This is a genomic window from Rufibacter sediminis (assembly GCF_014269285.1).
Classification (GTDB): domain Bacteria; phylum Bacteroidota; class Bacteroidia; order Cytophagales; family Hymenobacteraceae; genus Nibribacter; species Nibribacter sediminis.
In genome coordinates, this window is record NZ_JACOAF010000003.1 from 1 (window position 1) to 115,343 (window position 115,343).

The 115,343-nt window shown below is 48.1% G+C and carries 111 protein-coding genes and 1 pseudogene (1 of these 112 running past the window's edge); 62 read left to right on the plus strand and 50 right to left on the minus strand.

Annotated features, from left to right (window positions below):
- Both H7U12_RS01105 and H7U12_RS01110 read right to left on the minus strand, forming a co-directional pair.
- A partial coding sequence (locus tag H7U12_RS01105) for a mercuric transporter MerT family protein (protein ID WP_241749020.1) occupies window positions 1-314 on the minus strand: 314 nt, incomplete at its 3' end.
- 2 nt (window positions 315-316) lie between these two features.
- The gene (locus tag H7U12_RS01110) at window positions 317-691 is read right to left on the minus strand and encodes an ArsR/SmtB family transcription factor (protein ID WP_186631587.1); all 375 of its coding nucleotides are present in this window, start codon (window positions 689-691) and stop codon (window positions 317-319) included.
- A gap of 452 nt (window positions 692-1,143) precedes the next feature.
- Here H7U12_RS01110 and H7U12_RS01115 point away from each other — a divergent pair.
- Window positions 1,144-1,563 (plus strand): annotated as a pseudogene (locus tag H7U12_RS01115) (beta-barrel fold lipoprotein).
- A 12-nt stretch (window positions 1,564-1,575) separates the two neighbouring features.
- Here H7U12_RS01115 and H7U12_RS01120 read toward each other — a convergent pair.
- From H7U12_RS01120 to H7U12_RS01140, 5 genes are all read right to left on the minus strand, one after another.
- Window positions 1,576-2,922 (minus strand): Fic/DOC family protein, encoded by a 1,347-nt coding sequence (locus H7U12_RS01120; protein WP_186631593.1) that lies wholly within the window; start codon window positions 2,920-2,922, stop codon window positions 1,576-1,578.
- A 17-nt stretch (window positions 2,923-2,939) separates the two neighbouring features.
- Window positions 2,940-3,401, minus strand: coding sequence for a hypothetical protein (locus tag H7U12_RS01125; protein ID WP_186631596.1), 462 nt, complete (start codon window positions 3,399-3,401; stop codon window positions 2,940-2,942).
- Between the two features lie 81 nt (window positions 3,402-3,482).
- Window positions 3,483-5,663 (minus strand): TraM recognition domain-containing protein, encoded by a 2,181-nt coding sequence (locus H7U12_RS01130; protein ID WP_186631600.1) that lies wholly within the window; start codon window positions 5,661-5,663, stop codon window positions 3,483-3,485.
- Between the two features lie 191 nt (window positions 5,664-5,854).
- Complete coding sequence (locus tag H7U12_RS01135; RefSeq protein ID WP_186631602.1) at window positions 5,855-6,877, minus strand: DUF5712 family protein; 1,023 nt, start codon at window positions 6,875-6,877, stop codon at window positions 5,855-5,857.
- A gap of 12 nt (window positions 6,878-6,889) precedes the next feature.
- Complete coding sequence (locus H7U12_RS01140) at window positions 6,890-7,387, minus strand: BfmA/BtgA family mobilization protein (protein ID WP_181307932.1); 498 nt, start codon at window positions 7,385-7,387, stop codon at window positions 6,890-6,892.
- Between the two features lie 762 nt (window positions 7,388-8,149).
- On the opposite strand from H7U12_RS01140, the gene H7U12_RS01145 reads away from it, so the two are divergent.
- The 4 genes from H7U12_RS01145 to H7U12_RS01160 all read left to right on the plus strand — a co-directional run bounded on the left by H7U12_RS01145 (window position 8,150) and on the right by H7U12_RS01160 (window position 12,314).
- The gene (locus H7U12_RS01145; protein ID WP_181307934.1) at window positions 8,150-8,875 is read left to right on the plus strand and encodes a ParA family protein; all 726 of its coding nucleotides are present in this window, start codon (window positions 8,150-8,152) and stop codon (window positions 8,873-8,875) included.
- A gap of 4 nt (window positions 8,876-8,879) precedes the next feature.
- On the plus strand, window positions 8,880-9,437 hold the full coding sequence (locus H7U12_RS01150; protein ID WP_186631605.1) for a hypothetical protein: 558 nt from the start codon (window positions 8,880-8,882) through the stop codon (window positions 9,435-9,437).
- Window positions 9,438-10,053: 616 nt separating this feature from the next.
- Window positions 10,054-10,995, plus strand: coding sequence for a replication initiation protein (locus H7U12_RS01155; protein ID WP_066834033.1), 942 nt, complete (start codon window positions 10,054-10,056; stop codon window positions 10,993-10,995).
- 332 nt (window positions 10,996-11,327) lie between these two features.
- Window positions 11,328-12,314, plus strand: a complete 987-nt coding sequence (locus tag H7U12_RS01160) for a hypothetical protein (protein WP_066833936.1) — start codon at window positions 11,328-11,330, stop codon at window positions 12,312-12,314.
- Window positions 12,315-13,095: 781 nt separating this feature from the next.
- On the opposite strand, the gene H7U12_RS01165 is transcribed toward H7U12_RS01160, so the two are convergent.
- Window positions 13,096-15,012, minus strand: a complete 1,917-nt coding sequence (locus tag H7U12_RS01165) for a toprim domain-containing protein (protein ID WP_186631608.1) — start codon at window positions 15,010-15,012, stop codon at window positions 13,096-13,098.
- Window positions 15,013-15,772: 760 nt separating this feature from the next.
- Here H7U12_RS01165 and H7U12_RS01170 point away from each other — a divergent pair.
- The 27 genes from H7U12_RS01170 to H7U12_RS01300 all read left to right on the plus strand — a co-directional run bounded on the left by H7U12_RS01170 (window position 15,773) and on the right by H7U12_RS01300 (window position 40,198).
- Window positions 15,773-16,447: a hypothetical protein gene (locus H7U12_RS01170; protein WP_186631610.1), complete on the plus strand. Its 675-nt coding sequence runs from the start codon at window positions 15,773-15,775 to the stop codon at window positions 16,445-16,447.
- Between the two features lie 283 nt (window positions 16,448-16,730).
- Complete coding sequence (locus H7U12_RS01175; RefSeq protein WP_186631615.1) at window positions 16,731-17,021, plus strand: hypothetical protein; 291 nt, start codon at window positions 16,731-16,733, stop codon at window positions 17,019-17,021.
- Window positions 17,022-17,031: 10 nt separating this feature from the next.
- Complete coding sequence (locus tag H7U12_RS01180) at window positions 17,032-17,364, plus strand: hypothetical protein (RefSeq protein WP_186631618.1); 333 nt, start codon at window positions 17,032-17,034, stop codon at window positions 17,362-17,364.
- A complete protein-coding gene (locus H7U12_RS01185; protein WP_186631621.1) occupies window positions 17,333-19,927 on the plus strand; it encodes a VirB4 family type IV secretion system protein in 2,595 nt (864 codons plus the stop codon). The genes H7U12_RS01180 and H7U12_RS01185 overlap by 32 nt, the downstream gene beginning before the upstream one ends.
- 1 nt (window position 19,928) lies before the next feature.
- Window positions 19,929-21,269, plus strand: coding sequence for a hypothetical protein (locus tag H7U12_RS01190; protein ID WP_186631624.1), 1,341 nt, complete (start codon window positions 19,929-19,931; stop codon window positions 21,267-21,269).
- A 31-nt stretch (window positions 21,270-21,300) separates the two neighbouring features.
- Window positions 21,301-22,065, plus strand: coding sequence for a hypothetical protein (locus tag H7U12_RS01195; protein ID WP_066833964.1), 765 nt, complete (start codon window positions 21,301-21,303; stop codon window positions 22,063-22,065).
- A gap of 19 nt (window positions 22,066-22,084) precedes the next feature.
- Entirely contained in the window at window positions 22,085-22,945 is an 861-nt protein-coding gene (locus tag H7U12_RS01200) for a DUF4138 domain-containing protein (protein ID WP_066833967.1), read from the plus strand.
- Window positions 22,946-22,958: 13 nt separating this feature from the next.
- The gene (gene traM / locus H7U12_RS01205) at window positions 22,959-24,302 is read left to right on the plus strand and encodes a conjugative transposon protein TraM (protein ID WP_186631627.1); all 1,344 of its coding nucleotides are present in this window, start codon (window positions 22,959-22,961) and stop codon (window positions 24,300-24,302) included.
- 31 nt (window positions 24,303-24,333) lie between these two features.
- On the plus strand, window positions 24,334-25,218 hold the full coding sequence (locus tag H7U12_RS01210) for a hypothetical protein (RefSeq protein WP_182514120.1): 885 nt from the start codon (window positions 24,334-24,336) through the stop codon (window positions 25,216-25,218).
- A gap of 3 nt (window positions 25,219-25,221) precedes the next feature.
- Window positions 25,222-25,761 carry a hypothetical protein gene (locus tag H7U12_RS01215; protein WP_186631632.1) on the plus strand — a complete coding sequence of 180 codons (540 nt, stop codon included), beginning with the start codon at window positions 25,222-25,224 and terminating at the stop codon, window positions 25,759-25,761.
- 217 nt (window positions 25,762-25,978) lie between these two features.
- Complete coding sequence (locus H7U12_RS01220; protein WP_181307956.1) at window positions 25,979-26,233, plus strand: hypothetical protein; 255 nt, start codon at window positions 25,979-25,981, stop codon at window positions 26,231-26,233.
- A 26-nt stretch (window positions 26,234-26,259) separates the two neighbouring features.
- Complete coding sequence (locus tag H7U12_RS01225; protein WP_186631634.1) at window positions 26,260-26,625, plus strand: hypothetical protein; 366 nt, start codon at window positions 26,260-26,262, stop codon at window positions 26,623-26,625.
- Between the two features lie 14 nt (window positions 26,626-26,639).
- On the plus strand, window positions 26,640-26,951 hold the full coding sequence (locus H7U12_RS01230) for a hypothetical protein (protein ID WP_186631637.1): 312 nt from the start codon (window positions 26,640-26,642) through the stop codon (window positions 26,949-26,951).
- A gap of 4 nt (window positions 26,952-26,955) precedes the next feature.
- Complete coding sequence (locus H7U12_RS01235; RefSeq protein WP_186631640.1) at window positions 26,956-27,204, plus strand: hypothetical protein; 249 nt, start codon at window positions 26,956-26,958, stop codon at window positions 27,202-27,204.
- Between the two features lie 349 nt (window positions 27,205-27,553).
- Window positions 27,554-27,949, plus strand: a complete 396-nt coding sequence (locus H7U12_RS01240; RefSeq protein ID WP_186631643.1) for a hypothetical protein — start codon at window positions 27,554-27,556, stop codon at window positions 27,947-27,949.
- Between the two features lie 337 nt (window positions 27,950-28,286).
- A complete protein-coding gene (locus H7U12_RS01245; protein WP_181308073.1) occupies window positions 28,287-28,562 on the plus strand; it encodes a heavy metal-binding domain-containing protein in 276 nt (91 codons plus the stop codon).
- 55 nt (window positions 28,563-28,617) lie between these two features.
- Window positions 28,618-29,895: an efflux RND transporter permease subunit gene (locus H7U12_RS22765; RefSeq protein WP_186631646.1), complete on the plus strand. Its 1,278-nt coding sequence runs from the start codon at window positions 28,618-28,620 to the stop codon at window positions 29,893-29,895.
- The gene (locus H7U12_RS22770) at window positions 29,888-31,780 is read left to right on the plus strand and encodes an efflux RND transporter permease subunit (protein WP_186631649.1); all 1,893 of its coding nucleotides are present in this window, start codon (window positions 29,888-29,890) and stop codon (window positions 31,778-31,780) included. The genes H7U12_RS22765 and H7U12_RS22770 overlap by 8 nt, the downstream gene beginning before the upstream one ends.
- Window positions 31,767-33,014 carry a TolC family protein gene (locus tag H7U12_RS01260; RefSeq protein WP_181307970.1) on the plus strand — a complete coding sequence of 416 codons (1,248 nt, stop codon included), beginning with the start codon at window positions 31,767-31,769 and terminating at the stop codon, window positions 33,012-33,014. Before H7U12_RS22770 ends, H7U12_RS01260 begins: the two co-directional genes overlap by 14 nt.
- Window positions 32,992-34,329, plus strand: a complete 1,338-nt coding sequence (locus H7U12_RS01265) for an efflux RND transporter periplasmic adaptor subunit (protein ID WP_186631654.1) — start codon at window positions 32,992-32,994, stop codon at window positions 34,327-34,329. Before H7U12_RS01260 ends, H7U12_RS01265 begins: the two co-directional genes overlap by 23 nt.
- Before the next feature lie 119 nt (window positions 34,330-34,448).
- Window positions 34,449-35,540, plus strand: a complete 1,092-nt coding sequence (locus H7U12_RS01270) for an efflux RND transporter periplasmic adaptor subunit (RefSeq protein WP_186631657.1) — start codon at window positions 34,449-34,451, stop codon at window positions 35,538-35,540.
- 52 nt (window positions 35,541-35,592) lie between these two features.
- Window positions 35,593-36,642 (plus strand): YncE family protein, encoded by a 1,050-nt coding sequence (locus H7U12_RS01275; protein WP_186631660.1) that lies wholly within the window; start codon window positions 35,593-35,595, stop codon window positions 36,640-36,642.
- A 272-nt stretch (window positions 36,643-36,914) separates the two neighbouring features.
- A complete protein-coding gene (locus H7U12_RS01280) occupies window positions 36,915-37,367 on the plus strand; it encodes a hypothetical protein (RefSeq protein WP_241749022.1) in 453 nt (150 codons plus the stop codon).
- Window positions 37,368-37,399: 32 nt separating this feature from the next.
- Entirely contained in the window at window positions 37,400-38,032 is a 633-nt protein-coding gene (locus tag H7U12_RS01285) for a DUF2911 domain-containing protein (RefSeq protein ID WP_186631663.1), read from the plus strand.
- 98 nt (window positions 38,033-38,130) lie between these two features.
- Window positions 38,131-38,721, plus strand: a complete 591-nt coding sequence (locus H7U12_RS01290) for a helix-turn-helix domain-containing protein (RefSeq protein ID WP_182514109.1) — start codon at window positions 38,131-38,133, stop codon at window positions 38,719-38,721.
- Between the two features lie 36 nt (window positions 38,722-38,757).
- Window positions 38,758-39,786 carry a potassium channel family protein gene (locus H7U12_RS01295; RefSeq protein WP_186631666.1) on the plus strand — a complete coding sequence of 343 codons (1,029 nt, stop codon included), beginning with the start codon at window positions 38,758-38,760 and terminating at the stop codon, window positions 39,784-39,786.
- 172 nt (window positions 39,787-39,958) lie between these two features.
- Window positions 39,959-40,198 (plus strand): heavy-metal-associated domain-containing protein, encoded by a 240-nt coding sequence (locus H7U12_RS01300; protein ID WP_186631669.1) that lies wholly within the window; start codon window positions 39,959-39,961, stop codon window positions 40,196-40,198.
- Window positions 40,199-40,288: 90 nt separating this feature from the next.
- Here H7U12_RS01300 and H7U12_RS01305 read toward each other — a convergent pair whose 3' ends face one another.
- The 3 genes from H7U12_RS01305 to H7U12_RS01315 all read right to left on the minus strand — a co-directional run bounded on the left by H7U12_RS01305 (window position 40,289) and on the right by H7U12_RS01315 (window position 41,958).
- Window positions 40,289-40,513 (minus strand): DUF305 domain-containing protein, encoded by a 225-nt coding sequence (locus H7U12_RS01305; RefSeq protein WP_186631672.1) that lies wholly within the window; start codon window positions 40,511-40,513, stop codon window positions 40,289-40,291.
- Window positions 40,514-40,516: 3 nt separating this feature from the next.
- Window positions 40,517-40,957, minus strand: coding sequence for a DUF305 domain-containing protein (locus H7U12_RS01310; RefSeq protein WP_186631677.1), 441 nt, complete (start codon window positions 40,955-40,957; stop codon window positions 40,517-40,519).
- 545 nt (window positions 40,958-41,502) lie between these two features.
- Complete coding sequence (locus tag H7U12_RS01315) at window positions 41,503-41,958, minus strand: DUF305 domain-containing protein (protein ID WP_186631681.1); 456 nt, start codon at window positions 41,956-41,958, stop codon at window positions 41,503-41,505.
- A gap of 599 nt (window positions 41,959-42,557) precedes the next feature.
- On the opposite strand from H7U12_RS01315, the gene H7U12_RS01320 reads away from it, so the two are divergent.
- The 4 genes from H7U12_RS01320 (at window position 42,558) to H7U12_RS01335 (ending at window position 48,105) form a co-directional block, all read left to right on the plus strand.
- Window positions 42,558-42,887, plus strand: a complete 330-nt coding sequence (locus H7U12_RS01320; RefSeq protein ID WP_123132267.1) for a four-helix bundle copper-binding protein — start codon at window positions 42,558-42,560, stop codon at window positions 42,885-42,887.
- Window positions 42,888-42,963: 76 nt separating this feature from the next.
- On the plus strand, window positions 42,964-45,474 hold the full coding sequence (locus tag H7U12_RS01325; RefSeq protein ID WP_186631881.1) for a multicopper oxidase domain-containing protein: 2,511 nt from the start codon (window positions 42,964-42,966) through the stop codon (window positions 45,472-45,474).
- Between the two features lie 232 nt (window positions 45,475-45,706).
- The gene (locus H7U12_RS01330) at window positions 45,707-45,919 is read left to right on the plus strand and encodes a heavy-metal-associated domain-containing protein (protein ID WP_123132276.1); all 213 of its coding nucleotides are present in this window, start codon (window positions 45,707-45,709) and stop codon (window positions 45,917-45,919) included.
- A gap of 80 nt (window positions 45,920-45,999) precedes the next feature.
- On the plus strand, window positions 46,000-48,105 hold the full coding sequence (locus tag H7U12_RS01335; RefSeq protein ID WP_186631683.1) for a copper-translocating P-type ATPase: 2,106 nt from the start codon (window positions 46,000-46,002) through the stop codon (window positions 48,103-48,105).
- Between the two features lie 70 nt (window positions 48,106-48,175).
- On the opposite strand, the gene H7U12_RS01340 is transcribed toward H7U12_RS01335, so the two are convergent.
- The 11 genes from H7U12_RS01340 to H7U12_RS01390 all read right to left on the minus strand — a co-directional run bounded on the left by H7U12_RS01340 (window position 48,176) and on the right by H7U12_RS01390 (window position 58,223).
- Window positions 48,176-50,443: a heavy metal translocating P-type ATPase gene (locus H7U12_RS01340; protein ID WP_241749023.1), complete on the minus strand. Its 2,268-nt coding sequence runs from the start codon at window positions 50,441-50,443 to the stop codon at window positions 48,176-48,178.
- A 347-nt stretch (window positions 50,444-50,790) separates the two neighbouring features.
- The gene (locus H7U12_RS01345) at window positions 50,791-51,630 is read right to left on the minus strand and encodes a universal stress protein (RefSeq protein WP_186631686.1); all 840 of its coding nucleotides are present in this window, start codon (window positions 51,628-51,630) and stop codon (window positions 50,791-50,793) included.
- A gap of 22 nt (window positions 51,631-51,652) precedes the next feature.
- Window positions 51,653-52,741 (minus strand): ACR3 family arsenite efflux transporter, encoded by a 1,089-nt coding sequence (gene arsB, locus H7U12_RS01350; RefSeq protein WP_186631689.1) that lies wholly within the window; start codon window positions 52,739-52,741, stop codon window positions 51,653-51,655.
- 26 nt (window positions 52,742-52,767) lie between these two features.
- Window positions 52,768-53,547 (minus strand): metallophosphoesterase family protein, encoded by a 780-nt coding sequence (locus H7U12_RS01355; RefSeq protein ID WP_186631692.1) that lies wholly within the window; start codon window positions 53,545-53,547, stop codon window positions 52,768-52,770.
- 15 nt (window positions 53,548-53,562) lie between these two features.
- Complete coding sequence (locus tag H7U12_RS01360) at window positions 53,563-54,000, minus strand: arsenate reductase ArsC (RefSeq protein WP_186631695.1); 438 nt, start codon at window positions 53,998-54,000, stop codon at window positions 53,563-53,565.
- A gap of 67 nt (window positions 54,001-54,067) precedes the next feature.
- Entirely contained in the window at window positions 54,068-54,535 is a 468-nt protein-coding gene (locus tag H7U12_RS01365) for a DUF6428 family protein (protein ID WP_186631698.1), read from the minus strand.
- A gap of 156 nt (window positions 54,536-54,691) precedes the next feature.
- Window positions 54,692-55,024, minus strand: coding sequence for an ArsR/SmtB family transcription factor (locus H7U12_RS01370; protein ID WP_186631701.1), 333 nt, complete (start codon window positions 55,022-55,024; stop codon window positions 54,692-54,694).
- Between the two features lie 121 nt (window positions 55,025-55,145).
- Window positions 55,146-56,801, minus strand: coding sequence for a mercury(II) reductase (merA, locus tag H7U12_RS01375; protein WP_186631704.1), 1,656 nt, complete (start codon window positions 56,799-56,801; stop codon window positions 55,146-55,148).
- Window positions 56,802-56,830: 29 nt separating this feature from the next.
- Window positions 56,831-57,244 carry a heavy-metal-associated domain-containing protein gene (locus tag H7U12_RS01380; RefSeq protein WP_186631707.1) on the minus strand — a complete coding sequence of 138 codons (414 nt, stop codon included), beginning with the start codon at window positions 57,242-57,244 and terminating at the stop codon, window positions 56,831-56,833.
- A 20-nt stretch (window positions 57,245-57,264) separates the two neighbouring features.
- Window positions 57,265-57,915, minus strand: a complete 651-nt coding sequence (merTP, locus tag H7U12_RS01385; protein WP_241749025.1) for a mercuric transport protein MerTP — start codon at window positions 57,913-57,915, stop codon at window positions 57,265-57,267.
- Entirely contained in the window at window positions 57,912-58,223 is a 312-nt protein-coding gene (locus tag H7U12_RS01390; protein WP_455566833.1) for an ArsR/SmtB family transcription factor, read from the minus strand. The genes merTP and H7U12_RS01390 overlap by 4 nt, the downstream gene beginning before the upstream one ends.
- A 347-nt stretch (window positions 58,224-58,570) precedes the next feature.
- Here H7U12_RS01390 and H7U12_RS01395 point away from each other — a divergent pair, with 347 nt between their 5' ends.
- A complete protein-coding gene (locus tag H7U12_RS01395) occupies window positions 58,571-59,260 on the plus strand; it encodes a recombinase family protein (protein ID WP_186631712.1) in 690 nt (229 codons plus the stop codon).
- 398 nt (window positions 59,261-59,658) lie between these two features.
- Here the strand turns inward: H7U12_RS01395 and H7U12_RS01400 are convergent, their stop codons facing one another.
- The 3 genes from H7U12_RS01400 to H7U12_RS01410 form a co-directional block, all read right to left on the minus strand.
- The gene (locus H7U12_RS01400; protein ID WP_186631715.1) at window positions 59,659-60,711 is read right to left on the minus strand and encodes a c-type cytochrome; all 1,053 of its coding nucleotides are present in this window, start codon (window positions 60,709-60,711) and stop codon (window positions 59,659-59,661) included.
- A gap of 347 nt (window positions 60,712-61,058) precedes the next feature.
- Window positions 61,059-62,711 carry a bifunctional metallophosphatase/5'-nucleotidase gene (locus H7U12_RS01405; RefSeq protein ID WP_186631719.1) on the minus strand — a complete coding sequence of 551 codons (1,653 nt, stop codon included), beginning with the start codon at window positions 62,709-62,711 and terminating at the stop codon, window positions 61,059-61,061.
- A 203-nt stretch (window positions 62,712-62,914) separates the two neighbouring features.
- The gene (locus H7U12_RS01410) at window positions 62,915-63,301 is read right to left on the minus strand and encodes a hypothetical protein (RefSeq protein ID WP_186631722.1); all 387 of its coding nucleotides are present in this window, start codon (window positions 63,299-63,301) and stop codon (window positions 62,915-62,917) included.
- A 159-nt stretch (window positions 63,302-63,460) separates the two neighbouring features.
- Here H7U12_RS01410 and H7U12_RS01415 point away from each other — a divergent pair, with 159 nt between their 5' ends.
- From H7U12_RS01415 to H7U12_RS01430, 4 genes are all read left to right on the plus strand, one after another.
- Window positions 63,461-63,853: a rhodanese-like domain-containing protein gene (locus H7U12_RS01415; protein WP_225986427.1), complete on the plus strand. Its 393-nt coding sequence runs from the start codon at window positions 63,461-63,463 to the stop codon at window positions 63,851-63,853.
- A 3-nt stretch (window positions 63,854-63,856) separates the two neighbouring features.
- On the plus strand, window positions 63,857-64,795 hold the full coding sequence (locus H7U12_RS01420; protein WP_186631725.1) for a YeiH family protein: 939 nt from the start codon (window positions 63,857-63,859) through the stop codon (window positions 64,793-64,795).
- 98 nt (window positions 64,796-64,893) lie between these two features.
- Window positions 64,894-66,342 (plus strand): bifunctional metallophosphatase/5'-nucleotidase, encoded by a 1,449-nt coding sequence (locus tag H7U12_RS01425; protein ID WP_186631728.1) that lies wholly within the window; start codon window positions 64,894-64,896, stop codon window positions 66,340-66,342.
- A gap of 127 nt (window positions 66,343-66,469) precedes the next feature.
- Window positions 66,470-67,990 carry a bifunctional metallophosphatase/5'-nucleotidase gene (locus H7U12_RS01430; protein WP_241749036.1) on the plus strand — a complete coding sequence of 507 codons (1,521 nt, stop codon included), beginning with the start codon at window positions 66,470-66,472 and terminating at the stop codon, window positions 67,988-67,990.
- Window positions 67,991-68,070: 80 nt separating this feature from the next.
- Here H7U12_RS01430 and H7U12_RS01435 read toward each other — a convergent pair whose 3' ends face one another.
- The 13 genes from H7U12_RS01435 to H7U12_RS01495 form a co-directional block, all read right to left on the minus strand.
- Window positions 68,071-68,517, minus strand: coding sequence for a DsrE family protein (locus H7U12_RS01435; RefSeq protein WP_186631734.1), 447 nt, complete (start codon window positions 68,515-68,517; stop codon window positions 68,071-68,073).
- Window positions 68,518-68,616: 99 nt separating this feature from the next.
- Window positions 68,617-69,240: a TlpA family protein disulfide reductase gene (locus tag H7U12_RS01440; RefSeq protein ID WP_186631737.1), complete on the minus strand. Its 624-nt coding sequence runs from the start codon at window positions 69,238-69,240 to the stop codon at window positions 68,617-68,619.
- Between the two features lie 43 nt (window positions 69,241-69,283).
- Window positions 69,284-70,144 carry a DoxX family membrane protein gene (locus tag H7U12_RS01445; RefSeq protein WP_241749040.1) on the minus strand — a complete coding sequence of 287 codons (861 nt, stop codon included), beginning with the start codon at window positions 70,142-70,144 and terminating at the stop codon, window positions 69,284-69,286.
- A 158-nt stretch (window positions 70,145-70,302) separates the two neighbouring features.
- Window positions 70,303-70,674: a hypothetical protein gene (locus tag H7U12_RS01450; RefSeq protein ID WP_186631743.1), complete on the minus strand. Its 372-nt coding sequence runs from the start codon at window positions 70,672-70,674 to the stop codon at window positions 70,303-70,305.
- 53 nt (window positions 70,675-70,727) lie between these two features.
- Window positions 70,728-71,981 (minus strand): MFS transporter, encoded by a 1,254-nt coding sequence (locus H7U12_RS01455; protein ID WP_186631746.1) that lies wholly within the window; start codon window positions 71,979-71,981, stop codon window positions 70,728-70,730.
- Between the two features lie 83 nt (window positions 71,982-72,064).
- Window positions 72,065-72,478 carry a YeeE/YedE family protein gene (locus H7U12_RS01460; protein WP_186631749.1) on the minus strand — a complete coding sequence of 138 codons (414 nt, stop codon included), beginning with the start codon at window positions 72,476-72,478 and terminating at the stop codon, window positions 72,065-72,067.
- A 34-nt stretch (window positions 72,479-72,512) separates the two neighbouring features.
- Window positions 72,513-73,070 carry a YeeE/YedE family protein gene (locus tag H7U12_RS01465; RefSeq protein ID WP_182514078.1) on the minus strand — a complete coding sequence of 186 codons (558 nt, stop codon included), beginning with the start codon at window positions 73,068-73,070 and terminating at the stop codon, window positions 72,513-72,515.
- A gap of 54 nt (window positions 73,071-73,124) precedes the next feature.
- Window positions 73,125-73,451, minus strand: a complete 327-nt coding sequence (locus H7U12_RS01470; protein ID WP_182514077.1) for a rhodanese-like domain-containing protein — start codon at window positions 73,449-73,451, stop codon at window positions 73,125-73,127.
- Between the two features lie 246 nt (window positions 73,452-73,697).
- A complete protein-coding gene (locus H7U12_RS01475) occupies window positions 73,698-75,125 on the minus strand; it encodes an MBL fold metallo-hydrolase (protein ID WP_186631752.1) in 1,428 nt (475 codons plus the stop codon).
- Window positions 75,126-75,227: 102 nt separating this feature from the next.
- Window positions 75,228-76,079 (minus strand): sulfite exporter TauE/SafE family protein, encoded by an 852-nt coding sequence (locus H7U12_RS01480; protein ID WP_186631755.1) that lies wholly within the window; start codon window positions 76,077-76,079, stop codon window positions 75,228-75,230.
- Window positions 76,080-76,155: 76 nt separating this feature from the next.
- Entirely contained in the window at window positions 76,156-76,803 is a 648-nt protein-coding gene (locus H7U12_RS01485) for a Crp/Fnr family transcriptional regulator (protein WP_186631758.1), read from the minus strand.
- Between the two features lie 27 nt (window positions 76,804-76,830).
- Entirely contained in the window at window positions 76,831-77,442 is a 612-nt protein-coding gene (locus H7U12_RS01490; RefSeq protein WP_186631761.1) for a class I SAM-dependent methyltransferase, read from the minus strand.
- Window positions 77,443-77,755: 313 nt separating this feature from the next.
- Complete coding sequence (locus H7U12_RS01495) at window positions 77,756-79,126, minus strand: porin (protein ID WP_186631764.1); 1,371 nt, start codon at window positions 79,124-79,126, stop codon at window positions 77,756-77,758.
- A gap of 235 nt (window positions 79,127-79,361) precedes the next feature.
- Between H7U12_RS01495 and H7U12_RS01500 the strand changes: the two genes are divergently transcribed.
- A complete protein-coding gene (locus H7U12_RS01500) occupies window positions 79,362-79,748 on the plus strand; it encodes a DUF302 domain-containing protein (protein WP_186631767.1) in 387 nt (128 codons plus the stop codon).
- 100 nt (window positions 79,749-79,848) lie between these two features.
- Here the strand turns inward: H7U12_RS01500 and H7U12_RS01505 are convergent, their stop codons facing one another.
- The 7 genes from H7U12_RS01505 to H7U12_RS01535 all read right to left on the minus strand — a co-directional run bounded on the left by H7U12_RS01505 (window position 79,849) and on the right by H7U12_RS01535 (window position 85,745).
- The gene (locus tag H7U12_RS01505) at window positions 79,849-81,192 is read right to left on the minus strand and encodes an MBL fold metallo-hydrolase (protein ID WP_186631770.1); all 1,344 of its coding nucleotides are present in this window, start codon (window positions 81,190-81,192) and stop codon (window positions 79,849-79,851) included.
- 177 nt (window positions 81,193-81,369) lie between these two features.
- Entirely contained in the window at window positions 81,370-81,771 is a 402-nt protein-coding gene (locus H7U12_RS01510; protein WP_186631773.1) for a DUF983 domain-containing protein, read from the minus strand.
- Between the two features lie 237 nt (window positions 81,772-82,008).
- Window positions 82,009-82,860: a phosphatase PAP2 family protein gene (locus H7U12_RS01515; RefSeq protein WP_186631776.1), complete on the minus strand. Its 852-nt coding sequence runs from the start codon at window positions 82,858-82,860 to the stop codon at window positions 82,009-82,011.
- 47 nt (window positions 82,861-82,907) lie between these two features.
- Complete coding sequence (locus tag H7U12_RS01520; protein ID WP_186631779.1) at window positions 82,908-84,119, minus strand: DUF3570 domain-containing protein; 1,212 nt, start codon at window positions 84,117-84,119, stop codon at window positions 82,908-82,910.
- A 13-nt stretch (window positions 84,120-84,132) separates the two neighbouring features.
- Window positions 84,133-84,360, minus strand: coding sequence for a DUF4266 domain-containing protein (locus H7U12_RS01525; RefSeq protein ID WP_186631781.1), 228 nt, complete (start codon window positions 84,358-84,360; stop codon window positions 84,133-84,135).
- Window positions 84,360-85,286 carry an FAD:protein FMN transferase gene (locus tag H7U12_RS01530; RefSeq protein ID WP_186631784.1) on the minus strand — a complete coding sequence of 309 codons (927 nt, stop codon included), beginning with the start codon at window positions 85,284-85,286 and terminating at the stop codon, window positions 84,360-84,362. Before H7U12_RS01530 ends, H7U12_RS01525 begins: the two co-directional genes overlap by 1 nt.
- A gap of 30 nt (window positions 85,287-85,316) precedes the next feature.
- The gene (locus H7U12_RS01535) at window positions 85,317-85,745 is read right to left on the minus strand and encodes a thioredoxin family protein (RefSeq protein ID WP_186631787.1); all 429 of its coding nucleotides are present in this window, start codon (window positions 85,743-85,745) and stop codon (window positions 85,317-85,319) included.
- A 374-nt stretch (window positions 85,746-86,119) separates the two neighbouring features.
- Between H7U12_RS01535 and H7U12_RS01540 the strand changes: the two genes are divergently transcribed.
- Window positions 86,120-86,821 (plus strand): VIT1/CCC1 transporter family protein, encoded by a 702-nt coding sequence (locus tag H7U12_RS01540; RefSeq protein ID WP_186631790.1) that lies wholly within the window; start codon window positions 86,120-86,122, stop codon window positions 86,819-86,821.
- Window positions 86,822-87,294: 473 nt separating this feature from the next.
- Entirely contained in the window at window positions 87,295-88,161 is an 867-nt protein-coding gene (locus H7U12_RS01545; RefSeq protein ID WP_186631793.1) for a type IV toxin-antitoxin system AbiEi family antitoxin domain-containing protein, read from the plus strand.
- Here H7U12_RS01545 and H7U12_RS01550 read toward each other — a convergent pair.
- On the minus strand, window positions 88,148-89,029 hold the full coding sequence (locus tag H7U12_RS01550) for a nucleotidyl transferase AbiEii/AbiGii toxin family protein (protein ID WP_186631796.1): 882 nt from the start codon (window positions 89,027-89,029) through the stop codon (window positions 88,148-88,150). The genes H7U12_RS01545 and H7U12_RS01550 overlap by 14 nt on opposite strands.
- A 126-nt stretch (window positions 89,030-89,155) precedes the next feature.
- Between H7U12_RS01550 and H7U12_RS01555 the strand changes: the two genes are divergently transcribed.
- From H7U12_RS01555 to H7U12_RS01580, 6 genes are all read left to right on the plus strand, one after another.
- Window positions 89,156-89,485 carry a YnfA family protein gene (locus H7U12_RS01555; RefSeq protein WP_186631799.1) on the plus strand — a complete coding sequence of 110 codons (330 nt, stop codon included), beginning with the start codon at window positions 89,156-89,158 and terminating at the stop codon, window positions 89,483-89,485.
- 749 nt (window positions 89,486-90,234) lie between these two features.
- Window positions 90,235-91,023, plus strand: a complete 789-nt coding sequence (locus H7U12_RS01560) for a histidine phosphatase family protein (protein WP_186631803.1) — start codon at window positions 90,235-90,237, stop codon at window positions 91,021-91,023.
- A gap of 301 nt (window positions 91,024-91,324) precedes the next feature.
- Window positions 91,325-92,191, plus strand: coding sequence for a phosphatase PAP2 family protein (locus tag H7U12_RS01565; protein WP_186631805.1), 867 nt, complete (start codon window positions 91,325-91,327; stop codon window positions 92,189-92,191).
- A 367-nt stretch (window positions 92,192-92,558) separates the two neighbouring features.
- Complete coding sequence (locus H7U12_RS01570; protein ID WP_186631808.1) at window positions 92,559-93,674, plus strand: cytochrome-c peroxidase; 1,116 nt, start codon at window positions 92,559-92,561, stop codon at window positions 93,672-93,674.
- Window positions 93,675-93,932: 258 nt separating this feature from the next.
- Complete coding sequence (locus H7U12_RS01575) at window positions 93,933-94,700, plus strand: MbnP family protein (protein ID WP_192823917.1); 768 nt, start codon at window positions 93,933-93,935, stop codon at window positions 94,698-94,700.
- Window positions 94,701-94,711: 11 nt separating this feature from the next.
- Entirely contained in the window at window positions 94,712-95,758 is a 1,047-nt protein-coding gene (locus H7U12_RS01580; RefSeq protein WP_186631816.1) for a cytochrome-c peroxidase, read from the plus strand.
- A gap of 44 nt (window positions 95,759-95,802) precedes the next feature.
- Here H7U12_RS01580 and H7U12_RS01585 read toward each other — a convergent pair whose 3' ends face one another.
- On the minus strand, window positions 95,803-96,477 hold the full coding sequence (locus H7U12_RS01585; RefSeq protein WP_186631819.1) for a hypothetical protein: 675 nt from the start codon (window positions 96,475-96,477) through the stop codon (window positions 95,803-95,805).
- A gap of 763 nt (window positions 96,478-97,240) precedes the next feature.
- On the opposite strand from H7U12_RS01585, the gene H7U12_RS22930 reads away from it, so the two are divergent.
- The 7 genes from H7U12_RS22930 (at window position 97,241) to H7U12_RS01615 (ending at window position 108,086) form a co-directional block, all read left to right on the plus strand.
- Entirely contained in the window at window positions 97,241-97,558 is a 318-nt protein-coding gene (locus tag H7U12_RS22930) for a DUF6660 family protein (RefSeq protein ID WP_369426491.1), read from the plus strand.
- Window positions 97,559-97,667: 109 nt separating this feature from the next.
- Complete coding sequence (locus H7U12_RS01590) at window positions 97,668-102,062, plus strand: CusA/CzcA family heavy metal efflux RND transporter (protein WP_186631822.1); 4,395 nt, start codon at window positions 97,668-97,670, stop codon at window positions 102,060-102,062.
- Between the two features lies 1 nt (window position 102,063).
- On the plus strand, window positions 102,064-103,311 hold the full coding sequence (locus H7U12_RS01595) for an efflux RND transporter periplasmic adaptor subunit (protein ID WP_186631825.1): 1,248 nt from the start codon (window positions 102,064-102,066) through the stop codon (window positions 103,309-103,311).
- 37 nt (window positions 103,312-103,348) lie between these two features.
- A complete protein-coding gene (locus H7U12_RS01600; protein WP_186631828.1) occupies window positions 103,349-103,969 on the plus strand; it encodes a hypothetical protein in 621 nt (206 codons plus the stop codon).
- Between the two features lie 21 nt (window positions 103,970-103,990).
- Window positions 103,991-106,015, plus strand: a complete 2,025-nt coding sequence (locus H7U12_RS01605) for a heavy metal translocating P-type ATPase (RefSeq protein ID WP_225986853.1) — start codon at window positions 103,991-103,993, stop codon at window positions 106,013-106,015.
- 199 nt (window positions 106,016-106,214) lie between these two features.
- Window positions 106,215-107,609, plus strand: coding sequence for a dihydrolipoyl dehydrogenase (gene lpdA / locus H7U12_RS01610; protein ID WP_186631831.1), 1,395 nt, complete (start codon window positions 106,215-106,217; stop codon window positions 107,607-107,609).
- 24 nt (window positions 107,610-107,633) lie between these two features.
- On the plus strand, window positions 107,634-108,086 hold the full coding sequence (locus H7U12_RS01615; protein ID WP_186631834.1) for an OsmC family protein: 453 nt from the start codon (window positions 107,634-107,636) through the stop codon (window positions 108,084-108,086).
- 520 nt (window positions 108,087-108,606) lie between these two features.
- On the opposite strand, the gene H7U12_RS01620 is transcribed toward H7U12_RS01615, so the two are convergent.
- Both H7U12_RS01620 and H7U12_RS01625 read right to left on the minus strand, forming a co-directional pair.
- Window positions 108,607-108,885, minus strand: coding sequence for a hypothetical protein (locus tag H7U12_RS01620; RefSeq protein WP_186631836.1), 279 nt, complete (start codon window positions 108,883-108,885; stop codon window positions 108,607-108,609).
- A 282-nt stretch (window positions 108,886-109,167) separates the two neighbouring features.
- Window positions 109,168-110,058, minus strand: a complete 891-nt coding sequence (locus tag H7U12_RS01625; protein ID WP_186631845.1) for a cation diffusion facilitator family transporter — start codon at window positions 110,056-110,058, stop codon at window positions 109,168-109,170.
- Window positions 110,059-111,042: 984 nt separating this feature from the next.
- Here H7U12_RS01625 and H7U12_RS01630 point away from each other — a divergent pair.
- Both H7U12_RS01630 and H7U12_RS01635 read left to right on the plus strand, forming a co-directional pair.
- Complete coding sequence (locus H7U12_RS01630) at window positions 111,043-111,675, plus strand: hypothetical protein (RefSeq protein ID WP_186631848.1); 633 nt, start codon at window positions 111,043-111,045, stop codon at window positions 111,673-111,675.
- Window positions 111,676-111,680: 5 nt separating this feature from the next.
- Entirely contained in the window at window positions 111,681-112,772 is a 1,092-nt protein-coding gene (locus H7U12_RS01635; RefSeq protein WP_186631851.1) for a helix-turn-helix domain-containing protein, read from the plus strand.
- Between the two features lie 72 nt (window positions 112,773-112,844).
- Here H7U12_RS01635 and H7U12_RS01640 read toward each other — a convergent pair whose 3' ends face one another.
- Window positions 112,845-113,264 (minus strand): hypothetical protein, encoded by a 420-nt coding sequence (locus H7U12_RS01640; RefSeq protein ID WP_186631854.1) that lies wholly within the window; start codon window positions 113,262-113,264, stop codon window positions 112,845-112,847.
- Between the two features lie 244 nt (window positions 113,265-113,508).
- Between H7U12_RS01640 and crcB the strand changes: the two genes are divergently transcribed.
- From crcB to H7U12_RS01655, 3 genes are all read left to right on the plus strand, one after another.
- A complete protein-coding gene (crcB, locus tag H7U12_RS01645; protein WP_186631857.1) occupies window positions 113,509-113,883 on the plus strand; it encodes a fluoride efflux transporter CrcB in 375 nt (124 codons plus the stop codon).
- Window positions 113,884-114,010: 127 nt separating this feature from the next.
- Window positions 114,011-114,565: a uracil-DNA glycosylase family protein gene (locus H7U12_RS01650; RefSeq protein WP_186631860.1), complete on the plus strand. Its 555-nt coding sequence runs from the start codon at window positions 114,011-114,013 to the stop codon at window positions 114,563-114,565.
- Window positions 114,552-115,343: the 5' portion of an agmatine deiminase family protein gene (locus tag H7U12_RS01655; RefSeq protein ID WP_186631863.1), read on the plus strand. Its footprint extends 117 nt past the window's final position; the window shows 792 of its 909 coding nt (coding positions 1-792); the start codon lies at window positions 114,552-114,554; its stop codon lies off the right edge, out of view. The genes H7U12_RS01650 and H7U12_RS01655 overlap by 14 nt, the downstream gene beginning before the upstream one ends.

Sequence of the window (115,343 nt, forward strand, 5' to 3'; positions counted from 1 at the left end):
GCATAGTTGGGGAAAGTGAGCATTAACAGCGCGAACGCGGTCACAACGGTAAGGAAAGTTTTGCTTTGCATAAATCTGGGTTTATCTGTTTCACAATTACAATCATCCTGGGACTGGGGCCTGAATTTCTGGTACCAAGCAAATGCCAATACCGCCAACGTAAGGCCAATGAGCCAAGGCCGCAAAGGGGCAACCCAAGCCAAAGACGAGGCCAAGCCGCCTGTTCCGGCCACAAGCGCAAGAATAGGGGAGATACAACACATGGAAGCCGCAATGGCGGCCACTAGGCCTGTTCCGGCCAGTTTGTTCTCCATTTTCATACCGCTTCCAATGCTTCGCTTTCTGTGATTATTTGGAAAAACGGCCTTAAAACGTCTGCATACTCTGATGAAAGGGAATAATAGATGGTCTGCCCTTCCTTGGAGGAATGAATAAGGTTCCTGTCTTTCATCTTGCGAAGATGCTGTGACACAGCCGAAACAGTAATACCCATAATATCGCTCAAATCACACACGCAAAGACCTTTCTCCTCTGAAAGGAGAAAAAGGATTTTCAACCTGACAGGATTGCCGGCCATCTCCAAACCATTGGCCACGCGGAAAAAGGAGCTATTAAGGGTGTCAATAGTTGCCTTACAACGTTCTATTTGGGAAAAGTCCGCGAAAGGCCTGACACAAGAAATGTTTTCCATGATGCAAAGCTACTCTTATTTAAGTTTTTTAGCAAGTGCTTAAATACTTACTTAATTCAAACTTTATTTTATATAGGGTATTGAATCTACAACTTTACCCTGTTTTTCTAGAATAGTTTAAAACAAATTTAGACGTTTGTATTATTTATCTTCAAAACTGAGGGCGCATTTTCTACAACCCTCAGGCAATAAAAGGCAGTTTTCTACCATCTAGGGGATAAACAAACTCCTTCTTATATAACATATAGCTTCTTCTCCGCTCCTCTACCAATTGACGCAACTTCGGTTAAAAAAAGGAAAAAAGGATAATCACCTTTAACAACTGAATAGCAAGCAATCCTAAACTTGCTGCCATTCCTTTATCCGTATAAAGGCATTAGACGTATAAGTTTTCTATAACTTTTGTCTAAATTTTAAAGCCTGATGAGATGAGGTAGTATTATCACCTTCTGGTGCTTATCCTCTTATTTTCCTGTAGTGAGGATAAAGACATAAACCCAGACAGCGGCACCTACAAAGTGGTAATTGAACAGGCTGGGGATTATATGAATTACAATAAATCATTGATAGCTGTTACTCCTGACGTGGATGGCCAGACGTTGAAATTTAACAGCGTTGAGAAAAACCAAACGATGGATAATTATTTAGAGAATAGTGATTTATCAAACCCCATAATCTCATTGGTTTCTCAGAATCCCTCCAAAGAAATAGAATTCAATTTTATCATTAACCCTATCTCAGTGGCTCCCGCTACTGCCGGGCCGATGACAGTAAAGTTTACCTTTTAAAAAGACGGAAAATCAATCGGTGAAAAATCATTTTCCTACCTTGATGATTTTGATTTGAAACAGGAAAACCTAAAATTCAAATAACTGCCCAGCCACTTATCGCTCCACCCCTCCCCTATACTGGTGTAGCACTTTGGAGGCAGGGCCTTGGCTCTGGACCCTCTCCGGCTTTTCTAAGATACTGACGGCATTTTTAATATCATTTACAGCCCCTCCTTCTGTAAAGCCTGGAATTGTAGCTAAAGTCCCAAGCGCATTTTTGACATGCGCTTTGTTCACCCCTCCCACATAAGGCACTTTGGAAACGAATGCCGCCACTTCTTTCAACCTTTCCCCTTCCGTCTCTTTCCCATAGGCTTTCAACTCTAAGCTTAGGATGGCCGAAGCTTTCAGAAAAAGGTCTTTTGCTTCCGAGTGGTTCTTCGGCAAATCACTTGGGAGTGGTTGCGCTGGTGAAGGCACCTTTGAAGCAGGAATCTCCTTTCCGGCGGCAATATATTTCACCTGATCTATCGCTTTTGTAAGTCGCTCGGCATCCTGATAGAGGTAATGCTCAGGTTTCGCCCCACCTTCTAAGATAGAGGTACCAATCGTGCGTAAACCCTTTTCGTAGTTCTTCAGGCTCCTGGGTTCTTCCACGATGCTTTTCACTTGCTGCTTCACCGCAATGTCCCACCGGTCCGCTATCCGGTTACCGGTTACCTCCAACTCCCGTAACGCTTCAATACGCTTCATGGCGGCCGAGGGCTCCGGAGTTCTGGGAATTCTTTCTGTCCTAGCTTTCTCGGCTTCAATACCAGGCAACGGAGTGGTGATTTCTTGCAGGAACTCCTTTAGTGGGACTAAGTTTTTATGTGCCTCCTGAAGAGCGTGTGGTTTTACAATTGCAAAATTTCTGGCTTCATTATATTTGGCAGGATCTGCCCGGTTAAAGTCAATGTCATACCCGGCTTCTTTTCCTAATTGAGTAAGAGCGGCTTGAAGGGTTCTACCGTTACCTTCCCGAAAGGGGTGAACATGATTGTACTGATCCAGATAATAGGCGGCGCGCTCAATGAATTTTTCTGTACTCAATCCTTTCAGGTTGTTTTCCTGCTGGAGTTGCTGACTGATAGTCCCCAGCCGCGTTTCAATCTCTTTGAAAGGGGCGTACCTCATTTCCTGGGGCACTAGATTGACTACAGTATCTTTTACACCTTGGAAGCCTCCCCTGTTTGCTCTGGTCTCCCCAGCCCATGGATAGACCTTTTGGAAGAGCTCCTTATGGATCTTCTGAAAATGCTCCTGGTCAAACTTCCCGGGTATGCCTCCCTCCTCCTTCAGGATGGCCGCACCGAAACCGGCAAACTTATTCTCCAGACGCGCCAAGGCTTCTCTGTTCCTGATACCCTTATGGTTAAGTAGAACCCCGTTCTCATCGCTGAAGCCGTCATACTTTGCCATGGCTGCAATTGTAAAAGTTAATGATTCTTCTCCCCCTCTGCCCTATCTTTAAAAAGGTCGGGTAAGCTTGCCTCAGAATTTCCTTTAGATGATACCTTCCTATTGAAATCCTGGTCAACAGACATTTTTGTGTTCCAATACTCTTCCTCAGGATCAGGCACTTCTGAAACAGAATTGGCCGTTTCCTCGGGAACGGCCAATGTCATGCTTGCTGGTTCAGGTTCCGGACTTGGAGAATCCAGACCGTGGTACTTCGCCAGCTCATCCAATGCTTGCCGCAGGGTCCACTCTCCGTCTACATACTTCTGCATAAATTCCAGGGCTTCCCCATCAGGCATCGGGCCATTGCTCATAACTAGGGCAAAGCCATGATTTGCGATGTTTTCACGCTCCGCTCTCTTTGCCAGCTCTTCAAGGCTCAATCCTACTGGGGCAGGCTTGAAAAAGGTGCCCCCGGGCTTCCAATTGCTATTTTCCATGCTTTGTTTTTCACTCAATCAACTATACAATATACGCAAAAATGGCCAAAAAAGCCAGTGCAAACACGGGATAAAAGCCTGCTACTCCTCTCCAGGGGCCAGCGTGTTAGGATACATTTCTACTGTTTCCTTTACCTCGTCGCGCACTTTTTGGTAATTTGCCTGGACTATTATTCGTTGCGCTTCCTGTGAGTCGGTTTCACCTTCGTCTGCAAAGAGCGCGAATGGCTCCAGTTCATGTGGTTCCGTTTGTGCATCGCTGCGGTCTATCCGCCCTTGGAAAAAGGTAGATTCTGTTTCAACCGTCTGACCTATAAATTCGCCCTGTTCCAACCCTACGGCATCCTGGATACGGACCAAATTTCGTTCCTGAAGGCTTATGCTTTGATTCTGGCTCCGGTTCCGGTGGCCAGAACCGCCGGTGCTGCTGCCACTGCTCGTTGATACCATTGACTTATCTTCCCGACCGACGATTTTAGAAATGAGCTCCGCCGTCTCCATGTTGTTCACTTTCCCGATAAACCAATTATTGAGGTTACTGATCATCACCTGCATTTTGTCCCGCCCATAGGAGTCAACCATCTGACTCAAATCCTGGCTCATGTAAATGGTAGCTATTTTATTACTTCTGGCCGTCGCGGGGATTACCTCCAGTCCAGGCACGTAGATAGTAGCTGCCTCATCCAAAAAAACATAGCTTGGGTGCTTCCGCTGCTGGTTCATCAGTTTGAGCGCTACGGTTATGATACAGCTGATAACCGGTGAAAAAGTGTCTTTCAGGGTGGGGTCATTGCCGATACACAACAACTTAGGATTGTTCGGGTCATTCAGGTTTAAAGAGAATCCCTCTCCCCTACTTTCATCCGGGGTAAGCACCCAGACAATTTCCGGGCTGTTGATGCGGCTCAGGATAATTTGCAAGGTGGCCACGACCCCGGCAATTTGTTTCTCGGCCTTCTGTTCTACTGCGGTGATGAGGCTTCGGACCATGTCTCCGCACTCTATGTCTGTATCCAGCATAGATAAAACGTGCCTAAAATCCTTATACAGGGCCGTGGCCACTACATGGGGGATGGTGCAGTAATCGGGGAAGTTCTTGCGGTAAAACCAAATGATGCCCGTTAAAAAAGCAATCGCGGACGTACTGAAGAACTCCCCTGAATTCTTAATCGTATTTGTATTCAGGTTATTGATGATCGCCCGGCTGTATTCTTCGGCGAAGGCAACTACGGGCATTTCCTCTGGCCTTAAGGGGTTAAGTCGCTCCGTGCGTGACAAATCCCGGAAATTGATGATATGAAGTTGTACGCTGGGCACAGATTGGCCTTTAGCTTCAGCTTGTTCGGCAGCAAGGGTTAAGGCACGCTGCGCTACTTCTGTTAGTACAGGGAATTTAAAATCGTAAATCAAACCGGCCCAGTTTTTACTGGCAAATTGCTCAATCACCGGTTCCCCAATACTGTATGACTTCCCGGCTCCTGCACCTCCTAACACCAGATTCCCCCGAAAAGCGTTTGGAACGTTTATAAAACCTCCGTCTTGGGTTGGCAAGCTGAAGCCGTTTTCTGAAGTAAGCTTTTTACGTTCAGTGGTTAATCCGAATTCTGGCCGTTTGCTGCGGGCGATAACCAAACCGGCGACGAAGGTGCTGAGAATTGCAAATAGGCTGGCCATGGGGTAGCCATACAATATAAATTCCGAGGGAAACTTTGCAATTGTTAAAAGTACATAGCCACTTATCAGGAAAAATCCACCGCAAAGCAGGAAAATAACCGTCCTGCTTTTTCCAGGTATCGGTTTAAGCTTGGGCTGCCCTATTCTCCTATCCGGGGCTTTCTGGATGAAAAGAAATGCAAGCGAAGCAGCCAATAGGGAAATTCGGAAGTAAACACCAGCCTTCTTATATATACTGTCAGCTTTCAAGAGAGATTTTTGCTTAATGCCATCTCCGGTACTCCCCAATCTACCATCTGCCCCCTCTACGGCACTAATGCTGTCCCTACCTGCCACCCCTTTGACTGATTCAGGGTTCTTACTCACCCCCGTGCTCATACGGTCTGCTTGCCGCCGCCTCAGCTCAATCTGTCGGGCAATTCTCTTTTGTTGTGGCGTAAGTTCGGGGTTTGCTTTCACCCAAGCATGTGCCTGGCGTATCTCTGCTTGATGGAGCAATACATAATAATCCCCAAACGCTATTGCTAAAACTACTAATCCAGTAACTAAGGCTAGGTTTTGATTCTTACCCGGTGTAGGTACCTGCATAATTATCTCTTCTTAAAATAAAATATGGTTCCACTCCCCTTCCCTAGGAAGCCCGGCACAGAGCTGCGTCTGCTCCGGACATGTTGCATTTTATAATAATCTCATAATTTACCTGGCATCCCTTATTTTTCACGATTTAGACTTGGGGTTACAATGTCTTAACAATTGTAAAATCAACAGACATAGCGACCCTAATCTATTTCCATTTCTCCATTCCTACGGATTTTCCGCTCACCTATTTCTTCTGTTTTATTATTATTACCTGTACCTGAGTTCACCGCATGCTGGAAAGCGTGGAGCAAATTTCTAACCGGTGCCTTACTCGGTATGGGATGCTCCCTTCCTGTCTGCAATAGATAGTAGGCATTATCAATCGGCTTTCCCTGTTGCGCCTTCGTTTCAATCCGTTTTAAGGAGCGGTAAAAAGTCTTGTCAAAATTTCTGCTAACGGCGATTTCCTTTACGCGTTCGCCATCAAGCCTTTGGCTTTTGGGCACATTTCTATTAATATCTTCTACTCGCTCCCCTATGCGTATGGACCTGGTGACATCCCGGCTAGCATCCCGTTGTTTGATCTTTATTTTTTCTTTCTCTTTAGCCGTGTACCTGAATTGCTGCTCAAACTGCTGCCCAGACTTCCGCTGCCATTCTATCAAGTCAAACCTGCTTTTGCGCCCTTTGGGATTCAAGGTTATCATTTGGTTTTTGTCCCGTGCACTGACAATTATATGCACATGCGTCTGTAAGCCTGGTCGCTTATCACCTACCTTTACTTCCCCGGACAATACCTCCTTGTCCGTTCCCCGGTAGTTCCGGTCTTGATGGATAGTAGCAGCCCATACCAGGTCTTTGGACGCTAGTCGCTCGCCCCCTTTCAGGTTAAAATTTTGGGCATACAGCTCCATGACCTGCCGAGTATAGGCTTTCAATAGTTGCTCGTCATTTTTGATGTGCGTGAGCTCATCTGCACTGGGACTTATGATAAGGGAATAGAATTTGGAAGCATTTGCAGTAAGTCCTTTTACATTAGAGTCAATATCCTGTTGTACCCGTTCAGGCTTTAAACCATCGCTGTCCTGATTAAAGAAAATTCCTAAATCTTCTTTCTCTCTCTTTGCCTCATGAACCAAATAATTAAGCGTTTGCAGACTGCTACCATTATTGTCATATGCTGCTAGACCGTGTGATTTGGGGTTTATCAGTTTTATATACATGCCCTTCTCCGCTTAGGTATCTGTATTCGGTTGTTTCAGTTTCTTCTTTTTACCAGGCGCAATCTCCTTAGCTGAATCAAAAATTAACTTAAGTTGATTCGTGATAGCACCCTCGTTCTGTTCTTTCAAGGTTCTGAGTTTACTTCTTCCGTTTCTCAACTCCTCGTCATTATACGTGCTCAACGCAATCTCTTCCATGCGTAACACACGGTCAATCGTCACCCTTGAACGTATCAACTCTTCCAACATCACGGATAATAATCCTCGTTCTTGTTCTTGCATATAACCAAATATCCGGTCGCCTAAACGTTTTATATCCTGCATGATCAAAGCACCTTCCCTTGCCTCAATTTCAACTGGATTCAATCCCCTTGTACCGAAGTAGTTCACGGCTGCATCTAGGTAATCAATCGCGGACAAGCCTAGGCGCTTAGCTTCTTTGGCTAATAAGTGATGTGTCACCGCATGAAGGCGTGCACTGGTAGTACTTGTTTTTTCGAGTTTGCTCATACCATTGAAAATCCAAATATCTTTACTATATATCTACAAAATATTACTGACTACTAAGCACTTATGTTTCATTCTCTACATTTTTAAGCTATGCTTAAAAACAAGTATTTATAAATCAGTGCCTTAGCATTGCATTTTAAATGCTCTTCTTGCTAAAAGAAGATACTAAAACGCATTGGACTTAGGTTCTTAAGATTGGTTGTTTAGTGAGGTAAACTTTCAAGTGATGATACCAATGATTATGCATTGCAAGTCTTACCACTTCTTAATGAAATCTGTTATATTGTTATAATATTATAAGTTTATATGGTTATATATAATTCAAACTTAATGATATCAGCAGCCAATAGCTGGTTATAAAAATATAAACTTATATTGTTATAACCAGTTCATCAAAGTTTGATTGCTTATTACTACTTTTATAATATTATCGTTTTATTATTTTATAAAACGATAATATTATAAAAGTATAATTGTATAATAGTGCTATATTATTATGTTATACTATTATAATAATATAATTGCGCACTATTATATAATTATAAGAATACATTTGTGTCTTTTTATAATTGTATAAAAAGATAGTAAAGGAAGAATATATTTTTATAATAATCTATGATTATTGCTTTATAATATTATAGGAAATTAAACCAATAATATTATAAAGTTATTTAAGTATAAAATTGCGCTATGATAAAGTTATAAAGCTATATTGTTATAACTTTGTAAAAAGAAGCTAAGTGATTTAGAAAAAAGTTAGTTATGAAAATTATAAGTTTTGCGACCCAAAAAGGAGGGTCAGGAAAATCCACGTTGACGCTTGTCCTGGCAGCAGCGTTGGCAGTAGACTATAAACTTAAAGTAGCGGTTCTGGATTGTGACTACCAGCAAAGCATCGTGAAAACCCGTGTCCAGATAGATGAGGAAAGTTTGCAATTGCTAAAAGAGTCGAACCCGGATGCTACCTATCCCTTCGATATTTTCTCTATTGACTTAAATGGAATTTTTGATTTTGTGGATAACCCGGAAAATGATTACGATTTAGTATTCATTGATGTACCGGGCCGGGCCGATGGCGATGATGTTTTTAATGCGCTTACTGCCTGTGATGCGGTCATAGTTCCATTAGTTGCTGATTATTTGGATAGGGCAAGCACGGCTGAATTTATGCATATTCTGCAAACGATTAAAACAGAGGCGGATAAGGCGGAAATACCCTTTGAGTATTTCGGTATTTCCACGAAGCGCTCTAACAATAAGGAGGAACAGGAAATGGATGATTATGTGGATGCCCTGGGACTAGCACGTTTTAAATCCTCCCTTAGCTACCGGGCAGCTTACAAGCGCGCATCTACTCTGTACAGCCTGACAACACCCGCTTATCTGCGCTATGTAGGTGGAGATAAAAATGTCTCCGAAGAAATACATGCGGTCTGCAATGAATTAATTGAACGCATGGAATTACCCGTAAAATCTGTAACAGAATAGGAAAATGGCAGAACAAGAAAATAACGGCAATAGCCAAAGCGAGAAAAAAGAGGTTAAAAAGCAAGGTGCGCCAAAATTCGGGAAAGCACGCATCGTGGTTTCCCAAGCTTCACGCGAAGCAGCCCGTTCAAACATGGCCGGGGAAGCGATGGTAAAAAGCATGAAGACGGAAACGGCTCCAGTTGCTGAACCGGAAACACCGACACCGGAAATTACCCCGTTAGTTGACATAGACTTTAAGGGTGAGAGTAGAGGAGAAGAGCGGACTGAAAATAATTCAGCTACTGAGCCGGTGGATGCCGAGAAGTCTGCCGCTCCAGAAGGAAAGAAAGCTCGCGCCGCTGCAAGGAAAGCAGCCCCAAGTGCTGAAAATCAGCCAGAGGAAACCAAGAATGTCAGGCTGCTGAGTTCTCTATGGTTGGACGCAAAATTCAACCTGGTGCAGTTGAATGGAAGTGGTGGCCCATCCAATCTGACAGATTATGCTGAAGAGGCATTCAGATTGTATGAAAAACACCTTCTTAAAACAGGTAAGATCAACAGATCTCGAACAGATAAATAATCTGCGGTTATAAGTAGTTACCAAACCTGCACTTTTATCCAATTAATGCCCTTATTATATAACTTAATTAAGTTAAAGCTAGGTTTCATCAGCCAAAAGCTAGGTTCTATCAGTAAAACCGGGCTTTTCCCTTCCTAATGCTAATTGTTTTAGCGTCTAGTATAATAGAAGGTCTCTCTACTGATGAAACCTAGCTTTTAATGTTATTATTTATATTTTTTATGCTTAAAGTACAATCTGCGCGCCCAAACCTCCTACTTTATTGGATTTTTTTGTTGCTTTCTTTCCCACTTTTTTTACATCTGCTCCAAACCAAACCTCTAAAAGCCTATTTTTTTTAACTACAAGTTTGTAGTATTTATGTTATTTGTTTAGTATTTGCAGGAGCCATAAGAGATTGGTTCCCTGCTCATTAAGCGTACTTAAAGCTAGGTTTTATCCGTTTAAAGCAAGGTTTCATCAGTCAAAAGCTAGGTTTGATAGGTGAGAAGCAAGGTTTGATAAGCGGAAAAGCAAGGTTTCATCAGTCAAAAGCTAGTAGAGTTTTAGAAAGTTGCTTTTCCTTATAAATTTTCTATATTTGACCGAAAGTTGTGCAATTACTAGTTGGTGGACAATGGCAAAAGGGGTAACAGAGGCAAAAGAACCGCATAAATTGGAAATTAGGCAACATAACGCTATTACAACGGCGCGTTATGAGATGTCAGCTATAGAGATGGATATTTCGTTTTTCCTTCTTTCCAAACTGCGTGCCGATGACAAACCTGGTACAAAATACCAAATTTCTGTGAGGGAATTGCAGGAAGTCACTGGAAGACAATGGCACCATGGCCAATTTCTGGAGGCGACATCTGCACTTAGGAGCCGGGAATATGTCTTTGAGGATAATAAAACCGTTTTACAGGTGGGGTTATTGGCTTCTGCCTTGCATAGAAAAGGGGAGGGGTTGATTGAACTTGAAATCTCTGAGAACATAAGGCCGTACCTGATAGACTTAAAGAACAACTTTACCAGCTTTCAGCTCCAGGCGGCCTTTATGCTACCCAGCAAGTGGGCTAAACGCATCTATCAGATTGCAAGTCAATGGAAGGACATCGGAGAAACCAAGATATACTCCATAGATGATTTAAAGGTAATCTTGCACCTAAAAGACCCCAAAAACAAGGAAAAGGAGCAATATTCATCCATCTCCTTGTTTAAAAAGAACGTTCTCGATATTGCTGTGGAGCAAATCAATAAATTCACCGACCTGAGAATAAGCTATGTGTTGACGAAAAGAGGCCGGGTTTTCACGCATATCCGGTTCTACGTGAACAAACAGACGATTCAGCAATTACCGTTAGCTTTCGATTTGCCAACCGAAGATGTAAGGAGACAGAATGCCCGGACTATCCTGGACGATTTAAATATTATCGAAGAGAAACTGGTTAATAGAATCTTGCAGGACGAGAATTTACTGAACAAGCTTTTCCAGTTCAACTATAAATTGAAAACTGACAAAATTAAAGCCACATCCAATCCCGGGGGATTATTCCTAAAAATTGCTGGTTTGGTCTAAAAGCTAGGTTTCATCAGTCAAAAAATATGCGCATTGGTAAATTAGCAACGGCCAGGGTACAGAATTTACAAAGTACAGGAATTATAAATTTTGACCGTCCCGCCCTCCGGGCGGTCAATGGCAGCTGCTTTTTGCAATTGCAGACTGCCAAGGCCAAAAAATGAGAAATTGTTTCTCACAAAATAAACATAGGTTTTACTGGATGTAAAAGAAGGCCAAAAAAGGGGGTATTTTTTGTTATTTTATGTATCTATTAATATACATTAACGTATATTATAATATACATAGAATAGCAATTGCAAATCATCATTCACCTTTAAACCTAGGAAACCATGTCAACTCAAAGCACAAACCTCGATAAAGCTACTTCATGGGACAACATCTGTTTTCCGGTAAAAGAAGAAAAATTGCAAAGCCTTTTGCCTGACAACTACAATCTGCTGCCGTCGGACAGGCAACGGGCTATCGTCGGTACTATGCCGGACGGTACACAGCATATATTTGCCCTGCAAAGCGATGAATATACGCTGATTCCTAATCAGCTTCTGCGCTCGGTGGTGGACAGCGTGGCAAAAGATTACACGGTTGATGCCCGATATTCAACCCGTGGGGATTTCAGCATTAATGTTATCCTTCCTGACAGCCTGAAGGTGGGCAATGAGCGGATATATAAGAACTTAATTATAAACAATTCATATACTGGCAAAAGCCCTTTCAATATCCAAGGTTCGTCCATTGAATCAACGAACGAAGAAAAAGTAAAGGTTTCCTATTATCGGCAAATATGTTCCAATGGCCTGATGGGCTGGGCAGATGAATTTATGTCCTTTGAAGAATATTTTAGCTGGCTGGCCAATGGTCAACCTAAGAAATACCTGGATGCTTTAAAGGAAAAAGTAGAACACGTGAACATTGAGAGGATTAGAAAAGAAGAAAGAATCCTAGCGGAAACATTCCATCACAAAGGGCTGAACCTGGAAATATTCAGGGAACATTTAACTAAAATTCTGCGGAACTTCATAGCGCAGAAAGATTCAGTTACCGGCACGGTATACAATAAACTGGTAGGGGTGGCCATGCCTACCGATGCCGACATTCAAAAAGTTATTACCGAAGCCGGTTTACCAAAGAAGCTGGCCGCCCTGGCCGTGGAGCGGTTAAGGTTTGAGGAAAAGGAATTGGAAACCGAAGCGAATCTATGGTTGGTTTACAATGCTGCGAACTTTGCCCTTTTTAACGGAAAATCTGCCTTAACCATAAACGAACGCTTCAAAGCTGACCAGAAGGCTTTTAATAATATTGCGGCAATGGCTTTATAACTAAAAAGAAATTCACAGAAATAGGTGGGGCCAAGAAATCCTCACCTATTTTTTTGCCTAATTGGGAAGGGCGCTTTTGCAATCGCAAGATTTTTCAAACCATTTTTTCCCCTACCGCCCAACTCTTTGCAAATGGTGGGTTCGCTTTATCTGCGAACCCACCATTTGCTTTCTTCTTCCTTTCTGGAAGTGGGGGAGGGGCGCTGTATGCAGCGGGATGCGGGTCCATGGAGTAAAACGGAATGGTTCCGCATCCCGCTGCATAAAGCGTACCCGGCTTCTTCAATAACCCCCTTCCGGCCTTAGCCGGTGTACCATCCGTATGGTGGGTTCGCCTTTTCTGCGAACCGGCCATACCCCATTTTCAAGGCTCATGGGTATAGGGTAGGGGAGTACGGTGTAAGTTAGGGCTGCAGGTGAAGGGCAACGGAGCCAGCAGCCCTAACTTACACGGTGCTCCCCGGTTTTCCGGAAGAACCCGCGTTAGGGATACCGGCCACTTGTCCGCATAAAACTGGATTTTTCAGCCAGTTTTATAGGTGGCCGCCGTAGGGGAGTAGCCCGGCCGCCAGGCAACGCCCAAGATATTGATTAATCCTTAAAATACTCAAACTGCCACGACAGGCATTTTTTTAAAGGGCGGTAGGGGAAAAGTAATTTGGGGATATTCTCCTCTATCTCGATGGACCTAAATTAAAAAGCCTCTCTAGATTTAGAAAAGGCTTTTAGAATGACATGGTTTTCGTTATTTGATACGGCTTAATAAATCTAACCAGGTTTACTACCTCGTTATTTCTTGCTGGGAGAGCCTATGGTTCTCTACTTTTCCCGCTATCTCCCGTCTTTCGGCACGGTCTGAATGATGCTCAACCACATCATTCCCTTTTTGGTTACCTATTGCGTCCAAAGTCTTGGATATCCTGCCTATTTCCGGGTCATCCGTCCGGTAGGCAACTTTCATTTCTGAGTGCCTCAGGCCATTAGTGGACGTACTCTGAATATCGCCCACCTTTGCCCCACTCCGTTCCACCGTATCTTTCACAGCTTCTGCCTGGCCTTTCACACCCGTCCCCTTATCTTTTTCCTCCACTTTAATGATTAACTCCTTTTCAGAACCAGGCCCAGCCAATTGTTCCTTAGCCGGTAACAGCTGACCAGCATCCGTTTTGGCCGGAACCACACTTGATGTTTCAAGAGTTGTTTTACCCTGTTGGCCTTCTTTAGGCTGCTGCACTTGCAGGAGGTGCTGGGCTTGTTCCAGGCGTTGGGATTCCGCTCGAAGCTGTTCTTTCTGTAGCCGCTGCGCCTCACGCTCCCGCTCATCTTGCGCGGCCTGTGCCTGGATCTCTGAAGTGCTTAACCCCTGACTAGCTAGTTCCAAATCACGGTTATAATCTTTTGCGATTGGATATTCTACCCGGATGAAATTTACCGGGTGCCGTTCCTGCTCGGGGCGAAGTTGCTCGCGTTGCCGGTAGAGCTCCTGGCTGATTACTTCCAGTTGGGCCGTATCGGCCTTGGCTACGCTAAGCTTTATGACCGTTTCCTTTTCGGTCGAGCGTTGCACCTTCATTTCAATACTCGGCTCTTCCTGTACCGAATTGATACGGTCCACCTGGCGGGTTAGATAGTTGACGCGTTCGGCCCCTTCCTGGCTGTTTTCATGATGGTACTCCACCCGCAAATTAGCATGGTACCTCCCGGCGGTAGCGTGCCATTGCACCGGGCGGCTGGCCTCAGGGTAAGCCTCCTGACTGGCCAATTCCTTGAATGGTCGGGCAGGCTGCAGATCATTCAGGTAATTGATATTGAACCTTCTTCCCCCCACATCCCTATCATCGGCCAGTATTACCTCCTGGGGGTTTTGCTTATCGATGACTCGTTGGATCAAAGCCGTCTGTCTTTCGGTTACAGTTCCGGCTGTGGCAATGTACATGGTATTCTTACCGTCATTCTTCAGTTGGTGGTAACTCATGGAATCGATGGCGCTTTCATTCAGAACCAGCCTTTCAATAGGAGTTCCTTTGCCCTGGGTGGGGTGAGAAACCCAAATGCCATCCTTGGGTAGCTCCAGCAGGTTTTTATAGCCGGTGTTCTTCTGTTCCACACTGGCCAGTCCATGCTCATTGTAAAGGGGAAAGGCGGTATTCCGAAATCCGTGTTCGTTTTTCTCGGTCGTGAATACCCGTCCTTGAAAGGCTGGGCTGTCCAGGGTTTCGTCTGTGAGGGAGCGGCTGTAGAGGTAAGTCCGATCAGTTAACTCTCTTTTCACGCCTAATACCTCTGAAATCAGTCTGGTTCTTTTTTCTTCCTCTATTTGCGCTTCAGTGGCTGTTTCCCCCTGCTCCTTTGGCTTTCCCTCCAGCCGAGCTGGAACAAGAGCTGTAGCATAGGCTTTTTGTGGCTCTGGGTATTCATTCAGGTATTCGCGCAGGTGTTGCCGTACTTCCCCCAGGTTTTTATGCTGCCTGGTTTTCACGAAATCGATGATGGTACCTTTATCGCGGTCATCACCTGGGTTGAAATACACCTGCTTATCGTCTTTCCTGCTAACGATAATATGCTCCTCGCCATTTTCCAGGTGCTGCCAATCGTTGCGCTTTCCCTGCGCCTTGATCTGATAACCTTGCCTCTGGGCATATTCCCCTAAGTCTATCCGTTCCTTAAACCGCTCTAGTTCCTGCGGGTCATTCTCCAAAACTTGTCGTTCCATGCTTGTATGAGCTTTAGATTATCCATAAAATACAAATAGCGGGTAAACCCGCTATACTTTCCAATATGAATACCCTTCCCAGGCTTTAGTGGGGTGGGGACTTTGTCAAGCTATCAATATAGGCGAGCTGCTCTTTAAACTTACCTAGCTCCTCCTTACCCGGGAAGAGGAATAGATAACGGTCTTCTTCACCGTTGGATAAAGGGTTTCGGGAAGCAGTAGTTTCAAATGAAAGTGCTGCCAAAATCCTTTGCAAGAGAAGGTGTTCCTTTCTCTTCAGGGTACTGTTCTTAAGATTCACGACAGTGGTATAGGGAAATAAATATTGCTTACAGAAAGCCTTTACCTGCCCATGCCCTAAGAGCTTTAACCGGTATTGAATATAGCGTAGTACATCTGCATATAATACAAACAGGCTAGGGTCCGGAAACCCTAAAGGTTGAACGGCTTCGGTTATAGGCACCATTAAGAACTATTTCAATTGTTAACCTAAGAGCGCTTCTATGCTATGGGGGTTAGCAATTGCATCCTTATTATAGATACCTACAATATATATTATATTTTTTTACAAACTAAATAATTCCCTCAAAATCACACCACTACAACTATTGAATAACTATGTGCCAATTAACGGATAACGTTTTCTAGGGTTTCTGCCTTTTATATTATTATAAAATAACTTGTTACTAACTTTTGAATACTTTTTGTATAACTATCTAATTATTTTACCGTTCAAGGGAGAAATATGTCGCAGGAGACCTTCATTATTGGTTTAGTGCTAATTCCAATGTTATTGTTGGTGGCCTTGCTCTTGTGGCGGTTTTATGGAAATGGTAAAGAGACACGGAAAACGATAAGGAAATCAAGAACCGGTAATTATAGGCCACTCAGAACGTATCGATATGAAGTCCGGGATTTTGTAACAACGGTGGATGGATATCAGGAAACTGACCCCGGATCTTCGGGCACGTTACTGGATGAATTATTAAGTGAGGAAGAATACCTAGATGATATAAGCATGGCGGAAACGCCTGTTGGTTGCGATGATAGCCGTGATACCCCATATACCGATTCCGGAATCAGTCCGAGCACTGCCACGGAACATACTGACTCTTTTGCGGCTGGCGGTAAGGAGGAAAGCTCAATGCCTGATGGGAGAAAGACCTTTACCCATGATGTATTTCCGGAGATTGGGCAAAGCGATAGCCCTGCCCAATCTCTTTACGACAACCCCCTTACGGCACCAGCCCCGACTGACAACGATAAAAAGAACAGGGAAGCCGAAATCGCCTTGAAAAGGCGGAGGAGAGCGGAATTGAAAAATAACGCTTCGGCTGCCCAATCCGGTTTCAGCGCATTGTTTTCACCGGAATCACCGGTTAAAAATGCAGCAGCCGGCTCAACTGCTGACAGTGAATAAATTGACAACTAAAGTCTTTTAGCAATGGCCTTAGAACTCACACGTCCAACTATCTGCTCAAAAAAAATCCCTTCAACCCGCTTGGGTATTTCAAGGGTTATAAAAACGGCTTCCTCAGGGATTAAGCAACCCTTTTATATATCAAATTAACTAAAGCTAAATACAAAAAATGTTTACTGAAACCTACAAAAGGAGTGCTGGCCTGGTGGCGCAAATCTCTAGTTCGATTCATTCGCTTGTGCTTTCTGGCCGCCAATATGAGGCCTCTCCCTGGGAGAAAAGGATGATGGCTACTGCTATGGGTTTAACCCTGACGAACGGGGCAATGGCCCAAGGCGGTACAGCAGCTGCTTTAGAGGGGGTTCAGGAGACCATCATCACCATTGTCCAGGTTGTTTTCTCCATTATTCTGGTGATTGGATTGATCCGGGTCGTGATGAAATTCGTCAACGGGGCACCGGATGCCCTTTCCTCCTTAGGATGGCTGGTCGGCGGGGTAATCCTTTGGTTTGGCTTCCAATTCTTCAAAGACGACTTGGTAGGGACCGTAGGCGGAGAAGGAGGGGTACGATAACGCCTGCTATATGCGCTCTTACAAAAGTATTGAAAAGCCGGCTCAGGTCCTTGGGATGAACATCATGGACTTGGGCTTGGTGGTCGGTCTGTTCATCGGCTCGGTGCTGTTGCTGGGTTTTCTGAACATGATGGTGCCTATCCCGCGCCTGGTTTATTTGGCTGTTTTCCTATTGGAAGTAGGGTTGATTCTAGTAATGCGGTTTTTAACGAAAACCCATCCTCCCGGCTTCCTGATAGGCTGGCTTTCTTTCCATTTCGTGCAGCCCCGGCGCATCGCCGTAGGCCTTGTCCCCCCAGTGAAGAGAAAAGATGAAAAAGCAAAAATCGGTTCCATTCAATAAAGTAATGCCGGTCCATTCCTTTGAGGATAATAAAGTTATCCTCAAAGATGGGCGGGTAGCGGTCGGGTTCGTAGTTGAGCCGGCGGAGATGGAGGCCTGGACCCAACAGGATTTTATCTCTTTCAACAATGCTTTGTTGGGGGCATTACGGCCATTGCCAATCAACACGATTGTCCAGAAAACGGATATTTACTATGACCGCCCTTATCGGGAAGACAGGAAAGAACAGACCTATTTCGAAGGGAGAATGAATAAGCATTTCTTTGAACGGCTGGTTCTTTTCCAAAAATCCTACCTGTTCCTGAGCTTTGCCCCGGCAGAGGTGAAACCGATTAAAACCAATGCCCTCAACGCCTTGGTTTCCCGCATGGGGGAAACCCTGATGAAAAACCCCTTTGAGAACCTGCTCCATACTTTGGAAATCGCCGAGGCCGTAGCCCAGGAGTTCTCCACGGCAATATCTGGAACGGGGGAGGTGGAGATTATGCGCATGGGCTCGGAGGAAATCAGCGACCTCTACCATCAATATTTCAACCTCAATTTTGACATGGTGCCCCGGCGGCAGGAGCGTGAAATCCTGAACGAGGCAGGTACGCTGGCAGTGGGAGAGAACAAAGTGAACGTCATCTCCATGGTAGGGCAAGGCAGTGAGCAACACCCTGCCGTCCGTAACAGCTATGGGGTAACCGCCCCGATGCTTTACCCGCTTACCAACGCCCTGCAGTTCCCGCATATCCTAACCCAGGCCTTTGCCGTGCAGGATACCAGAGCCGCACTTTCCAGCCTGGACACAGATCGGAAACTGAACAATTCGCTTTCGAGGCTGGCCACGCAGGACAACCAGCTGCGGGCTGTCGAAATAGAGGAATTTACTGCCGAAGTAAGGGCAGGGAACAAGCAGATTGTCGGCTTGCACCTGTCTGTGCTGCTGTGGGAAACAAATGACAGCGTCCGGAAGGAGAACATTGAGAAAACGATGGCCGCCTTCCGGTCTATTTTCGGAACGGAGAGCGTGGTGGAATCGCATCTGTCCCTGCCTCTATACTTCGGCCTGGTACCGGGAAATACTTGGCAGGTACCGGATAGGTGGCTGACCACTACGTCCGACCGCGGGGTATGCTATATGCAGTGGACGGCAACCTATAAAAATGACAACGTAGGGGAATATTTCTGCGACCGCAACCGTAACCTGCTGCAGGTTAACTTATTCAACACCGACCTGGACAATCAGAATGCCATTGTCATTGGCCCCTCCGGTTCCGGTAAAAGTTATACGTTCGGCTACATTGTCGTGCAGCGCCATGAGCGCAAGGCGCGGCAAATCCTGATTGATATCGGCGGTACGTACCGTAACGTGATCCAGTCGCTGAACGGGATAGACTTCGAGAATACGTACTTCGAGTATGACCCGGAGAACCCGATAGAATTCAACCCTTTCCTGGTACCCCGCTCCCCCGACGGGAGGAAATGGGTCTATAATGACGAGAAGATCAATTTCCATTTGGCCTTACTAGCGGTTCTGTGGAAAGGCGGGGCGGACAGTGCGCCGCTGAACAAGTCCGAAAGGGCGATCCTGAGCCGCTTTCTGATTCAATACTACACGTACTTGAATGAGGAGGGAAATGCTGGCCAAACCGACGAGGAAATGCCCGGCATGGCCAGCTTTGTGCAATTTGTACGCAGATTTGACAGGGATATGCAGGCTACTCCTGCCACCGCGGACGGTAGGGAGGAAATGCGCAGCCAGTACAAAAAGGACATGAATTACTTCGATATTCACCAATTCTTTTTAGTGTTGGCGCAATTCACTGAAGGTGGCCGTTACGAGAAAGTTCTGAATGCTCAGCAGGACGTAGAGCTATCTGAGCACCGGCTCATTTGCTTTGACCTGGCAAAGGTGAAGGCGGACCCTGACCTATACCCAGTGGTAGCCATGCTCATCACCGAGCTCTCGCTGGACCTGTTCCGCAAATTCCCGGACGATATCAAATACATTGCCCTGGACGAAGCCTGGGCCATGCTTTCCGGCGGTGTGATGGAGGACTTCATTGTTTCCATGTACCGCACCATCCGGAAAACCAACGGTTCGATTACCATTATCACGCAGGGGATTCAGGAAATCGTGGAAAGCAGAATAGGCTATGCGCTGATTAATAACAGCTCCACCAAAATTATCCTGCGGCACTCGAATCCGGACTCCCTAGTCAAGCTGCAGACCCCGCTGGGCTTCACCAACCACGAAATGGATTTAATCAAATCCGTCCGTTCTACGGCTGATTTCCGGGAGTTCTTTATCAAACAAGGCACCAAGGGGAAAGTGTACATTCTGGAGACTGCCCCGGAACTGGGTGCCATCCTGAGTTCCAAACCCATTGAGCGCAATCACCTGAACCGCTTGGTGAAGCGGTACCAACAACAGCACAGGCGGTTTGCCATGGATAAAAACGGCAAGGTGAAAATGGAAAATGGCTACCCTGTGTTTGAGACGTTCACTGAACAGCGATTGGATTATGCGGTGGAGCAATTCACGGAAGATAAAAGAGCGGGCCTATTAGGCAAATGATATGGAGGCAGTATTACTCTTCGTAGCCCACGGAATTGATGACAGTTTCCTAAGAGCCTGCGACCGTTCCCTTGAGACTGTTCTGGCGGTGTGCCGGTTCATTACGCCTACGTTTATGAGCATTGCCCTGATCATCTCCATTGGGCGGGGGTATTTGTCAGGGCATGGCTTGCAGATTGACTTTTCGCCCATTATCAAGGCATTGGCCTTATTCCTGGTGCTCTTCTTTTATCAGGACCTGATGAATGTCCTGGGGGCTGGCATTAAAGGAGTGACGCAGCTATTCGATGGTTCGGGCAACGTAGGCGAAGCCCTGCAGAAGCTGACAACGCCACCAGGCATTGCCGCAGCGGCTCAATCCGATCATGTGGCGCAGACAGACGTGGTAGAGCAGGGTGGGGCCTGGTATTCTAAAATCTATAACAGCATCGCCAATTTTTCCCTGATGAACCTGATCACCCAGTTCTTTACCACGACTACGGTGATGCTGGTAAGGCAAATAGTGCTGTTTATCCGGCAATTCGTGCTAGGGTTCCTGTACGTAATCGGCCCCATCGCCATCTGCCTTTCCGTAATCCCCGCTTTTTCCGGGCTGGCCGGGAAATGGATGCAAAACTTTATCGCGGTACAGTTCTGGGCCCTGACCATGAATTTACTTGATTTGATCTATTCCAATTTTGCCGACCAGAATACTGCCGTAGGAGGTGTGTTTGGCGGTATGCTCACCCCAGGGCAAGGTTTCAATGACGTGCAATTCCTGCTGATGTCGGTCGCTTTCATTATTCTTTACTGCATGGTGCCTACCCTAACGGGCTATTTTATCGGCTCCACCGCAGTACAGGGCTTCCTGGGCGCAGCGGTAGGCGTTGCTGCCGGAGCGGCCAGCACGGCAGCGGGAGTGGTTGCCCCCCCTGCCGCAGGTGGCGGGGTCTCCGGCGTGCTTGGCAGGGCAATGGGATTCAGCAATTCTGGCGGCGGTAGTGCAGGCAGTGGGAGTTTGGGGGGAGAAACCGGGTCTGGTTCTGTTTTCTCAGGTGCGGCCCCGGCCATGCCCACGAGTGGTGGTGCTGGCACATCCGTTCGCTATAACGGCAGCATGGCTACTGCTGCTCCAACCATGGCTTCCGGCGGATACGCTGGTGGGGCTAGCAGAGACACTACCTATGATTCCGGCTTTGGCACCGATAGCACAGCGCCTTATGACGCTCCTGATGATGGTGCTTCTGCCCTCCCTTCCATGGGTTCCTCGGGATTTATGCGCAACTCAGTAAGGAGAAGGAGGGAAAACCGAAAACCTCCAGCGTGGGATGAGGATGATTTAGATGACATATTCATTGATTAAAAATTGATTCAGGAATTTAAAGCTGGGATATATGAGTAACATAAAAGATTTGAACACCTCCTTTAAAACCATGAGAACCATTTCACTAGCCTGTATTATTGGGTTCGTGGTATTAGCGGTAAGCGCAGGATATGGGTTCTACAAGGTCACCCAGGATGCGGGGCGACGGGTGTACGTGGTAACTAATTCGGGTTCGGCAGCGGCTTTGGCCGTTGAGGAGGATACCCATACGCCGTTTGAAGCCCGGAACATGGTGAAAGGATTTATGAAAACGATGTTTGGCCACGACCAATACACGTTCAAGCAGAACCTCGATGCCGCATTGCCTTTAATTGAAGGTGCAGGCGGCCGCAGGATCTTCGAGAACTTCAACCGGGGGCAAGTGTTGCAGAATTACCAGAGATACTCGGCACGCTCAGTACTGGACGTGGACAGCATCTATTTGGACATGAAAACCCGGCCCTATTCGGGCAGAGTCTACACCAAACAGCGCATTTTTATCGGCGACCAGCAACGGCAGAGCCTGCCGATGGCGGCCAAGTTCAACCTCGTGGAGACAGACCGCTCCGATGAGAATCCTTATGGGCTGTTGATCACCGACTTTGACTACATCGCCTATAACCCACCGGTTTCGCGGGAAGAAAAAGAATTCCTGCAGCAACAGGAAGCTGAACGGCAAAGAAGACTCCGGGATGCCGCCGCAGGGGCAGGTGTAGCGCCACCTCCCGGCTATTCCACACCGGCACCGGCGGATGGTTCACCGGCTGCCCCTGGAGCTGTACCGCCCAATCAGTAAACTTCCAAAATTCCATGTTATGAAAAATACATTCTTTGGGTTTGTTATTTTCCTCTTGTCTCTGGCAGCAGGTTCGGCCAGCGCGCAAAAAGTAACCCCGCTTTCGGATATAGCCGTGTCTGATTCCTCTACCACTTATATGGTCTTCAATGGCCCGGTTTCCTTGGTGGATGTGGGAATGGCCGGGAATTACCTGGTGAAGATCGAGGCAAACGCTGTCTTTGTCCGGGCCAGGAAAAAGAACACCGTGCCTACCCCTATCCTGATCCGTTACGGCTCTGAATACTGGATGGGACGGCTGGTGTACGCCCCTGGCCCTGTGATGCAGCTGTATGATTTCAAAGACGGCACACCCAGCTTGAATAACGGAACGGGTTTTACCTACTCGGGAAGCACCCCGGATAATGAACTGGCAATGGATAAATCAGCGGAAAAGAAAGAAGTGATAGAAAGCAACCTGCTCAAGCTGCGCAAAGCCAAAGAAGAGAACCAATCGGTGGCGGTGGTGGAAAATGACCTGGTGCTGTCGCTGGCCAACATTCGCAACGACAAAGACTTCACGTATCTGCGCTTTAAGGTCATCAATAAGACGAATATCGACTACAACGTGGATTTTATTGATTTCCAGCTGGTGGAGAATTCCAAGAAGAAATTCCTTGGCAGAAAAAAGAATGAAGCCAGACGGCCCCTGGCCCCGTCCGGTGGTGAATCAAACCAGAATATCACCGGGCGTTCCACTGGTTACCTTACCTATGCTATCCCGCTTTACGCGGCCACGGAAAACGGTTACCTGGAAGTGACGCTGCGGGAACTTAACGGGGCACGGGTACTGGTACTCCCTATTCCTTCCAAAGTAATAAACAGGGCTTCTACCATTTAACGATATTGTAAGAATGGATAACCTAAACGAGTATGGCCCTGAAAACGACTTCAGGGACTCCCCAACTACCAGTTATTCCCCGCCGGAGAAAGCGAAACGCACGCCTGTAGAAATACTGAAAGAGCACTGGTTCAAGTTACTGCTCGGCTTGGTGATGGTGATTTTCGCTGGGCTGTTCCTTTGGCTGAAATCGGCGCAGAACGCGGCTGAGCAAAACACGGTACCGGTGGCTGCAGCCTCCGAGAACATTGAGCAAGCTATCCCTGAGGTGGTAACGGATAACCTGGAAAACAAAACGCCTTCCGCTATTTTAGAGGAACAGCGCAAAGCCGAACATGAGGCACAGTATGCGCAGGCTGCTCCGTCGGAAGAAGAGGTAGCCAATGCGTTTGTGGTAGACACAGCCGGGCAGGCGGCACGGAGGCGATATAATTTGCAATTGCAACAGCAGGCAAAGCTGGCCTTCCAGGAGGTCGATACTGTGGAAACCACGGTCCAAGACCAATCCACCGGTCAATACCGCACGCAACAAATCATCGTACCGCGTAATACCAACCGCCGGAGCGGGTCCCGCCCAACCGCCAACAATATGGTGGCACCTGCTTACGATGCGGACGGAACCCCCTTCGAGACGAACCCGGAAGTGCTGCGGATGCTGGCCGCCTCTTCCCCGCAGACCCGCCGGATATATGAGCAGACGACTGGAAAGCGTTACCGGGAACCTGGTGCGGCCAATGCCCCCAGAGAGTCGCAGGCAGCCCTGCCCGGGGCCGACGGCTTCAATACCTATAAAGTGACAAATTCCCGTTTCAACCCAGGAGATTCGAATACCCGACAAGGAACCCTTACCCCTGATGTCTTTTATAAATGCGTGATTTCCGGGGAACAAAAAATAAGAACCGGTTCTGTGGTAATCATGCGCCTGCTGGAGGACGCCGTGGTATCTGGGGTAACCTTCCCGAAGAACATGGTCTTTGCCGGTATCGCAAAGGTTGAAGCCAACCGGGTGACGGTACAGATTGAGCGCTTAGGCCCAACCAGGGTGAAAGCTGATATTTTTGATTTCAATTATATGCCTGGCATTATGATAGACCCGGAAAAGAAAATCGCCAAGGACACGAACCAAGGAATATACGATGCGCAGCGGCAAGCAAGCCAGGAACTGAGCACAGCCATCGACCGTTCGGCCTCGGCGGCCAATTCAGTGGTAGGGGTGGCAGGCCGTGTTGCGGCCAACGTGGTCTCTAAACCCAGGTCCCGCCAAAGGCTGAGGGATGTACTGCTGCCAGACGGGTACCCTATATTGATTACTTCCGCTGCGGCGGGGCAAATGGCTCCCGCTGCCAGCGCCAATTGATTTATTGAGTTTAATTTTAAAAAGGTGATGTATGAAAAGAGTTGTTTTTACGGTATTGGCGGCAGGGCTGCTGGTATTCCGTCCTAGCAATACGGACGCGCAGATGGTGGTGAACGACCCAATCCACATGGGAGTACATATCAGTGATTTTGCCAAACGCCTGGCGCAATGGGCGGAAACGGTGCAAAATTACCAAGTGGTAAAAGATGCCAAAACCATTGCCGGGGTGACCAAGGATATTACCGGGGAAGTAAAGGATTTAACTTCCGAGGGCTTGGCCTTGCAACGGCAGATTCAGGAGGACTTGCGGAAAGTAAACAGCATTATGGATTTACGCATTTCTAACCCGGCAGAGTTGTTCGCCCGTGCCCTGGCCATGTCCGGGGGCAATTCAGGCACGCACTATATGCCTCACTTCTCGAAAGCGCAACGGTTGCGAGTAGCCTTGCAGAACAACAATCCGGAGGAAGACATTAAAACAATCTTCTCAGTGTTTTCTCGCACTTCGGGGGATTCTGACAACAATGACCGCATGAGTTCGGCGGAATATGTGGAGCGCCGGGAAGAATCTGCGGTTTCGGCCTATGCCTATGAGGAAATGAACCAGAAAAAGAAAATTCAGACGGCCCTGAATTATTACAAGATTGCCGATGAAATGACCGAGCAAAGCATTGAGATGAACGCCACCTTGAAGAACCCCGGTCGGTATTCCATGACCGAGGGGGAGCGCATGGCCATGATTAACTCCTCTAACGAGAACATGGTTCGGGCCATGCAACTACGGCAGGAGGCAGATAGGCTGATTGCGGAGAGTTCGCAGAAAGGGCCAGCACATATTGCCGCTGAAATGGTCTATACCGACTTGATTGCGCAAAAGCAATTGATTGAATTGGAAAGAAGAACTAAAAATTATTAAGCAATGAAAAAGGCACTGCTCTCCCTGCTGTTATTTATCAGCATTAGCTCATTGTCCCCTGTACTGGCACAACGGCACGTCAGACACATTTCTGCCTGGGGTGCGCATTATGGCCGTACCGACATGGGAAAGTTTTACGAGGGCAGCTATATGAATTACCTGACTGATAAACTGAGCGTGCGGGTCAGCGGCTTACGGGAGTTTGGTGACCTGGAGGTGAGTGGGAAATACTCTACCTTCAGTGGCCGTGGACTGGTGGCACCGCAGTTATTCCGGATTGGTGAATTCGCCTATTTCCACCTGCTTCTGGGAGGTGCCGCTTCCTACGAAAGGACGGGGGAAGATTCCGACGGGGAAGGGAGTAAATCGGGCAGACGCGAACGTTTTACCTACGGGCCTCAGGCTGGTGCCGAAGTGGACTTCTTTTTTGGCAATCGAATCTCGTTGGTTGTAACTGGGATAAAGGGGAAGACGTTTAACAAGACTCACTTGGACGAGTGGCCAGGCTTTGTCAGTCTCGGCCTTAGATACCACTTCAGATAATTTCCTATATTAATAGTAAAAAGTACCCTCCTTTTGGCAGGGTATTTTTTTGTTTAGCCATACATTTATAATGTATATTATTTAAACTATAAATGTATCATATTATATACATGGCTCGTATTATATGAATTGAACGCAGTTAAATTCATTTCTTGCAGACGAATTGAGAGCGGAGGAATAACTGCTTTCTTATAAAGCATTTATATAATTGCCAGCTATGAAAATCTCGGATGAACCAGTTAAACTGTTTTTAGAATTGCAAAAAAAGCTTCCCGCAGTATTAGCCTCTTTTGGAATTAAACAGGTCTACGTCTATAAGGGGATTGGAATGCCACGCCCTACCTGGGAGGTGAAGAAGAGAAACCAAACCTTCACCATTTCAGAAATGCAGGACATCTGTGACTTGATTAATACTGGTAAAACCAAACCAAGGGAGCAAAATAAAAGTACAATCGTGGAAGTCAAAAATTGATTTTATAATTTCAAAAATGTACGGTTATGGGTAGTATGTTTTTGCAGATAGATACCCCTAACATGATGTTCAGGGATTTATTGGAGCCTATAGCTGGGCCACTGACAATAATAGTAGTGGTGGGGGCAGGTGTCTATGCGTTCATAAGGAGAAGAAGCTATAACCGAAAACTTTATAACGCCATTACCCGGCCTACGGTGATATACCAGCAAGGTGCGGCCCCTGCTCCGGCTGTTCCTGTAGACAGCTCACCTGCTTTATCTACAGAGGAATTCTCTAGGCTACCCTGGGAGGAAAGAGAAGCCCTTTACAGAAATAGAATCATAGAGCTAAGGGATACGAACCGGAGACTGCGGGCCAGAATGAAAGAGGCAGGATTACCGACAGACTAATTTACAATCGCAAAATGAAACCTTTGGATATTGAGAGGCTGGCAAGGCAGTCTGATTTCGACTACAGTTTCAACGGGGATATACTAACTATCAAGGACCTGGATAAAGGCAATAAATCAGTAACCAATAACATTGATAACATCTTAGCCTATATCAATCAATTCATCCCCGTATCTGATTACCTGGTTATGTACTTGGATTCCTCCGGAATTTGGGATGGTGTGGTCGTTCAGGAAATTTCGGGTAGTTTCTCCTGCCGATTCTTCCCCTTGAATGAAAAGGACTATGATAAAGCAGTAGCTAAAATGCACTTTTTACAATTGTAACGCCATGAACCTGTATCAATTTAATATTTTAGACAAAAATGGTAAGGCCAATGTAGTTTGGGAATTAGGAAATTTTATTAAAACTATAAATCAAAACGGCGTATGCAAAGTGCTCTATGCCATGGGTGATTTCTTTGCAGAAATACACTTTTCACCGGAAGATGGCATTAAGGATGTGCGGGGGTTTAAAAGTAAAACCCGTTTATTACCCTATAAAAATATAGGATTGTCCCTGTTGACTGTTTTAAACTAGTTTAGCCCAAAATCAACTGGCCCTCCTAGAAAAGATAGAAAGTATATAATCATTAGGGCGGTAGGGGAAAACAAAATCCCTGAAGTTGGTTCTACCACAACCGACCTATTTAAAATACAAAGCATCAACTTAAATCCGGAATCATTTGTATTTATTATTTCGGATTACAGTTCCAAGTCGGAGCAAGCATCCATACTTAAAACTTTAACCGATTTATATAACTTTTATCAAAAATTATATAACATCATAATACAAAAATGTTTATACTTTTGCAAGATTGGAACTAGTATGTCGGCAACTCTCTTTGATTGTTACCGTTTGATACTTAGATAAATAGATATCATCTTAGATGAAGGCACTGCAAAAATTTATTCACCTTAGCTTAATAGCAGCCATTTTACTGGCTTCTTTTGGCTTCCGTGTGAATATTTCGCATTGCTCTGGTAAAGAAGGCAGCTCTATTAGCCTTTTTTCATCTCCCACCTGTTGCTGTGGGAAAGCCGCAAAAACCCCAAAGAAGTCCTGCAATGACATGTCTTGTGTCATGCAGCGGGGAGTAGCCACGCAGACGAATTTCAACTCCGCGACCCAGCAGGTAGCGAAGATTGTGAAAGAACCGGTATTGTCTCCAAACTTTACCGAAACAATCCGTCCTGCCATTCTTGAAGCCGAGCCCCACTTTACATTGCCACCTCCTGTCTCCGGCAGGTTCATCGGCATTTTACATCAAACCTTTATTATTTAATACCCCTTCCCTTATTTAGGAGTGACAGCTAATTTCCCTTGCTGGTGCTACCTCCTAAACCGTAAATTCCATTCAAGATTACTTATCTGGAAGGCATGGCCACTTTTGCTTGAATATAAGCACTCTTGCTTAACCCTTCTCAGATTCCAAGTTGAGCTGGCAGCGAAACTGGTTTGAATCAATACGGATTTTACGCCCTCAAATATTCATTTAGGCTGTGCTGTTACACAGTCCATCAGCATAACCTTGCCTTGGCAGGAGTATCGGTATGCCTATTGGCTTGGGATAACTCCTCAGAGGAAATAACATTTCCATTCACTTTAAACATTTTCCTTTTATGAAAGCGATTGTATTAAGCATCGGCTTATCCATCATTGGTTTAACCCTGTTCTCTGCCTGTGATAGCGGCGAAACCAAACAGAATACCACAGAGCAGACTGAAACCAAACAGGCCGTTGCAGGAGTGACCTACACCTGCCCCATGCACCCGGAAGTAGTAAGCGATGAGCCAGGCAAATGCCCCAAATGCGGTATGTTCCTGGAAGAGGCGAAAGCCGGTGAACAGAAGGATACGACTGCTGGCCATCAGCACGAAGCAGGCGACCAGCATTAATTTTTAACTTTTCCCTCCCGGCTACCAAAATCGGGAGGGAAATCCATCACAGGCTATGATAGGTAAATTAATATCTTTTTCCCTGCGCAACCGCATGGTCGTGCTGCTGATAGCAGCCGGTTTATTCGGGTGGGGCCTCTATTCAGTCAGCACTAATAAAGTAGATGCGATTCCGGATTTATCGGAAAACCAGGTAATAGTTTTCACGGAGTGGATGGGCCGCAGCCCTCAAATCATCGAAGACCAGGTTACCTATCCCTTAGTGACGAACCTGCAGGGCATGCCTCAGGTAAAATATGTGCGCGGTGTATCCATGTTTGGCATGAGTTTCATCTATGTCATTTTTGAGGACAAAACTGACATTTACTGGGCCCGCGAACGGGTGTTGGAACGCCTAAACTACGCAAACCGCTTACTGCCCGAAGGAGCCGTCCCTACCTTAGGGCCCGATGGTACCGGGGTAGGGCATATCCTATGGTACACGCTGGATGCCCCTGGCATGGATTTAGGAGAGCAACGCGCCATTCAGGATTGGTACGTGAAGTTCGCGCTGCAAAATGTGGAAGGAGTGAGCGAAATCGCCTCCTTCGGGGGATTTCAGAAGCAGTATCAGATAACCGTGGACCCCAACAAGCTTACCTACTACAATCTATCGGTACCGCAGGTAATGGCGGCGGTGAGGGCCAACAACAACGAGAGCGGCGGACGCAAATTCGAGATGAGCGACATCGGTTACATCATCAAAACGACCGGGTATCTCAAATCAACTGAGGAGATAGAGAATATCCCTATTGTCACCCAGAATACTATCCCTATTCGGGTAAGTGACATTGCCACGGTGCAGATGACCGGGGAAAGCCGCCTTGGGATTTTTGACATCAACGGCGAAGGAGAAGCGGTGGGGGGCATTGTGGTGATGCGGTATGGGGAAAACGCCGCCGAGGTGATTGCGAATGTGAAGACCAAAATGGAAGAAGTCTCTGCCGGACTACCCAAAGGCGTGAAGTTTAACATCGTCTATGACCGGAGCGGACTGATTAATGAATCAGTGAATTCCGTGAAAACGACGCTGATTGAGGAAATGCTGGTGGCCTCCGCCATCGTTTTCATCTTCCTCTTCCATTGGCGCAGCGCCTTGATAATCATCATCCAATTGCCCTTGTCGATTGCCATTGGGTTCATCCTCTTAAATGCCTTCGATATTTCCTCCAACATCATGTCCCTTACAGGAATCGCCCTGTCTGTCGGGGTGATTGTAGATGATGCCATTGTGATGGTCGAAAATGCTTACCGGCACTTGGCCGAAGCCCAAAACAAAGAAAACCATGGATAAGGAAACGCGTCTTTCAATTATAGAAAAAGCTTCCAAACAAGTTGGTCCCAGCGTGTTTTGGAGTACGATTATCATTATCACCTCTTTTCTCCCGGTTTTCTTGCTTACCGGGCAGGAAGGGAAATTGTTCAGCCCTTTGGCTTGGACGAAAACATTTATACTCATTGTGGATGCCTTCGTGGCCATTACGGTTACCCCGGTGCTGCTTTCGCTTTTCCTCAAAGGCAAGTTCAAGCCAGAGAACAGCAATCCTATCAACCGAGGGCTGGAGCGGGTGTATAGCCCCATTTTGCGCTGGTGCCTCAACTGGCGGAAGACCACCATCGGAATTAACATCCTGGCCCTGATGGTCAGCATCCCCATGTTGCTGAGCCTGGGCTCCGAATTTATGCCGCCTCTGGATGAAAGCTCAATTTTGTTCATGCCGGTCACCCTTCCGGATATTTCCAACTCCGAGGCCAAGCGCATTCTGCAGGTGCAGGATAAGATTATCAAATCGATGCCGGAAGTAGACCAGGTATTGGGCAAGGCCGGGAGAGCGAGTACGGCTACTGACAACTCGCCCATTAGCATGATTGAAACTATCATTCAACTGAAGCCCGAATCCGAATGGCGCGATGGTATGACCAAAGCCAAAATCATTGAGGAGCTTGACCAGAAACTCCAGATTCCAGGGGTGATTAACGGTTGGACGCAACCCATCATCAACCGCATCAACATGCTCGCTACCGGTATCCGAACCGATGTGGGGGTAAAGGTGTACGGTCAAAGCCTTGATACCATCGCCACGGTTTCCCAAAGGGTGCGAAACGCCTTGCAGGATATTCCAGGGGTAAAGGATTTATACGTTGAACCGGTAACCGGAGGTAAATACCTGGAAATCCAGACCAGGCGCGAAGAGCTGGGCCGCTATGGCCTTTCTGTGGATGACGTTAATGCCATTGTGGAATCTGCCCTCGGCGGGCTACCCATAGGCAATACCGTTGAAGGCCGGCAACGCTTCTCCATCAACCTGCGCCTGGCCCAGGAGTACCGCAACAGTCTCGACCGTATCCGGCGCATTCCCTTGCAGTCCGGGACGGCAGGCACGGTTCCGCTCTCGGCGGTGGCCGATGTGCGTTTCGTGGATGGCCCTCCTATGATTGCCTCGGAAAATGCCCAGCTGCGGGGAGCCGTATTATTTAATGTGCGGGACCGGGATGTTGGCAGTACCGTGCAGGAAGCCATCAAGAAGTTAAACAGTGAATTCACCGATTTGCCCAATGGCTACCGCCTCGAATGGAGCGGCCAGTGGGAAAATCAGATTCGGGCAAACCAGACCTTGAAAATCATTATACCGCTGGTATTGATTATCATCTTCCTGATTCTCTACTTCTCCTTCCAATCCCTTAAAGAAGCGCTTCTGAACCTGGTCACCATCCCATTCGCTCTGATAGGAGGGGTATTCATCGTGTACTTCTATGGCATCAATCTATCGGTGGCAGTAGCGGTGGGTTTTATCGCCTTGTTTGGGTTGGCTGTGGAGACGGCTATGGTGATGGTGGTATACCTGAACGAAGCCATGAACCAGATGGTAGCCGATAAAGGCAACTCAAGCCAAACGATTACAAAGCACGACATCCGGGAGTATGTATTCATGGGAGCCGCCAAGCGCCTGCGCCCGAAAATAATGACGGTTTCTGTTTCGCTCTTCGGTTTGATTCCGGTGCTGTGGGCGACCGGCGTAGGCACAGACGTGATGCTGCCCATCGTCCTGCCCCTGATTGGCGGGGTATTTACCTCCTCCATCCATATTCTGCTGGTGACTCCCGTGGTGTTTGAAATGACGAAGGAGTATGAATTGAAAAAACACGGAAAAATAGAGATTTACGATGTTAAGCATTAGACTATATACCACGGCCGCCCTGCTGCTGATGGGCTTGGTAGCTCACGGGCAGTCACCGGTAATACCATTGGACTCTGTACTGCAGCGCATCTCCCGCAGCAACCCGATGCTGCGGGAGTTTGAAAGCCGGGCAAAGGCACAGAATGCCATGGCGGAGGGGGCCCGTAGCCAGATGGCCCCCATGGTGGGAGCCGGTGTTTTCATGTATCCCTATCCGGGGCAAATGGAGATGGAAGGACAGGACGACGCTATGTTCATGACGGCGGTGGAGCAGGAAATTACAAATCCTGCCAAGTTACGGGCTAGGGAAAAATACCAACTTTCCAAGTCGGCTATTGAAGAGGCTGGGCGCGACAAAGCCTTCAACCAGCTGAGAGCACAGGCAAAGACAGCCTATTACCAATGGGTCGTGCTGGAGAAAAAGAAATCTGTGCTACTCGAAAACCAGCGCATCATGCAATTCATGCTCAAATTGGGCAAAGTCCGCTATCCCTACAACCAAAGTTCATTGGGCAGTATCTACAAAGCCGAGGGCCGGTTAGGGGAAGTGGAGAATATGCTGGTAATGAATGACAGCGAAATCATCAGGATGAACATCCAACTGAACATGCTGATGAACCTGCCCCCGGAAACCCGTTTCCGAATCGATACCACCGCACAGGCACCGAAACCGACAGTTTTACCGGACACCGCCTATTTAAGCGCAGCCCGTAGCGATATCCGGCAACTGGACCGTACCATCGAATCCATGCGCCTCAACCTCCGGTTGGAGAACATGCAACGCAAGCCGGATTTTGGGATACGTTTTGAGAACATGATGCCGCGCGACAGGATGATGCCCCAGTCTTTCACTTTAATGGGTATGGTGTCAATCCCAATTGCCCCTTGGTCCTCGAAGATGTATAAATCCAACATCAAAGCCATGGACTTTGAAATCCAAGGGATGCAAAAAGGCCGGGAGAGCCTGTTGAACGAGGCCCAAGCCATGGTAGCCACCATGGCTCAGGAGTTTCAAACCAAGCAAACCCAGGTGCGGAACTACGAAACCAAAATCATCCCGGCTCTGCGCCGCAATTATGAAACCACCATGCTCAGCTATGAACAGAACACAAGCCAATTGCCGCTGGTAATCGATGCCTGGGAAGCGCTGAACATGGCCCAGATGGAATACCTCAACAACCTGGAGCAATTGTACCTGATTGGAGTAAATTATGAGAAAGAGCTGGAAAAATAAATTACTGTGGCTGCTGGTACTGCTGCTGCCCTTTTCCTTTACAGGCTGTAATGAAGCCGGGGATGGTGCAGAAGCGGCCAATGACATTCAATACACGTGCCCGATGCACCCGCAGATTGTCCGCGATGAGCCTGGTTCCTGCCCTATCTGCGGCATGGACTTGGTAGCGAAGCAAACCGCAGATGCCCCCGCCATCGCCATTTCCTCGGATTTGGAATATTTGCTGCAACCCGCGAACCAGGCGGTGGTTTCCGGCATAGAAACCGCACAACCTGTTCAAAAGCAGGTACAACAGGAAATCACTATGAGCGGCGTGGTGACCTACGATACCCGGCGGCAGTACATCATCCCGGCCCGGTTTGGGGGACGGATTGAAAAACTCTATGTACAGTTTAATTTCCAGCCTATCCGCAAAGGGCAGAAACTCTATGATATCTATAGCCCGGAACTAGTGACGGCTCAGAAAGAATTGCTTTATCTGCTTGAAAACGACCCGAGCAACTCTTCCCTGATTAATGGGGCGAAACAAAAGTTGCGGCTCCTTGGTGCAACCGCTGGCCAAGTAGAGCAATTAATCCGAAGCGGGCGGGAAACCTATACTTTTTCTGTGTATAGCCCCTATTCCGGTTACGTGCTTGACCCTGCCGTAGCAGCCAGCCCTTCTCCCGTAGCAACCGCGACACCCGCTGCCCCGGCAACGGGCGGCGGCGGCATGGGAGGAATGGGAGGCGGTGCCACGGGAACAGGCAGCAGCGCGTCACCCCCCATACCGAGCGGCGGTTTTTCCATCCGGGAGGGCATGTACGTGAGCACGGGGCAGGCCTTATTGAAAGTGATTGATGCTTCTCAGGTATGGGCACAGTTCAATATGCCTAGCAGCCAAGCCGGGCAACTTAAGAGAGGTACCCCAATCTCCATCACCTTCAACCAGCTGCCGGATAAAACGGTGCAGTCTGAGGTAAATCTGGTAGAACCTGTTTACGAAGCAGGGGAGAACTTCGCACAGGTTCGGGCCTCCCTCCCTGCCGGGAATACATCCACCTTGATTGGTCAGCTAATCACCGGGAAAGTGACATACAACACTGGTATGTCGCTATGGGTACCCAAGGAGGCCGTGCTGGACATAGGTACGCAATCAGTGGCTTTCCTCAATAACAATGGGGGTTTTAAACCTATTAGTGTTCGTATTGGCGGTTCGGCGGATGGCATGGTGGAGATATTATCCGGCCTGAGTGCCCAAGATACGATAGCGGTGAATGCGCAATTCCTGGTGGACAGCGAAAGTTTTATTCGGGTAGCAGATAATAATAGATGAAAAAGACACTAAATATAGCAATAGTCTGGCTCGTGGCTCTTTCCTTAGTCGCTTGCACAAACAAAGATGAGAATGCCAGTTCTGGAGCCGCAGGGGCAGAAACCACTTACACCTGTCCCATGCATCCGCAAATTGTGGAAAGCACCCCCGGTTCTTGCCCGATATGCGGAATGGACTTGGTGCCGGTTAAAGCGCAAACTGCCGCTGAAAAGAATGCCGGAAGCATCATGCTGAGCGAAACCCAAATGAAGCTGGGAAACATAACCACCCGGCCTGTTCAGATGGGGCAGGTAGGAGGCAACACTATCCTTACCGGCAGGCTAGCAGTGGACCAAACGCAGGCCGATTTAATCAGTAGCCGTGCCGCCGGTCGTGTGGAAAGGCTGTATGTCAAAGAAACAGGCCGACCTATCCAAAAAGGCCAACCGCTCTATGACTTGTACAGTGAATCCTTGCTGACGCTGGAGCAGGAATACTTATTGGCCTTGGACCAGGTGAAAGCGTTTCCGGAGGGGAAGCAATTTGCCTCTATCCTTGAGGCTGCCAAAAACAAGCTCCTGCTAATGGGCTTATCAAAAGCCCAGGTAAATCAGATAGCCCGCTCCAGGAAATTAGATGCCCGTATCACGTTCCTGGCCCCAACCTCCGGTATCGTCACGGAGATAGCTGCTGCCGAAGGTGCTTATGTGGCTGAAGGCAGCTTGCTTTACCGACTGAACCGCTTTTCTACCATTTGGGTGGAAGCTGAACTCTATGCGCAGGAAGCAGGGCAGTTACAGGTCGGCACCCCCGTAGTGGTCACGGTATCCGGCGCACAGGCTCCCATTCAAACCAAGATTACTTTCATAAACCCGGAATTTCGCCAAAACAGCCAAGTGGTGGTAGCACGGGCAAAACTGCCAAACCCGAATGGGCAATTGATACCTGGTACCCAGGCTACCATTACCCTTCCTACTGCGGAAAACCAGGCACTAACCCTGCCACTGGATGCCGTCATACGGGACGCCCGCGGGGCGCACGTCTGGGTGAAAACGGGGGAGAATACCTTCAACTCTAAAATGGTTACCCTAGGGGCCGAAAGCGCCAATCAGGTAGCCATCACCAACGGGTTAAGTCCAAACGATACAGTAGTGGTAACTGGGGCCTACTTACTCTACAGCGAATATGTATTAAAAAATGGCACGGACCAGATGAGCGGTCATAATCATTAAAATACAAATTAAAACTCAGGAGACCATGCTTTACAATATGCAAAAACCACTATTGATAGCCTTTTTACTGTTCGGTTTTTCGGCCTGTAACTTTCATACCGAAGATGACATGGACGGAATGGATGATATGGGCGGTGGGGAAGGAATGAATATTGATTATCCGGCGGCTTATGTAGTGAATGGGGAATCAAACAATATAGAGGTGCTTAATTTACTTGACCTCTCCCAGAAAGCGCAGATTTCTTTGAATGGGGCCACCTTCCCGCACCACATCAATTTAAGCCCCGATAAAACGAAGCTGGCCGTAGCCATTACCAGTACCGATTTAAGCGGTGGCCATGACTCAGGCGGTATGAGTGGGATGTATGGGTTCAAAGTAATCGTGTTGAATAGTTACACCGGGAAAATCGAAAAAGAGATACTGCTACCCAGAATGCCGCACAATGGGATTTTCAATACGAACGGCTCTGAGTTATGGATTGCCCAGGAGGATGAGCAGCAAAGCCAAGTGTTGGTTTTCAACACCGGTAACTGGAGCCTCAAAAGCACCATCAACGTTGGAAGAGGATTATCCGAAGTCACCTTTTCGTCTGACGGCACGAGAGCCTACGCCGCAAATACCCTAGATGCCACTGTCTCCATTATTAACCCGGACACTAAAATGGTGTTGGCCACCGTGGCGGTGGGCAAGGACCCGGTTGGGGCCTGGCCGGGCGCAAATGGCTTCATGTACGTGGACAATGAAACCGACCAAACCGTTACGGAGATAGCCGTAGCCTCAGGTGCGATTACAGAAACCATTCACCTAGGCTTCAAACCGGGCTACGTGGCATACCACCCCTCCAAACAAGAACTTTGGGTTAGCGATGCAACCAATGGCCAAATCGCTTACTACACACAAAACAACAGCCTGTGGGCTCTACAAGGCGATATCGCCACAGGAGCCGATGCGCACGCCATTGCTTTTTCCCAGGATGGCGCAACAGCTTACGTCACCAACCAAGGAGTGGGAACAGTCTCCGTCATCAGAGTATCCGACCATTCCGTTACCGCCACGGTTCCGGTGGGGAAAAAACCGAACGGACTTGCAATCCGGCAATAATATCTATCTCACGAATACTAAACCCGATTTAAAATATGAGACCTTTCAACACCTTTCTTTTCCTGCTGTGCTTTTTATTTATATCCGTTGCTTTAAGTCCCCGAACCGTGATAGCTCACGGCGGGGAAAAGCACAAGGAAAAAGCTAAGACTCCCCAAGCTGACTCCTCCAGACAAGAACCAGAAGATTCTCGCGATACGGTTGTTCTTAAGGACGTTACCCCGGCAGAACATGCGGGACACGTAGCCAATCCAGGGGAAGTACACGCGTCTTTGGCTGACTTTCCGCACATCCATCCCCTGATTGTCCATTTTCCTATTATGCTGCTGATGATTGCGGCGGCCATGCAATTCGTCAATATCCTGTTCCGGAAAGAGGAACTGAATTGGGCGGTGACCATTATGGTACTGGTGGGCTTTGTGACGGCTTATGCCTCCTCGTACTGGTCGCATCCGCACACTTCAGGGCTCTCCGCCCACGCGGAACTCGTTTTGGAGCAGCACGACAAATACGCGGATTACACAGTTTACCTGGCCGGCATTGGGTTAGTGGCCCAACTTCTAAGCGTGCTGGTATTCAAAGGGAAACGCTGGAGCATCGCCGTAGCTGCCGTTATCCTGATTGGTGCCGGGTATGCGGTTAGCATGGCAGGCCATTACGGTGCCCAGCTAGTTCACATTGAGGGCGTAGGTCCGCAGGGAAAATTCCTGGAGCAACACCATTAAAGTTATTTATACAAATCACCTAACAAGTTATCATGATACAGAAAGTTACCATCTATTTTGTTCTTACCGTCTTCAGCTTTTCCTTGATGTTCTGTAACCAGAATTCCAACTCAGAACAAGCACAGGGAAGAGATAACCTGACAACTTCACCCGCCGCCCCTCAGTCGGAAGCAGAGGATGCTGTCACCATAGCGGAACAACCTGAACCCGACACCCTCAAAGGGAGCTTGAAAGCAGTGGCTACAGGGAAAATAGGTTCTGTAAACCTACGAATAGACTACCATTCACCTGCCGTCCGGAATCGGGTGGTGTGGGGCGGTCTGGTGGCTTACGACCAGGTTTGGGTGACCGGAGCCCATTCCGCTACTAGCTTACAAACGGATGGCACTATCGTCATAGGAGGTCAAAAAATACCTGCTGGTCAATATGCCTTGTTCACCATACCTGGTAAACAAGAGTGGACAGTGATATTAAATAAGAAGTGGGAGCAGCATCTGGCAGACGAGTATTCTGAGAAGGAAGATTTAGTCAGACTTTCGGTGCAGCCTGAAACCAGTCAGCATCAGGAACGCCTACGCTACGAGATTAGACCCGAAGGAGAGAAAAACGGGAGTATTCTTATGAGGTGGGAGAAATTGACCGTCTCAATTCCTATTTCCCTTTAGAACATTATTAATCTGCTTTTAGAAGTTAAAGTACCTAAAGCTCCTTCTGCTCTAATCCAGAGCTTCACATATTTTTATCAATAGTGTAATTTATTATTATGGAACTCCAAACCGATGATACCAAAACCACCATATGTATCAAGAACATGGTGTGTCCTCGCTGCATCCGGATTATAAAAGAGCAGTTAACTCTTCTGAATCTTCCGGTAATTGAGGTTCATCTGGGCCATGTAGATTTGGAGCGTCCATTGGAGCCTGCCGAGAAGGAAAAGGTGAATGAATTCTTAAATGATTATGGATTTGAATTGCTGGAAGAAAGGAAAGCAAAGTTGGTAGAGCAGATAAAAACTTTGATTATTAACGCAGTTCACTATAAGGAAGAAAAAATCACTTCTAACTATTCAACTTACTTGGCCCAGACCATCGGAAAAGATTACAGCACCCTAAGCCATGCGTTTTCATCAATGGAGGGTATCACCATTGAAAAGTACATCATTCTTCAAAAGATAGAGTATATCAAGGCTCAACTAGACTATGAGGAATTGTCTCTGGGAGAAATAGCCTCAAAGTTGCACTACAGCAGCCTAAGCCATCTCTCCAAGCAATTTAAATCTGTCACCGGCTTTACCCCTTCCGAGTATAAAAAACTTCAGCTTAGAGGTCGCCAGACACTTGACCAATTGTACTAGAAATAGAAAAGAACCATGGTTATAACCTAAACATTTATGAATATTCTGTATCTGCTTTCCGGAACTTCTATTTTCATTATTACTACGGTAGACATAATCAAAACTACTCTATCCACAAAAGGGGGAGGTGTGATTACAAATAGAATTTCAAGAGCTGTTTGGAAATTATTTTTCTCAATGTCTGGCCAGAACGGAAAATCCACTGCTTTAGAATTCGCGGGCCCTGCCGTCTTAATAGTGGTACTTCTGGTCTGGATTATTGGCTTGTGGGCAGGTTTTTTTCTTTTGCTTTTATCAGATGGGAACTCCATCATAAACAGCACAACTAGAGAAAACGCTATGGCCTTAGAAAAGCTGTACTATGCCGGGTTTACCCTATCAACCTTGGGGGTGGGTGATTTTGTAGCCTCCTCCAGCAGTTGGCGGATACTCACTAGTTCGATGGCATTCACGGGGCTGGTTTTTATAACAACCTCCATTACATATTTTTTGCCGGTTTTATCGGCGGTAAACCTGCAAAGCAACCTAAGCTTGTATATCAGCAGCATGGGAAGAACACCCCAGGAAATGGTGATAAAGAGCTGGAACGGGGGAAACTTTTCTTCCTTCTTTGATTGTGTCCCGAACATGTGCCAGATGCTTATAAAGCACACCCTTAACCATCATTCCTATCCCATCATTCACTACTTCCACAACAAAGAACCAAAACAGGCCATCATAGTACAAGTAGTGGTGTTGGAAGAGGTTTACTATCTCCTTAGGCAGGTAGTTTCTACGGAAGTAACCTTAGATGAAGTAAAAATGACCATGTTGCGCACCGCCCTGGATACTTATTTTAGCTTAGTGAAGAAAAACTTTATAAAAGAAGAAACCAGCCAAAAGTATCCTCCCTCTCTACAACTCGCCCCCCTGCTGCAGTCAGGGATTCCAGTTAAACAAGAAGCTAGTATAAACCAAGGCAATGGCCAGCAGCAACCGGATAACCGGAATATTCTCACTGCCCTTTTGGGGAGCGATGGTTGGTCCTGGCAGGAAGTGTATCCGACAAAAGATATTGCTGGGTAACAATCCTTTAAATCCCATAGTGGGCAACGTTTAGCAACCTAATTAACCGCAGTTTTATACTTCAAAATAATAACGCGGTGTTAACGCTGAAAAAGCAAAAAGCCCTTCAATGGGAAACTCTCCTGGTAGTTCTAAGTAAGAAATATATCATTAATGTAAAGTCTGAAATAGTATGGAAATTATAAAATTCAAAACCAACATGGGTAATCAAAACGATGTAACGAAAGTTGCCCCCTATCTGGAAAAAATCAAAAGTATATCCAATTGGCAAGTAGATACAGAAACGGAAGAAAATGTGCTGAGTGTTTCCGGCAAAGATTTAAATCCTCAGGCCATAGAAAATGCCGTTCAGGAAGCAGGCTTTCAGGCAGAGATACTGAGGGTAGTGGGCCTAAGCGGGGATGAATTGTAAATCTAAATAGAAACACCCATAAATTTTTAAAGGAGAACCTCACTTGAAGATTCTCCTTTAAAAAGTATCGAGGAAAGTAAACAATTCTTGCTATTGCGGGTGCTTCTGCAGCCACGCATCCAACTCCTGCTTTTCCTTTTGCTGCTCATCCATGATTTTTTGAGCCATGGCTTTTATTTCCGGCTCCTTCGCTTGAGGCAGATAAGCTTTAACCATATCTATTCCACTTTGGTGGTGCATGCTCATGAGGCTTGCGAAATGATGGTCAGTGGTACCAGCCATATTATGGTTCATGCTGGACATCATGCTTTTCATGGGCTACATCATCTTCATGGTAACAGCAGTATCACCTGTAGCAGATTGGTAGTTTTGAACAAAGTCTCTAAGTTTTTCCTGCTCCTCTTTTTGCTTCGGCGGACTTTTTTTAGCCATGATGACGAGCATTGTATCACTCCCCTTGCTTTCTTCTTCCTGGGCCATCTTAATCGCTCCTTCGTGGTGGGTGGCCATTAAATTGGCAAAGTCTACGTCCGGATTGCCGGTGAGTTTCACCTCCTGCATCGCCGTCATATTCTCGTGCATCAGGTCCATCATCTCATTTGGCTCCCCAGCTTCCATGTTGTGGCCGGAATGGTCTTCTGTTTTCTCCATATCGGAGGCCACTTCCGTTTCACCGGAGTTCTGGCTACAGGCGGTAAAGAACAAGGAGGCCCCGCAAAGCATTGCCACCCACTTAGAATTAAACTTGTTGTTTTTCATAGCTTTTGTTTAGAGATTAAAATGTAAATCAAATGGAAAAAAGGTTGTGGTATAAAATGTATGATGGATAGTTTTGCATAAACCCCGCTGTTTGGAGTCTTCCGCAGGGTGACTCCGAATTGACAATGAACCAGCAGGAACTCCGTTCCGGGCGAGTGGCAAGAACGGTTTTATAGAACAACGGCCAAAAGGAGCGACAGTCTCTGCTCCGTAGAAACAGGGAGTCACAGACTGCCATTTCCATTTTAAGTCTGGAGTCACCCTGCGGAAGACTCCAGACAGCGAAGGAAAGTCTATGTTAAACTCATTGAAAATCAAAAACTTAAATTAATCATACATTGTAGACCACTACCGGAAAAAAGAAGACATGCTGTCGGCAGAAGCAGAGGTGATTGATATGTATAATGTCACCTTTCGTAGTAGCCGTTTTAAATTTATGAAGAATTTATTCTAGCACAGATATTCACTTTCTCATCCATGGTTCAAGATAACCCTGTTGGAGGTTTGTCTCAGAAAACAGCATCAGAACAATGTTTGGGAATAAATTATTCTTCATCCATTCTTTTCAGGATAGCCTTCATTTCGGCAATTTCCTTCACTTGGGACTTGATAATTTCGTCAGCTAGTTTTTTCAATTCAGGGTCTTTGATATTGGCTTTCTGGCTAACCATGATGGCGGAAGAGTGATGAGGAATCATTGCCTTCATGTATTGCTCATCAGCGACTAAGACTTGGTTTCTTAAAAAGAACAAGGCCCCAACAAACACTACAGCGCTTGATGCATAAATTACCATGTTTAACTTTTTATCTTCATACATGTTCCGCATCATCAATAACATTACCACGGCCATAGGCGCTACCATCAATAAGGTAGTATAGACCCTTGTAGCACTTAGATAAACATGTTCTACTTGGTCTACATTTAAGAACATTACCGCGTACATGATTACAAACGAGACTATTAGCATGTAAAGGAACTTCTTATAATGGTTGTTTTTCATTTGGAGTAGTTGTTTTAGCCTGAATCGTGTTTTGCCAATTCCCAATCGCCTCTTTGGTGTATAGCTTATTGTAGCACAATATATTAGAATACAGCTATACTCTTTGGATAAGCGTTTTATACGAAGCGCTCAAAGACTAGTTATTTAGGGCAGATAGAGCAAAAAGGATTTAAAATATCTGAATTTTGGTTTTCGAGCCAATAAATGCCCATAAATAGGGAGGCAGGAGATAGCCACTATATTAATATGCATTATTATATCAGTCTTTTCTTAAATTATACAAATAGTTTCTCTCATCATTTAACCCTAGAAAACACATAGGTATTTTATTGTGTCACATTTCTTTATAAGTGAATCTTTTACTAATCAATATAATTGGCTTAAGTATCATAAGGCTCCTATGCCCCTGTTGATGATGGTGATAAAATATTAAAAGATGAAGCATCTTTTATCGGTGGTGCCTTGACAGTAAAGGTTCTCGGAAAGGACAGTAATACCCAAATTATATAAATCTAATCAAGGATAATTAAAAACATATATCTCCCTAAAGTGTAAAACTATAGAGTTCACATAATTAAACAACCTAACTAATTACTACTATGCACAATTCTCAATATCAATCTGTTATACAAGCCCTTAATGCTTGTGCTGCTGCCTGTGACCATTGTTACGATGCCTGTTTACAGGAGCAGGATGTTAAAATGATGGCCCGTTGTATTCGCCTGGACCGTGATTGTTCCGACATCTGTAAGCTTACTGCCAGCGCACTGGCCCGTAATTCAGAAGTAGCTAAAACACTGTTGCAAGCCTGTGCCGACATCTGCCGGGAATGTGGAATCGAATGCGCAAACCATAAACACATGCAGCATTGCTTAGAGTGTGCAGAGGCTTGTAAAGCCTGTGAAGAAGCTTGCCGGAGCGCACTTTAATAAAATCTTACGTACGACAAAAGACGTCTCTCCTTCATTGGCAGAGGCGTTTTTTGTCGTTTATAATAAGTCCTTTATGATAAAATCACCCCCCTTGGTTGCAGTACTGGTAATATTACTATTACTGTGTGGGAACGAAACAAATGCCCAAACCGATACCGTTACCTATCACATCTCCATTAGCCAGAGAAATGTAAATATTGCTGGTAAAGAGAGTATGGGCTTAACCATAAACGGGTCTATCCCAGGGCCTACGTTGCGGTTTCCTGAAGGAGGCTACGCTGTGATATACGTAAAAAATGAGATGAATGTGGAAACTTCAGTGCATTGGCATGGCTTGCTGCTGCCTAATTTCCAGGACGGTGTCCCTTACCTGACCACACCTCCCATTGAACCAGGCAAAACCCTCAAATACGAGTTTGCCTTAAGGCATGCGGGCACCTATTGGTACCACTCCCACACCGGCTTGCAGGAACAGTCTGGCGTATATGGTTCCATTGTTATCGAACCCAAAGAAAAAACGTTGGACTACGCCCGAGATTTTGTCGTGGTTCTATCTGACTGGACATATGAGAAGCCAAAGAATGTCTTGAAGAACCTGAAACGCGGGCTAGAAATCTATGACATACAGAAAGGTACGTCAACCCCGCTGGGCATGGTCATAGCAAGGGGTGCCTTGGGGGCACAGCTTAATTTCTGGCGACAACGGATGGAAGGGGCCGATATAGCCGATATTTACTATCCTGCTTTCCTTACCAACGGTCAACCTGTGCAGGAATACCCGGAGTTTACACCGGGAGAGAAAGTAAGGCTACGCATTATAAATGCCGCCGCCTCCAGCCAATTCTGGTTGACCTTCGGCGGAGAAGAACCGCTGTTGGTAGCCGCTGATGGTTTAGATGTAATGCCTGTGCAACGGAACAAAACGTTTATTGCCGTAGCTGAAACCTATGATTTCATTGTCACCATTCCGCAAAACGGCAGAATGGAGGTAAGGGCTACCGTGCAGGATGGCTCTGGCCAAACAAGCGCCTTCTTCGGGCAAGGCAATATCCTTAACGCGCCAGATGTGCCCCGGCCAGATAAAGTAGCCATGATGCAGCAAATGGCCAGGATGAAGATGAGAATGGGGGCTCCTGCCTCCAAGTTCAATCCAGGGAAGGAAGAGCCTGTTGAAATGATGAACAAGTGGGGAATGCAGATGGAAGCAGAGATGGGCATGGGGCAAATGGGGGGAATGAACCACGGCACCGCTGATGCTGGCATGATGCAGAAAGGGAGAAAAGATGGCATGAGTAGTTCTAAAGATTCTCTGGCCAACTCTAAAACAAGCCATGAATACATGTCCCACCAGGGAGGAAACCGGCAGGCAAACAAGATGGAAATGGGAAAAGCGGGGGAGAAAACAAAAATGGATTCGGTGTCCGCTGGTGGAATGGACCATTCCGGAATGGACCATGGGATGAATACTGCCCCCATGAGAAAATCGGCTACAAACCCTGGAATGCCTATGGCAGGGATGGGTCAGGAAAACAGCGAGCAAGGCATGTCCGGCATGGGCATGTTTGCTGATTACAACTACGACTACTTAAAATCGCCGGAGAAAACAGATTTCCTGACTGATAAACCAGTTAAGGAAATGGTGCTGAACCTAACCGGTAACATGGTGCGCTACATTTGGAGCCTGAACGGAGTGCCATTAAATGAAGCGGATAAAATAAAAATCAATAAAGGCGAAGTAACGCGCATTATCCTTAACAACCTGACCATGATGCACCACCCCATGCACTTGCACGGGCATTTTTTCAGGGTTATCAATGAGAACGGGGAATATTCCCCTCTGAAGCATACCGTAAACGTGGCTCCCATGCAAAAGGTAGTCATTGAGTTTGATGCCAATGAGTACGGCGACTGGTTCTTCCACTGCCATGTCCTGTACCACATGGACGCGGGCATGGCACGGGTCTTTAGTTACGGTACCCCCAGGGACGAAAGGCTGGAACGCTATCCTCTATCTATCCTCACAAACAAAAGCAATCATTTTTTTACCTGGGGTGTCGTTGACGCAGCCTCCCACATGACAGAACTCAACCTCGTGTCCTCCAACATAAGGAACCAGTTTGTTTTAAACGCAGAATACGGTTGGAATAGGAACCTGGAAGCAGAGTTTACCTACGGGCGGTTCCTGTATGACTACCTAAGTGTTTTCGGAGGCGTCAACGTGGAAAACGAAGAGGACAATAGCCTTGACGAAATACAACCCACAGCCATAGTAGGCTTCAGGTACCTTACTCCGTACCTTTTTAACCTGGACGTTCGGATTGACAACAAACTCCGTCCCCAGATAAGCTTAGCCCGAGAGGTACTTGTATTTCCCCGGACTTTCCTGTTCGGGGAGTTTGAATACCAAGCTGACTTTGGTTGGGTAAATGATACGCAAGAAGGCAGTATAAGCAGCGGCAAGGGTTACAAGAAGGAAATTGTCTGGAGGGTAGGCTCTGAATATCTTATCTCTAAAACCTTCTCGCTTATGGCAAACTATGATAACAGGTTTGGTGCGGGAGGAGGATTGACCGTAAGGTTTTGAAGGGAAAGTCTTTAGTGTCTATCAGCAGTTTTAGGGGAAACTATAATGGCTGTATAAAAAGATAACAATAGTCAATCGGTTTTTTCAGATGAACAAAATAATATAACGCTTTTTCAAAATTATGTCACACAATACCCTAAGTCAATGGGTATTTTTATGATAGAAAGCTAAGTGCCTAAATGAGTACTTATGCATAGGTCTTAATTGATAACCAAACAATAATTGAAAGATTATGGAAACTCTGAAATTTAAAACCAATATCAAATGCGGTGGATGTGTAGCCACTGTTACTCCCTTTCTAAACAATGAAAAAAGTGTTGAGAAGTGGCAAGTAGACACTAATAACCCTGATAAAATTTTAACTGTCGAAGGAAGTACCGTAAGCGAGCAGGAAGTAGTAGAGGCAGTTGAGAAAGCGGGCTTCAAAATAGAGCCACTTCAATAGAAGAGCAAAAATAAAGGGGTAATCTACAAAATTACCCCTTTATTTTTATTCCGAATCTTCCTGAATTAAACCCGTAAACTATGGAACACTCCCATCATAACCACCATCCAAGCAACGAAAGGAATTCTAAAGACACCGAAGCAGCGGAGAAAATAGCCGAGAAAACCTTGCATGCCCATAACCGGGCGATACCTAACGAGGGGCGACACCCTTCAGGGCACGGGGAGCACGGCCACGACCATCATGCCATGATGATTGATGATTTCCGGAAAAGGTTTTGGGTCTCTCTGCTACTATCGGTTCCGGTAATCATCATCAGCCCGATGGTACAGGATATTTTAGGGTACCGGCTGGAAATACCCTTTAACATGTACATCGCCTTTGCCCTTTCTTCTGTCATCTTCTTTTACGGGGGATGGCCATTTCTGACCGGTTTTAGGGATGAGGTAAAGAAGGGGTCTCCCGGCATGATGACATTGATTGCAATTGCAATAACGGTAGCTTACCTCTACAGTACCGCCATCGTCTTCGGACTGGAGGGAATGGATTTCTTCTGGGAACTGGCCACCCTCATCGTCATCATGCTCTTGGGCCACTGGATAGAAATGAAATCCGTTTTAGGAGCTTCCCGCGCCTTGGAGCTGTTGGTTAGTCTCATGCCCTCCGAAGCGCATGTCATAAGAGGGGGGGAAACGGTAGATGTCAGGATTGATGCCCTGCAAAAAAATGACCTGATACTGATAAAGCCAGGCGAAAAGATTCCGGCTGATGGCCTTATAGAGGAGGGGGAAAGCTATGTGAATGAAAGCATGCTCACCGGCGAAAGCAAGCCCGCGCAGAAGGTAAAAGATGACAAGGTAATAGGGGGCTCCATAAATGGGACCGGCTCTCTGAAAGTAAAGGTGCAAGGAACCGGTGAAGAGAGCTACTTGAACAAAGTCATCAGCCTGGTGCAGGAAGCCCAGAAAACTAAATCAGACACGCAGCACCTCGCCGACAAAGCAGCCCGCTGGCTGACCTACATTGCCCTTTTCTCCGGATTTACAACTTTTGCCGTTTGGCTATTGATTGGTGCTGAATTGGCTTTCGCCTTGGAGCGGATGGTAACCGTGATGGTAATTTCTTGCCCCCATGCACTGGGCTTAGCGGTACCTTTGGTAGTTGCTATCTCTACGGCAATTTCAGCTAAAAATGGCTTGCTTATACGAAACCGGACGGCTTTTGAGAATTCCCGCAAGATAACCACGATTATCTTCGATAAAACTGGAACCCTTACCCAAGGCTCCCACCAGGTGGCCCGTATTGTTTCATTCAATCCCGCCTTCCCGGAAAAAGAGTTGCTGCGGCTTGCAGCTGGGGTGGAGCAAAACTCAGAGCATTATATTTCTCAGGGTATCATGATACGGGTTAAGGCCGAAGGTATCTCCATTCCTACCGCCGAAGGATTTAATTACCTACCTGGAAAAGGTCTGGAAGGGACAGTCGAAGGAAAATCAGTAAAGGTAGTTGGCCCAAATTACATTAAAGAGTTTAGCATTCAGGTTCCTGAAAGCGATGCGGAAGAAGAGGTGGAAACGGTTGTATATGTATTGATAGATGGAACGGTAGCTGGCTTTATTAGCTTGAAAGACCAAATCCGCCCGGAATCAGCGGAAGCAATAGAAATCCTGAAAAGAAACGGCATTAAAAATCTTTTACTCACCGGTGATAATGACCGGGTGGCAAAGAGTGTCAGTGACACGTTGAAAATGGATGGATTCCTAGCCAATGTGCTGCCCCATCAAAAACAGGAAAAGATAAAGGAGTTACAGGATAAAGGCGAATTTGTGGCTATGACCGGCGATGGGGTAAATGATGCACCTGCATTGGCGCAGGCAGACGTAGGCATTGCAGTAGGCTCCGGAACAGATGTGGCCGCTGAAACCGCTGATATTATCTTGGTGAACAGCAACCCAAAGGATATTGCTTCTCTGATTCTCTTTGGTAAGGCTACCTACCGCAAGATGATTCAGAATATCATCTGGGCCACTGCCTATAATGTCATAGCCCTGCCTTTGGCCGCAGGTGTTTTATACAACCAAGGAATCATGGTATCACCAGCCATTGGAGCCGCATTGATGAGTATGAGCACAGTTATTGTTGCAATTAACGCCCAATTGTTACGGAGTCAAATCAAAAGCCAATAAGATTTAAAAGCCTAGTGTCTGCCGGTCTGACAAGCACTAGGCTTTTACAATTGGAAAACGCATTATAAAATTATAGCTGCTGTGCTTTCAAACGCAGGCTGTTAGCAACTACTGATACCGAACTCAGCGCCATCGCTGCCCCGGCAATCATAGGGTCCAATAAGAATCCATAGAACGGGTAGAGCACGCCAGCTGCAATCGGAATGCCAACAAGGTTATAGATAAAAGCCCAGAATAAATTCTGCCGGATGGCATTCACGGTTAACTTAGATAACTTCAGGGCCTTCGGTAACAATTGCAAATCAGAGGTAATGAGAGTCATCTTGGCTACGTCAATGGCTATATCCGAACCTTTCCCCATTGCGATGCTTACATCTGCCTGCGCCAGTGCCTGAGAGTCATTAATCCCGTCCCCTACCATCCCTACGACTTTGCCTTGGCTTTGAAGAAGCTTTATAAAATCAGCCTTCTCGCTTGGCATTACCTCAGCTTGGAAATGCTCAATCCCCACCTGCCGGGCAACTGAAGCCGCCGTTCGGGCATTATCACCAGTCAGCATATAAACCTCGATTCCCCTTTGCTGCAGTAATTCAATCGCCTTAGCCGATGTATCTTTAACCTTGTCGGCAATGGCCAAGATAGCCACTGCCTTCCCCTCCTCTGCAAAATAAATCACGGTTTTAGCTGCCTCTGCCCAATTTTCGGCCACACTGGACAGGTCACTTGAAACCGATATTTCCTCTGCAGCCATGTACTTAGGGCTGCCCACTAAGTAGAAGCGTCCCTGCCAGCTTGCCTTCACCCCTTTTCCGGTTACGCTATCGAACCCATCTATCTCCACAGATGGGACAGCGCCATCCCGCAGGTGGCGGGCTACGGCTTCCGCTAAAGGATGCTCAGATAGTTGTTCCAGGGAGAATAGCACGGATTGCAGCTCTCTGTGACGTGAGCGGACTTCTTCCGCCCAGAGAACATCCGTTACTACTGGCTTGCCTTCGGTTATGGTACCGGTTTTATCTAGAATGAGAGCATTCAGGCGGTGTGCCTGTTCTAAACTTTCGGCATCTTTTATAAGGATACCATGTTCGGCTCCCTTCCCTACCCCTACCATAATAGCTGTGGGGGTGGCTAGACCCAATGCGCAGGGGCAGGCAATAACCAACACCGTTACGAAAGCCAGTAATCCTTGTGAAAGGCCGTTATCACCGCCTAAAACCAGCCAAGTAACCAAAGTGACAAGAGCAAAAACAAACACAACGGGCACGAAAATCCCGGCTATTTTATCGACTAATTTCTGCACCGGGGCTTTAGAACCCTGGGCATCCTGCACTAATTTGATGATTTGAGCTAAAAGTGTCTCACTGCCCACCTTCTCAGCCGTAAAGCGAAAGCTGCCTTTTTGGTTAATTGTTCCGGCAAATACTTTATCGCCCATTCTTTTGGAAACAGGCACTGGTTCCCCGCTTATCATCGATTCGTCAACATAAGAAGAACCGGAGGAAACTTCACCGTCTACCGGTACTTTTTCGCCGGAACGCACGAGAAGAACATTTCCTTTCTGAATAGTTGAAATGGGCACTTCGCGTTCCTGGTCTCCCTCAACAAGCCAAACTGTTTTAGGCTGCAGCCCAATCAGTTTTTTTATCGCTGAAGAGGTACTGGATTTTGCCCGCTCTTCCAGCAATTTGCCCAGCATGATAAAAACAATGACAACCGCAGCCGCCTCAAAATAAACGTGGGGATGTAAATTTCGCGCATGCCAAAAACCGGGATTTACTGTATTAAAAACACTAAAAGCGAAGGCAGTGCCGGTACTTAGAGCTACCAGCGTATCCATGTTGGCCTTACCATGGCGGGCTTGCTTGAAGGCATTGACAAAGAAGTTGCGTCCAAATACAAATAGAACCGGGGCACTTAAAGCCATCATTATCCAATTGCCATAAGGCATCTCCATAAAGAACATCCCGATGACGACCACAGGCAGCGTAAGTAGGCCTGCCAAAACAGTCTTTCTTTTGAGCTCCCGGTAATGGCTCTGCTGGGTTTCCTCTTGAATCTCCTGGGCATTCTCAGTATCTATTATCAAGTCATACCCGACCGATTGAAGCGCCTTTTGCATATCAATTACCTGTACCTTTTCCGGATTATAGGTAACCTGTAAAGTCTGGGTCGCAAAGTTTACGTTAGCCTGGGTAACGCCCGGCGTACTGGCAACCATGGATTCCACACTAACCGCACAAGCTGCACAAGTCATACCGGTGACCGGCATGGAAGCTTGGCTAATGGCTTCATCCGCAATTCGCTCAGGGATAGTGGAGGTATCATTATAATTCTTCATATCCTTAATTCCATGTTAATTATATACGAAGTTAAAGCTGCCTTCCCTCTAGACCGTTACAGAATTAAAGAAAAGAATAACAAGATTTAGCCTAGTAACCAATTAAAAAGGATAACATATTAACTAGCTTGAAGCTGATTTTCTAACTATAAGATTCAATGAATCCCATAGCAGGAAACTTCTGACAGAAGATAGTATCCAGAGTTTTCCTTAATATATAAACTGCAAAAGGCCCGTTCTTTCGAACAGGCCTTACCGAAAGCAGGAGACTACTCTGCTACCGGTTAATATGTACATCAGATTCTCACCTTTCTGATGTTACATAAAGCTTAATTGTCTTTTTTGCTTTACCCTGGTAAAATCAAAAGTGGGTATGTGGCATGGCGGATAAATTGAGCAATGGTGCTTTCATGAAAAAGTTTCTCTATGAAAGAGCGCTTCCTTGAAACCAAACTCAATAAAATGTCCCCCTTATTTTCCTGTAGGTAACGGCTAAGCCCGGCAACCACATTGGCATCAGAAACCCATTTCGTCTCCAGTTTGTCTGTGGCAAAGGAAAGTTGTTTGTTTATTAGTTGATTAATATGGGTAGCCCTGTGCTCATTCATTTCCGCAGATACATGAACTACTTGAACTACCGGCTGCAAAGCCTCAACCATCTCATTCAGAATAGTAGATGGAAAAGCAAACTTCTTTCCATCTAAACCAATAACTAATTGCCTTGGGAATGCATGTACTTTGATAACTTCCGGTACTACGAGCAGCGAAAGCTTCTCCAATTTCAACAGATGAAGAGATGTGCTGTCCACCATTTCATCCGGGATATCCTCTGTATAGCATTTTCCTATTACTACTAAAGGATTGTTCAATGACTGTAGATAAGCCGCTAACTGACCTGCCATTGAACCGGTAAGCAAGACTGGCTCAATGGTAAGTTCATTACCAAATTCATCGCATCTTCTCTGCAAAGCAGCCTCCTGCTCCTCACTGGAGGAGATGGGAAATTTATCCTCGAAATACTTGGAATAGGGGGCTGCCTCCACAAAATAATTTGCATCTAAAATGGAGTGCTGCCAGATATGCACCAATTTTATTGTAGTCGGTACTTTCTTAGCTAACGAAACGGCATAATGCAAAGCGTTATCTGCTGCCGTAGAGAAATCCGTCAAAACAACTAAATCAATCATAAATACAGAGGTTAAAGTTCAATCAATTGCTTTGCGGAAGGGGCTCGGAATAGGCATCCTTCCCATAATACTTCTTCCGGAACCAATAAGCTAGGTTCACCAAACCAATCAAAGCAGGAACTTCGATAAGGGGCCCAACCACCCCGGCAAAGGCCTGCCCGGAATTCAATCCGAAAACACCGATGGCCACGGCTATCGCCAGTTCAAAATTATTGCCTGTAGCAGTAAAGGCCACAGATGCATTCTGCGCATAATTAGCACCCAGTGCTTTGCCCATGTAGAGGCTCACCACGAACATGATGGCGAAATAAATCACCAGCGGGATAGCGATGCGCACCACGTCCATCGGTATGCGCACGATTAAATTACCCTTAAGGCTGAACATCACCACAATTGTAAACAACAGGGCAATCAAGGTTATAGGGCTGATAGCCGGAATAAAAACCGTATTATACCAGATATCCCCCTTCATGCGGCGTAAGAAAAAGCTGGACAGAAAGCCCATCAGGAAAGGCACCCCGAGGTATATGCCTACACTTTCGGCAATAGCACCCATGCTTATATCCACAATCTCGCCTTCCAAGCCAAACCAGGTAGGAAGAACGGTAATAAAGACGAAAGCGAAAACACTGTAAAAAAGCACTTGGAAGATACTATTGAAAGCTACCAAACCGGCTGCATATTCCCGGTCGCCTTCGGCCAGTTCATTCCATACCAGTACCATTGCAATACAACGCGCCAAACCTATCAGAATGATTCCCACCATATATTCCGGATAGTCCCGCAGGAAAATAATCGCCAGGAGAAACATCAGAATAGGCCCAATTATCCAGTTTAAAACCAGAGAAAGTGTGATGACCTTTACATTTTTGAATACCCGCCCTAACTGCCCGTATTTAACTTTGGCCAAAGGTGGGTACATCATTAAAATCAGACCGATAGCAATGGGCACATTAACTGTGCCTACCTGAAAGGCATTTATCACGTCTTCAGTTCCTGGATATACATAGCCGATTAGGACCCCGATAGCCATCGCTAAGAAAATCCACAGGGTCAGGAATTGGTCCAACCGGGAAAGCTTTTTCCTCTTATCTACTGTACATTGACTCATTATCTATATAATAAAAGTGAAATTCATTATGCCGTCCGGAGCATATCGGCGAACTCGTTAGGCAATGGGCTGGCTTCTACAGCCTGAGCTGATTTCTCCACATCATAGGCAACCCGAACAAACTCAACCTTGATGCTTTCCGGATTGGACAAACTACTCTCCGGGGTCAACTCCAGGATGACATAGCAGCTGCGGGGGTCTCCGTCCTTTGGCTTGCCCACTGAACCGATATTGATAGCATGGCGGTAGCGGGTTTGTCCTTCGTGCTCATAAGGCATGGCCCGGTGGTATGGTTTATGGGTATGGCCAAAAAACATAATGTCCGCCTGGGCATCGGCAAACATATGCAGGAAGCTTTTCTCCGGGCGGTCCTCAAATAGGTATTCGTTTATCTTGCGCGGACTACCGTGTACTAACAAGGCTTCTATTTTATTCTCAACTTTCGAATCATCCATGAAAGTCAACCGGATATGACGCGGCAGCATCCTTAGATAATGCCGGGTTTCATCTGTCACGATGCTATTCGTGAAATCGATAGACTGTTGCCCCAGTGATTTTTCCGTATCGGTTTTATAGGCGCAGCCACAGTTTGGGCTGGCTAGCCCTACCCCTTCATCATAATTTCCGGCAATAGTTGGTATTCTCCTTTTCCGGATTTCAGCTACTACTTCATTTGCCCAGGGAGCATAGCCCACCAGGTCTCCTAAACAATAAATGGCATCCAGGTTCTGCTTATCCATATCGGCAAATACGGCTTCCAAAGCAGGTAAATTCGCATGTATATCGCTAAAAAGGGCTATTCTCATTGTAGTTATCGGGTTTTACTTTGCAATTGCAGTTTTATTTAGAATGTGGTCAGCCACGAACTGTTGACTGTAAACTTTTATTTGGTCCCGTACCTGGCCAAAAGCAGCTTTAACCTCTTCTTCCGTTCCGGTGGCCTTAGCCGGGTCAGTAAAGTTCTGATGGAAGCGGGTAGCCTTGGATGGGAAGTAAGGGCAATTTTCCTGGGCATGGTCGCACACGGTAATGATATAATCAAAGGGCACGAGTTGGTATTCATCAATGTGATTGGAGGTATGGCCTGAAATATCGATGCCATCTTCGGCCATCGTAGCAATAGCCCGTGGGTTTACGCCGTGGGTTTCGATGCCGGCGCTGTAAATAGTGGCCTGGCCTCCGGCAAAATGCCGCAGGTACCCTTCGGCCAATTGGCTGCGGCAGGAATTCCCGGTACAGAGAACAAGTATGTTTTTCATATTCAGATGTAAAGTTTTTGATATACTGGCTCCCCCAAATCGATTATGAGGTAGCCAGTATTGTGAATCAGCAGCAACCTGTGCCTGGCGCGCAGGTATTGGAGGTATTTAACTGGTTGAGGTTAATTTTAAACTTTTCCGTCGGAACCCCGCATTTGTCTGGTGCCAGGCAATTTGTTCTCTTGGGTAGCAGAACGAAGCCTTTGCCGTCATGAGAAAGGTCATACTTACCGATAGTGTCTCCCTGGTACTCAACTTCTACTTCCAAGTCTTCCATACCCAGGGTTTTCTCCGATAAAGCAATAATGTTCAATAGTTTTTGAGGCTTAAGCCGGTGGTCAAAGTCATTGGCATCCCAAAGCTGAAAATTTGCGACTTTCTCGTTCCGCACGGTGCCGCCGCAATCGATAAAATTCTTGGTAACAACCCCTACTTCAGTCACGTGGAAGTGTTCCGGAACTTTCATTCCATTTTCAAGTTCAAAATCAACCGATTCTGCATTTTTCAGGATGTCTTTTATTTCTGATAGTTTCATGATATTTAGATTGAAAGGTTAAAACTTGACGCTTATTATCTGTGCTCCGTCCGCAACATACAATTGCAGTAAAACTTCGTACTTAAAATTTAATGTGTACAAGAGCCTTTCATTAACATATTATTGCTTTATTACGATAAATAGAAACAAAAAAACTTAACAGCAACTATCCTGGCATTCTACATTGCTGGAGAATATGTTGAAAAAAACATCCCTCACCTCTTCCCACTTATGCTTATCGATACAGTAGCAAACACTGGTACCTTCCACGGTACCTGTAATAAGCCCTACTGCCTTTAGTTCTTTCAAGTGCTGTGAAACCGTGGCCTGCGCCAAAGGCAATTCCCCCACCAAATCCCCGCAGATACAAGTTTGCTTTTTCAAAAGGTATTGTAATATCGCCACCCTAGCCGGATGCGCCAGTGCCTTGGCATACGCAGCTATCTGGTTCTGCCCCTCCGTAAAATTCTGTGTTTTGGTAACACCCATTTTTTCAGCTTTATTATTATAACGCAATATTACGATTAAAACTTAATTATCCCAGATTAAAAATAGAAAAGCAGGTGAATTTAATCTTACCTGCTTTTCTATTTTTAAAATATAACGGAGTCTAGCTAGCACAGCAGCTTAATTTAGCGATGTCCTTACTAAAGCCGATTGCAGCCAGCTTAATACCTTCCGAAAGGGTCAGGTAAGGATATAAGGTGGTGGCGACTTCTTCCACAGTCATGCCGCAGCGCATAGCCAGCGTTATCTGCGAAATCAATTCGCCTCCTTCCGGAGCCACTATTCGGGCACCGATAAACCGGTCTGTCTCGGTATTCCGTACCAGCTTAATAAAGCCACGGGTATCCAGGGCCGCAATACTCCGGGGAACATAGCTTAGCGGTAACCGGCTTACTTCGTATGGAATACCCAATACTTCAGCTTCCTTTTCATCCAAGCCTACCCCGGCTATTTGGGGGTCAGTAAACACCACCCACGGCAAGGCGCTGAAATCAGTATTTAATTGTGCCCCGTTAAAGGCATTTCTTACGGCCAATTTACCTTCATAAGCAGCGGCATACACAAAAGCAGGATTCGCCGTAACATCGCCTATGGCATAAATATTAGGCACGGAGGTCTCCAGCAGCGAGTTTACTTTTATCTGACCCGTCTTTTCCAGCGTCACATTAATTTTATCCAAGCCAAGATTGCTGGTGTTAGCCTTGGTTCCGGTAGCAACTAGCAAATGGGTAGACTCAATGACTTGGTTTTGGCCATGGACATTAATAAAGAGCTGAACCTTACCTTCTTGTTGCGTCACCTTTTGGATACTGGTTCCGGAGATAATTTCTATACCTTCTTCCCGCAGGTGCCGGGCCAATTCATCCGACACTTCCGCCGGTTGCGAACTTAATATTCTTTCCGAGCGCTGGATAACCCGGACCTTGCTACCAAAACGGTGATAGGCCTGGGCGATTTCCAAAGCAATATAACCTCCCCCCAGAACGGTCAGGGATTCGGGCAGGCCATCCAGTTCGAAGATGGATTCATTGGTAAGATAGTTTACCTGCTCTAATCCTGGCAAGGCGGGGATAAAGGTGGTAGCACCGGTAGCGATAATAAATTTAAGGCCCGTGTATTTCTGCTTCCCATCCACCAGTACCGTCTTAGTATCCAAAAATTCAGCCCGGCCCTCCACGGTTTTTACAAACTCCAGTGTTTCCAGGATATTCTCATACTTTTCTTCCCGCATCGCATCTACAAGCTCCCGCTTCTGCTGGATAATTCTGCTGTAATCCCAGGTAGCTTTTCCCGGTTGTACCCCGGCAAAGGGCGAATGACTAGCGTGGCGGATGCTTTCAGCGGCCCTAATCAGAAATTTAGAAGGCACGCAGCCTACATTTACGCAGGTTCCTCCAATGGGCAAACCAGCATTGATTATTAAAGTAGATAGGCTCTGTTCATTGGCATAGATGGCCGCAGCAAAAGCAGCTGAACCGCCCCCAACAATAATCAAGTCAAAATCTGATTGAAAATCGAATGTATTTATTGGGGAGTTTATTTCACCGGCTACTTTATAATGACCTATTCCATTTATGGTATTGATGATAGCTTCCTTTGTTATCACATCTGGGTCATAGGAGAACTTGCCTTTGCCATCCGGATAACTGATTACTTCATTTATGATACCAGGTTTTCCTTCGAATCTTTTAGCAATAGAAGCTGCGCAATGCTCGCACGTCATACCCGTAATAGCCAATTCTACCTGTTCTTTTTTCATAGTCTTCTAAGGCTGTATAAAATTTAACTTTATAAAATTGCTTTTTTGGCGCAGCAGCCTCCTGTTGCTTTTAGGCTGGTGGTTTTACCTGCACTTTTGGTCTCAGGCAGCACCTGGCCTTTGTAGCCCGCTTTCTCAATGGCGGCAAGGATTTGCTTCTCCGACACCTTGGCCGCGTCGTATTTTATGGTGGCCACGTCCCCCGGGTACTGCACCTCGTTGGACAGGATCCCGGCCTGCTTGCCCAAGGCTTTCTGCAGACCGCTGGCGCACCCGGCGCAGGTCAGGCCGGTGACTTTCACCTGGATGGTCTTGACATCCGCTTTCTTTACTTCGATAGCGGTACCAGACAGCCCGACCGGTTTGGCGAACAGGGAACAGGTGCCGCACCCGCAGATCTGGGTGAAGGCAAGGATAGAGGAAATAATAAGGAATTTTCTCATGGCATGGTTTTTTAGGTGGTTTACTTTTGATTTACTTCTTCAAACTTGGTGACCTTGTACCCGGTCTCCGTGGCCACGTTCTGGGCCAGCCTCGACAGGTCCACCTTGCTTTTGTCATAGGTGACCTGTGCAATGCCGGTGCTGTAGGAGGAGTTGGCCTCCACCACCCCAGGGGTTTGCCGCAGGGCATTGTTCACGCTGTGCTCGCAGCCGCTGCACGTCATGCCCGCGATGTATAGGTTGGCGCGGGTGGCGGTGGCGGCCGGCGCGGCAAGGGCAGTGGACGGGCTCTCCTTCGGGAAGAAGGCGCCGGAGTAGTAGGGGAAGGCCAGCAGGACGGCGGCTATCGCGGTCACTATCCCAAGGAAGGCCTTCGACTGCAGAAAAGAAGGCTTCTCGTCCTCGTCACAGGCGCAGTCCATCTGGCCGGCCGGCTGGGGTTTCAGCTTCTGGTACCAGGCGAACCCCAGCACCAGCACCGACGCCCCTACCAGGTAGGGACGGAAAGGCTCCAGCCAGGAGAAGGTCGCGGCGATGCCGCTGATGCCGCCCAGCAAGGCCAGCACCGGAGTGATGCAGCAGAGGGAGGCGGCCAAGGCGGCCAGGATGCCGGCCCCTACGAATGAAGTGGAGGTGCCTTCTTTGGGGCTGTCCATGGTGTTGTTCTTCATGCTACTGGATTATCTATTTGGTTTTTTTCGATCAGGGAAAAGTAAGGCTGGAACAGCTTGCCGAACTCGGGGTTAAGGGAATAGAAGATGGTCTGCCCGGTCTTCTTGGATTTGATGATGTTCCCGTCCTTGAGTTTGCGCAGGTGCTGCGAGATAGCCGAGACGTTCATGCCGAGCACGTCGCTCAGGTCACAGACACACAGGTTTTGCTCTTCGTACAGCAGAAATAAAATCTTCAAGCGCACCTCGTTTCCGGCTAGGCTCAGAGCATTGGCTAGAACCTGGATTGTTTCATTTACATTTTCCATTCTCTTTTTACAGGTGTTGATGTGGTCCGCATCAGCAAAAACCCGGATGCAACTATTGGTGCTATCTTTCATAATAATCGGTCGAATGTTTTTTTATTTATACAAAGGTATAAACGATGTAGTATTTAAGCAAACGCTAAAATAATTATTTTAGAAAACACTAAAATATATTAAAAAAGAGAACTTACCCCCTATTTTACAAATCAGGAACGTTCGTTGCTGATTTGTAAAATAGGGGGTAACTTAGCAAAAAAGAAAAAATGAAATGGGCGGCAGGGGAGAAAAGTCATATGTTTTTGCAATTGCAAAACAGCACCTGAAATTCCAACAGCCACTCTTATATATATATGGAGTATCAGAAGTACATCGCCTACTACCGGGTGTCGACCGCCAAGCAGGGCAGGAGCGGCCTTGGCCTGGAGGCCCAGCGCGCCGCCGTCATCTCCTTCACCAAAAACCCAGACGGCATCATCCGGGAGTTCACCGAGCATGAGTCCGGCAAGAATGACGACCGCCCACTGCTGGAGCAGGCCATTCTGGCGGCCAAGAAGCAAAGCGCCACTTTGATTATCGCCAAGTTGGACCGGTTGAGCAGGGAGGTGGCCTTTCTTTTCCAGCTTAAGAAAAGGGTAGAGAAGAATAACATCAACTGGCTGTGCCTGGACATCCCCGAGATGAATACGCTCAACATCGGTATATGGGGAACCATGGCCCAGCACGAGCGGGAGCAGATAAGCAAGCGCACCAAGGTTGCGCTTCAGGCACTGAAAGCCCGTGGCCAGCAATTGGGCAATCTGGATAATTTGACTGAAACCGGCAGGGAACTTGGCGTTGAGGCCATCAAAAAGAAAGCAGCCTCCAATGATAATAACAGGAGGGCAGCCGAGTTAATTCGTCTTTACCGGGATCAACGAATGACTTGGCTAGGCATTGCCGAGAAGCTAAACCAATCCGGCTTCAAAGCTAGCAGGGGCGGAATATTTCAGGCAATACAAGTTCAAAGAATTCATCACCGTTATTGCGAGAAGAGCATTTAAATACAGAAACGCATTTAGACACCCTCGTCTCAACTTCTAGGAATTAAAAGGCTCCTGATTTTTTAAAATCCCATTGCATAGTCTTGTTCTGAATCTGGAGAGACAAACAATTAATTTAAGGAACAAGAGGGTTATGCAGAACCTAAGATCCAATCTAGGCTCAGTGAATCTGCTTCAGCTTTACATATCCTCTATCCTAGACGCTCATCTATTGTGGGGAATAACAGGAAAGGATTGATTTGCTTCTAGCATCGTGATAGAATGGAACTTGCCCTATTATATCATATACCCATAGTTATTCACCCTTTTTGATTTGTAAAATGTAGGTAGGGGTAAACCTAAGCAATACATTAGAATTGTCATTCGCCTTATACATCCTCCACTGCCCAGACGATCAACTAGTTTTTGGAGATCATTATAGGTTTATACGGGCCATATTTATGCTGATGTTCACTATAAGAGTCCTTGTAAGGACCAAACGGATGGTCAAAGGGTTTTTTTGATATATCTGGCCAGTCCTTTCGTGTATCTTTCTTAGGCCGGGGCATGGTATTCACATACGCGGCTACATCCCAAGCCTCCTCATCGGTCAGCTGCGGATTGCGGTGGGTGGCTCCTAAAGGCATGTTGGCCTTCACATAGCGCGCAAAGTTGGAGATACGGTAAAGCCCGGCCCCATCATTGTAACTGTGCTTTCCCCAGAGGGGCGGATACTGGAATTCAGGGTTGCCGGGTGTTTTCATGCCCTGACCCTCCTGCCCGTGGCACGTTTGGCATTTCTGCACGTACACGGCCTTGCCAAGTTCAGGACTAGTCGCACGATCCAGCACCTCCATTTCAAGAAGCCCAGATCCTTTGACATTGTCGCCTTTTTTCACGTCTTTCCCTACCCATTTAATGTATGCCACAATGGCCTCCATTTCTTTGGATTTAGGGGAGAGCGATTGACCATTCAAGCTGCGCTCGAAACAGTCGTTTACCCGCTTTTCAATGTTCTCGCTTTTGCCTGAGCGGGCCCGCACTTTTGGATAGGAGGAAGCGACCAGCGAATAGTTGTTGCCAAAGGGCTTGGTGCCGGCCCCGAGGTGGCAGTTTTGACAATTCATGCCGTTTGAGATTTGTAGGACACTGCCGGTAGGGCCTATGTATTTGGCAGTGTGGGCCACCAAATCCTGGCCATATTTTATTTGTTCGCCTGCTGCTCCGGCAGGAATTGTTGAGTGGTCCGGGGCTTCCCATAAGTAATCCTCTACCAAGGTTGAGGCAGTGAAGGTTGTAGCAGAGGACTTAGAAAGCGCAATGGATGGGCCAGACTGCATTGCGTTAGATGGGTAGAACAGAGTAAATATGACTGCCCCCAGCAATATAAAGACCGCAAAGACGGTAAAACCTACCGCTTTGGTCATGTTAAATAAAAAGTCAATTAAGTTTTTTTCCTCATTGAGTTTCATCGGCTTGTCAGGTTAGGTACATTCATAGGTAAAATTTACCGATTCAACCTAAGACGTTCTGTGACTTTAGTCACGCTAGCCCGGAAATGAAAAAATTTTTAAATGTGATGCCGGGAGAGTCTACCATAAGCATCGAATCATTCAAAAGAGGCAGGGCAAAATGACACCTTGTTACCTTTATGTAGGCTTTTTAAGTGTTGTTATGCTGGAAGCATAAAAGGACAATGCTAAAAGCAGCTTCTTTAACTTTAAGTGTTTATTGTCTAGTAATTGATTGAGACATCTAAAAATCTCTAGTATAAAGTGTATTAAAAAAAGCGGGAAGCAATACTCCCCGCTTTTTTAGCTTACCTAAACACATAGTCCACATTGGGCAACTGTGAAAGCACCGGCGATGCCAGGTCAAGGACCTTGGCTCTTCCGTCAATATTAGGTGAAACAGTGCCATTTTTCTTCAAGTATTCCTCCATTACATCATGAACGGTATAATCTAATACCTTAGGATGTTTGGCATTTGGCATGCGACATAATACATGGTCTGGCTCACCGGTTCTCCTGCAGGCCGCCATGGTGTATTCACGCTTCAAATCAAGCGGTTTTCCTCCCACTGTGATAGACTGAACACGCTCTCCTTTTGGTGCGTTTGCTTTGAAGGTCAGCTCCATGCCAGAGAATCTTATGACCCAACCACCGAAACGCTCCAGTGGCTTCTCCGCAAAAACGTTGTGTAATTCCTGTTCCATCCAGTTTTGTATCTGCTGGCCGGTTACCCTTCCTGTTTTTACATTCTCGTTCACGGGTAGCATGTTCCAGATGTCACTATATGTAATAGGTGCTTTGCCTGAAGCATCAGGCACAATTGGAGTACCGAAACGAAAGCCATTTGAAATGGCGATGTCAGCACCAGTCTTCCAGCGAACAGCATCAGTTATCATATTATCCAAAGCATTTTCAACCACCAGGTAGCGGTACAAAGGTTGCGTGGTATAGCCTAAAACACGGTCCATCTGTTTTTTGTAGGGAGCTATTTGCTCGTCTACTATTTTCTGAACAATAGGATCTGCGGGGTATTTTTTTGGATCCACATCAATTAGTTCGTAGTTCTGGCCTACTATTTTTCCGTCTTTCACCTGAAGGTCCAGGCGACCAACAAAAGAACCGAAGCCCCCCGGCTCTACCACCTGGGCATACTTGCGCTTAAGTGGCTTTCTGATTCTTTCATGCGTATCGTTGCCCAGTACAAAGTCCACGCCTTCAATTTCGGGTTGGTCCGCTAGGTATATTTGCTTGGAAATCCCCAAGTGCGTTACCAGGAACAAGATGTCAACGCCTTTTTCCTCTTTCAACTCTTTGATAAGGGGCTGCATGTTGTCTTCCAGATTCTTAAAAAGGAGACCTTTGCTGAAGACGGGGTTCTGGCGGATAGGCACCTCGGGGTCATTGTAGGAGATAAAGCCCAGTTTTACACCTTTCATTTCCTTGATGATGTAGGGAGGGTACACCATAGCAGAGGTAGACTCATCATAGATGTTTGCGCACACTACCGGCTTTCCATAGGACTCCATGATACTGCGCATTTTTTGACTGCCAAAGATGACTTCCCAATTACCCGGAATCAGGAAATCATAATCCATGGCCCTGATCACAGGGGCGATGGCGTCCCCTTCAGACATAGCCGCAACGGCACTACCCTGTATCAGGTCTCCGCCGTCCACAATCACAGTGCCATCGGGGTTTTCTTTTTTCACCAGCTTAAAAAGTGTCTGAATATGGGCCATGCCGCCACGTTCTTTAAACACAAACTTTCCGTTCTCGACAAACATCTCCTGGTGGGGCATCAGCTGTCCGTGGATGTCTGCCGTCTGTAAGATGGTGATGGTTTCAACGCCATTTGTATTGTCAATGGTTTTACCCTTTTCCAACGCCTGGCAAGAGCTCAATGCAACAAAGCCAATTACGGGTAGGGTAGAAAGTATAAATCTTTTGATGTGTAGCATCATGTTATTATAGTTTTATAGAAAGGAAGGAAAAGCTTAACAAAGGAAGGCTTACCTGAATTTTGGCTGTTAAATTTTATAACTACACCCTTTCTTCCAGCTCAAATACTGTAGGTATAAGCCTTACATGAGCCGGGAGGGTGTAGATAGAGGAAGCAAATCACTGTTTGACGTAGCCCAGTAATTGCACTCAAACTGGAAGATAATTAGCTGAGCCGGGGTGGGTCAGGCTCTAAATATTTACTAAGAGAGAAATATGTTGCCTGCTTGTAGCCAGACTTTTGTAAGTCCAGCAAAAGGGGAACAAACACGAATTCATCAGCAGGCTCCGTGCTTATAATTTTTACAGAACATTGGATTTCAGTAGTCCCTTCTTTCAGCCCGTTTTCTGTATCGGGTGCTTTTTTAAGTAGCTGTTTTAAAAGTTCGGTTTCATCACCCGATGCCGCTAGCCGCTTTTGAGCTTCTTTCCTCAGACAAACCTTTTTTATTGACACACCTGCACGCTCTCCTGGCACGAAGCTGATTATCGTCAGCATCGAAAGATGAAGAATTATCATCAACAGGGCCCATATGTGCAGGTAGTGCTTCAAGTAATGTTTTTAAGCTTTAGAACGGATTGTTACTGTCAGGTTTTACAAAACAAGCAAAATGACTTTTACCTCACAGTGACTTTTGTCACTTAGGTTCAAAACGCAATGTGTGTACTTGCAGACAGTAGAATTCTTAAAACTTAGAATTGAACGATAGCTATGAACTATGTAATGAATGTGATGGCCTTCCTGCTGCTCTTTGGGTTCAGCAGTTGCCAGCAGGAAACAGGTGGTACGAAAGTAAACTTGACTGCCACCGAAGTTAAGCGATTGATAGAGTCTAACCAGGACATTGTAGTGCTGGATGTACGCACCCCCTATGAATTCCAGGAAGGAAATCTGAAAGGCGCGGTTAACATAGACTACACTTCCCCGGATTTTGAGCAGGAAATAGCCAAACTGGATACGGCCGCCACCTACCTGCTATACTGTAAATCCGGCAACAGAAGTAGTAAAGCAACAGCAGTCATGAAGAGCAACAATTTCAATAACCTTTATAATGCAACTGTAGGGTTTGATGCCCTCCGATCAGCAGGGGTACAAACCAATTAAACGGTGGAGACTGCAAGCAAAAGGTATAGTCAACTGGTGATTTTCTGGCTCCTGTTGCTGTTAATCCTAGTAACTGACCTGATTAGTGCCCCACTCGCTTTATTATCAGGTATAGTATTAGGACTTGTTATAGGCAATCCGTATCCGGCAAGGCTGAGTACGGTCACCAAGTACTCTTTGCAGGCTTCGGTGGTCGGGTTGGGTTTCGGTATTAACCTGTATCAGGTTGCTGAAACCGGTTTCACAGGGTTCTTTTATACTGCCATCTCGCTCATCGCTACCATGGTGGTCGGGTTACTTTTGGCGAAACTGTTGGGAGTGGGGAAAAAGCTCAATCACCTTATTTCTGCTGGTACGGCTATTTGCGGCGGAAGTGCCATTGCAGCGGTTGCACCGGCTATAAACGCCTCAGAAAAGGAAATTTCAGTGGCGCTGGGGGTGGTGTTCATTTTGAATGCCCTAGCGCTCTTTGTTTTCCCGTTCATAGGCAATAAGCTACAGTTGTCACAGGAACAGTTCGGGGTTTGGGCCGCCATTGCCATCCATGATACCAGTTCCGTAGTAGGGGCCGCCACGGAGTTCGGTGAAAAAGCACTGGAAATTGCCACCACGCTTAAACTCACGCGGGCTTTATGGATACTGCCGGTGGTGCTTATCACGGGCTTTCTGTTTAAGTCTGAAGGCAAAGCAAGCTTCCCGAAGTTTATACTTTTCTTCCTGATAGCATCCCTGTTCAGCACTTTCCTGAGCGGCCTGAGCGAAGTGTATAGCTGGCTGACTATGCTGGCCCGGAAAGGATTGATTATAAGCTTGTTCTTAACGGGGGCAGGCATCAGTCTATCACTACTTAAAACCATTAGTATCAGGCCGTTTCTGCAAGGGATTGTTCTTTGGGTGGTTGTGGCTAGCAGCTCACTGCTGGCAGTTTACTATTTGGTTTAAAAGAGCAGCAAGATCACCTGTAAAGCGTATCATGAAGAGTATTAAGCACAAGAATAACAACTAGTTAAACTTTAAGGGGTAGCCAATCCTTTGTGACTATGGAAAAGCAGACGAACCTAACCATCCTTCAGCTCAACGACACCCATGCCTACCTGGAACCGCACCAGGAGATGTTTTGGGAGGGTGGCACCACAAAGTACCGTCGAGCGGGAGGCTTTGCCAAAATAGCAGGGTACCTAAAACAGCTTCGCCATGAAAAGGAGGATGCCGTACTGGCACTGGATTGTGGTGACACGTTTCACGGAACCTACCCCGCAGTTGCTTCTAATGGCGAAGTGATGGTGCCTGTGCTTAATGCGCTTGGCCTGGCCGCTATGACGGCACATTGGGAATTTGCCTATGGCCCGGAGCAGTTCAAGAAACTGACCCAGATGCTCAACTACCCCATGTTGGCCATCAATGTGTATGAGAAAGCTACGGACAAGCTGGCCTTTGAACCCTACACCTTGAAAGAAATCAATGGCTTGAAAATAGGGATCATCGGTATTGCCTGTAACATCGTTGATAAGACCATGCCGCCCCATTTCAGCGAAGGCATCTATTTTACGCTGGGCAACAAAGAACTACCCGATTACATACACAAGCTAAAGCAGGAAGAAAAGGTTGATGTCATTGTTCTGATTTCTCACCTGGGCTTTCCGCAAAACATGAAGCTGCTTTCCGAAGTGCAAGGCGTAGATGTTTGCCTGAGCAGTCACACCCATTACCGTACTTCCCAAGCCGTAAAACAGGGGAAAACGATTGTGATAGAGTCCGGTTGCCATGGTTCCCTTCTGGGGCGCTTGGATCTGACCTTAGAGAACGGCAGAATCTCCAACTATTCACATGAGCTGGTGGAAGTCTCAGACCATTTGCCAGATGATGTCCCCATGCAGGAGCTGGTGCAGCAGGCTGTTCAGCCTTATAAAACAGAGTTAAACCAGAAAGTGGGGGAGACGGCTACGGTGCTGGACCGGAACAACATCCTGGAATCTACCATGGACAATTTTCTGCTGCAAAGTATGTTGCACGCAACAGGCGCAGAGCTGGCTTTTTCTAACGGCTGGCGGTACGGGGCACCTATCGTTCCCGGGCCTGTCACCCTGAACGACCTTTATAACATCATCCCGATGAATTCCTCTATCCGAACGGTGGAACTGACGGGACAGGAACTGCAGGAAATGTTGGAAGGGAACCTGGAGAAAACGTTCTCGCCTGACCCGTATGCACAGCAAGGTGGATTTGTAAAACGGTGTTTAGGTTTAAGAGCCTTTATAAAGATAGAAGCACCTAAAAACAACCGCATCCAGAAGCTCTTTGTGAATGATGAAGAACTAGTCTTGCAACGGACCTATAAAACCGCTTTCGTGACAGAGCAGGGCGTGCCCTCAACGTATGGCACCAACCGCACCGACACAGGTATAAAGGCCATTGAGGCCATGAAGCAATACCTGGAAAAGCATTCACCTGTGCGTGTTGATTTGCTGGGCACTTTCACGGCAGTATAATTCCCATTAACTAGACTTTACTTCTATGAAATTAAGTAGGAAACTAGGCGTCCATTTGGGGATGGCAACACTCATGTTTGTCGGCGCCTGCACAAACCAAAATCCAACATCAACTACCGCAAGTGATATGTCAGGAAACCAACAGAAGTCCATCAGCATTTTGCATACCAATGACATGCACGGCACCTATATGCCTTTCTTGACCACAAGGGATAACGCTACCGCCCAAACCGGAGATGCTGGTCGTGACACGCTTATCACATTCGACAAAGCAGCAAAAATAGGGGGCTTTGCCTACCTGGCTAGCGCTGTAAAAAAAGTACGGAAGGAGAAAGGCGCGGAAAATGTGTTGCTGGTGGATGGGGGCGATACCTTTAGCGACGATCAACTGGGCAATCTCACCAAAGGAGAGGCCATGATTCGCTTCATGAATGCGGTGAACTATGATTTGATGGCGCTGGGGAACCATGACTTCGACTATGGTTTTCCACGCACGCGCGAACTGGAGGAGATGGCAACTTTCCCTTTCCGGGCAGCTAACATCACGGATGACAACACGCAACAACCAATTTTCGGGGAACCTTACATCATTACAGAAAAGAACGGGGTGAAGGTGGCTATTCTGGCGCTTGGCTACCGCAACACACCCAAAACCGGTAATCCCGACAATGTGAAAGGCCTTAGTTTTAAGGTGGGCCAGGACGTAGCGAAAACCTATGTGCCGGAGCTCAGAAAGAAAGCTGACATAGTGGTGGTGCTTTCGCATGAAGGGACGGCGGTGGATTACAAAATGGCCCGCGAAGTAGAAGGGATTGACCTGATCATTGGTGCTCATAGCCATGACATACTGGAGCCAAGAAAAAAGATAGGGCAGACGTTTGTGGTGCAGGCCATGTCAGATGGAGCGGTACTGGGCGAAACAGAGTTGATCATCAAAGACCAAAAGCTGACTGATGTAAAAACGCATCATCATTGGCTCTGGAACAACCAGTTGCAACCAGATGCAGAAATACAGGCGTTAATTGACCAACAACGCACACCACACCTAGCCCAGTTACAAGAGCTGGTGGTAGAAAGCGAGGCAGTCATAGGAAGACAGTACAAGTCTGAGAGTCCGTTTGATAAACTGGTAGGCAATCTCTTACTCAAAGAGTTTAAAGGAGACGTGGCCATCATGCCGGGCGTAGGGTATGGTATTTCCTTTAAACCAGGCCCTGTGACAAGTGAGGAAGTGTACAAACTGTTGCCACACCCATCCAAAATTGTAACCTTGACCATGACAGGCAAGCAGTTGAAATCAACCCTGGAGCAGGCCGCAAAAAACCTGAAGCCCGAGAATAAACTTGAAGCGGTGGGTGGGCTCATCCAGACGGCTGGCATCCGTTACCAAATAGACCTCACCAAGCCCATAGGAGAACGAGTGAGCAACGTCCAAATTAAAAGCCAGCCAGTAAAGGATGCGCAAAATTACAAGGTTGTCACCCACAATGGCCTACTGACCGGACTGCACAACTTCAATGAAATTGGCAAAGGGCAGAACATCATCAAAACCGGGAAACCGCTCACCGATTTTATCATTCAGAAGTTAAAGGAGATGAAGACCGTAGCTATGCCAGATAATATGGGCGAAGTGGCCATCAAACGCTAAGCAACCATTACCTTTCAACAAAAAAGCGCCCCGTCATCGATCGATGACGGGGCGCTTTTTCTATTATTTGTACTTGAAGTTTAATACTTGATATAGCTCCAACCTTCTTCCTGTTTGGTAACGATTTCACCTATGCCCATGACGACAGTTGGTGTGTTGGGCAACAGCTGGCTCTTTTCAACTTTAGCTCTTTTCATGGTATTCTCACATGCAACAAACACTACTCCTTTGGCCTGTAGCGCCTTAATCGCACTGGCTTGGGTTGACTTTCCGGCTACAAGCAGGTTGATGGCTTTGCCATGTACCACCACTTCAATCTGAGCATCTGGCCAACCACGTTTGATGTTGTTTAATTGTCTGATTAAGCCGGCATGCATGGCGGTATCTGCTACTGACAAGTCATACACAATCTTGTGTTGCTTGGTTTCCTCAGTTTTTTTAACGGTCGATGTAGCCTGTGCCTGAACATTGGAAAGTGGAGCTAGAAACATGACTAGCAAAACCATTATGACTAATTTCAATTTCATAATTCTTTCAAATTAAGTTAAACAATGATTCTGGTGTTATTTGATGGATATGTAAGCCCAAGCTTGTTTTAAGGCATGAAACAAGCCTGGGCCTTACTATTACTTTGAAGCCAGCTTCTGCAAGAAGTCAATCACCTCGGGCGTGTCATATTCGGCCATGCCGTTCTGCTGGGCCACTATCTTGCCTTGCGGCGAGATGATGTAAGTGGACGGGATGGCCGGGCTGTTGAACTCCTCGGGCATCTGGCTGGCCGGCAGGTACACCGGGAAGGTGAAACCCTTCTTGGCGATGAATTTCTTCACCTTGTCCATCCCGTTCTGGTCCACGGACAGCATCACGAAGGCAATCTTGTCAGATCCTACCTTCTCGTAGAGGCTCTGGATGTTGGGCATCTCGGCAATGCACGGCGGGCACCAGGTAGCCCAGACATTCAGGAAGATGACCTTGCCTTTGAGAGACTCAAACGCGACCACCTTGCCCTCCAAGTCGGTCATCTGGAATCCGGCTCCTGTCATGGGGGCAGAGGTAGAAGTCAAAGTAGCCGGCGTGGAGGTTTTTGGGGCAGTGGGCATCTCCGCGTTTTTGAGGCCGGTAGCTAATAACAGGCGTTGAACCCCGCCAATGACATCGGTGTGCAGGCCAGTGGCGTACAGCACGGCAAAAATGGCCAGGGTATAGACCCAGCCCGGGATGCTTTTGAAGGAAAATTTATTTCTGTTCATCTTATTCGTTTTAAGGTATTTTCTGGGAAATAGGCCAAAACGGCTACAGCTCCACCGTGGTATAGCCCTGGGCCTGCAAGTCAAACATGTAGGTGAGGCCGTTCGGGATGATGGTGACACCTTCCACCAGCGTGGCGGAGTCGATGTTGAACTGTTTCAGGGACATGCCGCAGACTTTGTACTGCACGCCCGCCACTTTTCCCTTCTCTATCTCAGCGGCCATGTCACTGCCCTTCACGAAGGCCTCCACCGATTTGGCGCAGGCCATCACCACAAAAGAATCCCTTTTATAGTCACTGGTGGGCGTCATGGTCTGAGCAGTGTGCACGGCGGCTTTCACATGGTTGGGCTGACTGATGAGCACCGCGTAGTTTTTGGCACTAGCCTTGGAAGGCACCTGGGTGCTCGTTTCAGCGGTAGCACAAGAGGAGAGAAACGGAAGCAAGGCGATGGCAAAGATGGCCAGCATTTTGCCGGCTTTGGATATATTCATGTTAGGAAAAAGTTTAGATTGAATGAATTGGTCCAAGCTGTAATAGCGTGCCCCGTTCACAGAAAAGAAAAACAGCATGCCCAACAGCGCTATGTTTTTGAACAAAGGACCGTTGCCCGCCGGGCTGTCCACCTGCACAGTGAGGGTAATGGGAATGAGTATCAAGGCCAGCAACATTGCCGTCCACTTAGTCTGTAGCCCTGCTAACAAAAGCAAACCGCCCATCAGCAGACCTACCCCAGACAGAATGATAAGGGTCTCTGGCGAGGCAATCCAGGAGGTTAGGTGCATGAACGGGGCTTTCTGCAATTTGGCTACCGCTTCTTCGGTCTGAAACAGATGGTTTAAACCGGCCATGATGAAAATGAGGCTACCCAGCACGCGCAAGACCAGATAGGATATTTTTTGCAAAGGTGTATTTTCCATTGGGTTGATTATCTTAAAATGAGGTGAGAAAGGCATGGACAGTCCAAGCCCCTTTTCCTTTTGTGAAAGGAATCAAAAGCGCAGTGGAACCCTCCATCGGACAAAGGATGCCAGATCGTTGAAGCCACCGCGAAATCTTCAGGTTAAGAAAATCGGGGAGGGTTGGGTTCCTGCTCCAACAGAGGGGGGAGGTAAGCCACCGCTAAAAGGCTGCCTTTCACTTCCGCCTCAGGATAGAAGTGAACAGCGGGCATAGCCATAGCGTTTACAACTAGCGCATAAATCGGTGAGCCACAATCAGTCACGGTACCGGCGCTGTTTTCTGGGGAGGAGTGGGTTTGATGGGTAAGGCACTTCTTTTTACAGGTGCGCCTGGCCGTGTATTTTTTGTTGTCACACGCTTTTTTTAGGACGGACTGCTCCGGGCCCACCCACCGGCTTACCGCTTGGGGCGGCTTGGGCAGGGTGAACAGCAGTAGCAAAACGCTGATACCTAAAAGCAAATAACTCTTCATTTTCTCTTTATCTATACAAACAGTACTTCTCAATGAACTCGTTTTTCGTTGTTTTATTGGGCGGAGATGCACCTTTGGCTGGGCCAAAGCACTTTCCTGGTGCAGCACATGCGCACCTCGGACAGGATGCCGGCCCCAACGGTCAACAAAGCCGTACCCAGCAAAACCGCATCCAAGCCGAACAAATCACTGAACACGCCCGCCGCCACAGCCCCCGCCACGTACCCGAAGTCGCGCCAGAACCGGAAGATACCCAAGCTCTGGGGTCTCTGCGAAGGATGCGTATTCTCCGCCACCACAGACAGGAAATTAGGGTACACCAGCGCCGTTCCGGCTCCAAGCAAAACTAAGGCTGTTACTAGTACCGGAATTGCTCCAGCGAAGAGCAGCAGACCGATGGCTATTCCTTGCAGGACCATGCCCAGGGTGAGTAACTGCTTTTTACAGTACACATCGCCTAGCTTGCCCGTCACTAGTTGGCCCAATCCCCAAACCACAGGGTAGATACCGGCCAGCAGTCCGGTCTGCGCCAGGGAATAGCCTTTGGTGGCCAGTAACACCGGTAACAGTCCCCAGAGAATGCCGTCGTTAAGGTTATTGACAAAACCGTTCAAGGTCACCGAGCCCAGGTTGCCATTGCGCCAGGTAGTGTCTTTCCAGATGTTAGATAAGAGCGGAATAGTAGTCTGCTTGGCTTCAGTACTGGCATGGGATTGCGTGTCTTTTACCAGGAAAATAGTGAGCAACAAGCCTATAATGGAAAACCCGATGCCCGGAATAAAGGCGTAGGTCACGTTCCCCGATTCAGCCGCAATATAGCCCGCCAGAAACGCCACCAGCCCTACGGCCAGATACCCGGCGAACTCGTTGATGCCCATGGCCAGCCCTCTATTCTTTTCACCCACTAAGTCAATCTTCATGACCACGGTAGAGGACCAGGCCAAGCCTTGGTTTAAGCCCAACAGCACGTTAGCAAAGATGACCCAGCTCCAACTCTCGGCGTAGAGCAACAACCACGGCACGGGCAAGGCAAAAAACCAACCGAAGGTCAATAAGGCTTTACGGCTGTACCGCTTGGCCAGCCTTCCCATCATGAGGTTGGCAAACGACTTGGCCAACCCGAAGGCCACAATAAACGACAGCAAGGCCGTATGCCCGCTCAGATTGAATACCGTCTCGGCAAACTCAGGGATTACGGATCTTTCCAAGCCCACCATCCCCCCCACAAATCCGTTCACCAGCACCAACAGCCAGAACTGTAGCGCGTTTTCTTGTAAGCCAAGCTTTGTTTCTGGTAGGGCATTCATGGTTTTAAATGGGTCAGACTGGATGTTAAAGTAAACCGTTTTTGGCCTGTTTTCATGAAAACAGGCCAAAAACGGAAAAGTGATTAGTGAGGAAGTCGGTCTCTAAGTACACCGTACAGATAGGTACCTACCAACCCGCCAAAAATGGCAATCAGGATAGGCCAGTAAGCGTAGCCAAGGTTCACGAATAAAGGTCCCGGGCAGGCACCTACCAGCGCCCAGCCCAATCCGAAGATAATGCCCCCAAACAGGTATCTGGGAACAGACTTCTCCTTGGGCGTAAAGGTGATAAGATTGCCCTGGTAGTCGCGCATCTTGTATTTCTTGATGAAGTACACGGCTATCACGCCCAGTACCACGGCCGTCCCGATGATGCCGTACATGTGGAATGATTGGAACCGGAACATTTCTTGGATACGGTACCAGGAGATAGCCTCGGACTTGCTCATCACAATCCCGAAGAGAATCCCCGTCAATATAAATTTTAGTCCTTTCATAGGGCTATTTCTTTATGTCTTTGGTGAAAAATCTTTAGAAAATAAGTGGGTACAGCAGGAACGTCATGATAAGGCCCCCAATGAAGAAGCCAATCACGGCCACCAATGATGGCCACTGCAGGTCAGACAAGCCACTGATGGCGTGCCCAGAGGTACAGCCACCCGCGTACCGTGACCCAAACCCAATCAATAATCCGCCGCCCAACAAGAGTGCAATGGTCTTAAAGCTTAGGAGTGATTCCATCCCGAACAGCTCCTCGGGTTGCATGCCCTGCGGGGCAGAGAAGCCTAGTTGCTGTAGGTCCTGAATAGTGGCCTGCGAGATCTGCACCGCCTCGCCTGTGGAGAGGAAGGTAGAAGAAATCCAACCGCCCAGGACGGCGCCCACCAAGAAAAGAATGTTCCAAAGCTGGTTTTTCCAGTTGAAGTCAAAGAACGGCACGTGTTTTCCGGCTCCGCAGGCAGAGCAGATAATCCGGAGGTTCGCAGAGAAACCGAATGACTTCCCGAAGAAGAGCATGATGACCATGATCAGGGCAATCACCGCCCCAGACACGTACCAAGGCCAAGGCTGACTAAGTGTTTCTAACATAATTATAAATCTTTCTAGAAGGCTGTTTCGCTACTATGGTTAAACTTCTTTGAATTACCTGGGCCAGGCACCTACGCCACCCTGCAGGTTATAAGCCTTTAGGCCTTTCTCTGCCAACATCTGGCAAGCAGAACCGCTTCTATTACCGCTTCTGCAGAAAACAAAGTACTCCTTGTCCTTGTCGAGTTTTTCAATAGCCGCTTTAAACTCAGAGGACGTCACGTCCAGGTTTTTAGCGCCAGGAATGGTACCAGACGCAAACTCACCAGAAGTGCGCACGTCCAACAGTTCAGCTTTGCCGGCTTTGTTATAGGCCGTTTTAAACGATTGCCCATCTAAATCTTGATAGTTCTTCGGGGCTGATTTAAATAAATTAAACATGGCTATTTGTCTTTTGAAAGGTGATTTGGGCCAGCAATGAAGCTAGCCCTTTTTGTTTTGTCTGTCTTTTCGTTTTTGGCCTGTTTTCTGTAATAAAGGCCAAAAACGGATTTTTATGTCTCTTGCCATCAGCCACGTCTCAGCTGATTCTCAATTACTATACAAAGGTCTAGTTTTTGGAGAAGTGGTTCAGTGACTTTTGTCACGCTGAGCAGTTAACTAATAGCTCTAAACATCTTTATAACTCTAATTTGCTCCTTGTTTAAGTAGTGTAGAAGGACACACGAAGGCGGTTCTTGGAATGTTGGTCCCTGAAATACCTTTGAAGCCTTCCTGCACGTTCACAAGGTTGTCATAACCCCGCGCTTTCAAGATCGAGGCCGCAATCATGGAGCGATAGCCACCGGCGCAGTGCAGGTATACTTCCTCGTCCTTCGGGATTTCTGCCAGGTAATCATTCAGGTAATCCAGAGGCGCATTGCTGGCGGTCTCTACGTGCTCAGACTGGTACTCACTGGGCTTGCGCACGTCAATCACTCTTATAGTGCTGTCTTGCTGATAGCGCTGTTCAAACTCTGTTGGTGAGATAGACGCGATGGTGTCTGTCTCTTTGCCGCCTTCTTGCCAGGCGTTAAAACCACCTTGCAAATACCCGATGGTATAATCATAGCCAACGCGTGCCAGGCGGGTCACTACCTCTTCCTCACGACCTTCTTCTGTTACCAGCAAAATCTGCTGTTTAATGTCTGGGATCAAGGTGCCAACCCAGGGCGCGAAGTTGCCGTCAATGCCAATGTTGATGGCGTTGGGGATGAAGCCCTTGGCGAAGTCCTCTGGCTTTCTGGTGTCCAGCACCAGCGCACCGGTCTCATTGGCGACTAACTCAAACGCCTCTGGACTCAGGGCCTGCAGGCCTTTCTCCAAGACATCTGCTATGTTGTCATAGCCCTGCTTGTTCATCTGCACGTTGAGCGGGAAGTAGCTGGGCGGAGGGGTAAGGCCATCAGTCACTTCCTTCACAAATTCTTCTTTGCTCATGTCTGCGTGCAGGGCGTAGTTGGTCTCCTTTTGGTGACCCAGGGTGTCAAACGTCTCCTTGCTCATGTTCTTACCGCAGGCAGAACCGGCCCCGTGCGCCGGGTACACCAGCACGTCATCAGCAAGTGGCATGATCTTGTTTCTAAGCGAGTCAAACAGATGGCCGGCCAGCTGGTCTTGGGTAAGGTCAGACTTGGCGGCCAGGTCCGGACGGCCTACGTCTCCAATGAACAACGTGTCCCCGGAGAAAAGAGCGTAGTCTTTGCCGTTTTCGTCTTTCAAGAGAAAGGTGGTAGACTCCATGGTATGGCCCGGGGTGTGCAGAACTTTAATGGTCACGTCGCCTACTTTCAGCTCTTCGCCGTCTTTGGCGATGTAGGCGTCATAGGTGGTCACCGCGTTGGGTCCGAAGACGATTTGTGCGCCGGTGGCCTTGGCTAGGTCCACGTGTCCGCTCACAAAGTCAGCGTGAAAGTGCGTCTCCAGCACGTATTTTATTTTAGCATCCCGGCTTTCGGCCTTGGCCAGGTAGGGCTGGATTTCTCTAAGCGGGTCAATGATAACAGCCTCGCCGTTGCTTTCTACATAGTAGGCACCTTGCGCCAGACATCCGGTATATATTTGTTCTACTAACATGGTGTTTTATTTTTGTGTTTTGGGTTTTACTCTACAAAAATACAGGATAAGGAAGGCCCGGTCAGTGACTTAGGTTACATAAGGCCAGGCCTGGAAGAATTATTAAAAGAAGAGCTCTTTTACTATGATGTACACGCCCATCACCAGCACAAACCAACCGAAGGCGGTCTTGAGCTTGTCGGCGTGGATCTTAGCGGAGAAGTAAGAACCTATGAAGATGCCCACGATGGAAAGCGAGGAGAAAATGCCCAGAAACGCCCAGTCAATCTCATAGTTGGCCACATCGCCCATAAACCCAAAAAGGGACTTGGCAGCGATAATGAGCAGAGACGTACCCACCGCCATCTTCATGTCCAGCTTGGAGAAGAGCACCAGCGCCGGGATGATCAGGAAACCGCCGCCCGCGCCTACCAAACCGGTCAGGGTGCCCACAACAGCACCCTCGGCCAGGATGCCGGCATAGTTGAATTTTGGTTGGGAAAGGATTTCAGATGTGCCATTCTCTTCCAGGATGTCGTGGTCCACGTTTTCATCCACGGTCACGTCTCCGTTCACCTTGCGGTTCTGCCGAATCATGCTGATAGAAGCAAAAACCATCAAGCCAGCAAACAGAAGCATTAACAGAATGCCTTTGGTAACTTCAAACCCGCCCACGGTGAAGATGCTGTCTGGAATGGCGGGCACGATGTAGCGCCTGGTGGCGTACACGGCCACAATGGAAGGCAGGCCGAATACCAAGGCTGTCTTTAAACTCACCAAGCCTTGTTTGTAAAAGCGGTAACTGCCCACCAGACTGGTGAGGCCCACGATGAAGAGCGAATAGGCGGTGGAGATGACCGGATTAAGGCCCAGCAAGTACACCAGGGCCGGTACGGTTAAGATGGAGCCTCCCCCGCCAATTAATCCAAGTGAGAGGCCAATGATAAGGGCTGCTATGTATCCTAGTATTTCCATTTTTGTAGTGATTTCTTAATGATTACTACAAAAGTAGAGTAGGGGCAAGCCGAGTACAGTGACTATAGTCACACACCTAAAAAAGGTCCAGATTTATAATTTCTAAATAATTACGGTGCAAGATTACTGCGCCAGTCTGCTCCAGTTTCTTGAGGAGCCTGGAGATGACCTCCCGCGAGCTGTTGAGCTCTTCGGCTATCTGCTGGTGCGACAGGCGAACCTCTTTGCCTAATACTTTCTGGTGGCGCTTCAGGTAAAACACCAGGCGCTCGTCCAGGCTCTTGAACACAATGCTGTCCAGCGTCTGGAGGAGTTCGTCAAAGCGGGCGCGGTAAGAAGCAATGATAAAGTTATGCCAGCTGGGGAATCTCACCAGCCACTGCTCTGATACGTGCGCCGGGATCATGAGCACCTCAGCGGGGGTGATGGCCTTGGCTAAGACCTGGCTCTGCTCATTGCGCGCGGCGCACATCATGGAAAGGGCGCAGGCATTACCGCCCTCCAGGTAATACATCAGGAACTCATCGCCTTCCTCGTCTTCCCGGTATACTTTCACCAGTCCGTTTATTACCAAGACATTGGATTTCAGGTACTGCCCGGTGCGCAGGGCCTCGTCTTCCGGCTCCAGGTGTTTGATGACGCCCGCTTTGGCAATCTCCAGTAACAAGGCTGGCTCTAGCTGCGGGAACTTCTCTTGGATGTGGTTTATTTTATCTTGGTCCATAGTTGTAGGGTAAGGCAAGGCAAAGTGTCACAGTTTGGTGCCCGTGAACTGAATTACGCAAGAAGGGCCGCGATGGTACTTGCCTTCCTGTGCGATAATCTCCGTTTTCTTTAACTCATCTATTTGTATACCGGCAAATTCCTGATGGATGTCCCCCACCGAAAAGAGCAATTTTGTCTGTTTAGGCCCTCCGGAACTATACTTCTGCTGGTAATGAATCTGGTCCCTGGCGTATGCCTCAAAAATAACGGTACCACCGGGTTTAAGTGCTTCTAGTAACCTGGAATGCACCATTGCCCTGGTTTCCTTTTCAAAATGAGCGTAGATCAAGGCCAAGCAGTCAAACTGCTCTGGGGCCAATGCAATGTTCTGGGCGCTCTCTACTTGATACGAAATACTTACCCCGTGCTCACGGGCCAACTCCAGGGCTTTGCGCTGCCCCACCAGGCTGTAGTCAAAAGCAGTCACCTCCCAGCCTCTGGTGCTGGCGTATACGGCGTTGCGGCCCTCTCCCTCGGCGGGGAGCAACAAGTTGCCCTCAGGCGCGATGGCATCCAGTTTCTCTTTGAAGTAATGATTTGGATTGGTTCCGTAAGCGTAGCCGGCTTGGGCGTACCGTTCGTTCCAAAAGTCTTCCATGGTACAGGTAACAAAAAGGGTATTCAGTAATTTTTGCAAAGAGCCGAAGGTGCCATTAACTACATTCTTAGGCTGTTGCTCTGTTGGTTTCTCTGCGATTAGCTGATGCTGAGTATTCAAAAGTAACTCTTCTTAAGATTGAAGGCCAGTTATCCGTTTCTGGCCTGTTTTTACCAAATCAAGCTGAAAACAGAAGGCCGCTGCGTTATGCTGAGAACAACAGCGTGGCGCAGCGGCAAATGTAGCGTCTTCCACCTGTGGAATAAGTGACTTTTGTCACACGGCAGGTTAGGCGATGTAGAAGGCTGTATCTTTAGAAGTTTAGCTGGGAAACAAAGTTGATTTGGTGGAAGTTGGTGTTGTAATACATTCTCTCTAAGGGCAGACTGGTATTGGGGGAGAGTTTGCCTATGTATAGCAATCGCAAGACTACCCCTTTTAAGGCAGGCAGCAAAGGGGTATAGGTAACATCTAGTAGAGTACCCCAATAAGAGACGGCGCCATACTTGTTGAGCGCGGCATTCCCATAGCCGGGTAGCCAGGCCTTGGCCAAGGCCAGCTCGGAGCTCAGGCCGGGAGCCCAGTTACGCGTGGATTTCACAACCAGGATATCTGACTGGCCGGTGCCCTCTAGGCGCCCTCTGGACAAAGTGGCAAAAAACTGCTCCCGGCCCCACTCCCTGGGGAAAGTGAACCGTCCGTTGCCGCCCGTATGCAGGTAATTGGCAGACAGCGCCCATTGAGGAGTAGAGTAGCCCACCATGCCGCCCGCCACCCATTCCTGCTGGTCGGGGAAGTAGGTGCTGTCATGGGCAGGATGGCCGCCGTTGCCCAACTGGAACTGGTACAATCCCTCCAACCCAACGTTCATGCGCTCAGAAATAGGCACCACTACCCGGCCATAGCTGGTATTGGCAATGTTCTCAATCCAATAATTCCAGGCTTGCCAATGGCTATTCTGAATTCCCTGGCCCTGCAGCCCGGCCACGGCAACACCCCTGGACTCAATGTGGTGGCGGTACTCGGAGGGGCTTCCGTCTAGGTTCACGCCGTTGCTGTACAACCCGATGGTGTGGCGGGTGTTGCCCCACTCAATGACCCCGCGCGGCGAGAAATGGTCCAGCCAGGCAGCCGTGAGTTTGGTGTGCTGGCCTACCGGCACCTGCGCCATGACCCCTTGCACCGAGTACGGCTTCATGCGGGTGTCCTGGGGATTGATGAGCGGAGAGGTAAAGTCAAACCGTCCTATTCGGACGTGCAGTTTCTCTGTGCGGTACTCCAGATAGGCGGATTCCAGGCGGTCCAGGTTGTCTTTGTTGTGCGGGTTCTCTATGTCAAAAAGCTCCACCTCATTGCTGGGATACTTTCCCGCTATGGGGTCTTTCTGATCCAAATGGCTAGAGAAGAGATTGTAGGTGAAGATGCCGGAGATGCCTAGCCTAAACCCGTGGAACGATGCCGTGCGCACCCCGATCTCCGCGCCCAGGGCATTGGCGTAATGGTCTGAGAGGGAGCGGTGGTTGAGCGTGGCCATGAAGTAATTCCGGACGTGGCCGTGCAACTCTCCCTTGGTGAAAAGCTCCTGCACGTTTTTTACGCTAGAGGTATCCGGCAAATTAGCCTCATGGCCGTGCTCCTGGGCAATTACCCGCGCTGGCAGCAGGATGATATGTAAAAAAAGCATGGGGAGAAGAAATCGGGTGAAAGGGTTCATATACTAGGGGTAAGTAACAATCGATAATAACCAAAGTAGCAGCGCAAGGCGGTACGGTCTGTTTTTCACAAAGGACGGCTACCGGGGCAGCGCAGACAGTGACTTAGGTTACACAAGCCATAAACATTTAGAATGGGCAGGACCCGCCGCTTAAACCACCTGTGCGCGCATGCGTAGGTAACAGGATAATCAAGCACTAGACACCATGGAATATCATATCTCCAAGACGATTACCGGCAGCTTTAACGAGGCACTGGACAAAACGAAAGCAGCCCTAGCCAAAGAAGGGTTTGGGGTCATCTCAGAGATTGACCTGAAAGGGAAATTCAAGGAAAAACTTGGGATGGACTTCAGGGAATATCGCATTTTGGGAGCCTGCAACCCAACGCTGGCGCACCAGGCCATTCAACAGGAAGACAAGATTGGCGTGCTGTTGCCCTGCAACGTGCTGGTGCAGGAGCATGAAGGCGGACAGGTAGAAGTCACGGCCATCAACCCCATGGAAACCATGTCTGCCATTGGGAACGCCAACCTGGAAACCATCGCCAACGAGGTAAGCCAGAAGTTACGGGCAGTAATAGACCAGTTGTAACGTTCGCGGTTCTTCTGATTGAAGTTCCAAATCCTTTCCCATTAAAAAGCCGGTACCCTACAAAGAGCACCGGCTTATTTAACGGAACGTAATGCAGCGGTTACAGCGGATTGAACTGGCTGATGGCCTCACTCAAATCCAGAACCTCGGCCTGTGGAAGTCCTGCTTCCACAATGCTACTTCCGGCCGCTGACCGGTAGCCGCCGGCGCAGTGAATGACTACGGGTTTGCCGGTGGGGATTTCCTGGGCACGGTCCCGTAGCTCCGGCAACGGAATATTGAGGGCATGGGCAAAATACTTCTTTTCCTTTACCTCAGAGGCGTTCCTAATGTCCACGACAGTGTACTTTTCCGGGTTTTCTTTGAAGGCAGTGAGATCTATCTTGGGTGAGGTAACCGAAGCATTCCCCTCCAATGCAAACGCTCCTCTTATTTTGCTTTCATAGCCAATCCTGGAGGCTTTGTCAATCAGCTCGTCCAAGGTCTTGTCATCCTGGGCTACCAGGTAAAAGGTTTCCTTGGGGTCCACGATACTTCCCAGCCAGGTCTCAAACTTGCCGCCGTTCTGGATGTTAAAGGCTCCCGCCAGATGTCCTTCCTTGAAGTCCTCTTGCGGACGCGCATCTATGATCAAGGCACCTTCCTCTGGACTGAAATTCTTCTCCAGACGCTTCACGGCCTGTACGCTCTGCTGGTAGTTGGGTGCGCCCTGCTTGTTCAGGCCCACATTATACCCAAAGTATTTGGGAATGAACGGCTGGTCAGCGGTGAGGTAGGTCACAAACTGGTCCTCGGTCATTTTCTTCAGGGCCGGGTTACTGAACTTCTCATCGCCGATGGTACTGCTGTTGGCTTCGCTGAGGGCTTTACCGCAAAGCGTGCCGGCGCCGTGCGCAGGGTACACCACCACTTCATCGGCCAATTTCATCAGTTTCTGGCGGGTGCTGTGGTACATCTGCCGGGCCAGTTCCTCGCGCTTGGCGGTGAGGTTGCCGGCGTTCTCCCGAAGGTCCGGGCGGCCCACGTCGCCAATGAACAGGGTATCACCGGTGAAGACGGCTTTGTCCTTGCCTTCATGCTCCAGCACCACACTGATGCTGTCAGGGGAGTGACCAGGCGTGTGCAGCGACTTCAGTTTTACCTTGCCGATTTCCAGCACCGCGCCCTCGTCAAAGGCTTGGTGCGGATAGTCTGCGCCTACCAGGCTGTGCGCGTAGATAGTGGCGCCGGTCTTCTCATGAATCTCCAGGTGCGAGCTCACGAAGTCGGCGTGGGGATGGGTTTCTACCACGCCTACAATCCTGGCTCCGTGCTGGGTGGCGTAGTCATAGTATTGCTGGGGATTTCTGGCAGGGTCTACCAGGACAATCTCTTTCTGGCATTCGCTTAAGATGGCGTATGAGTAATGCGCCAATCCTTTGTCTTCAAACTGCTGTATTTTCATGGTGCTTCGTCTTTTAGGTTAGAAGATGACACAAAGGTAGAGCATAGGTATAAGGCGTTCAGTGACTTTGGTTACACAAGCAAATATCCCTATGGCAAGGTTTTTAGATTAATAGATAAGGGTAACAATAGTATCTAGCTAAACGCCAGTTTTAAATATCATTAACCTTCCGTTTTACTAGATGTGGGACTTTTGAGGAATTTGGGTGGAAGGACCTTCATACTTAACAAATATGTTAATCCAAAGGAGCCGCGCCAATCTGAAGAAAACAGGTAGCATGCCCAATGATGTAACCAGGATCAAACCTATTAGCATCCCTATGGTCACTTCCTCCACAAATAGGGAAAGAAGAAACAGCGTGACAAGAAACAGTCCTACATTCAGTGCGAAGCTTACATACATAGCTCCGTAATAGAATCCCGGCTCCGGCTCAAACGATTGGCCGCAGCAGGTGCAGTATTCTCGCATGGCTGCAAATTTGGTTGAATACAAATTGGCCTTAGGAAACATGTCGCCCTCCCGGCATCTGGGACATTTGGACTTGGCCAAGGAATACAGTAATGATCTCTCTTGGTTCATGGCTTTGTGGTTTACTGTAAAGAGTCCTACAAAGCTATTATAAGACTAGGGAGAAGTCTGTGACTCAAGTTACATATTTTGAGCAAGGGGGGGGGACCTTATATAGTATTAAAAAGGGGCAATATTCAATGAAGCCATAGTTGGTCCCTAGGCGAATTACAAAGATGGGGTGCCCAGCCATTTAGTGATGACTGGTGAATAAAAATAAGAGTCAATGGGCACAAATTAGGATTCTTGTCAAAAAGTCAATGAGAAGTAAAAAGAGGCTGAGTTAGATCCAAGATTAGGCACCGCAGTTAGTTTACCTTTTCCCTTCTTTAATTTTCTTTCAGCCAGATTATACAGAAGCAAAGAGCCTTTAGCAGAAACATAGCCTAAGGCGGCACCCGCCATTATATCCGTGGCCCAATGGGCATTATCATTGATGCGTGATAGCCCCACGAGCGTGGCCGTGCCATAGGCCAGGGGGGGAATCAGCGGGTGTTCCTTACCATACACGGAGGCTACGGACGTGGCCACTGCAAAGGCGACCGTGGTATGTGATGAGGGAAAAGAAGTATTCTCTGAGACCGCCATGCCCCAGTCATAAAAATGGTTCTCATCGGTTTCGCTGGGCCGGTAACGGTGCACCTGGTTTTTAATGAGACCCGTAAGTCCTCCCGTGATAAGTAAACTGGTAAAAGACACCGAACCCACTTTTCTTAGGTTAGGGTTGCCCAAGGCAAACCCAACCAATGCCGCAGTCCCTGTAATTGGCAAAAGTAGTCTCTGCCTACCCATCGGCTCTACCACCCGCGCAACGGCATCTAGTGTTTGAGCCCTATGGCTCTGCATGTGTTTCTGAAGCGGTTCGTCTATCCAGGCATATGTGGCAATCCAAAGGGAAGCACCAGCCAAAACAGCGCCAGTAACTTTAACTGTCGGGGAGAACTTTGATATATGAAAATCTGCGCGGGTTGAATCTGAGGAAGAAAGTGCCATCGGTAACGTGTCTTGTTTTGCAACGATAGACGCGCCAGATTGGGCATGTCCAGATAAATTGCAAAACAACACCAACAGAAAGATGACCCTAATAGTTACCAATTTCATTTTCCATCAATAAATGCCAAGCTTTATAAGTAATCTAGCGTGTAAAATTATTTTATAGTCACCGCCAACGCAATAGCGTCTGCCACTAAGCCCGTGTCTCGGTTATAATGGTCATAGCGCAGTTCCAAGGTGTTCAGCTTACTAACGCCCAGAATCCCGTCTGCCGAATTGTAACGAAGGTTCAAGCCAAATAGGTGGCTGGCGAACCCGGACAAATCATAGTCACTGGTATAGAACTCTTGTTGGGCGGTATGTTCTTTATAGGGGGCGAAATAATCTGCGGCAGACTGGGTGTAGAACCGGTAAAAGGGAGAAATCGATAGGAAGGGTGTCAGCTTGTAGGGTAGTTCCACCTCAGCGGTATGCGCCAAGATGCCCCAATCGTCTGAGTAGAAACGGTAAAAGCTCTTCACTAAGATGCGGTCAGTGGCAAAGTAATTCAGTCGTATGGCCACCGGGATTTTAACGCGGGTGTCGGGCAGCTTCTCTACAATAACCGAATTATCTGTGAAATACACCCTTTGGTAGGGCGTGGCCAATTGGCCCGTCTGGTACGCCAAATCCAACATCACCGAAGCCTGCAAGCGTTTATTGATAACCTGGGCCAGGGAGATAGAGCCGTTATAGGAATTACGTGGATTGGTTCCCCCCGCATCCGGGTTGGCTACCGGGCCCGATGGAGTTTCTATTGTTCTTAGTTCAATGGGGTAGATCATGCTCCACGAATCGAGGAAGGCACTCAAAGATAAGCCCACCTCGCGATTACGGTCTTTGGACAACTTGGCGAAGTTCACGTTCACACCCTTGGAGAAGTAGTCATACTCAGTGGAAATAGAAATTCCCGCGCCCATAGAATAGCCTTTCGCGTCATCCTGCATCACCCAGGACAGGGAAGGGTAGATACGGTTGTCTGCCGCGCTGGCAGATGAAATAGTGGAAGGGTCAATCAGATCAGAGGAAGCCGAGGAGTAATGGTCAAACCCTACTTCCAGCCTAAAGGAGTGCAGCCTATTCTGGGCATCCCCTTTAGCCATGGTGATGTCAAAGGTGGTGGCTACGTCGGTAAGCTTCTCAGTGCCAATGCCGCCCGTCACTGCGGAATTATTACCGTCCTGGGTGTAGTAGCTGGAGACGAAATTGATCTCCTGGGTTTTGAGTTTGCGGCTTTTGAAGGCAATGCTGTCCGGTGCGGTGGTCTGGCCAAAAGAACTGAGAATGGTCAGGAAGAACAGTGAGGCGTGCAAGTAGATTTTCTGCATCTTTTTAAATTTCTTAGTTACAGCCGCAGCCGCCTCCTGTCTTTCCGCCATTAGCCCCGGAGGCACCCTCACGGTATAACAGGAAATTCAACTCTGTTTTCTGCACCTTACGGGCGTTCAAGACCATCTCAGCGTCATTCAGGTACATCTTGTTGTATTCATGCACCGTCTGGCACGAGAAAAGGCTCCCTGCCGTGAATAGCAATAGGAGCCTTGCGCAAATTCTGGTTCTTGCATCCATTAGTTAAGCCTTATATTTTTAGAGCAGTGTACGTGGTTGTCATCATCTACTATGAGGCAGGCGATGTCCTTCATCTGATTAACGAGGTCTAAGCCCACTTTTACCCCCATGACCATAACAGGTGTAGCCATGGCGTCAGCCAATTCTGCGTTAGGGCATAGGATCGTGACGCTCTTGATACCTGTAACGGGCAATCCGGTTTTTGGATTGATCGTGTGGCTGTATTTTTTTCCGCCGATGATGGCGAACTTCTCGTAATTGCCCGAGGTAGCCACCGCCATGTTGGAGATATTAAGTTGCGAGAAGGGCTGGTGCTTGGCGTCAGGGTCCGCGATGCCAATGGTCCAGGGTCGGCCGTCGGGTTGGAGCCCCCAGGCACTAAGGTCTCCTGCGGCATTCACAATGCCGCTGTGGATCTTCGATTTCTGTAAAACGTGTTTAGCCCGTTCAGCGGCATAGCCTTTCCCGATGCCGCCAAACCCGATACGCATGCCTTGGTGCTTCAGGAAAACGCTTTTGTCCTGTGGGTTGAGGAGGATGTTATGATAATTAACAAGCCTTATGGACGATTGTGCGACTTCCTTCGAAGGCAGCGCTGTCATGGTTGGGTCAAAGTTCCAGAGGCTCGTGTCTACCCCGCCATAGGTGATATCGAAAGCACCCTGGGTTAATTCGGATATACGGATGGACCGCTGGACGAGCTCATATACCTCTGGAGAGGGAACGACGGGCGCAATACCCGCCATGGCGTTTATGTGGTGGGTATCGCTGGTATCAGAATAGGTGGTGAGCAGCCTTTCTACGCGCTGGATCTCGGCAATGGCTTCGTCAATGGCGGCATCTGCCTCTTGTTTGCCAGCGCTGGCTACCGTCAATTCAAACCGATTCCCCATCAGCTTCTGTACCCGCCTAAATAATTGCGGCATGTGTACTGATGGGGAATCCGATTTGTTCACTTATTTTGTGGCTTTTAGTTGCGCTATAAAGGCCGGGGCGTCTTTAGCGGGAATTCCTTCCCATTTCTTCACCACCTTGCCGTTTTCGTCTAACAGTAATGTTAAAGGAAAAATACCGCTTTTGTTATACTGTTCAGCCAATTTTTCATTTAAGCTCATCTGTGCCTTGTCCAGCTGGTTCTTCTTCAACCTGGGAAAGTCGGCGTTTAGCAGAACCAGGTTCTCCTCAGCAAATTTCTGGAACTGCGGATCCTCAAAAATCTGCTTCTCTAACTTAATGCAAGGTCCGCACCAGTCAGAGCCGGAAAAGTTGACCAAGATGTACTTATGGCTATCATGGGAGATTTTTTTTGCCTGCTCTATGTCATTTAACCAGGCTTGATTGCCCGAAAGGGAAAAGATGCTCAATAAAACAATAAGTAAGTTCATGGCTTTTAAGTTACGTGGAAGATGTTAAATGTAGCAGTCTTCTATTCTTAAGACAAATACCATGCCTCACTTGGTTCCTGGCCTGCTTCGAAGAAATCATTTTAAGGGGTTCGAGAAAACATGTGGAAAAAATGTCAAAAAGGTACTTGACTATAAAAAAGTGCCAAGAGAATGTTTTTGGGTGCTTTCTTCAAATTAGGAAAAAACCAAGGTTAATCCCTAAATTTCTAGGCACATAAATCTTCTTAAGTATTAGATTTTACCTATTCTATAGCTTCAATCCTGTCAAGAGGCGTAAGAGAGGGTAGCCCTAATGCGGGTAATGTCATTCAGTGGCTGGCAGAAAATTTTGAAAACATACTAGCAGTAAGAAAATGATAACTATAGATAACTATTTAGACAGCCATTACATACACCGAAGCAATTGGTTGAGGGCCGCCGTTTTAGGGGCAAATGATGGGATTATATCGGTTTCAAGTCTTGCCATTGGCATAGCGGCTGCAAGCACGTCCAGAGACCCGATTCTCTTGGCAACGGTTGCCGGACTGGTGGCCGGTGCATTATCCATGGCAGCAGGTGAATATGTTTCGGTAGGTTCCCAGACTGATATTGAAAAAGCCGACATTGAAAGGGAAAGGCAGGAACTGGAGGCAATGCCAGAGGCTGAACTGAGGATACTTGCGGAGATCTATGAGAGAAGGGGGTTAAAGAAAGAAACTGCCTTACAGGTTGCAAAAGAATTAACAGAAACAAACGCATTGGCAACACACGTGCGTGATGAGTTGGGGATTAACGAGTTGAGCCAGGCTAATCCGATACAGGCGGCCTTTGCCTCGGGTGCGGCTTTTATGGTGGGTGGACTTTTGCCCTTATTGGTGACAATCTTCGCGCCGGTTTATAACATGGAGTATTTCCTATACGGCTTTACCATTCTATCACTAATTGCCCTTGGGGCTGTTTCTGCCAAAACAGGAGGTTCTAGCAAGCGCAAGGCAGTAGTGAGAATAGTAGTTTGGGGAACGATCGCAATGGGTTTGTCCGCGTTTGTTGGATACATTTTTGACATTAATGTTTAGTCTTAAATTTCAAGAATATAAAGGAACCCCATTTGTTTCTAACATCTCTACAAGTTTATTACTTAACATAATGTAATTTATAAGACTGTGATTATCAGTTTTTTAAATTAAATTAGTGGCAAATAAACAAGCTCGTATTGCAAAGTTTATGACAATAACCTTGACTTTAAATAAGAAGGGATTTAAATTTGCGTAAAGTATATATACTTTACGCATGTGGAACTAATTTGTTTCATACTCCTCTAGCTGTCCATTCGTTTTGGTCTATATCTCATATTTTTCACTTGCTTATCTCAAACAAAACGTTTAACTTTGCGTATATAAAGTATATATACTTTATATACTCCTTGTCATTTTCAACTCTCTCTTCTTTCCTTTCAACGTTAAAAGATTGCTGTTGCATTTATCCTTCTAAAGGATTAACTTTACGGAAAGTATATATACTTTCCGTCTGACATACCTTCAACGCAGCCATGCCAAGTAAGTCCCGCTTTGTTATTGCTGAAAGTAGTATCAAGTCTTTCTTCAAACAGAATCCCCGCAAAGTCTTCTCCCGCCAGCAACTTAGTGGGATTTTCGAGGAAAGGAAAGCTGCTTGGAACCTGCCGGTTACCACCACAGACCTCAGGTTTATTGAGCAGCTGCAGAAAAGGGGAATCCTCACCAAGATTGAAATCCTGTTTGACGGCTACATCAACAAGAAGGAGCGGTATATCACCCAGGATGCCAATGAGCTGGAGATAGCGGTGTCTTTGATTAACAAATCTTACCTGTCCCATTACAGCGCCATGTTTCTGAATAGCCTGACTACGCAGGTACCCAAAACCATTTATATCACCTTTGAGCAAAGCAAGAAACCGGACGGTAACCGCCAACTGAAACAAGAGGGCATTGATGCGGCTTTCTCCAAGCCACAGCGGAAAGCAGTTACCGAAGCCATGTATGGTGATTACTCCTTTCTTATTCTTAATGGCATGTACACGGGCAGAACCGGGGTTCATTTGATAGAAAACATACCAGTAACCAGCCTGGAGCGAACTCTGATTGATATTACGGTGCGACCAAGCTATGCTGGCGGGGTGTATTCGGTATTAGAAGCTTACCAGTACGCCCTAGCCAGTATTTCCCTGAATAAACTGGTGGCAACGTTAGACAACCTCGATTTTATCTACCCTTATCACCAAGCTGTTGGGTTCTACCTGGAACGGGCAGGCTATACCGGCAGAAAACTGGACGAGCTGCGCAGCCGGAAGAAAGAGTTCCGATTCTATCTCACCTATGATATGGAGGAAAAGGATTTCTCGGAAGACTGGCAGCTATATTTCCCTAAGGGAATGTAATCCCTTGGAACGTGCTGACCACGTAGTCAAAGTAGAAATCGAAGCTCTCCAACTCTTCCGAACGGGCCACCGTATCTTTCACGCTTTCCCAGTTATCTTTATGGATGGCTTTGTGATTGGTTATCTCCTGTATAAAAGAAAGAGGCACACGCTTAGCCTCGAAAATATTCGCAATCAGTTCTTTATTTTCCTCGGTGGTCGCATCAATGCCATGCGATTCCATAATCAGGTGAATATCATAGAAGTCACGTGCCCTGGCGCGGGCGGTACGCGATTTAATAATTTCAGAGTACTGCGGTAATTGCTGGCAAATGGCCCGTAACTTCTCAAAAACAATCATTTCCGGTGTGTAGACATAAATTGTATAACCGTCCACCTTCGTCTGAGCCTTTTTTGCGACATACTCGAACTTGCTGAACTCCAACTCAAAAGTAGTGGAGCGCCCTGCGCTTAACGGAACAGCGATTCGACGCTGGTGCTCTAAATTCCCCTGATGGGTATCGTAGGTTTTTTGGTCAAGCACCTTGAACGTAACTTGGTAACCTCCCCAAAAATCCGCCACTGCTTCCTTCACGACTTTGGGCCTGGGGAGGAAAGTATAATCAAAAACAACCATTCCATTTTCCGCGAAGGTCTTCACCAAGGTGCTTTCTATCCGCTTGCTGATGATTCCCTCATCCTCTTTAAAATCACCATGATCTATGGAGAAGTCCAGGTCATAGGAAGTTCTGGAGATTGAACTGCTATCATGGTAAACAATATCAATGGCATTGCCACCTTTCAGAACAATGTTCTCGATGAGTTCATCGTCAGAAGCAAGGGCGATGATGGCCAACCGCTTAATTTGGTTGATTAAATCAATATTCATCAGCGAAATGTTTTTAAACCGAAAGTACGATAAAACAACCTCTTTCTTCTGATTACTAGATTTGAAGGCTATGAATTCAAATCTAGTAATCAAAAGAAATATTCGAAATGACTACCTTCACCCACTATGGAAATAATCAAATCACTATGTATTTTTTTCCTAGCCGGGCTTTGTAAAATCGGTGGGGGTTATCTGGTTTGGCTTTGGCTGAAGGAAGAGAAACCCTTGTGGTATGGCATACTGGGTAGTATTATTCTGGCTATGTACGGGGTAGTGGCTACCTGGCAGACAGCCAGCTTCGGGAGGGTGTATGCTGCCTATGGCGGCGTTTTCATAGTGATGGCCTTGGTATGGGCTTGGAAAGTGGACGGCTTTAAGCCAGACCGCTATGATATTATTGGCGCATTAATAGCCCTATTTGGGGTTTGCTTAATACTGTATATGCCTAGAAAGTAAGGACAGACCAGCAGAAATTCATGGTAGTTACTTATTCAATCCTGTAAAAACATTCATATATCACATTGTATTTCTGCCTATATAAACAAAAAGCTGTCATAGCAAGCCTATTGAAATAGGAGATATATCAATAAGTTTTTTCAATGTATTATATTTCATATTGGATGAACACTCTTAATGTAAAGTATAAGTTGTTAAAAAGTGCTGTATTTACTTTCTCAAGTACACAATGCAGAGATAGTTTCAGAGTCCCTTAAGCTCTTTCATTTTCATGGCAACAACCAAGATGATGCGGGTAGCAACAATCCCCAGAACAGGATCTATAATAAATGGAGCCTGACAACAATATGACCATATTGATTATAACCCTAAGGAGGGGAATGCCTATATCCGTACATATATCTGAATTGCTGCCTTGTCTCGATTCTATTGGGAATATCAACCTAAGGAAATGCTATCGGAAAAATCACGAATGGAGTCAGAAAGAATGGCAACGCTGCCTGAAATAAGCCCTCCAATAAATTCCAGTATTATGAAAGTGAATTCTGGGAAAAGCCTTTTTTAATATTACTAACTTTAGCATCCGCTACTACACTACATACCAGTTTAGGTGAGGGCAGTACAATACATTCTATGATTAGCTGATTATTGATCAGGTAATTGACCAATAGATACAGAGTCAAAGGGACAACGGGAACTACCTCCTTCCGCCTGAGGTTATACTTATATACAATAATCTAGTAGACCTTATGCTTAAAAGATTGTTTTTAGTACCCACCTTAGTTCTTATAACCCTATTGTCGGTGCAAGCGGAAGGCACAAAGCTACTTCATCAGACAATCCAAAGCATCGAGGCAAGGCTTACGGAATTAAGCAGGAATGCCTCTTACGTGACCGCCAATGGAAAACCTGTTGCGCAACGCATCTCCTTCTTCAATGAGGAGGATCTAGCACTTCCTGTCGGCAGTAAGGTACGACAGATTGCCCTTATTCGCCATGGAGAACCGGATCTGCGGAAAGTGGGTAAATTTTCATACCGTGAGGCAAACCAGTTTGCCGCCGATTATGATAGCGTAGGGATAATAGTGCCTGATACTTCCTTTTTCAACATTCAGAACCCTAATCAGCTTAAAGTTTTCTCCAGTTCTATCAACAGGGCAAAAGCTACCGCTCAGTATATCTTTGGAATAAACCGTGAGACGATAATATCCCCAATCTTCAGGGAATTTGAATCATCCATGGGTCACCATAGCCCCAATATAAGATTACCGATTAATCTATGGACCTCCGCCGCACGTGTAAAGTGGGTACTAGGCATAGACCGGCAAGGCGCGGAAAGTTTCGCTGAAGCCCGCAAACGGGCAAAGGCGGCGGCTAGAACTCTAGCCGATGCGTCAGAAGAAAAGACTAATGTCGCCCTTGTGGCACATGGGTTGCTAAACCGTTATATCCAAGAAAATTTGGAAAAAATGGGATGGCATGTGGTGCGGAATGGAGGCACTGGCTATTTAGGGACAACTATTTTAGTTAAGCTGTAATCTGATTAGCCTTCCATTGGCTATGTCTTATAATAAATTTGCTTACCCCAGCTAATGTTTTTTGAAAGATAAGATCCAACCCTTAAATCCGTTTCCCTTACTACCAGTAAAATCGATGAAGCGTCATTAAGCTGTTAATAATGAAAGGTTGGCTCGTCTTTCTTTTCTTGATTTTGGCATTGCAAATATTCAGCTTCGCTTGTATTAAAGGTTGAGTGGCTAAACAAGGGAAAGTTATGACGCAACCTTTTGAACAGCTTGTGGTAAAGTGATTGATTCCATTCTCACTTTACCATCGCTTATGAAAAAAATTTTACGCCTATGGTTTGTGTTGTCTATTTCTATTGGGGCTATCAGCCCTGAGCTGAAAGCACAAGAAATTGACTCTCTCAAAGTATCCCAAGAGACGGTGGCGGCAGACACGCTGAAGAAATATCAGGATTCAGTTTCGGCCCCTTCCGCCAAGGCACCCTTTTTCAAGTCCAAGGCTTTCAAAGCGACTATCATTCCGGCCCTTCTGATTGGGTACGGGCTGAGCACGGTCAAGGACAACGGCCTCTACAGCAGTTATGACGCCAAACGGGATATCCAAAGGCATTTCCCCAATTTTAAAACCACAATAGACAACCCCTTGCTTATTGCGCCCTATGTGGAGCTTGCCTTGGCCAACCTGTTGAACGTCAAATCAAAAAATGACTTTCTGAACACTGGCATCGTGATTCTGAAGGCGGAGGCCATTTTCGCCGTCACTGTCTATGGATTGAAGCAGGTTACCGACCAGGAGCGTCCCAATGGGGAGAACCGGGAATCCATGCCCTCTGGCCATGCGGCCCAGGCATTCCTTGCGGCATCTATCCTCAATACGGAGCTCAAGCACAAAAGCCCCTGGTACGGTGTCGGGGCATACACTATTGCAACCAGCGTAGGGGTTTTCCGGATGCTGAACAATAAACACTGGCAATCAGACGTCTTCGTAGGTGCCGGCATAGGCATGCTCTCTTCCCATCTGGCCTACCTGTCGCACCGTAACCGCTGGGGAAGGAAACCGTCTATTGTTGCGTCACCCACTTATATTTACGGTGTGCCCGGATTCGCATTTTCACTGAACTTGGATGACTACAAGAAAAGGAAAAACCGTCCTGACTTACTTAGGTACACCTTGAACTGATATAAACCATGGGTTACCTTTCGTTTGTTGCTGCACAATGGTTCGATTCTCAACGATTGACTCAATCTACTATTTAGAATGACATCTCTTTTTCGTTAGGCATTTTTCTCTCTAATTTCTTAACTAAGATCTTAAAGCTGATTAAAGGTTTTTAAAATGCTGAGCACAGTCCACTGTTTAAAGTATTTGTTTGTCAATATTTCTGTCTTCTGCCTCTTTTTTGAAAATAAGACCAAAATCAGAAGTGAAAACTATCCGCTACATGCGGGATGAACTCTTTTTGGAAACTCTAAAACAGCTTTTTTGTAAAAGGGCATAATTTTTATTAAATATCCTCAGTTATTTATTAAGTGTCACACATAATCTGATGGATAAAAAGGCAATGCTGTGCTTCTGGCTCACTATCTTTTCAAGCTTCACCGCTTGCCGGGATAGTGACGAGCTCCCCATCCCGGAAACACAGGAGCCCGTCGAAGATGTTGTCTACGACCTGACGTTCCCGAGCCGTTTCGGCTCCCCCAGCATACCGGATCAGAACAAGCTGACCCAGGAAGGTGTTGGCCTCGGCCGGGCGCTTTTCTATGAGAAAAGACTCTCGGGGGACAATACCCTGTCCTGCGGAAGTTGCCACCAGCAGAAGCGCGCGTTCACCGATGGAAAGTCTCTGAGCGTGGGCGTTGGGGGGGAAATCTCCCACCGCAATGCCATGTCGCTGGCGAACCTGGCCTATAACCGGTCCTTCAACTGGGACGGCGCCTTCGCTTCCTTGGAGGAGCAGGCCCGTTTTCCGATTGAGAACCCTTTGGAGATGAACCAAGACATGGGGGAGGCCGTCAGGGAGCTGCAGAGTATCCCCGCCTACCCCCCCATGTTCAGGAAAGCGTTCGGCACCTCCACTATCACGGCTGACCTGGTTTTCAAAGCCCTGGGGCAATTCCAACGTATTTTAGTTTCCTCCAACTCGCCCTTTGACCTATACCGGGAAGGGAAGAAGGGCCTTCCAGCCGAAGCGCTGGAGGGTTACGTCTTGTTTCTGACCCACCCGAACCCCGATGGGAGGATACGGGGTGGCAACTGCGGGGATTGCCATGGCAGTGACCTCACCACCTTGCAGCAGTTCCATAACAACGGACTGGACCTTTCCTTTACCGACTTGGGCAGGGGCTTGGTGACCGGCAAGACGACAGACCAAGGCAAATTCAAAGCCCCGACCCTGCGCAACATCGCCCTTACGGCCCCCTACATGCATGATGGGCGTTTCAAGACCCTGGAGGAAGTATTGGACCATTACAACGAGCATATCCGGAGTGGCAGCCCTAATCTGGATCCCCTTATTATGGAAGCCTCCAATGATTATGATGGCCGTTCCTTGGGTTTAACCGCGGAGGAGAAAGGGAAAATAATAAGGTTCCTCCATACCCTTACGGACAGCACTTTCATCCAAGAGAAGCGTTTCTCTGAGAAGAAAGTGAACCCTGGATAATTGAAATAAGACATGCACGGCACTTGTGGAGAATAAAGGGGCCAAGTTACTGCGCATGATAAAGCTTACTCCTTGGACCGCTAATCTCCACCAGCGTCTTCTCAGAATATGTGTCTATTCCAACGACCATGCTTCCCCTTTTTTGACTGGATACTGTTTGTAAATCGGAAGATAGCCAATAAAGATTTCATGGGTATGCAACCCACTTGAGTCAACTTGTGAAGACTTTATATTTCTTATTTTCCCTTTAAATTTATCATGAAGTCCCTTATGCCAAGACAGGCTGCTCTCTTATCCATTATCTTGACGTTAATGCTGTCTTTTTCCTGCAGCGAAGATCCGGAGGCGGTGCCCCAATCCGGGGAAGTCACTTTGGTATTTGACCATGTAGTAGGCAACTTCCCGCTTTCTCTGGAGGACCTGGAGTACACCAACGCCAACGGGGACGGATTCAGGGTCTCCAAATTCCAGTATTACATCAGTAACCTCGTTTTCAGAAAAGCAGACGGCACTGAGTACCACCAGCCGGAGAGTTATTACCTAGTGGACGAAAGCATCCCTTCCTCCAAGCTGGTATCGGTGAAGGACGTCCCCCCAGGGGACTACAGCGGCCTCTCCTTCACCATCGGGGTGGACAGTGCCCGGAACGTGGCCGGCGCGCAGACTGGGGCCCTGGACCCAGCCAACGGTATGTTCTGGTCCTGGAACACCGGGTACGTGTTCCTCAAGCTGGAGGGCACGTCCCCTCAGTCCAAAAACGGAGGCCTGGTCTTCCACACAGGGGGCTTCCAGGCCCCGCACAATTCCCTCCGGACAGTATCCCTCCCTTTCCTGGCGGGTCAGAAACTGCGGGTGGAAGCCTCCAGAACACCACGGGTCTCCCTGTCAGCGGACGTGCTACGATTATTCCAAGGGGTGAACACGATCCGGTTCTCGGAACTGAGCTCAACCATGGGAGGCGCGAACTCGGTGAAAGTGGCTGACAACTACACCCGGATGTTCACCGTTGGTCACATGCGGGAATAAGCGGGATGTCGTTGAGTAGCTTTCGTCTGGGCCGTAGATATGTGCTCCTGTGCGCTGCCTTAGGGATAGCCGCGTGCGGCTCTGAGCAGGATATTACCCCCGCGGAAAGCCCGTCATTCCCGGCCGGTTTTCCGGAGCCTATCTATAGCTACCGGAACAACCCGGTGACAGAGGAGGGGTTCGAGCTGGGGCGGGCCCTCTTCTACGACCCTATTCTCTCAAAGGACGGCTCCGTTTCCTGCGGGAGCTGCCACCGGCAGGAGGCCGCCTTCGCCGACCCGGGGAGCCCCGTGACTCAGGGCGTGGGGGGAAAGGAAGGGTCCAGGAACACTCCTGCGCTGGCCAACCTGCGCTGGAGCCGAGCCTTTTTCTGGGACGGTGGGGGAAACCACCTGGAGTTGGTGCCCCTTGCCCCCATCACCAATCCTTTGGAGATGGGGGAGAACCTCTCCAGCGTGATCAGGAAACTGAACCGCGACCCGGAATATGTCCAGGCTTTCAGGAAGGCCTTCCAGCACCGGGACACGGTGAACAGCCAGCAGCTGTTCAGGGCCTTGGCCCAGTTCATGGGGGAGTTGGTGTCTGCCGGCTCCCCTTATGACCAGTTCCAGAATGGGAAAGCCGAGGCCCTTACGCCGGAGCAGAAAAAAGGCCTGGTGGTTTTCAAGGGAAAGTGCGGCACCTGCCACCAACCGGGCCTGTTCACCGACCATTCCTTTCGGAACAACGGGCTGGACGCTGACACTCCCCAGGATACCGGCAGGCATCTGGTTACCGAGTCTCCGACGGACGTCGGCCGGTTCAAAGTCCCGAGCCTACGCAACGTGGCCCTTACCTCCCCCTATATGCATGACGGCCGTTTTGGGACGTTGCAGCAGGTGTTGGAGCATTATGATACCGGGGTAAGGCGGTCCGCCACTCTGGACCCTGCCTTGGATGGGCCAACCCCGGGCATCCAACTTTCCCAGGCGGAGAAAAGGCAGCTGCTCGCTTTCCTGCAATCCCTGACGGATCAGTCCTTCATTGGGAATAAGCGGTTTGCCGCGCCGCGCCCATGAGCGCGGTATTCCTGTTGCCCCGCCTTTAAGCATATTCTCTTGGGCTAGGGATTAATCCACCGCCGGAGCCCGAACGAAATACTTATCAGGCTTGGGTATCCAGGGATAAGGCCTGTAGACAGTTCATACCTCTCACTGACCATCAGATTATACTCCAATTCTCCCGCCAGGGGAATAAGCCTGTACTGCCACCGGTCGTTCTTGTCCCCCCTGAAAAAACCGGAATACTGGTATCCTTTCAAACGATACCAGTTGCGCCGAAACACCAGGGTAGGACCTATCCCCCCGTTGAGGGAATGCCGGCCTTTTTTGAAGACGACCCATCGAACCCCCACATGGGAAAAGCCCCCCACCTGCAGTGCGCAATCAGCATACAACGCCTGGATAGCTTTGACGGAGAACTTGTCCCGTCTGAGGAAATGTTCATAGCCTAGCGCCCCACCCAAATTGAACACCAAATACCCTTTTTTGTCTGGATTCAAAGGCATCAATGGTGCATTAATCTCTCCTTTGGGATGAAGGCTGACGCCAAAAAATTTAAGGTTCACATTGCTCTGTCCATAGCTAGCCAAGGAAAACAGCCATACTAATGGTAAAACAGAGAAACTCTTGATGAGTTTTTTGACTAACATGTTGCGGGGTGCAAGAGCAAGAGCCTGGCATTCTGCCAACTTTGCCTTTGGAACTGCTGGTTTGGTGGTACTTCCGTAAAAGGCCATAAATGATAATGCTTATACGGATCCCTCGGGTTACCCGGCTAAGCATTATCAGTTCCACCTAGTTTCAAACAATTGTAACTGAAGTAACAATCAAACGATTTGGCTGGTTTTCCCCAATGGTAGTAGCTTGGGTTTTAAAAAGGCCAGCTTCCCCACTAAATTTACCTATTCGTCACGGAGAACGCAAAAGAAAGAAGAAAAGGTTGGTTAATATATAAGATAGGCCCTCCTTCACTAAACAGGTTGGTAAAAAGGGCGATCTTTCCTAGCTACATTTTCTCCTGTAATGCTAACTTAAGATCGAATTTCCGATGTTTAAATTGACTATAATAGGAATATAAGATATTCTACAACAATGACGAAAAACAAAAGAACTAAAAATTCCAGGCCAAAGATCGTGCTAATAATCTTCTACTTTATTCTGGCAGCTTTGCTTTTGACCGTTGCCTGTCTACGCATCTGGCATTTTTACTCCTCCCACGCCAAATAAAGCTCTTTACCTAGGGGAATCAGGAACATGCTAGGAATTCATCTGATCCTAGGCCATGCGGACGCTAGATAACAGGTATCTTTATCCCTTATATTCCGATATCACCTCAGCTTTCCTAAGATGGACGTCAGCAGGGAATCCACCAAGAAGGAATGACCAAGCAATCATTGTAACAACGTTTTGGAAGCAAACCCGGTATAAGGAAATGTTTCGGTTAAGAATCATCCCACCGGATTCTTTGTATTTGAGTTAGCATCCCGTATTTTTGCCCTGATGAAGTGGTTTAACCTTATCCTCGCTGTTTTCATGACCTTCATGGCTTGTATGCCCTGCAGCGACGTCTATGGTTATGCCGAAACGACACCAGGCACTTCTGTGACCCCTTCCCCTGTCACCGAGAACCACCAAGAGGCCAGGGATATGTGCACGCCGCTCTGCATCTGCAGCTGCTGCGCAGGTTTCTCACAGCCAACCTCAGCTTCACTTCAAATTGAGGCGAAAGCTTTCTTTAATCGGACGCCCCTTCTTGCCTTCTACCGGGAACGTCACTTGGCCGTCCATGCCTCCATCTGGCAACCCCCCAAAGTTTAAGCCTTATTTATTGACCGCTGGGATTGGGTAGACTCCTTCTCTTAGCCATTTTGCCTGGATTCCTATGGGTCCCCCAGGCTGTCTATTTTTTGGCTTAAACCATAGTTTCATGATTGACAATCTGATAGCTTTTTCCATCCGGAACAAGCTGATTATCGGGCTATTCACCCTTGCCCTGGTGGTCTGGGGGCTTTTCTCCCTGAGCCGGCTTCCCATCGATGCCGTTCCGGACATCACCAACAACCAAGTACAGATCATCACGACTTCCCCCACCCTGGCGGCGCAGGAAGTCGAGCAGTTCATCACTTCCCCCATAGAGATTGAGATGGCCAACGTGCCGGACCTGGTGGAGGTCCGATCCATCTCCCGCTTCGGCCTTTCCGTGGTCACCGTGGTCTTTGAGGATGACGTGGACGTCTACCTCGCCCGCCAGATCGTGGGCGAGAAGCTCAGGAGTGCCCAGGAACAACTTCCAGTGGGGTTGGCATCCCCTGAGATGGGCCCTGTCTCAACCGGCCTAGGCGAGATTTACCAGTATGTGCTGCATACCACCCCCGACTCGCCTAAGGAATACTCACCCACGGAACTAAGGACGATCCAGGACTGGATCGTGAAACGGCAGTTGGCCGGCACGCCCGGGGTGGCCGAGGTCAGCAGCTTCGGCGGGATGGTTAAACAGTACCAGGTTTCCGTGGACCCGGAAAGGCTTCGGGCATTCGATGTGACGATCTCCGACATCTTTGATGCGCTGGAGAGGAATAATGAGAACACCGGGGGGGCCTTCATTGAAAAGGGCCCTAATGCCTACTTTATCCGGGGTATCGGCCTTCTGACGAGTTTTGAGGATATTGAGCAGACCGTTGTGAAGAATACAGCAGGCCTGCCTCTTTTGATACGGGACGTCGCCACCGTGGAAGAAGGAAGTTCTGTGCGCTACGGCGCCTTGACCCGAAACGGGGAGGGAGAGGTGGTAGGAGGCATCGTCATGATGCTCAAGGGTGAAAACTCCGCGCAGGTAATAGAAAACGTGAAGGCGAAGATCGAGGGAATTCAGAAGACCCTACCGCCTGGGGTGCTGCTGGAGCCGTTCCTGGACCGAACACGACTGGTGGACCGAGCCATCGGCACCGTCAGCAAAAACCTCATAGAAGGGGGGCTTATCGTGGTTTTCGTGCTGGTGCTCTTGTTGGGCAACCTGCGCGCCGGCCTGGTGGTGGCTTCGGTCATCCCCCTAGCCATGCTTTTCGCCATCTCCATGATGCAGCTCTTCGGCGTGTCCGGAAACCTGATGAGCCTGGGGGCTATTGACTTCGGGTTGATCGTGGACGGCGCGGTAATCATCGTGGAGAGTATAGTGCACCGGATATCAGTAAACAAACAGTTTGAGGGAATAGACCGGCTGAACCAACGGCAGATGGATGACACCGTCCTGGATGCCACCGTCAAGATCCGCCAATCGGCCGCCTTTGGGGAAATCATTATCCTCATCGTCTACCTGCCCATACTGGCGCTGGTGGGAATCGAGGGCAAGATGTTCCGCCCTATGGCCCAGACCGTGGGGTTTGCCATCCTGGGCGCCCTGATCCTTTCCCTGACCTACGTGCCTATGGCCTCGGCTTTGTTCCTGAGTAAGAAGACCAAGCACAAGCCCAATTTCGCAGACAAAGTAATGGCCCGATTGGAAGCTTCCTATGGGAGACTTTTACAGAAGGCGTTGAAAATAAGGGTTGTGCTGTTGGCATTGACGCTTGGTTTGTTTCTATTCACCCTTTTCCTTTTTAGCCGCATGGGCGGAGAATTCATCCCAACCCTGGACGAGGGCGACTTCGCCATCGAATCCTCCATTAGCCCAGGCTCCTCGCTGACCCAGAGCGTCAAGACCTTCTCCCAGGCGGAAAGGATACTGCTCAAGCAGTTCCCGGAGGTAAAGGAGGTGATCAGCAAGATCGGTGCTTCGGAAATACCCACCGACCCCATGCCCATCGAGGCCGCCGACATGACCGTTATCCTGAAGGACCGGGACGAATGGGAGTCCGCCGACACCAGGGAGGAGCTCATGGAGAAAATGGAGCAGGCGCTGTCGGTCATTCCGGGCTTGAACGCCGAGTTCTCCCAGCCTATCCAATTGAGAAGCAACGAGCTGATGACCGGGGTGAAACAGGACATCGCGGTGAAGATCTACGGTGAGGACTTGGATGTATTGGCCCAGAAAGCCGAGGAGGCAGCCAACCTTATCCGCCCTATTGCAGGGGTGGGGGATTTGAAAGTAGAGCAGACCACCGGTTTGCCCCAAGTGCTTGTGAAATACAACCGTGCCCAGATGGCACAGATGGGACTTAGCGTAGAGGATGTGAACCGAGCCTTGCGCACTGGGTTCGCTGGTGGGGAGGCCGGGGTCATTTATGAGGGGGAGAGACGATTTGATCTCGTGGTTCGTCTGGCGCAGACCAACCGTCAGACGCTCTCAAACGTGGAAGACTTGCTGATTGCCCTACCAAACGGTACCCAGGTACCCCTTCGACAGGTGGCTCAGGTGACGTTGGAGGAAGGACCCAGCCAGATATCGCGGGATGACACCAAGCGTCGTATCACCATAGGCATCAATGCCCGGGAGCGTGACGTGGAGAACCTGGTAAAGGAAATACAGGAGACCCTGGAAGCCAAATTCAAATTGCCGGTGGGCTACTACGTCACCTATGGCGGACAGTTTGAGAACCTGCAGGCCGCCAAGGCCCGACTCTCGGTGGCCGTGCCACTTTCCCTGGCGATTATCCTGCTGCTGCTCTTTCTCACCTTCGGTTCCTTCAAGCAGAGCCTGCTCATCTTCACGGCCATTCCCTTGGCGGCCATCGGCGGTGTGTTCGCCTTGCTGTTGCGGGGCATGCCCTTTAGTATCTCCGCCGGTATCGGGTTCATCGCCCTCTTCGGCGTGGCGGTATTGAACGGAATCGTTCTGATAGGGTATTTCAACCAATTGAAAAAGGAAGGATGGAAAGATCCGTACACTCGAATCATGGAAGGCACTAAGGTCCGGCTGCGCCCGGTGATCATGACAGCGGCGGTGGCCTCACTAGGCTTCCTTCCCATGGCGCTTTCCGGCTCGGCCGGGGCAGAGGTGCAGAAACCGCTGGCCACGGTGGTGATCGGGGGCCTTATCACTTCCACGCTGCTCACCCTTTTCCTTCTTCCTATCATGTACAGTTATGTGGAAAAAATGAAAAAGACGGAAGGTGACAGTAGCCAGGGAGGAATAGTTGGCTTTCTGGTGCTTGTTCTGGTTGTTTTCGGTTTGGCCCTGCCGGTGAGCGCCCAGACTAGCCCTAATCCTGTGAGTGGCACTGTCACTCTTAACCAAGCAATAGACCTGGCCCTGAAGAACAGCCCTGCTGTTCGCGCCGGCACCCTGGCCGTGGAGCAACAGCAGGCGCTGCGCCGGGCAAGCTTCGATCTGCCAAAGACGGTTCTGACGGGGGAGTACGGGCAAATAAACAGTGCGGCCAATGACAACGCACTGACTTTGTCCCAAGGCTTCTCTTTGCCGGGCGTGTACCGGAGCCAGGCTCGGCTGGCCTTACAGCAGGTCGGCGGCATGGAGCAGCAACTGCTGCTGACTAGGCGGACCGTGGTCCGGGATGTGAAGCTTGCCTACAATGAATGGATTATCCTTTCCCAGAGGTTCAAAATGCTGAGCATCCAAGACAGTCTGGCTCAGGAATTTGAGCGCGCCGCCGGTTTCCGCTTCAAAGCGGGGGAGACCAACTACCTGGAGAAGATCGCGGCCGAGGCCCAGGCCATGGAGGCCCGAACCGCCTTGGAATCCACCCGCTCAGAGGTTACTGCCGTCCAGCAGCGCCTGCTTCGCTCGCTCTTCATCCCCGACACGGTCAGCTTCCAGCCAGAGCCACGGTCAGGGGAGCTGATCTTGCCTGCAGACACCTCCTGGCTCAGTAGCCATCCAGAGGTTGCCATTTTCAGGAACCAGATGGCGGTCAGCCAGGCCCAGACCCAAGTGGAAAGAAGCCGGCTCCTGCCCGAGCTCTCGGTTGGGCTGAGGAGCCAGACCATCCAAGGTTTCCAGAATGTCTCTGGGGAGGAAGAGTACTTTGGGGCCGGCAGGCGATTCCAGTCCGTGGAACTCGGGGTAGGCATTCCCATCTTCTCCAGGGCCCAACGCGCCCGGGTGAGGGCCGCCTCCCTTGCGGAGCAGGTAGCCACCGCTCAGTACGAGAGTCGGCGGCTGGCCTTGCAGACAGAGCTGTTGCGGTTCACCCAGGATTACGAAAGGAGCAGGCAGGCCCTGCGGTACTATGAGGACAAGGCATTGCCGCAGGCAAACTTGATTATTGAATATGCCAGCAAGGGCTTCAGGCTAGGGGAAACTGAGTACACCGAGTACATCCAAAACATAAACCAGGCCCATCGTATCCGGTTGCAGTACCTTGACGTTCTGTCCCAGTTCAACCAGTCCGTTATTCAATTAGAGTTTTATTTAAAGAGCAATTAAGATGATGAAACATATAAAATCAAGTGTTTTCCCCCTTCTGTTTGGCGTGATCCTAGCATTTAGTTCTTGCCAGGATGGGCCGAAGGCCGAAGAAAAAACCGATGAAACCCATGCCGAGGGTGAAGCCGGGGAAGAAGAGTCCATCGGGCTGACCCAGGCCCAAATGGATGCGGTGGGGATAAAATTGGGAGGCATTGAGAACCGGCCCCTTAAAAGCGGAATACAGGCTAACGGGATGCTGGACCTCCCCCCTCAGAACAAAGCCACCATTTCCAGCCTGACGGAGGGAATCGTGCGGGAGATCTTCGTCACCCAGGGGCAGTTCGTGAAAAAGGGACAACGGTTGGTCAGCATCGAACACCCCAGCATCATCCAGCTCCAGGAGGAGTACCTGAAAGCCCAAAGCGCCCTTAACTATGCCAAGATCGATTATGAGCGCCAACGGGAATTATTGAAGGAGAATGTGATTGCGGCCAAAAAGTACCAGTTGGCCGAGGCCGAGTACAGGGCGCGTCAGGCGGAGGTTTCCTCTTTGGCCAGCCGCTTGGGCCAAATTGGCATATCCGCCAGCCGCATCAGGGTAGGCTCCCTGATCCGTTCGGTATCGGTGGTTTCACCCATGCACGGCTATGTACATCAGATAAAGGTAAACATCGGCGCCTTGGTTGAGCCAGCCAAGGAGCTTTTCCAGGTAGTGGACAACCACCACATCCAGATTGACCTTCAGGTCTTTGAGAAGGACATCGCCCAGGTCAAGAACGGCCAGAAGGTTCTCTTCTCCCTGACCTCCAACCCTTCCAAGACATATGAGGCCACCATCTTCTCGGTGGGGAAATCCTTTGAGAACGATACCAAGACGGTGGTGGTACACGCCCAGATCAACGACAACCAGGAGGCGACCCTGCTTCCCGGCATGTTCGTGAGCGGCCGTATCCTTACCTCTGAGGCGACCGTGCCGGCGCTCCCGGATGAGGCCATCATAACAGAAGGAGAGCTGAAATTCGTGTTCGCCGCTACGCGTGCCACCCACTCTCCTGAGCCTAAGGCTGAAAGCTCAGAAGAAGAACATGAGGGGGAACTCGCCCCGGACTGGGTCTTTACCAAGATCGGGGTTCAGACGGGCGCCATGGATGCCGGATACACGGAGGTAAAGCTTTTGAACCCTATACCGGCTGGCTCTCAACTCGTCACCAAAGGCGCCTACTATGTCGCGGCGCAGGGCAACAAAGGCGAGAGCGGTGGCCATTAAACGATTTAGGGAGAATTTTCAGTTTTAGTCAATCGCCATGCTGCATGTCCTGCTGGATAGTTTCCTGATCAGCCTGATCCATGCCCTGATCCCCAGCCACTGGATGGCTTTGGTGGCTATTGGGCGCTCAGAGGGCTGGCCACTAGCCACCACGCTGCGGGCCACCCTGTTGGCGGGCCTCGCCCACATTGGAGGCACGCTCCTATTGGGCGGGCTGATCGGGTACCTGGGTATCAGGCTGTCTGAGGAGTTTACCTCCTTTGCCCGTAACGCTACCCCCTTGGCCTTGGTCGTAATGGGCATGTTTGTACTGGGTACCGCCTACTCCCACCCAGACAAGGCTCCCAAGGACCTATCCTCGCTCAGGAAGGCGCCTTCCGTCCGGAGCTGGTTCACCACCATGACGGTGGCCCTGTTTTTCTCGCCCTGTTTGGAGATAAGTTCCTATTTCCTGACAGCCGCCACCCATGGGTGGCAGGGAATCCTGCTGGTGGCGACGGTTTTCGTTTTTGTGACGCTGCCGTTAATGCTGGGGCTTGTCGCTTTGGGGTACCGGGGCATCGGCCGCTTCAGAGGAGTGGTGCTGGAGAGGCACGGGCACGCCATCATGGGTGGCGTGCTGATCGTCTTGGGACTGGCCACCTTTTTTTATGAATAGTCAATCTTTAATTCCACTTATATGATACAGGAATCTCACGGCGGCGAAGAGCGCAAACCAACTTATAATACAGCATTCCTAACGGCCCAGAAGATGATGGACGAAGACAAAGACCCGCATGCGGTCAACCACGCCGACGTGGAGAAGAACGGTGACCATGACGGCCATGACCATGGAGCCGGGGAGTCCTCAGGGTGGAAAAGCCACTGGGCGCTTCTACTGTCCCTGGCAGTCCTAGTGGTCATGCTCACTTTGGAGTATGGCTTCGGCTACGTCCCACCCGCTCCACTGGGCCTTGCCATTTACGGCGCTGCCTACCTGCTTGCTGGCTATAAAGTGCTGGACCTCGCCTTCCGCAAGGCCATGCGCCTCGACTTCTTCAATGAGTTCTTCCTGATGAGCGTCGCCACGCTCGGTGCCTTCGCCATCGGCTCCTACAGCGAGGGTGTGGCCGTCATGGTCTTCTACTCCATAGGGGAGTGGTTCCAGGACGCGGCCGTCAACCGCGCGAAGCGCAGCATAAAGGCGTTGCTGGATATACGCCCCGATGAGGTCTCTGTCATCAGGGGCGGAACAGCTATGGTAGTGGACCCAAAGGAAGTACAGATTGGGGAGACCATCCAGATGAAATCCGGGGAGAAAGTGGCCCTGGACGGCGAGCTGCTCTCAGAGAAGGCATCCTTCAACACCGCCGCCCTGACCGGGGAGAGCAAACCCGACACAAAGGCGAAGGGAGAGAAAGTGTACGCCGGGATGATCAACCTCAATACCGTGGCCGAGGTCCAGGTCACCTCCTTGTTTCGGGACAGCAAGCTGAGCAGGATTTTGGAAATGGTGCAGGATGCGACGGCCAGAAAGTCGCAGACCCAGCTCTTCATCTCCCGTTTCGCTAAAGTCTACACGCCCATCGTCTTCTTTCTGGCCTTGGCCGTATGCGCGGTGCCCTATTTCATAATGGACGACTATGACTTCAATGTCTGGTTTTACCGCGCGCTGGTTTTCCTGGTGATAAGCTGCCCTTGTGCGCTGGTGGTGTCCATTCCCCTGGGTTATTTCGGTGGGATCGGGCTGGCTTCCCGGAACGGGATCCTTTTCAAGGGATCAAACTTCTTGGATGTGATGACCAGGGTAAATGCGGTGGTGATGGACAAGACCGGCACTTTGACGCACGGCGTCTTCAAAGTGCAGCAGGTGGTGGCCCATGGCCTGGAGGAAAAAGAGCTTATCAGCCTGACCGCCGCCATCGAGACGCAATCCACCCACCCGATCGCCAAGGCCATTGCGGAATTCGCCGGGGCCCAGGCCACCCAGGCTTCCAGAATAGAGCAGGTAGAGGAGATATCGGGCCACGGGCTCAAAGGCACGATTGATGGGAAGCAGGTGCTGGCGGGCAACACCAAACTCCTTAAGAAATTCAACATACCCTACCCTGCGGAGATCGAGGGCATCGTCAACACCATAGTGGTGGTGGCGGTGAACGGGCTGTACGCCGGGTATATCACCATTGCAGACGAGATAAAGGAGGATGCGGCCCAGGCTATCAGGGATATGCACGCCTTGAACATCCAGACCGTGATGCTCTCCGGTGACAAACAGACGGTGGTCGATGAAGTGGCCAAAAAACTGGGCATTGACACCGCGTTCGGGAACCTCCTCCCGGAGGACAAAGTGGCCAAGGTGCAGGCGTTGAAGGACCAGGGCAGGCACATCGCCTTTGTGGGTGACGGTGTGAATGACGCTCCGGTGGTGGCCCTGGCTGATGCCGGGATCGCCATGGGGGGCCTGGGCAGCGACGCCACCATAGAGACCGCTGATGTGGTGATCCAGAACGACCAACCGTCTAAGATCGTGTCCGCCATCAAGGTGGGGAAGATAACCCGCAGCATCGTCTGGCAGAACATCATTTTGGCGATGACTGTCAAGGTAATCGTGCTGGCATTGGGTGCTGGGGGTGTGGCCACCCTGTGGGAGGCTGTTATCGCCGATGTGGGCGTCGCCCTGTTGGCCATCTTAAATGCAGTGCGGATTCAGCGCATGAAAGTATAGGAAGGTTTAGGCTTATTCAGGTCTACGACTGGTGACAAGGGACAACCATGTAGGTTATTTAACCTCTTTAAAATTTGTTGCACGGCTCTGCAAGTTTCAAAATGGCAGTGCAACTACTCATGTTTGCGCTTTATACCGCTTTGATTAATCCGCGCGCTGTGGTTTTCAAAAATCTATTAACCTCTAAATTCAATTGCTTATGTACGATGTTGCAATCATAGGTTCTGGCCCGGGCGGCTACGTCGCAGCCATACGTTGCGCCCAACTAGGTTTCAAGACAGTTATCATAGAGAAATATGACACCTTGGGCGGCACTTGCCTGAATGTAGGGTGCATCCCCTCCAAAGCTGTATTGGATAGCTCCGAGCATTTTCACAATGCCCAGCACAAATTCAAAAACCATGGCATCCGACTGGAGAACCTGCAACTGGATTTCCCCCAGATGCTCGCCCACAAAGCGGACGTGGTCCAGAAAACAGTGGCGGGGGTAGACTACCTGATGAAAAAGAACAAGGTAGAGGTCTTACGCGGCAAAGCAACCTTGCTGACACCCCGGACGGTGAGCATTCAGGGAGCGGAAGGGCCTCCTTCAGTAATTGAATCTAAGCACATTGTTCTGGCGACGGGCTCCAAGCCCAGCTCCTTGCCTGGTATCACCATCGATAAGAAAAGGATTATCTCCTCCACAGAGGCACTGACTTTACCGGAAATCCCCCGGCACCTGCTGGTAATCGGAGGCGGGGTCATTGGCATGGAGCTGGGGTCAGTGTATGCGCGCGTTGGCTCCACAGTCAGTGTGCTGGAATATACCGATGCCATCATCCCCAGCATGGACCTGACCATGGGTAAGGAACTGAAAAAGTCACTACAAAAGCTGGGGATGGACTTCTACCTCAGCCACAAGGTAACCGGCGCCCAAAGCACCGAAACTGGGGTAACCGTCACGGCGGAGGATACCGCGGGCAATACCCTGAACCTGGAGGGGGATTATTGCCTGATGGCCGTGGGCCGAAAACCCTACACGGAGGGACTGGGACTGGAAAACGTTGGCATCACAACCGACAAAGGGGGGCGCATCGAGGTAAATGAATACCTGGAAACGAATGTGCCGGGCATCTATGCCATCGGCGATGTGGTGAAAGGGGCGATGCTGGCACACAAGGCCTCAGAGGAGGGCGTCTATGTGGCCGAACGCCTGGCCGGCCAGAAGCCGCACCTGGATTACCTGCTTATCCCTGGTATCGTGTACACCTGGCCGGAAGTAGCCACCGTGGGCTATACAGAAGAACAGTTGAAGGCTAACGGGCGCGCCTACCGGACCGGGGTATTCCCGTTCCGGGCCAATGCCCGCGCCCGGATGAATGACGATTTGGATGGCCAGATTAAAGTACTAGCCGATGCTAAAACGGATGAAATCCTGGGTATCCATATGATCGGCCCCCGGGTCAGCGACATCATCGGGGAGGCCGTCGCCGCGATGAGCTACCGTGCCTCTGCTGAGGATATCGCCCGGATGTCCCATGGGCACCCTACCTTTTACGAGACATTGAAAGAGGCTTGCCTGGCGGTAAACAACCAGGCCATCCATATTTGATAAAAACCTATAATTAACAAAGAAATGAGCGAATACAGAGCAAACCTGCTATGGTCGGGTCCCAATACCGATTTCACGTATAAAACGTACAGCCGCACCCATACCTGGACCTTTGGCGGGGGCAGTGCCGTAGAAGCCTCTGCTGCGCCGGAGTACTTAGGCAAGGCCGAACTGGTCAATCCGGAAGAAGCCTTTGCCGCCTCCCTAGCCAGCTGCCACCTGCTCACCTTTCTGGCCCTTGCTGCCTTTCAGAAATTTACCGTAGGGCGCTACGAAGACGAGGCGGTTGCTTCGGTGGGTAAAAATGCCCAAGGGAAGATGGCGGTTTTACAGGTTACTTTAAACCCCAAGGTGACTTTTAGCGGAGAGAATCTGCCCACTCCTGACCAGATAGCCGCCCTGCATCACAGGGCTCATAACGACTGCTTTATCTCCAATTCGGTCTTAACAGAGGTAATCGTAAAGCCGGTGGTATAGATGAATGGTTTAATCTTTAGAGTCTTTGGATGAGCCGATGAACCGTCGGAGCAGTCACCAATCGGAAAACCCAGGTGAGCTGTTCCCTTGAAAGAGCAGAAATGGAGGAACAAGAAGAAAAAGAACCGCAACTCGACCCGGGCAACAAAAAAGAGCGGCGCACGCTGTCCTTTAAGGGGCATTAGGGGTCGTTAGAGGTGGCGGGAATAGAATCTTTGGTGGCACTTTATATGATGGAAAAAGCGGAAGGCAAAAAGCGTATATGTATCGTGAATTTGCCATATTCAACCATTTTGTTAAGGGTGCACTCCCCAAAGTATTTGTGGCAACCGTTTACTTCGGTCTAAGTCACAATAGTATTCTTTAACTTCTCCTCCCAAAGACGCTAGGTATAAAATAGCAAAAGGTTGCCTGAGAGTTAAGATGGGTATTGATATAAAGTGCAACGGATGAGCCTAGTCTATCATAGATAAGGTTCATCCGTTGCACTTTATTGACTTAAAAGGTTAAATATCCTGTATTATTGCCTGTTTTGCTGTCCACCTTGCTCATGAGCGTGTAACGGCTCATTGGACTTATGCTCGTGGGAGTGGTGCAGGGCTGCCTCCTTGGCGTGATGTCTCGCATGCTCACTCAGTCCATAGGCGGTATAGCCATGGTGGGCGGCTTTTTCATGGTCGCCCGAGTTTAAATGCTCAGCCGCCGCCCGGTGCTGTTCGGCCGCCTGCTGATAATACTGCGCCGCTTTTCTGTGGCTCTCTGCGCTTTTTTGGTGTTCTCCCGGATGTTCGTTTTCCATAGCATTGTAGTTTAAGTTGGCGTATCTTATCTTATACCTTCTTGGCATCCATTTGGTTTTTAATGCTTCGTCCTACCTATGATTACGGTATCCTTTTCTAACGACCGTAAGGTATAATTAGCTAGGAAGAGCTTAGCTTGGGGCCATAAGAAGGATCCAGGCGCCCCTACAACGGTACTGGGATATAAAACTAGGGAGAGACCTCATGAACCCGGTCGGGCATCTGGAGTGGGAAATAATTTACCCACTGCTAACCTAGCTCCGTCTATTCCAGTGATAGGTTTAAAGGTGAGTTTCCTGCTCCTGGAAGCCGGGAGACTCTAGTTGGATGGTAGTGTGGCTGATCTTGAAAGATTCCTTTACCTGATCATTCACCCGCTTCAACACTTCACTGGGCGCCGCCTTTTCATGCAGCACCACATGGGCACTCATGGCATTGACACCGGTAGTCAGTGACCAGACATGCAGGTCATGCACATCGGCCACCCCCGGCAACTTCACCATGGCTTCCCGCAGGGAGCCTAGGTTGACATCCGCCGGTGTTCCCTCCAGTAAGACGCTGACTGCGTCCTTCAGTAGAATCCATGTGCGGGGCAGTATAAAAAGACCAATGCCCGCAGACAGGATAGGGTCGGCGTAGTACCACCCCGTGGTCCACATGATCACCCCCGCTACAATTACGCCGATGGAGGTCAGCATGTCGGAAAGCACCTCAAAGTAAGCACCCTTCATATTGAGGCTGTCATTGGAGCCTTTGCGTAGAATGTACATCCCAGCCAGGTTGACCAACAGACCGATTCCAGCGATCACCAACATGGGTTTGCTTTCCACTTCGGGCGGGGTTCTGAAACGCAGGTATGCCTCGTACAGGATGTATAGGGAGACACCTATCAATATCACCGCATTGGCCAGCGCCGCCAGGATTTCTGCCCGGTAGTAGCCGAACGTCTTCTCCGGTGTCGCTTTCCGCTCGGCCAGGTTGATGGCGATTAGGGCGAAAGCCAGCCCCCCCACGTCTGTCAGCATGTGGCCGGCGTCCGCCAGGAGAGCCAGGCTTCCGGTCCAGATGCCGCCGATGACTTCCGCCACTAGGTAGAGCAGGGTAAGGCCCAGGACCCACTTCAGGCGGGATTTATTCTGGCTTCCTGGGGAGATAGTGTGGCCTTTCGACATATGCGGTTAAAGATTCTATTTGTTAGGTTGCCATCTATGAAGAATCCCAACCTCTGAGGGGCAGTGGGAGAAGCACAACTCACAGGTGTTAATGCAGACTATCAGTTTTTCGATGAGTTGTTGATAGCTGTGGTTTTCCATAGTTTTCTCAGATAAGTAGATTTAAATTAAACCAAATATACGTTGGCAGTTAGTGATAGTTCATCCCCTTTTTTATGTATTTCACCTACAAAAAATTGCATAAAAATGGCTTTTAGGCTATTGTTCGCTGTCTATTGTTGAATGTATTCTATGGGCAGGATTAATCGCAGTGCTGTTTTTGCCTCACTAGCTAGTTATATTCCATATATTTACCCCTACATAAATCGCCGAACGAATTATTCTCTTCTCTTATAAGTATAAGACCATCAACTCATAATGGAAAGGCTTCATCAACCTAACTTTAACAGGGTTGATTCAAAGCGCGATATCTTAGAACTGAAAATGATTACTGTAATGAAACAATCATTGCGTGATACAAGGCTATATATAATAAGAATAACCTGTCATGGCAGAACAATTTAGAGTTAAATACTTTACAATTCTTCTGATTTCTTTGATGTTCGCCTTCTGCACGGGCTTCGGACACTTACAGAATACTACCACCTTTGATACAGAAACACAAGGTTCTGGACCAGGGCAGGTTAAAAGCCTGACAGAGCCCGCTCCCTCTACCGAATAGGTATTTGGCCAGTACGTTGAAAGTAGCTATGCGGAGGCAGGATTAACAGAACAGGGGCTTGCACGTCTTGCTATACCACGCACATAGAAGATATTTTGATAGTGCACAAGGGCAATTAGGGACTTTGTATGCCACTTCTATTTTAATTAGTATCAGCACATCTCTCATCATAGGAATATTTTACAGCATCTATTAAATTTACAGGAATATTTTTCTTTTATTTTACAAATTAATCTTTATCTTTGTTTTAAAGATGGAAGACTATGAAGAAACTTTTACCTCAGGAAGAAGCAACTGGATATCTGCTCCCTTATTTTGAAAAATTTGTTTCTATTGTTGAGAAGGCGATGGCTGATGTGAAACGGCTGGAGGCAACTCACTCAGAGATCCGGGAGAAATACACAAGCTGGTCACCATTAGCGAAATCCGTGATGGTCAACAACTTTATGTGCATCTATGCCGAGGAAGCTTTTTCAGGTGACCCGGAAGTTATCATAAATCCTTTGCGCAATGACCCTTTCGGCATCTTACTAAGGGGTAAACTCTTCATCCGGTTCAACAAGCTTAACGCTGATCTGTCACCCAGCACCAATAATGCGACGAAGCGGACGGAGGATTTGAACTACCAGAACAGTTTTGAGGGATTTGAGAACATCCCCTGCATTTATGCGGGGTACACCTCTAACCGCGAAGCCATTGACAGCATTGGCTCCATCAATCTGGTTTACCGTCCCTTCAATTCCGTTATATGGAATATAGATTTACGGACCCGATTAGGTCAGGAACAACCGGAAATACCATTCTACACCGAGACCGGCGCAACAGTAGTTCCTATTGCAGAAAGAAGGGTGACTGTAAAGAAGAAACCACAAGCAGACAAGACAATAGAAGGATAGGTTAAATGATGGAAACGAATATGCTTTTCCTAGGTAAGGTGAACCCTAACATGGTCATTTTAGCTCGTGAATCGCGTGGGGTAACCCAAAAAGAGCTGGCTGAGAAAATGTGCATCAAACAGGGCACCCTGTCTAAGATTGAAAATGGGCTTCAGAACGTATCAGAAGAACTGCTGAATATATTAAGTGCTGAATTGGCGTATCCGGCAAGTTTCTTCTTCCAGCAGAATCAGCTGTATAACCCGAGTCTGGTGCATTATCGGAAACGAACTGTGTTTACCAAGAAGGACTTGGCCAAGGCTGATGCCACTATGAATATCAGCAAAATCAACCTGGAGAAACTGCTGAACTCAGTTGATATACCTGATTTACAATTGCCAAAATGGGAAGTAGAGGAACATGGCTCTCCGGAAAAGTGCGCTACATACTTGCGGGAATACTGGCGGCTACCGAAAGGGAGGATAGAAAATATAACGAAGCTGGTGGAAGACAAGGGAATTCTGGTGGTACCTATTGATTTTGACTCACCTAAGATGGATGGTCTGAACATCTTTACCGATACTAACCATCCTATCATATTCTACAACCGCAACATACCAACTGACCGGCAGCGCTTGACAATTGCCCATGAATTAGGCCACATTCTGCTGCACCTGGGGCAACCCATTGCAGAAAACCGGGACGTGGAAGCGGAAGCATATGCTTTTGCGGCTGAGTTCCTGATGCCCGCTGCGGAAATTAAATCCCACTTGGGAAAGGTGGATATTGCCAGGTTGGCAGATTTGAAAAGATACTGGAAAGTGTCCATGGCAGCCCTTATTATCCGGGCTAAAACACTGCGCCTGATTACCGAAAACCAGTACCGGTACCTATGGCAGCAAATGAGCGCTTTGGGATACCGGACAAAGGAACCCAAAGAACTGGATCCCGCACCGGAGCCCCCTATTCTGTTGCAAGAACTGGTGGATGCCCATTTAAATGATTTAGGGTATTCAGAAGAAGAGTTGGCGCAGCTGCTGTCTTTACAATTGGAAGATTTTAAAACCCGATACCAGGAAAACGAGGTAGCACGGCCAAAGCTTAAGATTATCCGCTAGAAGCATATAAAGGCACTAAAGGACTTTTACTTTTTCACTTATTCTAATAAAATTAGAAAGCAATACCCACTCTTAGCCTTCCTGTTTCAGCCATTCCAATGCAGCTTTTTTGGTAGCGAATGTCTGGCTTTGAATCTTTAACTCAACCTTGCTGGTAACCTCCTCCGAAATCTGCTCGGACTCTTGCTGTCTAATTGTATCAGTATGGAGAATACTCGCTGATTTCTGGAGCCTAGTGTTCTGTAGGTTCTTTGCGAACCGCGTCACTATATCCAGATAAGTGGTGCGGTCAATGTCTGGGTGTATGACCGTTTTGCTGCTATCAATAAGTAGTCTCTTCACATCATAAGACCTGATGTAATCAACCAAAATGCTTAAGGAGCGCTCTATCTCCAGAAGATCGTAGCTATTGACGTTGGGCCAATCAACGGACAGAATATCTGTGCTTGGGTTGTAGTCAAGAATGATTAAGTGATTTTGAAATAATATCATGTCTTGATAAATGGCTGATTGAAGACCTGCTGCAAACTTATCTGGCTTTATGAATTTTAGAATTATGGAATTTAAAGCTAATAATTATAAAAACAGCAACCTATATCAGTAGGACCTACTATCGCTATCTAATCAATTGAAAAGTTTAAGCCATGTTAGAATGAGTTGTAACACTAGGGTTACTTAATCCTAGTGAAGGAGAATCTGACTCATTTTACAATTAACCTAAAACCGGAAATCCTGAATGATAAAACATATACTATTGGTGGGGATTGGCGGGGCAGTTGGCAGCATTCTGCGTTACCTAACGGCTTTGTTCGTTTCAAAATACTACGCCAACATTTTCCCGCTTGCCACTTTTACGGCCAATGTGGTGGGTTGCCTGCTCATTGGCCTATTCATTGGATTCCTTAACCGTTACTACCAGGCAGATGCTGATTTGCGCCTTCTGCTAGCAACCGGCTTCTGTGGCGGCTATACCACTTTTTCGGCTTTCTCTGCCGAGAGCTTACACCTCTTGCAGCAAGGCAATTACCTTATAGCCCTCACGTATGTTGGAGTAAGTGTTGTGTTTTCTCTACTTGCCGTAGGAGTAGGCCTGGCTTTGTTTGAAGTCTAACCCAGACGCAAACCATTGGCCTTGCTAATGGAGACACTTTTTCTGTTTTTGGCCTTATTTCTGAAAATCAGGCCAAAAACAGATGGATTAACTGTGCCAGTGCATTGAAAGAAGTAAAAACTAACCAATGATAGAAGAACATCCTTTTGGCTACTACCTACCTGAAAACGCTGATAAGTTATTGATAGGGAGCTTTCCTTGCCACAACGGCAAAGACTATGGAGATTGGTTTTATAGCGGGAGCGGCAAAAGCGATTTTTGGAAATTAATGTCTGATGTCTTTGGTATGCCCTGCTTTACCAAAGACAATAAAACCGAAATATGTCTGAAGCATGGAATAGCCATCACAGACATAGCTTCAAAGATAGAAAGGACAAAAGGTAACTGCTCAGATTCTAACCTGAAAATAGTTGAGGTAAATACGGCTGGCATCAACAGTTGCTTGAAAGCAAATATCAAGGTCATCTATTTCACAAGTAAGTTTGTTGAGAGGCATTTTTCAAGGAATTTTCCGGAGGTAAAAATCCCCAGCTCCGTCCTACTCTCCCCTTCCCCGGCTGCCAATGTGTATATAGCTGGTTTACCTGAATATAAAGACTTATTGAATAGGAAGGAAGTCTCCTCTCCCTATGATTTTAGACTGCTTAAATACCAAGACTCCCTTCTGAATGGTAATAGATAAAGAAACAAACAAAGTCTTTTTCTCAGACCAATTGTTTGCTGACAGCCGTTATGGCGACACCTTTGACAGGATTTGCTCTGTTCTGGAAAAACACCAAATAGAGCATGGTATCATTAACTCGACAAAAGATATCTGGTGCAGAGACTACATGCCCATCCAGAAAGCGGCATCTAAATTTATCCAGTTCAGGTACGAGCCTTCTTATTTAGCAGAAGATCTGGATTTACAGACAGACCCAAAAACAACCCTTGAGCTAAACCAGATTCAGGCTACTTTCTCCAGTATAAATGTAGACGGCGGAAACGTGTTAAGGTGGGAAGACAGGGTGATTATTACAGACAGGATATTCCAGGAGAACCCAGCTTACACCAACAAGTCTAAGTTGGTAGATGAATTAGAAAAACTCTTTGAAGCCGAGGTAATTGTTATACCGCAAATAAAATCAGACATGACTGGCCACGCAGATGGGTTGGTGAGGTTTTATGACAGGACTACGCTCATCGGCAATTGCCTGGAAGAGGAGTATGACTATTGGAAAAAAGGCATGAAGAAAGTGCTTTCTGATTACAGCCTTAGCTATATTGATATGCCGTTTCTGGAGTATAAAGTCAAAGGCTACCCTGAATCGGCAATAGGTTGCTATGTGAACTATCTGGAAGTGGCAAACTTAATCCTAGCCCCCATTTTTGAGGTGGAGGGAAACAAAGACGAGGAAGCCGTTGGAATTCTTACAGAAGTGTTTGCAGATAGAACCGTAGAGCCAATAAACATCAATGAC

Bases quoted from the DNA above. Each gene is read 5' to 3' on its own strand.
- H7U12_RS01110 (WP_186631587.1), bottom strand. From the start codon at position 691: ATGGAAAACATTTCTTGTGTCAGGCCTTTCGCGGACTTTTCCCAAATA.
- H7U12_RS01120 (WP_186631593.1), bottom strand. From the start codon at position 2,922: ATGGCAAAGTATGACGGCTTCAGCGATGAGAACGGGGTTCTACTTAAC.
- H7U12_RS01125 (WP_186631596.1), bottom strand. From the start codon at position 3,401: ATGGAAAATAGCAATTGGAAGCCCGGGGGCACCTTTTTCAAGCCTGCC.
- H7U12_RS01130 (WP_186631600.1), bottom strand. From the start codon at position 5,663: ATGCAGGTACCTACACCGGGTAAGAATCAAAACCTAGCCTTAGTTACT.
- H7U12_RS01135 (WP_186631602.1), bottom strand. From the start codon at position 6,877: ATGTATATAAAACTGATAAACCCCAAATCACACGGTCTAGCAGCATAT.
- H7U12_RS01140 (WP_181307932.1), bottom strand. From the start codon at position 7,387: ATGAGCAAACTCGAAAAAACAAGTACTACCAGTGCACGCCTTCATGCG.
- H7U12_RS01145 (WP_181307934.1), top strand. From the start codon at position 8,150: ATGAAAATTATAAGTTTTGCGACCCAAAAAGGAGGGTCAGGAAAATCC.
- H7U12_RS01150 (WP_186631605.1), top strand. From the start codon at position 8,880: ATGGCAGAACAAGAAAATAACGGCAATAGCCAAAGCGAGAAAAAAGAG.
- H7U12_RS01155 (WP_066834033.1), top strand. From the start codon at position 10,054: ATGGCAAAAGGGGTAACAGAGGCAAAAGAACCGCATAAATTGGAAATT.
- H7U12_RS01160 (WP_066833936.1), top strand. From the start codon at position 11,328: ATGTCAACTCAAAGCACAAACCTCGATAAAGCTACTTCATGGGACAAC.
- H7U12_RS01170 (WP_186631610.1), top strand. From the start codon at position 15,773: ATGTCGCAGGAGACCTTCATTATTGGTTTAGTGCTAATTCCAATGTTA.
- H7U12_RS01175 (WP_186631615.1), top strand. From the start codon at position 16,731: ATGATGGCTACTGCTATGGGTTTAACCCTGACGAACGGGGCAATGGCC.
- H7U12_RS01180 (WP_186631618.1), top strand. From the start codon at position 17,032: ATGCGCTCTTACAAAAGTATTGAAAAGCCGGCTCAGGTCCTTGGGATG.
- H7U12_RS01185 (WP_186631621.1), top strand. From the start codon at position 17,333: ATGAAAAAGCAAAAATCGGTTCCATTCAATAAAGTAATGCCGGTCCAT.
- H7U12_RS01190 (WP_186631624.1), top strand. From the start codon at position 19,929: ATGGAGGCAGTATTACTCTTCGTAGCCCACGGAATTGATGACAGTTTC.
- H7U12_RS01195 (WP_066833964.1), top strand. From the start codon at position 21,301: ATGAGTAACATAAAAGATTTGAACACCTCCTTTAAAACCATGAGAACC.
- H7U12_RS01200 (WP_066833967.1), top strand. From the start codon at position 22,085: ATGAAAAATACATTCTTTGGGTTTGTTATTTTCCTCTTGTCTCTGGCA.
- traM (WP_186631627.1), top strand. From the start codon at position 22,959: ATGGATAACCTAAACGAGTATGGCCCTGAAAACGACTTCAGGGACTCC.
- H7U12_RS01210 (WP_182514120.1), top strand. From the start codon at position 24,334: ATGAAAAGAGTTGTTTTTACGGTATTGGCGGCAGGGCTGCTGGTATTC.
- H7U12_RS01215 (WP_186631632.1), top strand. From the start codon at position 25,222: ATGAAAAAGGCACTGCTCTCCCTGCTGTTATTTATCAGCATTAGCTCA.
- H7U12_RS01220 (WP_181307956.1), top strand. From the start codon at position 25,979: ATGAAAATCTCGGATGAACCAGTTAAACTGTTTTTAGAATTGCAAAAA.
- H7U12_RS01225 (WP_186631634.1), top strand. From the start codon at position 26,260: ATGGGTAGTATGTTTTTGCAGATAGATACCCCTAACATGATGTTCAGG.
- H7U12_RS01230 (WP_186631637.1), top strand. From the start codon at position 26,640: ATGAAACCTTTGGATATTGAGAGGCTGGCAAGGCAGTCTGATTTCGAC.
- H7U12_RS01235 (WP_186631640.1), top strand. From the start codon at position 26,956: ATGAACCTGTATCAATTTAATATTTTAGACAAAAATGGTAAGGCCAAT.
- H7U12_RS01240 (WP_186631643.1), top strand. From the start codon at position 27,554: ATGAAGGCACTGCAAAAATTTATTCACCTTAGCTTAATAGCAGCCATT.
- H7U12_RS01245 (WP_181308073.1), top strand. From the start codon at position 28,287: ATGAAAGCGATTGTATTAAGCATCGGCTTATCCATCATTGGTTTAACC.
- H7U12_RS22765 (WP_186631646.1), top strand. From the start codon at position 28,618: ATGATAGGTAAATTAATATCTTTTTCCCTGCGCAACCGCATGGTCGTG.
- H7U12_RS22770 (WP_186631649.1), top strand. From the start codon at position 29,888: ATGGATAAGGAAACGCGTCTTTCAATTATAGAAAAAGCTTCCAAACAA.
- H7U12_RS01260 (WP_181307970.1), top strand. From the start codon at position 31,767: ATGTTAAGCATTAGACTATATACCACGGCCGCCCTGCTGCTGATGGGC.
- H7U12_RS01265 (WP_186631654.1), top strand. From the start codon at position 32,992: ATGAGAAAGAGCTGGAAAAATAAATTACTGTGGCTGCTGGTACTGCTG.
- H7U12_RS01270 (WP_186631657.1), top strand. From the start codon at position 34,449: ATGCATCCGCAAATTGTGGAAAGCACCCCCGGTTCTTGCCCGATATGC.
- H7U12_RS01285 (WP_186631663.1), top strand. From the start codon at position 37,400: ATGATACAGAAAGTTACCATCTATTTTGTTCTTACCGTCTTCAGCTTT.
- H7U12_RS01290 (WP_182514109.1), top strand. From the start codon at position 38,131: ATGGAACTCCAAACCGATGATACCAAAACCACCATATGTATCAAGAAC.
- H7U12_RS01295 (WP_186631666.1), top strand. From the start codon at position 38,758: ATGAATATTCTGTATCTGCTTTCCGGAACTTCTATTTTCATTATTACT.
- H7U12_RS01300 (WP_186631669.1), top strand. From the start codon at position 39,959: ATGGAAATTATAAAATTCAAAACCAACATGGGTAATCAAAACGATGTA.
- H7U12_RS01305 (WP_186631672.1), bottom strand. From the start codon at position 40,513: ATGAAAAGCATGATGTCCAGCATGAACCATAATATGGCTGGTACCACT.
- H7U12_RS01310 (WP_186631677.1), bottom strand. From the start codon at position 40,957: ATGAAAAACAACAAGTTTAATTCTAAGTGGGTGGCAATGCTTTGCGGG.
- H7U12_RS01315 (WP_186631681.1), bottom strand. From the start codon at position 41,958: ATGAAAAACAACCATTATAAGAAGTTCCTTTACATGCTAATAGTCTCG.
- H7U12_RS01320 (WP_123132267.1), top strand. From the start codon at position 42,558: ATGCACAATTCTCAATATCAATCTGTTATACAAGCCCTTAATGCTTGT.
- H7U12_RS01325 (WP_186631881.1), top strand. From the start codon at position 42,964: ATGATAAAATCACCCCCCTTGGTTGCAGTACTGGTAATATTACTATTA.
- H7U12_RS01330 (WP_123132276.1), top strand. From the start codon at position 45,707: ATGGAAACTCTGAAATTTAAAACCAATATCAAATGCGGTGGATGTGTA.
- H7U12_RS01335 (WP_186631683.1), top strand. From the start codon at position 46,000: ATGGAACACTCCCATCATAACCACCATCCAAGCAACGAAAGGAATTCT.
- H7U12_RS01340 (WP_241749023.1), bottom strand. From the start codon at position 50,443: ATGAAGAATTATAATGATACCTCCACTATCCCTGAGCGAATTGCGGAT.
- H7U12_RS01345 (WP_186631686.1), bottom strand. From the start codon at position 51,630: ATGATTGATTTAGTTGTTTTGACGGATTTCTCTACGGCAGCAGATAAC.
- arsB (WP_186631689.1), bottom strand. From the start codon at position 52,741: ATGAGTCAATGTACAGTAGATAAGAGGAAAAAGCTTTCCCGGTTGGAC.
- H7U12_RS01355 (WP_186631692.1), bottom strand. From the start codon at position 53,547: ATGAGAATAGCCCTTTTTAGCGATATACATGCGAATTTACCTGCTTTG.
- H7U12_RS01360 (WP_186631695.1), bottom strand. From the start codon at position 54,000: ATGAAAAACATACTTGTTCTCTGTACCGGGAATTCCTGCCGCAGCCAA.
- H7U12_RS01365 (WP_186631698.1), bottom strand. From the start codon at position 54,535: ATGAAACTATCAGAAATAAAAGACATCCTGAAAAATGCAGAATCGGTT.
- H7U12_RS01370 (WP_186631701.1), bottom strand. From the start codon at position 55,024: ATGGGTGTTACCAAAACACAGAATTTTACGGAGGGGCAGAACCAGATA.
- merA (WP_186631704.1), bottom strand. From the start codon at position 56,801: ATGAAAAAAGAACAGGTAGAATTGGCTATTACGGGTATGACGTGCGAG.
- H7U12_RS01380 (WP_186631707.1), bottom strand. From the start codon at position 57,244: ATGAGAAAATTCCTTATTATTTCCTCTATCCTTGCCTTCACCCAGATC.
- merTP (WP_241749025.1), bottom strand. From the start codon at position 57,915: ATGAAGAACAACACCATGGACAGCCCCAAAGAAGGCACCTCCACTTCA.
- H7U12_RS01390 (WP_455566833.1), bottom strand. From the start codon at position 58,223: ATGGAAAATGTAAATGAAACAATCCAGGTTCTAGCCAATGCTCTGAGC.
- H7U12_RS01395 (WP_186631712.1), top strand. From the start codon at position 58,571: ATGGAGTATCAGAAGTACATCGCCTACTACCGGGTGTCGACCGCCAAG.
- H7U12_RS01400 (WP_186631715.1), bottom strand. From the start codon at position 60,711: ATGAAACTCAATGAGGAAAAAAACTTAATTGACTTTTTATTTAACATG.
- H7U12_RS01405 (WP_186631719.1), bottom strand. From the start codon at position 62,711: ATGATGCTACACATCAAAAGATTTATACTTTCTACCCTACCCGTAATT.
- H7U12_RS01415 (WP_225986427.1), top strand. From the start codon at position 63,461: ATGAACTATGTAATGAATGTGATGGCCTTCCTGCTGCTCTTTGGGTTC.
- H7U12_RS01425 (WP_186631728.1), top strand. From the start codon at position 64,894: ATGGAAAAGCAGACGAACCTAACCATCCTTCAGCTCAACGACACCCAT.
- H7U12_RS01430 (WP_241749036.1), top strand. From the start codon at position 66,470: ATGTCAGGAAACCAACAGAAGTCCATCAGCATTTTGCATACCAATGAC.
- H7U12_RS01435 (WP_186631734.1), bottom strand. From the start codon at position 68,517: ATGAAATTGAAATTAGTCATAATGGTTTTGCTAGTCATGTTTCTAGCT.
- H7U12_RS01440 (WP_186631737.1), bottom strand. From the start codon at position 69,240: ATGAACAGAAATAAATTTTCCTTCAAAAGCATCCCGGGCTGGGTCTAT.
- H7U12_RS01450 (WP_186631743.1), bottom strand. From the start codon at position 70,674: ATGAAGAGTTATTTGCTTTTAGGTATCAGCGTTTTGCTACTGCTGTTC.
- H7U12_RS01455 (WP_186631746.1), bottom strand. From the start codon at position 71,981: ATGAATGCCCTACCAGAAACAAAGCTTGGCTTACAAGAAAACGCGCTA.
- H7U12_RS01460 (WP_186631749.1), bottom strand. From the start codon at position 72,478: ATGAAAGGACTAAAATTTATATTGACGGGGATTCTCTTCGGGATTGTG.
- H7U12_RS01465 (WP_182514078.1), bottom strand. From the start codon at position 73,070: ATGTTAGAAACACTTAGTCAGCCTTGGCCTTGGTACGTGTCTGGGGCG.
- H7U12_RS01470 (WP_182514077.1), bottom strand. From the start codon at position 73,451: ATGTTTAATTTATTTAAATCAGCCCCGAAGAACTATCAAGATTTAGAT.
- H7U12_RS01475 (WP_186631752.1), bottom strand. From the start codon at position 75,125: ATGTTAGTAGAACAAATATATACCGGATGTCTGGCGCAAGGTGCCTAC.
- H7U12_RS01480 (WP_186631755.1), bottom strand. From the start codon at position 76,079: ATGGAAATACTAGGATACATAGCAGCCCTTATCATTGGCCTCTCACTT.
- H7U12_RS01485 (WP_186631758.1), bottom strand. From the start codon at position 76,803: ATGGACCAAGATAAAATAAACCACATCCAAGAGAAGTTCCCGCAGCTA.
- H7U12_RS01490 (WP_186631761.1), bottom strand. From the start codon at position 77,442: ATGGAAGACTTTTGGAACGAACGGTACGCCCAAGCCGGCTACGCTTAC.
- H7U12_RS01495 (WP_186631764.1), bottom strand. From the start codon at position 79,126: ATGCTTTTTTTACATATCATCCTGCTGCCAGCGCGGGTAATTGCCCAG.
- H7U12_RS01500 (WP_186631767.1), top strand. From the start codon at position 79,362: ATGGAATATCATATCTCCAAGACGATTACCGGCAGCTTTAACGAGGCA.
- H7U12_RS01505 (WP_186631770.1), bottom strand. From the start codon at position 81,192: ATGAAAATACAGCAGTTTGAAGACAAAGGATTGGCGCATTACTCATAC.
- H7U12_RS01510 (WP_186631773.1), bottom strand. From the start codon at position 81,771: ATGAACCAAGAGAGATCATTACTGTATTCCTTGGCCAAGTCCAAATGT.
- H7U12_RS01515 (WP_186631776.1), bottom strand. From the start codon at position 82,860: ATGAAATTGGTAACTATTAGGGTCATCTTTCTGTTGGTGTTGTTTTGC.
- H7U12_RS01520 (WP_186631779.1), bottom strand. From the start codon at position 84,119: ATGCAGAAAATCTACTTGCACGCCTCACTGTTCTTCCTGACCATTCTC.
- H7U12_RS01525 (WP_186631781.1), bottom strand. From the start codon at position 84,360: ATGGATGCAAGAACCAGAATTTGCGCAAGGCTCCTATTGCTATTCACG.
- H7U12_RS01530 (WP_186631784.1), bottom strand. From the start codon at position 85,286: ATGCCGCAATTATTTAGGCGGGTACAGAAGCTGATGGGGAATCGGTTT.
- H7U12_RS01535 (WP_186631787.1), bottom strand. From the start codon at position 85,745: ATGAACTTACTTATTGTTTTATTGAGCATCTTTTCCCTTTCGGGCAAT.
- H7U12_RS01540 (WP_186631790.1), top strand. From the start codon at position 86,120: ATGATAACTATAGATAACTATTTAGACAGCCATTACATACACCGAAGC.
- H7U12_RS01545 (WP_186631793.1), top strand. From the start codon at position 87,295: ATGCCAAGTAAGTCCCGCTTTGTTATTGCTGAAAGTAGTATCAAGTCT.
- H7U12_RS01550 (WP_186631796.1), bottom strand. From the start codon at position 89,029: ATGAATATTGATTTAATCAACCAAATTAAGCGGTTGGCCATCATCGCC.
- H7U12_RS01555 (WP_186631799.1), top strand. From the start codon at position 89,156: ATGGAAATAATCAAATCACTATGTATTTTTTTCCTAGCCGGGCTTTGT.
- H7U12_RS01560 (WP_186631803.1), top strand. From the start codon at position 90,235: ATGCTTAAAAGATTGTTTTTAGTACCCACCTTAGTTCTTATAACCCTA.
- H7U12_RS01565 (WP_186631805.1), top strand. From the start codon at position 91,325: ATGAAAAAAATTTTACGCCTATGGTTTGTGTTGTCTATTTCTATTGGG.
- H7U12_RS01570 (WP_186631808.1), top strand. From the start codon at position 92,559: ATGGATAAAAAGGCAATGCTGTGCTTCTGGCTCACTATCTTTTCAAGC.
- H7U12_RS01575 (WP_192823917.1), top strand. From the start codon at position 93,933: ATGAAGTCCCTTATGCCAAGACAGGCTGCTCTCTTATCCATTATCTTG.
- H7U12_RS01585 (WP_186631819.1), bottom strand. From the start codon at position 96,477: ATGGCCTTTTACGGAAGTACCACCAAACCAGCAGTTCCAAAGGCAAAG.
- H7U12_RS22930 (WP_369426491.1), top strand. From the start codon at position 97,241: ATGAAGTGGTTTAACCTTATCCTCGCTGTTTTCATGACCTTCATGGCT.
- H7U12_RS01590 (WP_186631822.1), top strand. From the start codon at position 97,668: ATGATTGACAATCTGATAGCTTTTTCCATCCGGAACAAGCTGATTATC.
- H7U12_RS01595 (WP_186631825.1), top strand. From the start codon at position 102,064: ATGATGAAACATATAAAATCAAGTGTTTTCCCCCTTCTGTTTGGCGTG.
- H7U12_RS01600 (WP_186631828.1), top strand. From the start codon at position 103,349: ATGCTGCATGTCCTGCTGGATAGTTTCCTGATCAGCCTGATCCATGCC.
- H7U12_RS01605 (WP_225986853.1), top strand. From the start codon at position 103,991: ATGATACAGGAATCTCACGGCGGCGAAGAGCGCAAACCAACTTATAAT.
- lpdA (WP_186631831.1), top strand. From the start codon at position 106,215: ATGTACGATGTTGCAATCATAGGTTCTGGCCCGGGCGGCTACGTCGCA.
- H7U12_RS01615 (WP_186631834.1), top strand. From the start codon at position 107,634: ATGAGCGAATACAGAGCAAACCTGCTATGGTCGGGTCCCAATACCGAT.
- H7U12_RS01620 (WP_186631836.1), bottom strand. From the start codon at position 108,885: ATGGAAAACGAACATCCGGGAGAACACCAAAAAAGCGCAGAGAGCCAC.
- H7U12_RS01625 (WP_186631845.1), bottom strand. From the start codon at position 110,058: ATGTCGAAAGGCCACACTATCTCCCCAGGAAGCCAGAATAAATCCCGC.
- H7U12_RS01630 (WP_186631848.1), top strand. From the start codon at position 111,043: ATGAAGAAACTTTTACCTCAGGAAGAAGCAACTGGATATCTGCTCCCT.
- H7U12_RS01635 (WP_186631851.1), top strand. From the start codon at position 111,681: ATGATGGAAACGAATATGCTTTTCCTAGGTAAGGTGAACCCTAACATG.
- H7U12_RS01640 (WP_186631854.1), bottom strand. From the start codon at position 113,264: ATGATATTATTTCAAAATCACTTAATCATTCTTGACTACAACCCAAGC.
- crcB (WP_186631857.1), top strand. From the start codon at position 113,509: ATGATAAAACATATACTATTGGTGGGGATTGGCGGGGCAGTTGGCAGC.
- H7U12_RS01650 (WP_186631860.1), top strand. From the start codon at position 114,011: ATGATAGAAGAACATCCTTTTGGCTACTACCTACCTGAAAACGCTGAT.